The following is a 115,343-nucleotide window of genomic DNA, read 5'->3' as shown; positions in this document are numbered from 1 at the left end:
CATTCGGTGGAGCGAAACGATGCTGGAGGGCAGTAGTGTGTCGCCGATGACCAAACGCTGGATGCTGAAGTTCGCAATCGCCGCCGGCTTGGGTGTGGCCGCATTGGGGCTGTTCCGATTCCAGGTAGGCTTCACGCTCGCGCACCACACGCGCGAGCGCATCCTGGTTTTCAGCCCGTATTGGTTCGAGGCGCTCGGGACAAGGATTTGGCTCGCATGGTGCGCGTATGTCGTATTGCTCGCGTCGATTGCCGTCCTTGTGCCGGTGGAATGGCGCGAACGTGCATGGCGTCGCGGGTTGAACAGCGTGGTTGCCGCGCTGCTGTCGATCGGTTCGTTATTGCTCGCAATGCATCTGTGGGGCCTCAAGGCGCGCTCCCTTGGCGAAATTGGCTGGGCTGCCGCTGCACTGGCGCTGGCTGCCTACGTCGCGCGGGTCGATCAGTTCAAATGGCTTGGGGGTAAGGCGTGAGCCAAGCGGCCTTCAGGCGCACCTTCGTCACGCTCAACCTGGCAGCGCTCTCGTTCGCGGCGTTGTGGGCGTATGCGAGTCACCGATACGACGGCTTCAATGTCGGAGGACAACACGGTGACGTCAATTTCTGGATCCAGATGGGGAACCTCGGGTGCTACGGCACGCTTGTCCTTTGGATCCTGTGCATCGCAGTCTCGATCCGGGCGGCGATCTCCGGAACGCTGACGTCGTGGGCACAGCGAATCGCTTGGATATTGCTCGCGCTTTGCGGCGCGCCCTTGGTGTTCTTCGGCCTCGCCGTCTACCTCAATCCCAATCTGAACCTGCTCCATTGAGGATTGCGTCGCGACGGCACCGCGGGCGATGGGGACCGGTCTGACGGCCTCCCGCCGTTAGGGGAGTTGTGCCGGCCTCATCCGGCCCAAGCCGGAGAGGCGATGTCCCTGTTCGCCGAACTCAAGCGCCGCAAGGTCTTCAAGGTCGCCGCCGGCTATCTGGTCGTCGCTTGGCTGGTGATCCAGGTCGGCGCAACAGTCGCGCCGCAGTTGGGCTTACCTGATTGGGCGCCGCGCCTGATCACCCTGATCGTCTTGCTGGGGTTGCCCGTTGCGGTCGTCATCGCATGGCTCACCGAACTCACGCCAGAGGGTCTGCGGCTTGAACGCGCACCCAAGGGCAACAAGCGCGTCTTCTTCGTCGCGGCGTTGCTGGTCGCGGCGGGCGTCGGTTGGTTCGTCCATGCGTTGAGCGGCGATGTCGGGCTCACCGGGTCGAAGGCGCGCCTGGGTGCGGCGTCGACGGCAGTGTTGCCGTTCCTCAATCTTTCGTCGCGCCCGGAGGATGAATATTTCTCCGACGGGTTGAGCGAGACGCTGCTGCACCAGCTTGCGCAGGTGCCGAAGTTGAAAGTGGCTGCACGCACGTCGTCGTTCTCCTTCCGCGGCAAGCAGGACGATGTGCGCCGCATCGGCGAGTTGCTCGGCGTGGCCACCGTGGTGGAGGGCAGCGTGCAGCGTTCCGGCGAGATGGTCCGCATCACCGCGCAATTGGTGCGCACCGATGATGGGTCGGAGTTGTGGTCGCGCAGTTACGATCGCCGGCTGGCCGATCTGTTCGCGATCCAGGATGAGATCGCTTCGGAAGTCGCGAAAGCGCTCGTCGGTGAAGTGTTGCCGGACGAGCACGCGAAGGCGGTGCAGGGGGGGACACGTGACGTGGCCGCCTACGATGCGTATGCGCACGGCTTGCAACAGATCGCGATCGACAGTTTCGCCTCGCTCGACGCCGCCGAACGCGCGATGTTGCAAGCGCTCGCACGTGATCCGAATTACCTCGACGCGATGGTCGGCCTGGTGCGCGTGGAAATGTTGATGACGCAGACCGGCAAGATCCCCAAGCGCACCGCGCGGTTGCGTGCGCGGCCGTGGCTCGCGCGGATCGAACAGATCGATCCGGGCAACGCGCAGTTGCTCGGCGTGCGTGCGGAGTTGGCGGAAGAGGCCGGTGAGTTCGATGTTTCGCGGCGCCTGTTGGCGCAGGCGATCGAGCGCGCGCCCAACGACACGTGGCTGCGCACGACGCAGGCGCGGCGTCACCTGTACGACATGGAATTCGAATCGGCGCTGGCGAGTGCCGAGGCGGTGTTGAGCCTGGATCCGCTCAACGGCTCGCTCTATTTCCTGAAGACCAGTGCGTTGCTGTGGCTCGGGCGGATCGACGAGGCGGAGGCGAGCGCGCGACGCGGCTGGCAATTGCAACCGCAGAATCCGAATGCCGCCTCCGCGATGGCGGGCGTCGCCGCGTTTCGCAACGATCTCGCCGCCTACGTGCACTGGAACCTGGTCGCCCACCGCATCGACCCGGACGACCACGAAATCATCGCGGAGATGGTGCCGGCCCTGCAGGACCTGGGCGAGCCCGCGGCTGCCGATGCGTGGCTGCGCGTGTCGCAACGTTTGGCACCGGGCAACCTGTTCGCCGAATCCAGCCGCGTCGTAGTCGAAAACGCGCGCGGCAACGCGCAGGCCGCCTACGACGGCGCCTTTGCGTTGATTCCGCGCGCCGCCGAGGAGCGCCGTTGGAACTGGACCATCGCAATGGGCGCGGGCTGCCTGGCCGCCGTCGAACTCGGGCGCTCGGCGCAGATGCGCCAGGCGCTCGTGCACGCAGGCGTGCTGGCCCCGCGTTATGACGTCGCGAGTTTCCGCGCACTCGTGCCGAACGGAACGCCGATCAACGCGCAGGTGCGGCGGCTTTCGATGCTGGCGCCGTGCCTGGCCGAGCCGCAGGACTGGAACGCGCGGCGTGCGGAGTTGCTGGCGACGGTCACTGCGTTGAAGGGGCCGGCGTGGATGCGCAAGCCCTCGAACGCGCGATTCGTCGCGTTCCTGCAACCGGATCGCGAAGCGCTGGTGCGCGAAGAGCTGGGCGCGCGCTACACCGAACAAGTGGGCCGGGAAGCACGGCAGCGCTGGCTCGGGATCGCCGATGATCCGCGCATCGTCGCGCGCAACGCGGAGCTGCGTCGTATGCATCGCGCGCAGCACGCAGGCCTGCCGGCGATGCTGGCGCGGGATCGGTTGGCGTTGATGCCGGCGGGGGATGCGACCGCACGATCGCGTTAGGGTGCGGCAGCCTGCACCAAGGGCTTGCCGCGCTCGACGATGTAGGTCGCCAATTCCGTCGACCTGGTGTTTTCGTCGAGGTTCCGCGCCGAGTGCACGACGCCGGCCGGAATGAACACCGTGTCGCCGGGCATCAGGACGTCGGGCGGCTTGCCATCGATGTGGTACTCGATGCGCCCTTCGAGCACGTACGCGACTTCTTCGCCGGGGTGGCTGTGGCGCGCCGCTGAAGCACCAGGCGCAAAGCCCACGCTCACTTGCACCACCTGCCGGCCCGGTGCGCTGAGGTTCTCCTGCAACAGATCTTTGCGCGAGATACCCGATTGCTGCGCGTGCGCAAGCATCGTTCCGCCCAGCAGCGCAACCAGCGACAAAGCCGCCAGGCCGAATGCGTAATTGGTTTTCATCGTGTCGTTCTCCTTGTTTGCTTGGGAACCGTCATTTGAGGCGCGTGCGGTATCCGCGGTGTGTCGCGCGCAAGGGATGACTGTCTGGAAGCGTGTCGTCACCGGGCCCCGACACGATCGGATACAAGGCCGCACCAGTGTGCTGCCTTTCTGTATCTCCGTGTATCCGTCGGCACTACTGAAACACGATGTTGCACGCGCGACCGCCGCCGACATGGGTGCGGTACACACCCGCGGCATCCTGCGCGCCCCAGAGTTCAAGCAGACACCCCCCATGCTCGATTACGCACTCGCGGCCGTCGCCGGCGTCGCCACCATCGCGTCCCCTTGCATCCTGCCGATGCTGCCGATCGTGCTCGCCACCACCGCGGGGCGGAGCAGGGCGGAACCGTTGTTGCTCATCCTCGGCTTCGTGCTGAGCTTCGGACTCGGCGGCATTCTCATCGGTGCGCTCGCGTCGAGTTCGGGTGAGTTGCAGGAATCGATCCGCAACGGCTCGATTCTCCTGCTGCTGCTCGCGGGCATCGCGTGCGTGTGGTCGGCGCCTTTCGATTGGCTCGTCGCGCGCGTGCAGCAGCTGTCTGCGCGATTCGGCGGCCGCGCCTCGTCATCGCAAGCACCGCGCGGCACATGGGGTGCGCTGGTCATCGGCGCTTCGCTCGGTGTGGCGTGGACGCCCTGCGCCGGCCCCGTGCTCGCGGCGATGCTCGCGCTCGCCGCGAGTGCGCAGGCGCCGGGCCAGGCGGCGTCGCTGTTCGCGCTCTATGCGCTCGGCGCGGCGGTGCCGATGCTGGCGATCGCCTATGGCGGACGCTGGATCTCCGCGCGCCTGTCTTCCTTCCATCGCAGTGCGGATCTGTTCCGCAAAGCGTTCGGCGCGATCGCCATCGTGGTGGCCGTGCTGCAACTGTTCCACTACGACGTCGCGCTCATCGCGTGGGCGACGCAGTGGTTCCCCGCCGTCGCAACAGGACTTTGAAACCATGCACAAGTCGCTTTCCGCTCTCTTCCTCGCGGGCCTCACGGCCGTCTCGTGCGTCTCGTGCGCGGCGGACGCGCCCGCAGGCGCGCTCGCCAACGCCAACACCGCCTCGCCGCCGGCCGCGCCGGAATTCACCGGCATCAACAATTGGATCAACACCAGGCCGCTGACGATGCAGTCGCTGCGCGGCAAGGTCGTGCTCGTCGAATTCTGGACCTACGACTGCATCAACTGCATCCGCGTCATCCCGCACGTGAAGCAATTGCACGAGCGCTACGCCAAGGACGGGCTCGTCGTCGTGGGCGTGCATACGCCCGAATACGGCCACGAGCGGATCCTCGGCAATGTCCAGGACGCCGTGAAGCGCTTCGGCATCACCTATCCGGTCGCGCAGGACAACGGTTATCGCACGTGGAATGCCTACGGCAACCAGTACTGGCCCGCGCAGTACCTGATCGACCAGACCGGCCACGTCGTCTACTCGCACTTCGGCGAAGGCCAGTACGCGCAGACCGAAGCGAAGATCCGCGGTTTGCTCGGCAAGTGAGTTTTGTATCGAACCGTATCGGCGCCGTTGCACGACATGCGCGCCGACAAATCGCCCCTTGACGCGACACACCGCCGATACCGCATCGGCATGAAATACCACCTCCCCCAACCGGAATCCCCCTCATGGCACTCCCCCTGCAAGAAGTCCTCTACACCACCAACACCCACGTCACCGGTGGTCGCGACGGCAGCGGCCGCTCCAGCGACGGCAAGCTCGACGTCAAGCTCGACCACTTCGTCTCGGGCAAGGAAGGCACGAATCCGGAGCAGCTCTTCGGCGTCGGTTACTCGGCCTGCTTCCTCAGCGCGATCGGCATCGCCGCGCAGCAGCTGAAGGTGCGCCTGCCGCCGGAAACCGCCGTCGATGCGCAGGTCGACCTGGGCAAGACCAGCGAAGGCAACTACCAGCTCGCCGTGAAGCTCAACGTCAATCTGCCGGGCGTCGACGAAGAGACGAAAGCCAAGCTCCTCGCCTTCGCGCACCAGACCTGCCCGTACTCCCGCATGACCCGCGGCGAAGTCACGGTGGACATCGCGGCGAAGTAAGGAACGCCAGGCGTGCCTCCTGCTCCGATTCGCGGGGCAGGGTGGCACGCCGCGCCGTCCGGACCTAACCTGCACCCACTGCTCCAAGTATCGAGTCGAACGCAATGGAACAGCCTGACCACATCCTCGTCGTCGACGACGATGCCGACATCCGCCGCATGGTCGCCGACTACCTGCGCAAGAACGGCCTGCGTGCGACCGAAGTCGCCGACGGGCGCGAAATGCGCGCGGTGCTCGAGACCAGCGCCGTCGACCTGATCGTCCTGGACCTGATGATGCCGGGCGAAGATGGGCTGTCGCTTGCGCGCAACCTGCGCGCGGGCAAGCACAAGGCGATCCCGGTGATCATGCTCACCGCGCGCGACGACGCGACCGACAAGATCATCGGCCTGGAAATGGGCGCCGACGACTACATCACCAAGCCCTTCGCCTCGCGCGAATTGCTCGCGCGCATCAACGCCGTGATCCGGCGCACGCGCATGCTGCCGCCGAACCTGCAGGTGACCGAAGCCAGCCGCATCCTCGCGTTCGGCCGCTGGCGCCTGGACACGACCGCGCGGCATCTGCTGGACGAAGACGAAACCGTCGTCGCGTTGAGCGGCGCCGAGTTCCGTTTGCTGCGCGCTTTCCTCGATCATCCCAACCGCGTGCTCACGCGCGATCAGTTGCTCAACCTCACGCAGGGCCGCGACGCGGAGTTGTTCGAACGCTCCATCGATCTGCTGGTGAGCCGCTTGCGCCAGCGCCTGCAGGACGGTGCACGCGAACAGACCTACATCAAGACCGTGCGCAGCGAAGGCTACGTCTTCTCCATGGCCGTCACGCTGGTCGGCGCGGACGGATGAACGCGCCGAGCGCATGGGCGCGCTGGCTGCCGCGCACGATGGCGGCGCGGCTCTCGCTGATCCTGCTGGGCGGGCTGCTGGCCGCGCATGCGCTGTCGTTCGGGCTGCTCTTCTACGAACGCCATGAAGCCGCGTCCTCGATGCTGATGACCAACGTCGAGCACGACGTCGGCGTTGCGGTGAACATGCTCGATCGCCTGCCGGCCAGCGAGCGCGCCGGCGCGTTGCCGATCCTGCATCGCCGCACCGTCACCTATCTCCTGGGCCGCGGCGAGACGGCGGGCCCACCGCCGAAGAGCGCGCTTGCGCGCGGAATGACCGAAGGGATCGCGCGCGCGTTGGGACCGGAACGCCCCATCGTCGCGAACGTGGTGTCGGACGACCCCGAACAATTCCAGATCCACGTCGCGCTCCGCGACGGAACGCCGCTCACGATCGATGTGCAACCGTCGCTGATGCCGGTGGCGAAGTGGCTGCCGTACGTGCTCGCCGCGCAATTGCTGGTGTTGCTCGCATGCACGTGGGCCGCGGTGCGCTTGGCGACGCGTCCGCTCGAACGTCTCGCCTCGGCGGCGCGAACCTTGTCCCCCTCCGGCGAAGGTGCGCGCCTGTCTTCGGTGGGGCCCGCGGAAGTCACCGAGGCGGTCGTGGCCTTCAACTCGATGCAGGACCGCATCGCGAACTACACGCGCGAACGCCTGCAGATCCTCGCGTCGATCTCGCACGACCTGCAGACGCCCATCACGCGGCTGCGCTTGCGCGCCGAAACGATGAACGATTCGCCGGAACGCGAGCGGATCATGGAAGACCTGATCCACATGCAACACCTCGTGCGCGAAGGCATCGCCTATGCGCGCAGCGCGCACGGGGCGGCCGAGCCCATGGTCCGCATCGAAATGGATGCCTTCCTCGAAAGCCTCGTCGCCGATTACCAGGACGTGGGAAAGCGTGTCGATCTGGCGGGTCGCGCAGGCACGCATGTCGTGACGCGTTTGCAGGCCTTGCGGCGTGTCGTCGGCAATCTGATCGACAACGCGCTGGCCTACGCGGGCGCGGCGGAGGTCGAAGTGGCGAGCGTCGGCAACGATCGGGTCCGCATCGTGATTGCCGATCGCGGTCCCGGCATTCCCGCGGAAGAACTCGACAAGGTCATGCAACCCTTCTATCGGCTCGAAACCTCGCGCAATCGCGACACCGGCGGCACCGGGCTCGGCCTTGCGATCGCGCAGCAACTTACCGCATCGATCGGCGCGACGCTCACCTTGCGCAATCGCGAGGGCGGTGGGCTGGAGGCGATCGTCGAACTGCCCGTGGGCGCTCTAGTCACCGAATGACGCGCGGATCTGCGCGACGACGTGCGCCGGATCCTGCAGATGCGGGTAGTGCCCGATGCCGGGCAGGATCTCGAGCGTGCTGTGGGTCTTCTGCGCGAATTCCTCGCCCATGTCCTTCCTGATGTAGAGGTCCTTCTCGCCCCAGACCACTTTTACCGGGGTCTTCAGGCGCGCCAGGTTGGATTCGAAGTACTGCTGGTCGCGGGTGAAGTGCGCGTAGTAGTGATGGAACGCATCGGCGGCCGTCATCGTGCCGTGGTTCCATCCCTTTGCGAGATCCTGCTGGAATTCCGGCGAGATCGTGAACTTCGCTTCTTCCGGCAATCCGCGCGTGAACGTGTTCGCGAGGATCTCGTCGCGGTTCTTGTTCAACGCAGCGCGCACGTGTTCGGCCGACGGTTGCGACTTCAATCCCTGCAGGCTTTCGTACATGTAGGCGGGGCGGTCGAACGGCGCGAAGTCGCCGACGATGATCGTCCGCGCGATGTCGGGTTCTTCCAATGCCAGCAGCAGCGCGGGCAGGGCGCCGATGTCGGTCGCGTAAATCGTCAACGTCGCGGTGTCGATGCCGGACTTCTCGATGTAGGCCTTCAGCACGCGCGCATACTCGACGGGGGCGTATGAGAACTTATCGACCGGCGGGCGCGAGGACAATCCGTAACCCGGCCAGTCGAACGCATGCGCCTCATAGCCCTCGCCGAGGGCCGGCGCAATGTTCTGCCAGGCGTAGATCGTTTCGGGAAACCCGTGCAGGAACAGCACGGTACGCGTGGGCGGTCCGTTCCGCACGACCATCCGCCTCAGCGTGATCTCGTCGTCGATCCGGAGCGCGTCGATGGTCGTGGTCGGCTTGCTCATCCGATGGGCGCACCCCGAGGCGATGGTGGCGTAGGCCACCAAAATGGCTGCGAACAGGCTCCGCAGTAAGCCTCCATACATCTTTCACCTTGGCGCGCGCCGGAATGTGGCCGATGTCACCTGCAACGCGTGCGGTGACTGCATTCGGACACATTTCCCGGCAGTTCGGCGCGTAGGATGCGCGCTCCCCCACCGCACGATCCCCCATGTACGCCCCCGATGTTGCCTATGGCGATCTTCGCGTCGCGCTGGTCGAAGACGATGAGCGGTTGCGCGACGAGGTCCTGGTCCCGCGCATGCGCGGTTACGGGTTCGCGATGATCCCGATGGGCACCGCCGCCGAGTTGCATGCGAGTTTGCTCGACTCGCCGCCGCACATCGTCGTGCTGGATGTCGGGCTGCCGGATGCCGATGGGTTCCAGCTTGCACGTGCATTGCGCGACAGTTGGCCCACGATGGGATTGGTGATGCTCACGGGCCGCTCCGATACGGGCGATCGCATCCGCGGGCTCATCGAAGGCGCGGATGCTTACCTTTCGAAGCCAGTCGATCTCGCGCTGCTCGCCGCAACGCTGCACAGCGTCGCGCGGCGCGTGCAACCTGCGCGCCCGACACCGCGCGTACGCACATGGCGCCTGGACGCCGAGGGTTGGTGCTTGCTGACGCCCAGCGACGCGAGCATCGCGCTCAGCAAGACCGAACGTCGCCTGCTGCGTCCCTTGATGACGCGGCCCGGTCGCATGATGACGCGCGAGGCGATCATCAACGAACTCGCGCCCGACGCGCACGACTTCGACCCGCATCGCCTGGATTCGCTGGTGCATCGATTGCGCCGCAAGGTGCGAAATGCCTCGGGCGAGGAATTCCCCCTGATCTGCGTGCACGGCGAGGGTTACGTCGTCGGCTGATCGGCCCGCGGCAAGCGCACGCGCACCGTCGTCCCGCGTCCTGGCGCACTGTCGAGCGCCACCGTGCCGCCGGCGCGTTCCACCACGCAACGTGTCGTCGCGAGCCCGAGGCCCGTGCCTGCGCCTGCGGGTTTCGTGCTGTGGAAGGGTTCGAACGCGCGTTCGACGTCGTCGGCTGTCATGCCGTGGCCGGTGTCGGCGAAGGCGATTTCGACGTGGTCGCCTTCGCGTTGCACGGCGACCTGCAATCGACCGCCCTCGGGCATCGCGTCGCGCGCGTTCGTGGCGATGTCCAGTGCGACGAGTTCGAACTGGCTTCTATCGACGCGAACCGGGGCATCGATGGGCGCGGTGTCGAGGGAAAGCGCGATCGAGCGCGGCAGCAGGCGGCGCAGCATCGGTTGCATGTCGCACAGCAGCTGGCCCGCATCGAGGACGACGTAACGCGTTTCGTCGCGGCGCGCGAAATCCAGCAGGCGCCGCGTGAGCTCCACACCCTTCTGCGCGGAGGCAGCCACGCCTTCGAGCGCGTCGGCCATGTCGCGCGCGATCTCGCGCGGATCATCGCCCACATCATCGATGCGATGGCGCGCGTCCGCGTATCCGATGACCACGCCGAGCACGTTGTTGAAGTCGTGCGCGACGCCGGCGGCCAGGCGTCCCATCGTTTCCATCTTCTGCGCATGGAGCAGGCGCGCCTGCATGCGTTCGCGTTCGTCGATCTCGTGCTGCAACGCGCGCCGGTGCGCTTCGGAGTCGCGCAGCGCCACGCGCAAAGCGGTGATGCATCGATCCAGCACGAGCACGATCACGAAGTAACTGAAGGCGGCCGCCGGAACGAAATGGAAGGCCGACATCGGTGATTGGCCCGCCTTCGCGAGGATTGCCGCGTCCGCGGTGAAGCCGGCGAGGAACACCAGCATCAACACGCCGAACACCGTCCACAACGCACGCCGCCCGAGCACCAGCCCGCTGACGGCGAGCGACAACATCTGCGAGGTCTGGTCGGGCGCGACCAGGCGGTACCCCAATTGCGCATGCGTGACGAACAACCCCAGCAACAGCGCCGCGAGGAAGGCAGACACCGCGACCCGGAATGCGCCGCGGCGAATCACCACGATGCCGATCGCGGCCGTGGCGACGGTGATCAGGTCCATCGCCGCGAGCAGCAGCATTCCCGGCGTGATGTCGAGCGATGAAAAGTGGATAACCCAACTCAGGGGCAGGGTGGTCGCGATGACCGCGAACAGCACCTGCATCGTCGGCGCGTTGCGTCGATCGATCGCGTCGGCGATGGGCACCTCGCCGAGCCAGCGCCAGCCTCGGATCGCGATCGAAGGCATCGTCGGAAGCAGGGCGCGAAGGGTGTCGGTCGTCATGGAAGCCCGGGGGTGAAACGGTGAGAACCAGGAGAGATTCGGCGAGAACGCGTGCGTGACAAGTCGCGGAACTGAAAAGTAGTGTTTCGGCGCTGGAATATGAGGTTTTCGACGCACGGAAGCATTGCACAACGCACGCACATCACTCCACGCCGAGCAGGGGATCACCGCACATGCTGCACTTCGCAACACGCAAGTTGTCCGCGCGCCGCTCCATTCCATTGGCCATCGCACTCGCGCTGGCGACTTCGCCCGCATTCGCGATCGATCCGCCCGCCGACAAGGCGCAATCCGACGAGACAGATACGGCGCCTGTCGAGACGACGGATGCAGTGGATGCGCTGGACCTCGCGTCCGCGCAGGATTACTTCGACGGTAACGGCGCGGGCGACGGCAGCGATGCCGCGATCGCCGATGGCGCGAATGCCACCGCGGCCGGCGCGTCGAGCATCGCGAGCGGTGAGAACGCCGCTGCATTCGGTTTCGGCAGCACCGCGCTCGGCGACGACAGCACGGCGATCGGTCCCCTGAGTCTTGCGCTCGGCACGGGGTCGTCCGCATTCGGTTTCGGCACGACGGCGCTCGGCGACTACAGCACCGCGCTGGGCTACGGTTCCAACGCGAGCGGTTTCGCATCGCTGGCAATGGGTTACAACGCGAGCAGCAACGGCGCCGGCGCGATCGCCATCGGCACCGAGGCCACGCTCATGGTCGCGATCGGCGAGGGCGATGCGACGTTCGTGACGCGCGCCGACGGCCTGTTGTCGACCGCGCTCGGCCCTGGCGCGCAAGCCGATGGCGATGTGTCGGTGGCCATCGGCCCCGGTGCGGAGGCGACGGACACGCTTGCGGTCGCGATCGGTCATCGCGCGCAGGCCCTTGGGCCGGTTTCGACGGCGGTCGGCAACTTCGCGGTCGCGGGCGACTACATCGCGACCGCGATGGGCAGCCAGGCCGAAGCGCGCGGCTACTTCTCGACGTCCATCGGTGGCGCCAGCGCCGCGGAGGGCATGTATTCGACGGCGCTCGGTGCGCAGTCGTACGCGTTCGGCAACCAGACCACGGCGATCGGCATGTTCGCGCATGCATGGGACGACCTGTCGATCGCCGTCGGCAACGCGGCCTATTCCGATGGTTACGGCTCGACCGCCATCGGCTTCCAGGCGCACACCTGGGGCGAGGGGTCCATCGCGATCGGCATGCTCGCCATCACCGGTGGCGATCGCCCGCCTGAAAACCTGCCGCCGCCGTGCGATCCGGCCACCGATCCCGATTGCGGCGTGGTCGGCCCGTGGCGTGCCGAACAACCGCTGTACGCCATCGCGCTGGGCCAGGGCGCGCAAGCCTTCGGTTTCGGCAGCATGGCGTTGGGTTACAACAGCCTCACGCTCGGCGAGAACTCGGTGGCGCTCGGTGCGGGTTCGTTGACCGATCGCGACAACGCGGTGTCCGTCGGTGCTTCGCGCAGTTGGATGCGTAACGACGGCTCGACGATCGGTGCGTTCACGCGCCAGATCATCAACGTGTCCGCGGGCACCGAAGACAACGATGCGGTCAACGTCGGGCAGGCGCGGCAACTTGCGTCGATGTTCGGTGGCGGCGCGTCGTTCGCAGGCGGCGTGATGCAGGCGCCTGCGTACACGATCCAGGGCGGCAGCTACGGCAATGTCGGCAGCGCGTTCGCCGCGGTCGATGCGAAGTTGACCAACCTGCAGCAGGCCATCGACGGCATCGACGTTCCGCCGGTCGATCCGACCGATCCGACCGATCCCACCGATCCGACGGATCCCACCGATCCGACCAACCCCGGCAGCGGCGACGGGATCGCATACGACAACGCGGGCAAGGACAGCGTCACGCTCGGCGGCACCAACGGCACGCAGGTGAAGAACGTCGCCAACGGCACCGCGCCGCGCGACGCCGTGAACAAGGGGCAGATGGACCAGGGCGACGCGCAGACACTCGCATCGGCGAACCAGTACACCAACGCCACCGCGGCCAAGACGCTGAGCAGCGCGAATGCGTACACCGACCAGCGCCTGTCGGCGATCAACGATCAATTCATCGATCTGAGTCGTGAAGTCGACACGCGCCTGGACCACCAGGACGAGCGCATCGACCGCATGGGCGCGATGAGCTCGGCGATGATGAGCATGGCGATCAACGCCGCCGGTTCGCGCAGCGAAAACGGGCGCCTGGCGGTCGGTGCGGGCATGCAGAGCGGCGAGTCGGCGTTGTCGGTCGGCTATTCGAAAACCTTCGGCCGCATGTCCTTCAGCCTGGGCGGCGCCTTCACCGACGGCGACAGCTCCGCTGGCGTCGGCTTCGGCATCGACCTGTGAGGACCTCCACGATGACGCTGATCAAGCAAACCAGCCTGTGCGTCGCCCTGTGCGGCATCGTCTTCGGCGCGGGCGCCGGGGACTTGAGCACGGCGACGAAACAACGCGCGTCGACGACGCGCTTCGCGGCGGATACCCCAACGGCGCCAAGCGCATTCGCACGCTTCATCATCAAGCCCCGTAGCGGCGCGACCGCGGAAGCGTTGTTCGCTTCGGCCGCGCAACGTGCGGGCGTGCGGCAATCGGCCGCGTCGGCGCTGACGGTCAAGCGCGTGCGCACGATGAGCCGCGGCGCCGCGGTGGTGCGGACCTCGCGTGCGCTCTCCCTGACCGAAAGCGATGCGCTGCTCGCGCAGTTGCGCAGCGATCCCGGCATCGCCTGGGCGCAGCCGGATTACATGAAGCAGCGCATGGACACGGTGCCGAACGACACGCACTTCGCGACCTTGCAATGGGACTTCACGCATCCGCAGTCGGGCATCGGCGCGCCGCAGGCGTGGGACACGACGACCGGCACCGGCGTGGTCGTGGCCGTGCTGGACACGGGTGTCGTCGATCACGCCGACATGGCGAGCAATCTCGTGCCCGGCTACGACTTCGTGAGTTGGTACGGACAGGTCGAAGACGGCATGACGTATCCGAACATCGCGGGCGACGGCGACGGGCGCGATGCCGACGCGCGCGATCCCGGCGACTTCCTCACGGGCATGGAAGGTTTCTGCAACGGCGCCGTTTCGGACAGTTCGTGGCACGGCACGCATGTCGCGGGCACGATCGCGGCCGTGACGAACAACGCGAAGGGCGTTGCGGGCGTGGCATACGGCGCGAAGGTGCAGCCGGTGCGCGTGCTCGGTCGCTGCGGTGGTCTCACGTCGGACATCGCCGACGCGATCACCTGGGCCTCCGGCGGCGACGTGCCGGGCGTTCCGCGCAATCCCACGCCGGCCGAAGTGCTCAACCTCAGCCTCGGGGGTTTCCAGCGTTGCATCGACGATCCGGCGACGCAGGATGCGATCGACGGCGCCCTCGCGCGCGGCACCAGCGTCGTGGTTGCGGCGGGCAATGCGAACACGAACGCGGCTTCGTTTTCACCCGCCAGTTGTCGCGGCGTGATCACGGTGGGTGCGACGGGTGTCGACGGCGCACGTTCGTGGTACTCCAACTATGGTCCGAACGTGATGTTGTCCGCGCCGGGCGGCAACGCCAATTCCGGCGGTGCACCCGACGATGCGTGGATCTGGTCGCTCGGCAACAGCAGCCGCACCACACCGGCCGCAAGCCCCGGCGGTGATGTGGTGATGGCGCACATCGGGACATCGATGGCCGCGCCGCATGTCGCCGGTGCGGTGGCCTTGATCCAGAGTGCCGCGGTCGGCGCCGGTCATGCACCCCTGTCGCCCGGGCTCGTCGCGCAGGTGTTGCGCGCGACGGTGAAGCCGTTCGTCGTGCAGCCCTCGACGACGACGCCGGTGGGTTCGGGGATCCTCGATCTGCCGGCGGCCGTCGCGGTCGCGGCGTCGGGTGCGAACGAAGCGGATCTCGCGCTTCCGCTCGCATCGCGCGGCGCGGTCGTCGGGCAGGCGGCAGGCAGCGGCGCTTCGTCGCTCTATCGGATCACGGTGCCCGCGGGCGCGACGCAACTCAACGTCCGCACGTATGGCGGCACGGGCGACGTGTCGCTGTACCTGAGCCGCGACACCGTTCCGTCGACGACGGCCTACGGCTGGCGTTCGTCGCACGCGGGCATTGCCGAAGCCATCGTGGTGTCGCGCCCGGGCGCGGGCGTGTATTACGTGCGCGTACAAGGCGAACAGGCGTCCAGCGGATTCACCGTGCTGGCGAGTTGGTGAAGGAATCCACGCACCGGGACTTCGCGTCCCGGTGCGTTCGCCACCGCCGAGGTTGATAACCGATCGCTAACGCCGCTGCTGCGAGCATCGCGTGGGGTCTCGCGCCGACACCACCGGAGGTGGACGATGGCGACGTACAGCGTTGGTTACCTGGTCGGAAGCCTGGCCAAGGGTTCGATCAACCGGCTGCTCGCGCAAGCCCTCACGAAGCTCGCGCCCGACGCGAAGCTGGACTTGCGGGAAATTCCGATCCGCGACCTTCCGTTGTACTGCTACGACTTCGACGCCGACTATCCAGCGGTGGCGAGGTCGTTCAAACAGTCGATCGCGGATGTCGACGCGATCCTGTTCGTCACGCCGGAATACAACCGCTCCATTCCCGGCGCATTGAAGAACGCCATCGATTGGGCCAGCCGCCCGTGGGGCCAGAACTCCTTCGCGCGCAAGCCGACCGGCGTCATCGGTACATCGCCGGGCGCGATCGGCACGGCCGTCGCGCAGCAACACCTGCGCAGCGTGTTGTGCTTCTGCAACTCGCCGCTGATGAACACCGTCGAGGCGTACATCACCTTCAAGCCGGGGATCATCACCGAGGGCGGCGAGGTGACGGATGCGTCGCTGGAAGAGTTCCTGCGCAATTACCTGCGCGAATTCCATCTGTTCGTCGCGCGCGTGTTGACGGTGTTGCCGCGGGACGCGTGAGGCGTAATCGCCTGGGTGAGCGCGGCTACTTGAGGTAGACGGTGTCCGTCGGTCCAACGCCGGTGATCAGGACGACCGCGCCTTCCGGTCCGGTTCGCGCGAAGTGCGGATCGCCCGCGGGCTCGGTGTAGAAGCTGCCCGCGGGCAGCGTGCGCAGGGCCTCGGGCACGTTCTTCCCGCCGTAGCCGAAGTGCCACGCGCCGCTGACCACCGTCGCCGTGCGCGCATCCTTGTGCGTATGCGCCTGGATCACCGTGTTCGGCGCGACCTGCAAACGGATGGTGTACAGGCCCGCCTTCGTCGGATCGCCGTAAAGCACGCTGGTTCGGACGCCCGGCAATCCCGATGTGCCGGGCCCGGCCGATGCCGTCGCGATGCGCTCGATGTCTTCGGGTGTCAGGCGACGTTGCGATTCGGACGTCGCCGCCGACAACGATCCGGTGGCGACGACCAGCAACGCAAGCGCGAACTTGACCTGGAACATCGCACGCTCCTATTTGCGCAGGAAGGCTTCGATCACGGGAACGGCCTGGTCGGTCTGCTCTTCCATGATCCAGTGGCCCGAGTCGGTGATGACCGCGCCTTCCACGTTGGTGGCGACGGCTTCGACTTCGGTCTTCATCGATGCGCCGTACGAGTGGTCGCCGCCGATCGCGAGCACGGGCAGTTTCAGTTTGCCGCCCTTCGCGAACAACGCCTGGTTGTCCTTGGCGTCCTGTGCGAACGCGCCGAACTGGCCGCTGGTCGCGTTGTGGATCGCACCTGGTCGCGCGTACAGCGCCGCGTAATGCTCGCGCGTGGCTTCATCGATTCCGGCGGGATTGGCCGACAACTCGTTGTAGAAGCGATCGAGCAGGATGCGCTCGCGCCCGGCGACCAGGCGCTCGACATCGGGTCCGCGGAAGTTGAAGTGCCAGACACGGGGATTCAGCAGTTGCTTGTCCCACGTGCCCAGCCCCGGCAGCGGCGCATCCATCACGACCCACTTCGTCACGCGATCCGGAAACTGCGCGATCAATGCGTATCCGACCATGTTGCCGATGTCGTGCGTGACCAGTTGCACTTTGTCGACCTTCAATGCATCGAGCAGGCTGATGAGGTCGCGCGCCTGGGCGGCTTTCTCGTAGCCGCCTTCCGGATGCGACGACAGGCCCATGCCGCGCAGGTCGGGAATGATCACCGTGTGGTCCTTCACCAGGCGCTCGGCGAGCGGTTGCCACATGTCGCCCGTGTCGCCGAAGCCGTGCAGCAACAACACCGCCGGGCCTTTTCCGCCGACGCGCACGTACTGCGTGCCGCCGGTGACCGCCATGTCGCTGCCGTGGAAGGCGGCGGAGTAGGGACGCACTTCGGCCTTCGCGGCGGTGGCCATGCCCATCAACAGGGCCAGCAGCGCGAACAGGGGCAGGCGGGAGATTGAACTCATCGGTGACGCCCTCGTTGAGTCGAGATGTGCATTGGTGCCGTGCGTGGGTCAGGACGGCGTGATCAGCTGGGCGTGTCGGACCTTCCCACGAATCGCAAGCCCACCCCCGGTTCGGTCGCGATCCAGCGCGGCGCGGAGGCATCGTCACCGAGTTTCTGGCGCAGCTTGCCGACCAGCACGCGCAAGTAATGCGTGTCGTGTTCGTGGTGTTCGCCCCACAGCTCGCGCAGCATCTGCGGTTGCGTGATGACGCGATTCGCATGCCGGATCAGCAGGGCGAGCAACGCGTATTCCTTGCGCGCGAGCGTCAGTGGTTCGTTGCGCAGCGTCACTTCGCGGCGTGCAAGATCGACGTGCAGCACGCCATCGTCGTAGACCGGCGGTGCTTCCTGTCCGGTCGCGCGCGTCCGCAACAAGGCGCGCACGCGCGCCATGAATTCCTGCACGCCGAAGGGCTTGGTGACGTAATCGTTGGCGCCGGCGTCGAGCGCAGCCACTTTCTCCGCTTCGCCCGCGCGCACGGTCAGGACCACGACCGGCACCTGTGTCCACGTGCGCAGATCGCGCAGCACATCGTGTCCGTCGCGATCCGGCAGGCCGAGGTCCAGCACGACCAGGTCCGCGCCTTGTCGCGCAAGCGCGGCCAGGCCGGATTCGCCGCTGTCGGCGAGTTCCACCACGTAGCCTTCGGCGCGCAAGCCGATGTCGAGGAAGCGACGGATCTGCGGCTCGTCGTCGATGACGAGGATGCGCGCGGCGGAGGCGGCGTGTTCGGTCATGCGGGCGTCGGCGGGGTCAGACGCGGCAATGTAATGCGGATCGTCGTGCCGCGCCCGTTGGGCCCCGGCAGCGCATCCACGCTGCCGCCGTGCGCGCCCACCATGCCTTGCGTGATCGCCAGGCCCAGCCCCGTTCCCTGGCGGCCGCGATCGCCGCGTTCGACGCTGTAGAACATGTCGAAGATGCGTTCGCGCTCGTCGTCGGGAATGCCGGGGCCGCGATCGGTGACGTCCACGCGCAGGCGCCCATCGATGTCGCTGGCGTCCACGATGATCGCTTCGCCGGGCGGCGAGAATTTCACCGCGTTCTCGATCACGTTGAACAGCGCTTGTTCCACGAGCGCGGGATGCACCCAGATCGGCGCGAGCCCCGGCGTGAAGCGCAAGTCGAACTTCGCCTCCGGCTGGTAGCGCTGCAACCGGCCGACCGCCGATCCGACGAGTTCGTCGACACCGATCCAGTCGCGATTCAAGGTCAACCCGCCGTGCCCGAGGCGCGTCATGTCGAGCAGGTTCTGCACGTAGCGATCCAGGCGCTCGCCTTCGGTGCGCACGGTGTCGAGCAGGCTGCGCCGATCGTCCGCGCTCATCGCGTCGGCATAGTGTTCGAGGCTTTCGGCGGCGCCGATGATCGAAGCCAGCGGCGAACGCAGGTCGTGCGAGACCGAGGAGAGCAGGGCGGAGCGCAGGCGTTCGGTTTCGCCGCTCACGCGCGCGTCTTCCAGATCGGCCACCAGGCGCGCGCGAACGACGGCCTGCGCGATGTCGTCGGCCATCGCTTCGATGAGGCGCGCCTGTTCGGGGCCTGCGCGTGGTGCGTCCTCCGCAAAGCGCAATCCGATCAATCCGTCGGCATCGCCATCCGTCGACAAGGGCCGGAACCACCACGCGGCGTTGCCGAGCGTATCGGTGTGTCGTCCGGCTTCCTGGCGATGGCGCAGCGACCAGTCCGCGGCGGCGCGGTCCTTCTCGGAGAAGACTTGCGGCCCGTCGTCGGGGAGCGGCGCGTTGCCGACATGCACCAACGCATCGGCGCCGGTCGCCTGCTTCAATGCCTGTCGCCCTGCCGCCATGACCTGTCCGAGGTCGGCCGCCACCGCGAGTTGGCGACTGAGCGCCTGCAACGCAGTGACATGCGCATTGGCGGCGCGCAAGGCCACGATCTGCGTGCGCAGCCGCGAGGCCAGTCGCCCCGCCACCAACGCCGCGAGCAGGAACATCAGGACCGTCGCCACGCCCTGGCGTCCACCGATCATCAGCGTGAAGCGCGGATCGATGAAAAAGAAGTTGTACGAGAGGAAACACAGCGCCGCGGCGAGCACCGCCGCGGACATGCGCGTGCGCGAGGCGACCACCACCACGGCGACGATGAACACCATCGACAGATCGTCCAGCCCGACCCAGCGTTCGGCGATGGCGCCGGCGATGGTCGCGAAGATCGCCGAAAGGACCGCCAGGCCGATGTCGCTGCGCGTCATTCGCCGGCCGAACTCCCGCACCGAACGTCGCGACTTCGCGCGCGCCTCCGGCGTGGCGAAGATCGTGAGTTCGTAGTGCGCGCCACGTTGCAACAGTTGCTGCGTCAGCGTCTGGTTGAACATACGCGCGACGGGCCGCTCGCGCGTACGACCGAGCACGATCGTCGACACGCCCGTGCGACTGGCGTGGTCGAGGATGGCGTCGGCGATGCTGGCGCCGTGCACGACTTCGGCGTCGCCGCCGAGACGGCGTGCGAGGGCGAACGCGCGATCCAGTTCGAGCTGTTGCGCGGCATCCGCCACGCGGCCGGTCTGCACGGTGACCACGCCCCAGGGCGCGTCGCGTCGTTCCGCGAGGCGGCGCGCGACACGCACCAGATATTCCGACTGGCCCTGTCCGTCGATCGCGACCAGCACGCGACGTCGAAGCGCGATACCGGGAACCCCACGCGCCGCCTGCGATTCGCGCAAATCGCTGTCGACGCGATCGGCGGCCGTCTGCATCGCCAACTCGCGCAGCGCCGTGAGGTTCGACGGCGAGAAGAACGCCTGCAGCGCATGCGCCGCCTGGTCGGGCACGTACACCTTGCCCTGCTGCAGGCGCTCGATCAGTTCGCGCGGCGGCAGGTCGATCAGCTTGATGTCGCGCAGGCGATCGAAGACCAGGTCGGGCACCGTCTCGCTGACACGCACGCCCGTGATGCGATGCACGACGTCGTTGAGGCTCTCCAGGTGCTGGATGTTGACGGTCGTGTAGACATCGATGCCGGCATCGAGCAGTTCGATGACGTCCTGCCAACGACGCTCGTGGCGACTGCCGGGCACGTTGCGGTGGGCGAGTTCGTCGACCAGCGCGATGCGCGGCTTGCGCGCGAGCAACGCGTCGAGATCGAGTTCCTCCATCGGCCGGCCCTGGTAGTCCAGGCGCGTGCGCGGAAGCAGCTCGAGGCCTTCGAGCAGGGCTTGCGTTTCGATGCGTCCGTGGGTTTCGACGAGGCCGACGACCACGTCGATCCCTTGCTTCTTCAACTCGCGTGCGCGCGACAACATCGCGTACGTCTTGCCCACGCCGGGCGCGGCGCCGAGGAAGAGCGTCAGGCGCCCACTGCCTCCGCGCTGGATTTCCCCCAGCAGCGCGTCGGCCTGTTCGCGTCGGTGGGTCGCGCTGCGTTCCTCGGTCGCCATGGTGGGATTCTGCGCCAGCTCAGCGTTGCGATGCATCCAGCGCCAGGTTCCGGCGCAAGACGTTGACCCGCGCCTGGCCCAGCACGCCGAATTGCGGGCCTTCGGTCGCGTCCGCAACCGCGCGTGCCACGACGGCTTCCGACAAACCCCGCGCCCTGGCCACGCGCGCAATCTGCACGCGGGCCGCGGCGGGGGAGAGGTGGGGGTCGAGGCCGCCGCCGGATTGCGTCACAAGGTCGGCCGGAACCTCCGACCGCGCGATGCCTTCACGCGCCGCGACGTCAGCGATGGCAGCGTCGATGCGCTTGCGCAAATCGGGATTGCTGCGCGCCTGGTTGCTGCCCGCGGCGGCCATCGGATCGTAGTTCGCCGCCGAAGGACGCGAGACGAAGTAGCGCGCGTCGGCGAAGGGCTGCGACACGAGCGAGGAGCCGACGACATGGCCCGCCTCGAGGATCGTGCTGCCCGTGGCCTGGTCCGGAAACGCGACGCGGCCCAGCGCGGTACCGGCGAGCGAATACAGGAAGCCGAACCCCAGGAGGATCACGCCGGCGAACAGCATCGGCGCACGCATGCCCACCTTGTCCTGCAGCACCACGGGTTGAACGTTCGTTTCGAGATTCATCAGTCGTTCCTCATGCACCGACGGTGGCGGACAGCGCCAGGTCGATCAGCTTGATGGCCACGAACGGCAACACCACGCCGCCCACGCCGTACAGCAACATGTTCCGGCGCAGCAGCACCGTCGCGCTCGCGGGCTTGAAACGCACGCCGCGCAAGGCCAGCGGGATCAACGCCGGGATGATCAGCGCATTGAAGATCAACGCCGCGAGCACCGCGTTGGTCGGGCTCGACAGATGCATCACGTTCAACGCCGCCATCGACGGAATCGCCGCGGCGAACAAGGCCGGCAGGATCGCGAAGTACTTCGACACATCGTTCGCGAGCGAGAACGTCGTCAGCGCGCCGCGCGTGATGAGCTGTTGCTTGCCGACTTCCACCACCGCGAGCAGCTTCGCCGGATCGCTGTCGAGGTCGACCATGTTGCCGGCTTCCTTCGCCGCCTGCGTGCCGGAATTCATCGCAAGCCCCACGTCCGCCTGCGCAAGCGCGGGCGCATCGTTGGTGCCGTCGCCGACCATCGCGATGAGCCGGCCGCCGGCCTGTTCGGTGCGGATGCGGGCGAGCTTGTCTTCCGGTCGCGCTTGCGCGATGTAGTCGTCGACGCCGGCTTCGGCCGCGATGGCCGCGGCGGTCAGCGGGTTGTCGCCGGTGATCATCACGGTGCGGATGCCCATGGCGCGCAGGCGGGCGAATTTTTCCTTCACGCCGTGCTTCACGACGTCCGACAGTTCGATCACGCCCAGCACGTGCTTGCCTTCGCTCACGACCAGCGGCGTGGCACCGCCACGCGCGACCTGTTCGATGCGCGCCTTCAACTCCGCGGGCACAGTGCCCTGGAGCGCACGCACGTGTTGTTCGATCGCATCGCCCGCACCCTTGCGAATCACGCGCGCACCGTTGTCGAGATCGACGCCGGACATGCGCGTCTGTGCGGTGAACTGGATGTAGTGCGCATTCGCCGGATCCTGCATGGCCGCGCCCTGTTCACGCGCGAGCTTCACGATGGACTTGCCTTCGGGCGTGGGATCGGCGAGCGAAGAGAGCAGGGCGGCGTCGCGCAATTGCTCGGGGTCGATGCCGCTGACCGCGTGGAATGCGGTGGCCTGGCGGTCGCCGTGCGTGATCGTGCCGGTCTTGTCGAGCAGGAGCACGTCGACGTCGCCCGCCACTTCCACCGCTTTGCCGGACTTGGCGAGCACGTTGGCCGACAACGCGCGGTTCATGCCCGCGATGCCGATGGCGGGCAGCAGGCCGCCGATCGTCGTCGGGATCAGGCACACGAGCAGCGCGATCAACAGCAGTGGATCGACGCGAACGCCGACGAACGAGCCGATGGCCGGCAGCGTCGCGCACACGATGAGGAAGGTGAGCGTCATCGCGGCGAGCAACATCGTCAGCGCGATTTCGTTCGGTGTCTTCTGGCGGTTGGCGCCTTCGACGAGCGCGATCATGCGATCGAGGAAGCTGTGCCCGGGCTCGGCGGTGATGCGCAGGACGATTTCGTCGGACAGCACCTTCGTGCCGCCGATCACGCCGCTGCGGTCGGTGCCTGCTTCGCGAAGCACGGGCGCCGATTCACCGGTCACCGCGGACTCGTTGATCGTCGCCAGGCCGTGCACGATTTCGCCGTCGGCGGGAATCAACTCGCCCGCCGAGACCACGACGAGATCGCCGGGGCGCAGATCGGCGGCGGCGATCTGCGTTTCCGCACCGCGCACGCCACCGACATAGCCCTTACCGTCGAGCAGCTTGCGCGCCACGAGGTCCTTGCGCGCACGTCGCAACGAGGCGGCTTGCCCGCGGCCACGCGCTTCGGCCACCGCTTCGGCGAAGTTGCCGAACAACACGGTGACCAGGAGGATCGCGGTCACCGACCAGCCGAAACCGGCCGGTGCCGCACCAGCGAGTGTGATCAGCGCGGCGAGCAGCGTGCCGCCGAACACGATCGTCATTACAGGGCTCTTCACGAGCGAGGTCGGCGCGAGTTTGCGGAACGCATCCGCGATCGCACTGCGCATCGTCGCGGCATCGATCAACGCCGGATGATTGCGGTGCGTCTTGCGTTGGTACGTCTGTTCGATCATCGAAGGGTCCTCAATGCACGGCCAGGCTCAGGTGCTCGGCCACCGGCCCCAGCACCAGCGCGGGCATGAACTGCAACAGGGTCAGGATCACGATCACCGCGATCAACGTGAGCGCGAAGGTCGGCGTTTCGACGTGCAGGCTGCCGGGCCCCTCGGGCGCACGACGCTTGCGCGCCATGCTCGCGGCCACGGCCAGTGGGATGATCAACGCGGGATACCGGCCGAGCGCGAGCACCGCGACGCAGGTCAGGTTCCACCAATACGTCGCATCGCCGAGCCCTTCGAAACCCGAACCGTTGTTGGCGAAGGCCGAGGTGTACTCGTAGAACACCTGGCTGATGCCGTGGAAGCCGGGGTTCGAGTTGCCGGTGAACGCAGGCAGCGCGAGCGTGAGCGCCGTGAAGCCGAGCACCACGAAGGGTTGCAACAGGATCAGCAGCGACAACAAGCGGACTTCGTGCGCTTCGATCTTGCGGCCGAACAGTTCCGGCGTTCGCCCGGTCATCAAGCCTGCGAGGAACACCGCGAGCAGCAGGTACACGAGGAATTGCTGCAGGCCGCATCCGATGCCGCCCCAGATCGCGTTGACGAGCATGTTGCCCATCGTGACCATGCCGGTCAGCGGCGAGAGCGAGTCGTGCATCGCGTTGACCGAACCGTTGCTGGTCTGCGTCGTGAACGCGGCCCAGGCCGCGGAGGCATCGGCGCCGAAGCGGACTTCCTTGCCTTCCATCAACGCAGGATCGGCCGCGGTCGCGGAGTGCCCTTCGAGCACGATCGCCGCGCCCGTCGACACGAGCGACATCAGCAACATGCTGCCGAACACCAACGCGGTGAATTTCTTGCGACCCGTGAACGGCCCGACCATGAAGACGACGCTGATCGGGATGAGGATGAGCGCGAGCGTTTCGAGCAGGTTGGCGAACGGCGTCGGATTTTCCAGCGCGACGGTGCTGTTGGGTCCATACCAGCCGCCGCCATTCGTCCCGAGCTGCTTGGCCGCCACCATCGGCGACACCGGGCCGATCGGGATCTTCTGTTCCTTCATTTCGACACTGGTATCGAGCGGCGTCGCGACAGGGCCGCCCTGCAATGTCGAAGGAACGCCCTGCGAAGTGAGCAGCACGCTCCACAGCAGGCACAGCGGCAGCATGAAACGCACGGTCGAACGAATCACGTCGGCCCAATAGTTGCCGACATCCGGTTCGTCGCCCGCGGTCTGGCGACCGCCCATCAACGCACGCAAGGTCGCCACGACCAGCCCCAGGCCCATCATCGGCGTGACGACCTGCAGGCCGACAATGCCTGCCATCTGCGAGAGATAGGACAACTGCGCCTGGCCGGAATAGTGCTGCTGGTTGGTGTTCGTCACGAACGACACCATCGTGTGCAGCGCCGTGTCCCACCGCATGTTAGGAATCGCGTCGGGATTCAGCGGTAGCCAGGCCTGGGTCATGAACTGCAACCAGACCAGGCCGCCGACGAACAGGTTGCTCAGGACGAAGGCCTTCGCGTAGCCGCGCCACGACATGCCTTGCGCGGGATTGGTGCCGAGCAGCCGATACATCGGCCGCTCGATCCAGGCGAAAAGGCGATCGCTGCGCATCGGATCGCCGCGCATGACGGCAGCGAGATAACGCCCGAGCGGCCAACCGAGGCCGATCGCGAGCGCGAGGACGAGGAACGCTTCCATCATGGCGGGTTCCTCAGAAGCGCTCGGGGCGCAGGATCACGTAGAACAAGTAGGCGCACGCGACGATCACCGTCACGCCGCACACGATCATCAGCCAGTCGGGCATGTCGTTCTCCTCAGAAACTCGCTTGCAGGGCCGCTTCGATGCGCGCTCCGGCGAAGTCGTCGCCGAAGATGCGTTTCGCGTTCGAATCGGTGCCGTGCGCGGTGACGCGCACTTCGAAAGGGGCATGGAACGTCCACACGGCGCTCACCGAGCCGTGCGTGTAGCCGTCTTCGGCCACGACGGCGTCATCGAGGAAGTAGTGCGCGAGCGCAGCCTCGAAGCGGACTGTGTCGTTGACCGGGAACTTCGCGCCGACCAGCGCGTAGGTGCCGCTGGCGTCGTAGCCGAGCGCTTCATCGGACCAGCCGAGGGACGCCCAGTAGTTGTTCTTGTAGGTCAACGTGGAATTGAGTTCGGTCCAGTTGAGGTCGACCGTCGTGGACGGGTATTGGTAACGCAGGATATTGACGTCCAGCGCCCAATCGTTCGACAGCGCCTTGCTCCAGCCGAGCGTGAAATCGAGTTCGCTGCTCGCATGCGTTTCCGGCGCGAACTCGACGCTCGAACCCCAGATCGATCCATAGAATCCCGACTCGCCCGCGACCTTGAAGCCAGCCTGCACCGCGGGATCGCCGTGCGTCTGCGTGCTGCCGCGCCAGACGTAATCGGACGTCAGCGTCGCGTTGCCGCTGAAGTCCGCGGCTTCGCTGCGCGCGGGGCTGCACGCGAGTGCAAGGGCGCACAGCGAAGTCACGAGGGGGAGCGCGGTTTCGCGCGCCCGGAAGGTCCCAACCATTTCACCGATCCTTCGACATTCCAGATGACCCGTTCGGCCACGGGGAGGATTGTCGAAAAGGGGCGCCTCAAATCTCCATTCCCGAAGGCGGGCGACTGCGTAAAATCGGCGTAAAGCCTGCGGCGCTAGTGCACCGCTTCCAGCGACTCGTGCAGGATGCGCAACACTTCGTTGATCGTTGCCGGATCGTTGAACAGATGATGGTCGCCGGGCACGACGAAGGTCGAGCGCGCGCCATCGATCAGTGCGCTGTCCAGCGGCACCGATCCGTCGGTTTCCGGCGAGCGGCCGGGAATCGCTGCGGCGATCGTGTGATAGGCGATGCCCGTCCGCGGCATCAGTGCTTCGCTCGCCACGCGCACGGGTTGTGCGACCTGCAGCGACGTGACGCTGTTGACCGCGCCATGACGATAGTGCTCGCGCAACGCGGGATGCACCGCGTCGGGATCAGACATCGCAACGCGTTGGAGCGTGTCGATCTCCGGCGTGCGGCGCCCCGCGAGCAGGCGCGTGACCTGGCCGAGCGTGCTCATCGCGCGCGGGCTGCCGCGATGCGGCGCCGCGATGAAGATCGCGCGCGACACGCCCGGGAACGGCGCGAACCCGAAGACATCCTCGACCGAGCGAACATCCTCCGCGCGCGCCTGGATACGATCCGGCGGTACGGTGAAGGCCGCATCCCACAGTCGCGTGCCGCTCTCGGCGCACAACAGGCGCGCGATCACGCCGCCGAAACTGTGGCCGATGAGGATGATGCCGTCGCGCGCGGGGGCATCGCCGCGTGGATCGAGGAGGTCGTATGCGTTCGCGAGGTAATCGTGCACGCGCCGCCGCGCGACGATCGTCGGTGCGTTGGTCTGGTACAGCACGTGCCAGACCTGGAAGCGTTCGCGAAGCGCCGTGTCCGCGCCGATCGCATCGGTCAGTCGCGCCCAGATCAGCGGGCTGCTGCACAGCCCGTGCAACATGACCAGCGTGCGCTTGGCCGGATCGTAGCCTTGGGGAAGATGGATGCCGGCGCGGTCGGCGGCGTGTTCGCCACCGACCAGGCCCCGCAACGCCACGCGGAAGTGGCGAAGGTTGTCGCGCGTGGAAGAGACCGGCAGCAGCGACACGGCGTCCTGCGGCCGATCAGGCCGCACGTACCTGCGTGAACGCGCCGGCGTTGCGTTCGACGAAGTGGCGGATGCTGATCGGCGTGTGACCGGTAATCCGCGCGAAGTCGTCGGTCATGCGGTCGTAGCGACCGGCGTGGTGCAATTCGACCATCGTCGCCAGGTGCGCGAGCAGGTGCGGCGGCACGCCGGCGGCGCGCAGGCGTTCGGTCCACGCCGACAAGGGAACGTCGTGATACGCGATCGGCCGGCCGAGCGCTTTCGAGAAGGCGTCTGCGTAGTGGGCCACGTTCGCGGACTCGAAGCCCGTGAGGTTGTAGATCCTGCCGAGATGTCGCGCAGGTTCATCGAGGATCACGGCGAGCGCGCGCGCGACATCGACCGAGGAGATCGGCGAGGTCTTGCTGTCGCGCAGCGGCAGGACGAGCGCATCGTTGTTGCGTACACCCTCGGCCGCGAGCTTCAGGAAGAAGCCTTCGATGAACGCCGTCGGCCGCACCGTCACCACCGGCAGGCCCGACCAGGCGAGCGCCTGTTCGGCGAGCCAATGCTGCTTGTGCTGCGGGCTGGGCGTGGTTTGCGTGATGCTCATCTGCGACACCGTCATCTGCGACAGATTGACGAAGGCTTCCACGCCGTGATGGCGCGCGACCGCCGCGGTGTTCACCGTCGCTTCGAGGTAGGTCGGCGAGATCGACATGCCGAAGTACAGGCGCTTGACGCCTTCCATGACGCGATGCATGTCGGAAAGATCGGTGAGGTCGCCTTGCACGACTTCCGCGCCGAGGTTGCGCAGGTACACCGCGCGCTCGTCTTCGCGGCGAACCAGCGCGCGCACGCGATGGCCCTTGGCGATCAGCAGTTCGGTGAGCGTGCGCCCGATGGCGCCGACGTCGCCGGCAGCGCCGGTCACGAGGATGGGAGATTGGGAATGCATTTGCGTCTCGCGGTGGTCTGTGGGTAAGAACGGAAGGGCGATCACTGGGCGTCCAGCACGCGCACGCTGGCGGACATGCCGGGCAGCAGGCGGTCGAGTTCGCGTGCGTCGTCCAATGCGATGCGAACGGGCACGCGCTGCACGATGCGGGTGAAATTGCCGGTTGCGTTGTCGGGCGGCAGCAGTGCGAACTGCGCGCCACTCGCCGGCGACAGGCTTTCCAGGCGGCCGTGGAAGGTGGCGCCGGGCACGGCGTCGATTGCGATTTCGACCTGATTGCCGATGCGCATGCCGGGCAGTTGCGTCTCCTTGAAATTGGCGACCACCCACAGTTCGGTCGGCACCAGGCCGATCAACTGCGTGCCGGGCCGCACGTACTGGCCGACGCGCGCGATGCGTTCGCTGACGCGGCCAGCGACGGGCGCGCGCACGGTCGTGCTCTCGACGTCGAGCTGCGCCAGCGCAACGGCCGCTTCGGCGGCGCGGATGTCGGCCTGCAACTGCGGGCGCTGGCTTTCGAGGACGGCAATGCGCTGTTGCGCTGCCGCTGCATTGGCCTGCGTTTCGACGACGCGCGAAGCGGCCGATTGCGCCGAGGACTGCAGCTGGTCGTACGACGAGGCGGCGATCAGTTGCTGGCTCGCCAGTTGCGCACCGCGTGCGGCATCGCGCGAGGAACGCCCGGCTTCGGTCGACGCCGCGCCGACGGCCGCGTTGGCCTGGCGAATGACAGCGTGCTGCAGCGTGATTTGCGCGTCGAGGTTGACCACCGCTGCGCGACGCGCGGCGACGGCCGCCTGGGCCTGCTGCAACTTCGCGCGATAGTCGCGATCGTCGATGCGGAACAGCACATCGCCGGCCGCGACGCGCTGGTTGTCGGTGACGCGTACGTCGACGACGTAACCGGCGACCTTCGGGCTGATCTGGGTGATGTCGCCGCGCACGTAGGCGTTGTCGGTGTAATGCGAGTCCCAGGACTGCACCACACTGCCGGGATGCAGGGCCGCGGCAGCGGCGGCGGTGGCGACGGCAGCCGCGAGCAGGCCGACGACGGAAGCGGTACGCAGTTTCATTGCAGATCTCCGGAACGGATTCGAACGGGGGGAGGCGCGGGGCCGATGAACACGACGACGAAGGTCGTCAGCAGCAAGACGACGGCGACCAGCACGAAGGCATCGTTGATCGCCAACAGCCAGGCTTCGCGGCGCACGCCGGCGCCGATCTGCGCGACGGCGCGCGCGGTGGCGAGCGTTTCGTCGCCGGTGCGCGTGGCCAATTTGTCCGCCAACGCGGTCAGGCGATCGGACTGGAAGGGGTTGAGCCACGACACGTGCTCGACCAGCACGCTGGAATGGAACTTCTCGCGCTCGGTCGTGAAGTGCGACAGCAATCCGGTGCCGATGGCGGTACCGCCGACCGTCGACATGTTGAAGGCGATGGCCGCGGTGGGGCCGTCTTCGGGTTTGATCGAACCGGCGCCGATCATCACGCCGGGCACGAGGAACAGCATCTGGCCGGCGCCGATCAGGGCGAGGCTTGCGTGCAGTTGCGCGGCGGCGGTGAGGTTGCTCGCATCGCTCGCGAGCGCCACGCCGAAGAAGCACGCCAGCAGGCCGATCAACATCGACACGCGCCCGTCATGACGGCTCACCAGCCACCACGCGAGCGGGAAGGCGGCGATCTGCGGCACCAGGTTCCACTGCAAAGCGTTGGCCATCTCCAGCGGGCGATAGCCTTGCGTGAATCCCAGCAGCAGCGGCAGCGCATAGACGGTGATGGAGAAGGTCGCGCGGATGATGAAGTTCATCGTGATCGGCGCGCCGAAGCGCGGATCCAGGAACTTGCGCAGGTTGACGATGCGGATCGGCGAGACGAAGTACATGACGGTGAAACCGATCCACGCGCCGATGCCGACGGTGGCCAGCGTCGCGATGAGCGGGCTTTCGAACCAGAACCGGCGCGTGCCCTGCGAAATCACCATCAGCAGGCTGCTCGTCGCCACGGCGAGCAACAGCGCGGCGACCCAATCGGACTTCAATTCCGAGAGGTTGGCGGGCGATGCGGGCAACCAGCGCAGCCCCGCGAACACGAGCGTGACGCCGACCAAACCTTGCGTCAGGAACAAGCCGCGCCAGCCGACTGCGGCTTCCAGGTAACCCGACACCACGGGCCCCGCGTTGACCGAGACCAGCAGCACGAACGCGAGCAACGCCAGGCCGAAGGGCAGGCGCGGGCCGTTCCACGCGCGGAACAGCGCAACGAATGCCATCGGGCCGAACGTGCCACCGACGAACCCGTGCAGGGCCCGCAGGAAAAGTAGGAACGGCAGCGAGGTCGCACTCGAGCACAGCCATGCGATCACCGCGAACGCCACCGCGCTCGCAAGGAACAGTCGACGCAACCCAAGCGCCCGTGCAAGCACCGGCGAGGCGACGAAGCCGAAGAAGTTCGCCGCCGAGTAAATCGTCGTGACCCAGGAGACTTCATCGGCCGACACGCCCAGGCTGCCCTGGATGTCGGCGAGGTTGGTGCCCGCGAATTGGGCACCGAGGTTCGCGATGAAGCTGCCGGCGAGCGCGGTGAACACCAGGGGAGTGGTGCTCTTCGCTGCAACGGGCGCGCTCGCGGGGGCGAGGTTGATGGCAGTGAAGGCGCTCATGGGGCGGGCTCCGGTGCGCCGGGACGGCGCACCGTTGCGATGCCTTACTTCGCTGCGACCGCGTAGCGCGCGGCCGGCGTGGTCGACGACAACTTCGGCGCGATCGCCTTGCGCGCGCTTTCCCACGCGTTGAATTCACCGGCAGGCACCGCGGGGATCGTCACGACTTCGCCCAGTTCCAGGCCCTTGAGCGAGGCGTCGACCATGTCGGTCGCGGACATCACGATCTCTTGCGGCAGTTCGTCGACGGGCTTGCCGGAGATTTCCCAGAAGTCCGTCTTGGTGGCGCCGGGCAGCACGGCCTGCACGCGCACGCCCTTGTCGGACAGTTCGTGGTGCAGCGACTGCGTGAACGCAAGCACGTAGGCCTTGCTGCCGCCGTACACGCCGTTGAGCAGTTCCGGTGCGATGGCGACTACCGAGGCGATGTTGACGATCGTGCCGTCGCCGCGCGCGACGAACGCCGGAGCGACCGCATACGCCAGTCGGGTGACGACGTTGACGTTCAGCGCAATCAAGCGCTCCATCGCGCCGATGTCGGACTGCAGCAGCGGCGCGGTCGCACCGATGCCGGCGTTGTTCACCAGCATCGTGATGCTCGCGTCGTGCTTCAGCACGGCTTCGACTTTCGCGACGCCGGCCGGGTCGGTGAGGTCGGCGGCCAGCGTTTCGACGGAGCGACCCGTGCGATTGGTGAGGTCTTCGGCGAGTGCGCGCAGCTTGTCGGCGCGGCGTGCGACGAGGATCAGGTCGTAACCCGAACGGGCGAGGCGATCGGCATAGACCGCGCCGATGCCCGACGATGCGCCGGTGATGAGCGCGGTACCACGGTGGAGGGAGGTATTCATGGTGCGGAGTTCCGATGTGCGGCGGGGTGCCGGGGACGGAGCGCATCCTAGGCCGGCTTGCATGTGGCCGAAATGTCGTATATACCTCGATTCGTGCCATCGCCAGGAAATGCCGTGATCACCATCGGATTCGCCTTGCCGCCCGGCTTCCAGATCATGGGTCTGGCGCCGGTGTCGGCCTTCGAACTCGCCAACACCGTGGCGCGCGAGCCGCTGTACGAGATCCGCCTGCTGTCCGAAAACGGTGGGCCGTTGGTGAATTCCTTCGGCGTGTCGGTCGACACCAGGGCCTTGTCGCGGCAGCGCGTCGATACGTTGATCGTCACCGGTTTGCTGCGACCCAAGCCGAGTTCGCCCGGCCTGATCCGCCAGTTGAAACGCCATGGGACGACGAGCCGACGCATCGCGTCGGTGTGCACCGGCGCGTTCCTGCTGGGCGAAGCGGGCTTGCTCGACGGCCGGCGCGTCACCACGCACTGGCGCTGGGCGAAGGACCTGCAGGCGCAATTCCCCGACGTGCACCTGGAGGAAGACCGCATCTTCATCATCGACGGCCACGTGTGGACCTCGGCCGGCATGAGCGCGGGCGTGGATCTCGCACTGGGCATGATCGAGAAGGATTTCGGCGCGGAGCTCTCGCGCGCGGTCGCACGATCGCTCGTCGTGCATCACCGTCGTGCGGGCGGGCAATCGCAACACTCGGCGTTGCTGGACCTGGATGCGAAGACCGATCGCATCCAGGGCGCGTTGGCGTATGCGCGACAACACCTGCGTTCGGCGCTGACGGTCGAAGAACTCGCGGAAGCCGCGCACCTGAGCCCGCGGCAATTCAGTCGTGCATTTCGTTCGGAAACCGGGCAGTCGCCCGCCAAGGCCGTCGAACAACTGCGCGTCGAAGCCGCCCGCATGATGGTCGAGCAAAGCCGCATCACGATGGACGAAGTGGCGGCCGAAACCGGGTTCGCGGATCCCGAGCGCATGCGCCGCGCGTTCCTGCGCGCCTTCGGCCAGCCGCCGCAGGTGATCCGTCGCAACGCGCGGCTGGCAGCGGCCTGAGCACGCGATGGACCGCCTGGAGGCCATGAAGATCTTCGTCGCTGCACTGGACGAAGGCAGCCTTGCGGGCGCAAGCCGACGCACCGGGCGTTCGCCGGCCGCGGTGAGCCGCGCCATCGCCTCGCTCGAAGCGCACGTCGGCGTGCCGCTGCTGCATCGCACGACGCGCTCGATCAAGCTGAGCGAGGCCGGCGAACGTTACGCCGCGGCATCGCGCCGGGTGATCGCCGAACTCGAACAGGCCGACCGCGACGCCGCCGGCGAGCGCTCCGTGCCGCGCGGCACGCTCACGATCACCTCGACGCTGTATACGGGCATCGAAATCCTGCGACCCATCGTCGACGCCTTCATCGACGAATACCCGACCGTGCACGTGCGCATGCAGCTGCTCGAGCGGCCGGTGAACCTCATCGACGAGGGCATCGACGTCGCGCTGCGCATCACCCACCTGGCCGACTCGACGCTCATCGCCAAACCCGTCGGGGAAGTGCGCCGCATCCTCATCGCATCGCCGCGCTACCTCGCCACGCATCCGCGCATCAACGACATCGGCGACCTCGCGCGCCACGCGATCATCACCACCGACCACATGGGCCTGGATTCGTGGAGCTTCCCGGCGGTGGATGCCGCATCCTTGCCGCGTTCGGTGTCCTTCGCGCCGCGCATGGTGGTGAACAGCATCCATGCGGCCCTGGGCTCGGTGGTCGATGGGCATGGCATCGGCCGCGTGCTGTCGTACCACGCCGCCGCGCTGCTCGAAGCCGATGCATTGCGCATCGTGCTGCCCGATGCGGAGCCCAAACCGATTCCCGTGCACCTGGTGTCGCCGCAGGGGCGACTGTCCGTTCCAAAGGTGCGCGCATTCGTGGACTTCGCACTGCCGAGGTTGCGCGCCGCGTTCGCACGCCTGCGCGTGTGATTCGTCCGCTGGGTGGAATTGTGTCTCCCTGAAGTCGTGGATTCTCTGCGGGGTCGTATGCCCATAGATTGGATGTCCCGTCGCGACAAGACGTCGACACCCGAAGGCCCCCCTCATGAATCCGCAACGCGCCATCGCCGCCGGCCTGCTCGCCGCCGGAATGCTGTTCGCCGGTTCTGCGGCCGCTGCCGAAACCACGCGGGCGCCCGCGCCCCAGCAGGCAACCAAGCCGCAATTCCGCATCACGCACGTCACGCCCGAATACTGGCGCGTCACCATCGACAACCCGCCGTTCAACATCTTCGGGCCCGAGTCGATCCCGCAGTTGAATGCGATCGTCAGCGCGCTCGAAGTCGATCCGAAGGTCAAGGTCGTCGTGTTCGACAGCGCGGTGCCCAACTTCTTCCTCACGCATTACGACTTCGAAGCGCCGCTGAGCCAGACGACCAGCATGGCGCCCGGGCCCACGGGCCTGGCACCGCTGCCGGACATCCTCGTGCGGCTGAGCCGAGCGCCTGTGGTTTCGATCGTCTCGATCCGCGGCCGCGCCTCGGGCGTGGGCAGCGAGCTGGCGCTCGCCAGCGACATGCGCTTCGCGAGCCTGCAGAAGGCCGTGCTGTCGCAGTGGGAAGTCGGCGCGGGACTGGTGCCGGGCGGTGGCCCGATCTCGCGCCTGCCGCGCTTGATGGGCCGCGGACGCGCGCTCGAAGTATTGCTGAGCGGCGACGACATCGACGGTGAGCTCGCCCAGAAGTACGGCTACGTCAATCGCTCCCTGCAGGACGACGAGCTCGACGCGTTCGTCGACAAGCTCGCGCGCCGCATCGCGAGCTTCGACAAGCAGGCCATCATCGACATCAAGGGCATGGTCAACAAATCGACGCTGCCGTCGGACGCGGACATCGGCGCGGAGTGGAACAGCTTCGTCACCTCCGCCGGGCGCCCGCAGGCGCAGCGACGCATCAAGGACCTGATGGGCCTGGGCCTGCAGGAAGAGGGCGACGTCGAACGCCGCCTGGCCGACTACACCGGCAACTACGCCGAGCGTCCGAAGTGAGCGCAATGGAATTCCAGCCCCGCCGCACGCTGCAGTTGCAGGTCGTCATCGACGTGATCTGCCCGTGGTGCTACATCGGCAAGCGCAGCCTGGATCTCGCGCGCGAGCGTCTTGCCGCACAGGGCCTCGATGTCGAGGTCGAATGGCTGCCGTACCTGCTCAATCCGTCCATGCCCCTCGAAGGCATGGATCGGAAGGCGTTCCGGTCCGCACGATTCGGATGGGATGTCGCGCTGGAGATGGATGCGCGCGCCGCCGACGCGGGCCGCCGCATCGGTGCGCATTTCGACTACTCGCTGCAACATCGCACGCCCAACACCGTGGCCGCGCATGCGCTCATCCGTTCGGCGCACATCGAAGGCGGTTCGGCGCTGCAGGAACGCCTGGTCGATGCGTTGTTCGTCGATTACTTCGCGAACGGCGGCGACATCGGCGAAGACGCGGTGCTGGAACGCATCGCCACGCAGGTCGGCATGGGGCGGGGCGCGGTCCAACGTTCGATCCCGTATCGCGCCGACATCCCCCGACGAGCGGTCGCGATCCGCGACCTCGGCTTGAACGGCGTCCCCAGTTACCTGGCCAATGGCCGCTTGCTCTTCAGCGGTTCGCAGGATGTCGAAGGTTACGTGCGGCGGTTGCTGCGCGTCGCCGACGATCTGGTCGCTGCGTAACCGAATGTCCGCGACACTATGGTTTCCCCCCACCAATGAGGTAACGCAGTCATGACCCTTCCCCTCGAAAAGACGCTGTACACCGCCCACACCCACACCGTCGGCGGCCGTCACGAAGGCTCCGCCAAGTCCGACGACGGCCAGCTCGAAGTCGCCTTCAGCACGCCCGGTTCCGGCAAGCCGGGCACGAATCCGGAGCAGATGTTCGCCGCCGGCTGGTCTGCGTGCTTCATCGGCGCGCTCGGTTTCGCCGCGCAGTCGCTCAACGTGCGCCTGCCGAAGGACACCTCGGTCGATGCCGCGGTCACGCTCGGCACGACGAAGGAAGGCCAGTACCAGTTGGCCGCCAAGCTCACCGTCAACCTGCCGGGCATCGACGAGGCCACGAAGCAGAAGATGGTCGAGATCGCGCACCAGACCTGCCCGTACTCGCGCGCCACGCGCGGCGACATCGAAGTGGAAGTGGCGGCTGCGTGATGGATAAGCTCGTGGCCGGTGTCGGGTCCATGCCCGGCGCCGGCGCGATGCGCTTCGAGGAAACGCAGCGATGGAAGTGATGCTCCACCTCATCGCGACCTGGGGGTTGCTGGTCGTGTTCGCCTCGGTCCTGCTCGACCAGGGCGGCATTCCCGTGCCCGCGTATCCGCTGATCATCGTGACCACCGCGGTCGCGATCCACAACGACGAATCCACGTTCGCGATTTTCCTGGTCGCCACGCTCGCGGCCGTGCTCGCCGACTGGGCGTGGTTCCTCGGCGGACGGCGTTTCGGCAACACGCTCGTGCGCCTGATGTGCAAGTTGTCGCTTTCGCCGGACTCATGCGTGATGCGCACGCGCGGCGTGTATGGGCGCTGGGGTCCCGCTTCGCTGATCGTCGCGAAGTTCGTGCCGGGTTTCGCCGCGGTCGCCACGACGCTCGCGGGACAGACGGGCACGAAGACGCGCACCTTCCTGTTCTACGACGCGATCGGCGCGGCCTTGTGGGCCGGCGGTGCCGTCGTGCTCGGGATCGTGTTCGAAGATGCGGTCGAAGATGTGCTGCTCGCGCTCGAAAACCTCGGGCATCTCGCGGTGCCGGTGCTGCTCGGCCTGATCGCGGCCTTCATCGCGTGGAAGTGGTGGCGCCGCCGTCGCTTCCTGCGTGCGCTGCGCATGGCACGCATTTCACCCGCCGAACTGGATGCATTGATCGCGTCGGGCAGTTCGCCCTTGATCCTCGATGTGCGCGATGCGACGCAGCGCGAGAACACCGGCTGGATTCCCGGCGCGATGCTCGTGCGCACGCCGGACGAAGCGCACCCTTCGCCGCAAGGGGAAGTCATCGTCTATTGCGACTGCCCCAACGAAATCTCCGCCGCGGTGCTCGCGCACGCGTTGCGGGCACGCGGATTCCACAAGGTGCGTCCGCTCGCGGGCGGCTTCGATGCGTGGCGTGCCGAAGGCCGCGCGATCGAGGGCGGCCTCTCCTAACCGGGAACGACCTCCACGTCGTTCAATCGCCACTGTTTGTCGAAGAACGCCTTCGTCGGCCCGTAGGCGCGGAACATCAGTTCGAACTTGCGCGCCGGATCGGTCGGCACCCAGTTGGCGTCCTTGCCCGCGGGCGCCGTCGGGCCGAAGTAGATGTCGACCGATCCGTCGGGATTCTTCACGACATCCGACGCATTCGACGCACGGCTGGCGCGCGCCATGTTCTTGATCAACGCGTGCGTTTGACGGTCGTACGCCGTCACCGACCAATACTGATCGACGGGGACATTCGCGGGCACGTGCAGTCGATACGTCTTTGACCCATCGAAGTCGTGCCCGTCCTTGTCCTTGATCGCGATCATGTAGAACTGGCCCGCGCCCAGGCGCTTGAGGGCGATGAAGGCGTAGGTGTAGCCCACGCCGCGCGCGTCGACGGGGTAGTGGTCAGGGTCGCTGAAACCGCCCTGCGCGGCGCTGATCAGCTCCGGTATCGCGGGCAGTGTCCAGTGCGTGCCTTCGTAAAATGGCGGAAACCCGGCGTCGTACCGCGCTTCCAGTTCCTGCTGCGCCTCGCGAATGCCGGCCGTCAGCGCTTCCTTCGTCGCCGCATCCGGTGCGAACGGTTTGCCTTTCTCGATGCCCAGCGTGCGCAGCGAATCGATCATCACACGGTCGCGATCGAGCCAGGGTTCGGCTTGCACGATGCGATCGAGGTTGTCGAAGAAGCTGGCGTCGTAGCGGATCGTGGAATCGAAATCCACTGATTGCACGTCACTGAACACCGTGTCCGGTGGATTCGCGGCCTGCGACAACGGATACACCTTCACCTGCTTGCCGTAAGCCACGGACCTGGCGACATCCTCGGCGGAGTGACTGTCCAGCTTCGATCGGATCAGCGCATAACCGCCGTACGTGCCCGGTCGCAGCGGCGTGTAGCCGGCGGGCACCGCGCCTTCGTAGCCGGGCGGCAACAGCACGAACTTCGCACCGGCTCCCTTGTCGACGCCGAGTGCGCCGGCGTCTTCGAGCGGCACTTGCCAGGTGTTGACGATGTTCGCGTTGAGCGAACCTGCATCGCCCGCCGGCGGAAACTCCAGCACGACCGGTCCGACATCCTTCGTGTTGAAGAACGCCATGAAGTACATCGTGTCGGGGTTGGGCGTGAGCGTCTGGTTGTGCCAGTCGAGCGGCTTGCCCCAATAGATCACCTGGTTTTCCTTGCCGGGGGTCTTGGTCAGCATTTCCTGGCGCATGAGGTCGTAGTTGACCGCGGGCATGCCCCAGATCGCCGCTTCGGTCGCGCGGCGTTGCACGTTGCTTCGATTCACCATCGCGGGATTGATCACGCGACCTTGCGTCGACGCGGCCCTGGGCGACACAACCGTTGCACGATCGGAAGGTCGGTCGCAGCCGGCGATGAGCACCAGTGCACAGCAAGCGGCCACTTTAAGCGCACGCATGACGACGACTCCGAACGGGCGGACCCACGGGAGGTTGGCGGAGAACGCGGCGGCAGGCATCGGTAGGTGTACCGGCGTCCCGCAAGTAAATCTACGGGTTTTCAGGAGGCTGAAGGCGCCGCGTCGGCGATCCGATGGGGCGCCACGTCAAGGTGGGGCGAAGGTTGGTCTTTGCCCCGCTGCTAGGATCCCGCAGTCTTCCCGCGATGGATGCGCGACATGGCGACTCTCCGGTGATCCGCATCGGATGCGCGGGATGGTCGATCGCCACGCGACACGCAGCGTTGTTCGGCGACGGTCACTCCGCGCTGGCCCGCTACGCGACACGCTTCTCCGTCGTCGAAGTGAACTCGACATTCTATCGACGGCATCGTCCCGACACTTACGTGCGGTGGGCGGAAGCGGTGCCGCGCGCGTTCCGCTTCTCCGTGAAGTTGCCCAAGGCGATCACCCACGACGCGAGACTGGTCGGCAGCGGGTCGGCGATCCGCGCGTTCGCGCAGGAGACCGCGGGACTGGGCGCGAAGCTCGGCGGCGTACTCGTGCAACTGCCGCCATCGTTGGCGTTCGATGCGCGCGTGGCGGGGACGTTTTTTCGGCAGTTGCGCGCCGCGTTCGATGTTCCGATCGCGTGCGAACCGCGGCATTCGAGCTGGTTCGAGCCACGCGTCGATGCGCTCTGGGAGCGTCATGTCGTGGCGCGCGTCTCGGCGGATCCACCCGTGCCGGAAGGCGCGGGCGCGCCCGGCGGCGCAGGGCGATGGTCGTACTTTCGACTGCATGGCGCGCCCGTCATGTACTACAGCGCGTACGAGGACGCGCGCTTGGCGGAAATTGCGCGCGCCCTGCGCGCCATCGCGCGGCCGCGTCGACCCGCCTGGTGCATCTTCGACAACACCGCCCATTCGCATGCGATCGAGGATGCGGCGCGCCTGCAGAGCCTGCTCGGCGGATGAGGGGCTGATACCAAAGTCCAATCGAATCCACACAGAGCCTCTGGTGTGATCGTCTGCACGGAGGCACCACCATGAAGCGAAACAACCGATTCACGTTCGTCATCGTCGCCGGAGTGAGCGCCATTCTCTGCGGCACCGGCCTGTATGCGCAGGCCAAGGGCGACAAGTACGCACTGAAGTCGCCCAGCGGCATCGCGTTCGCCGATTTCAAGGGCTATGAAGACTGGGCCGTTGTCTCGTCCGCGCGTACCGATGAGGTGCTCAAGGTGATCGTCGCCAACCCGACGATGATCAAGGCCTACAAGTCCGGCATCCCGGGCAACGGCAAGCCATTCCCCGACGGATCGAAGATCGCCAAGCTGCAATGGAAGCCGAAGAAGAGCGAGACCGCCCCCTTCGTCGTAGACGTGCCCGATGTCTTCACCCAGGCCTTCCTGATCGAGAAGGACGCCAAGCGCTTCCCGGACAGCGGCGGTTGGGGCTACGCGTTGTTCAACTACGACGCGAAGGCCGACACGTTCTCCGCCGACGCGGCGAGCAAATCCGATTGCGGGCACGCCTGCCATCTGAAGGTGGCCAAGCAGGATTTCATCTTCCACCCGTACCAGAAGCGCTGAAGCCGGGAGCTCCGCTAAAATGGCGGGATGATCCGCATTGCCGACTACGACCCCCGTTGGCGCGCCGACTTCGCGCGCCTCAACATCGACTGGCTCGAACGCTTCTTCGTGGTCGAGGACATCGACCGCGTCGTGCTGTCCGACCCGGAGACGCACATCCTCGCCAAGGGCGGGCGCGTGCTGTTCGCGGTCGACGCCGACGATCGCGCGATCGGCACCGTGGCGCTCAAGCACGAAGGCGAGGGCGTTTACGAGCTGACGAAGATGGCCGTCGATCCCGGCTCGCAGGGACAGGGCATCGGACGCCTGCTGATGGAAGCCGCGCTGAAGACGTATCGCGACATCGACGGGCGCGAGCTGTTCCTGGAATCGAGCAGCAAGCTCGCACCCGCGCTCGCCCTGTATGAAAGCGTCGGTTTCCGACATCGGCCCGCGCCGCGACCGGGCTCGCATTACGCGCGCGCCGATGTCTACATGGTGCTGGAGTCGCCGCCGCTATAGCTGCGTGATGCCGCCAGTCGCGGCCGCGCTCGTCGGCCGATCAGAACGCGAACGTCGCGCGCAACCGCAACGACCGCGGCTCGAACGCATGGAAGTGGAGGTCTTCGACGCCTTCGTCCGGCTCACCCGGCAGGCGCGAGGCGTAGTAGTAATCGATGTCGTGGTCGTCCGAATCCAGCGCGTTCAGCACGTCGAGTTCGAAGCTCCAGCGCTGCCAGCGCTTGCCGATCGCGAGGTTCACCATCGTCGAACTCCCGCTCCGCACGCGGTTGTCTTCGATCAGCGGCGCATCGCCGACGTAACGCACGCGCGCCGAGGAATGCCAGCCGCGCGCCCATTCCGACGACCACGCCGCGGAAGCGATCCACGGCACCGCGCCGGGAATGCGATCGCCCGCGGGATCGGCGTCGGTGAATCGCGATTGCGTATACGCAAGTTCGAGTTCCAGCCGCGCACGCGGATCGGCGAACCAGTACGCGCCGAACTCGATCCCGTGGCGTTTGCTCGGCCGGCTGGCTTCGGTGGTGCCGGCATCGCCGACGAACAGCAGTTCGCTCGCGAGGTCGAGTTGCCACAGCGCGAGCGTCGTTTGCCAGCGTCCTTCCTGCGCCACGCGCAGACCAAGTTCGCTGCCCCGCGAACGCACCAGCGGCGTGACGCGATCAGCAGGCTCGCCTGTCACCGGGTCCACGCGGATCGTCGTGCCCCGTGCATCGTTGGAATGGAACCCTTGACCCCAGTTGAGATACAGCTCGGCCGGTTCTGCGATGCGCCACGCGAGCTCACCCTTGAAAGAGGCGATGCCGGCTTCGGTTCGCCCGCTATTCTCCGGCTGCAGCGCATCGACATCGAAGGTGTAACGGTCGTAGCGGCCGCCGAGTTGCACGCGCACCGCCTGGGTCAGCGAATACTGCGCATCCATCCAGGCCGCGAGGCTGCGTTCGTCGACGCGATCGTCGCGAATCGGTGCGACGAAGGCGCGTGCCTGCGTGCGTTCGAGCCCCACTTGCCCGATGTCGTCGCGTCGTCCGTCCATGCCTGCGCGTACGCGCCAGGTCGCGCCCTGCCAGGTCTGGCGCAGGCCGAAGCCGGTGAGCGTGCGCGCATCGAACTGGCGGAACTGATCGCCGTTCGCCGGATCGTCGAGGAAATAAGTGAAGTTGGACCACACCGACAGGCGATAGCGGATCGCGTAAGCGTTCGCGTCGAAGGTGCCGCCGAACGCGTCGCCATTCCACGCGCCGGAAAGCGAATAGCGTGACGAGTCGCCGCCGAGCGTCGTATCGAGGGAGCCGAGTCGATCGATCCGGCCTTCGGTCACCGCGCGCTGCGGGATCTGGTCCGGCGAGTTCCAGCGATTGTCGTAACCCATCGCCGTCAGCGAGCCTTGTCCGCGTCCGACGGGCGCGGTCAATCGAAGGAACACGTTGCGCTTGTGCACGTCTTCGTCGATGTCGCGCCAGGGGCCGTCGTAGCCTTGCGCTTCCACGCCCCAGGTGAGCGTCGTCGCGCCGATCGCGTGGCTCGCTGCACCCACGATCCGCGCGTATTGGTCGCTTCCGAGTTCGAATTGCGCGAAGCCCGTCGCCATCGCATCGACCAGGCGATAGTCCACCGAACCCGCCGACGAGAAGTCTCCGACCTCCGCAGCGTAAGGCCCCTTGCGGTAGGTCAGCCCGTCGACGAGTTCGGGGATGAGGAAGTTGAGGTCGGCATAGCCCTGGCCATGCCCGTGCGAGCGCAGGTTCACCGGCATGCCGTCGACGGTCTGCGCGAAATCGGTGCCGTGATCGAGGTTGAACCCGCGCAGGAAATACTGGTTCGCCTTGCCCGAGCCGGAGTGCTGCGTCGCGGCCACGCCCGGCACGTATTCGGCAAGATCGCCGGGACGCAGGCGAGGGCGACGTTCGATTTCGTCATGCGACAGCGTGCCCTCGGAGGCCGAGGTTGCGGTGCCGACGAGATTCTCCTCGCGGCCCACGACGGTGATGGTGTCGAGTTCCACCGGCGCGGGCCCCGTGGATTGCGCGAAGCACGGCGTGGCCGAAAGCCACGACACGATGCCCATGAAGATGCGTCTGCGAATGCTGTTGTCCATATGCGTTTCAACTTAATCGGTCCCCGCTGGCGAATGGGCCAACGTGAGAGGGGGAAGGTTCGACGTCGGACGCAATCGGTGGCGCGCCCGGGAGCGCCGGGTGCGGATGCGGCTGCGTGTCGAAATTCGCGCCGCCGCCGCGTACCCGGGCCGCCGACGTCGGTGTCCGAATCCGGCGAGTCGGCGACCGCGGCGGGTGCTAGCCTGCGGGCATGAACCAGTTCGCGCCGCTGCCCGAAGCCACATCGCTCCCCTCGCACCAGGTTTGCGAGCAGGCGCGCGCGAGTCGCGATTTGCGCTTCGACGGCTTGTTCTTCACCGCGGTCACGAGCACGCGCATTTATTGCCGCCCGGTGTGTCCGGCGCCGACGCCGAAAGCGAAGAACGTCGTGTACTACCCCAACGCCGCGGCCGCCGAAGCGGCGGGCTTCCGCCCGTGCCTGCGTTGCCGGCCGGAGTTGTCGCCGGGCGACGGTGCGTGGCGACAAGGCGATGCGGCCGTCGCGCGCGCGATCAAGCTGATCAACGAAGGCTTGCTGTCCGAAGCACCGGTCTCGGTGTTGGCCGAACGCGTGAACCTCGGCGAGCGGCAGTTGCGTCGCCTGTTCGTCGAACGCCTGGGCGCGACGCCGAGCGACGTGCATGGTACGCGCCGCCTGTTGTTCGCCAAGCAACTGCTTACGGAAACCGACCTGTCGATCACCGACATCGCGATGGCCGCGGGTTTCGGCAGCCTGCGTCGGTTCAATACGACGTTCAAGGACGCCTACCGCATGGCGCCGCGCGAGTTGCGCAAGCGGCCCGCGCCGTCGCGTGGCGAAGCTCTGGTGCTGCGGCTTGGGTATCGGCCGCCGTACGACTTCGCGACGATGCTGCGATTCCTGCACGGGCGCGCGCTGCCCGGTGTCGAAGTCGTCGACGACACGTGTTATCGGCGCGTGGTCGCGCCCGCGTCGCAGGACGCAGCGCCCGGATGGCTGCGCGTCTCCGCGTGGCCCAACGAGGCGGCGCTCAAACTGGAAGTGCACGGCATCGCGCCGATGCAACTGCAGTCCGTCGTGCAGCGCGTACGGCGCATGTTCGACCTGGATGCCGATCCACGCGCGATCGCGTCGGCGTTGTCGGTCGATCGTCGTTTGCGGCCATTGGTACAACGTCGCCCGGGCTTGCGCCTGCCGAGCGGATGGGACGGTTTCGAAATCGCGGTTCGCGCGATCATCGGGCAGCAGGTGAGTGTCGCCGCTGCGCGGACCGTTGCGTCGCGCGTCGCGCGCATGTTCGGAACGCCCGTTGCGATGGGGGATCTCGAGCACCTGTTCCCCACGCCCGAAACGCTGGCCGATGCGGACCTGACCAACGTCGGGTTGACGAAGGCGCGCGCCGCCACCATTCGAACCGTTGCGCGCGCGTTGCTCGACGGCACCGTGGATTTCGCGCCCGAGCGCACGCTCGACACCTTCGTCGAACGTTGGACTGCGTTGCCCGGCATCGGTCCATGGACGGCGCACTACATTGCACTGCGTGCCTTGTCGCATCCCGATGCATTCCCCGCGGAGGATCTCGTGTTGCAGAAAACCTTGCCCGTCGACGGCACGCGCCTGACGGCACGCGCCTTGCGCGAACACGCCGAAGCCTGGCGCCCGTGGCGCGCGTACGCGGTGCTGCATCTGTGGAACGCCGCCGCATGAGCGCGGTGATCTTCCATCGCATCCTCGAAAGCCCGGTGGGCCCGCTTGCGATCGCGGCTTCGGATGCGGGCGTCCATGCGCTCGAATTCCACGCCCCGCGACATGCGGTCGCACGCGACGCACGTTGGCGCGAAGGCGGACATCCCTTGCTCGATGCGATCGCGACGCAACTCGACGATTACTTCGCGGGAACGCGGCACCTGTTCGACCTGCCGCTTGCGCCCGAGGGCACCGACTTCCAGCGCACCGTCTGGCACGCGCTCGCCACGATTCCGTATGGCGAGACGATCAGCTACGCGCAACTGGCCGCGCGCATCGGTAAACCGAGCGCCGTGCGTGCCGTGGGCGCGGCGAACGGCCGCAATCCGATCCCCATCGTGTTGCCATGCCATCGCGTCATCGGCGCAGATGGCAGCCTCACCGGCTTCGGCGGCGGGCTGCCGACCAAGCGCTTTTTGCTCGCACTGGAAGGCGCGTTGCCGCAAGATTCAACGCCTGCCGATCTGTTCGGCTGAAGCTTCCAGACACTCCCCCACGAGGACTGCACGCCATGCATGCCCGATTCCTTGCCTTGCACCACGCCGACAAGCCGCTGCTCGTCGCCAACGCCTGGGACGCGGCCAGCACCGCGTTGTGGCAACACGCCGGCGCGCCGGCCATCGGCACGAGCAGTGCCGCGCTCGCATGGGCCTGCGGTTATGCCGACGGCGGCGCGCTCGAGCACGATGCGCTGCTGGGGAAAGTGCGCGAAATCCTGCGCGTGGCGCGCGTGCCGGTGAGCGTCGATCTTGAAGACGGCTACAGCGACGATCCGCAGCAAGTCGCGGTGCTCGTGCGCGAGCTTGTCGAGCTTGGCGTGGTCGGCATCAATCTCGAGGACGCCGGCAAGCCCGCCGACCTGCTGGTCGCGAAGATCGAAGCCATCCGCGCATCGCTGGGCGAAACGCCCTTGTTCATCAATGCGCGGACCGATGTGTACCTGCGCGGCATGGCGAGCGGCGAGGCCGCGGTCGCGATGACGAACGAACGCCTGGCGCAATTCGCGAAGGTGGGCGCGAGCGGCGTCTTCGTCCCGGGCCTCAGCGCGTTGCCTGACATCGAGGCTGTCGCATCGGCGACGGCGCTGCCGCTGAACGTGATGACCGTTCCCGGCCTGCCGCCGCTGGATCAGTTGCAGCGCGCCGGCGTGCGTCGCGTGAGCGCGGGCATCGGTCTGTTCCAGCATGCGTTCGCCGCGGGCCTGCAGGCGGCGCGTGCGTTCCTGGAAGGAGACGTCACGCGCCCGTTCGATCGCGCGATGCCGTACGACGACCTCAACGCGATGTTCGAATCGCTGCGCTGAGGTCGCGCCGCGTCACATGCTCAGGCGCTGCACGTACTCGCGCTCCAGGCGCGTGTGCTGGCGCCAGAAGCCTTCCGGGGCGACGTCGTCGAGGCGCGCGCGCAGGATGTCCAGGTGCGTGTGCCAGCCTGCGGCGACGCTCGTCATCTGCGCAGGCGAGAGCCGACGATGCGTCAGGACCAGGTGCACCTCGTCGCCTTTCGGCGTGAGTTCGTACGTGACTTCCGACGACGCCGCCGCGTCTTCGCCCCAGGTGTAGGCGAGCGCGCGGTGCGGATCGAACACGGTGACGCGGCCCTGCATGCGCGCTTCGTCGGCGATGTTCGCGTACTTCTGCGGCGCGGGGTCGTCGTTTTCCGTCAGTGCGTTGTTGCGCCACACATGGTCGACGCGGCCGCCGACGCGCGGCTCGATGTCGCCCGAGGCCAACCACTTCGCGCGCAGGTCGGATTCCACGAGGTAGCGCCACACGCGATCGATGGGGCCGGGGAGGGTGCGTTCGATGCGCACGGTGTCGGTGGACAGGGGAACGGCGTAGGGGGAATTCATTTGCGTTTCCTTTTCTTCGAGTCCTGCCTGAGCAGACGTTCCAACGCATCGAGGCGCTGGTTCCAGAAGCGTTCGTAATGGCGCAGCCACTCGGCGCCCGCGTGCATCGGCGCGGCTTCGAGCGAACACTTGTGCGAGCGGCCCTCGATCTCGCGGCGCACCAGGCCCGCGCGTTCGAGGACCTGGATGTGCTTGGACGCGGCCGCGAGCGACATGTCGAACGGCGCGGCAAGGTCGCCGACGCTGTGCGGCCCCTGCGAGAGGCGTTCGAGCATCGCGCGGCGCGTGCCGTCGGCGAGGGCGTGGAAAACGGCATCGAGCGAATGTTGTTCAACCATGCGGTTGAATATCCGCGCGCACCATCAGACTGTCAACCATCCGGTTGAACGTTCCGACGAGCGGTTTGTCGTCAGTGGCTGGAGTGGGTGGAGTGGCTGGAGTGGCCCGTGGCCTGCGGCGTGAGATACGCGCCGCGGAACTTCTGCACGATGCGCTTCGCCGTTTTCTTCATCGGCCCGATGGTCGCGCGATGCACCTGGCCCAGTGCGCGCCGGCTCGCCGGAATGCGCCAGCCGAAGCCATCCGACACCACGCCCTGGCACGGATTGCACATGCCGCACGGTTCACCGGCGAGGGGCTTGTGGCAGAACCAGGTCATCGCGAGCAGCGGGATCCATCCGCGGAGGTCGGCTTCCTTCTTCATCGAATGCTTGTCGATCAGCGCGAGCGGGAAGGTGAGCCGCCCGAACAGCACGCCGACATCCGAGTCCATCGCTTCAGGCGAGAGGCGGTGCGTGGCGTAGCCCTGTTTCGCGGTCATCGGCACCGTGCGCCCGATCAGCAGTTCGCTCGCGCCGTGGTGGGTGAACTCCGCGCCGATCTCCACGCCGCGCAGGTCGTTCTGCTTCAGGAAGCGGGCGAGCCAGTCGTACTGCGAGCCGATGCCGAGGCCGCGCAGGATGCGGTGGTAAGCGTGTTCGATCTCCGTATCGGGCGCGATGTCGGCGACGTCGAAAAAGCGCGTTGGCTTCAGCAGCGTCACCGTCTGTGGATACTCGGTGGCGAGCGTCGCGCGGATGCGGTCCATCGTTTTCCGCTCCACGTCCAGCGAGCCGCGCGTGTGGTCGATCAGGTAGATCGGTTCGACTTCCACGCCGTGCACGAGCAACAGGCGCAGCAACTGGAACGTGGAATCCCATCCGCCGGTCCACAACAGATTTACGGGCGTGCGATCCATACCGGTGCTCCTTCGACCACTGTCGAAAGGAAACGCGGCTCAGCAGGATTTGAGGTCGCGCAAGCGGCACGGCCTCACGTCCACGAATTCACGTACGTGACGCCCGCGTCAACGCAGGGTCTGCGAATCGATGACGAAGCGATATTTGACGTCGCTGCGCACCATGCGCTCGTACGCGCGATCGATGTCCTGGATGGGGATCATCTCGATGTCGCTGACGATGCCGTGCTCGGCGCAGAAATCGAGCATCTCCTGCGTTTCGGGCAGGCCACCGATGAGCGAGCCGGCGATCGAACGGCGGCCGAACACGAGCACCGCGACGTTGGGGCTTGGATGCGGCAACTCCGGAACGCCGACCAGGCACAGCGTGCCGTCGCGTTTGAGCAGCGTCGTCAGGGCATCGAGGTCGTGGCTCGCGGCCACGGTGTCGAGGATGAAATCGAAACTGCGCGCATGCGCCTGCATCTGCGCGGGGTCGCGGGAAATCACGACCTCATCGGCGCCCAGGTCGTGCGCATCCTGTCGCTTGCTCTCCGACGTGGTGAACGCGACGACGTGCGCGCCCATCGCGTGCGCGAGCTTGATGCCCATGTGGCCGAGCCCGCCGATGCCGACGATGCCGACCTTCTGCCCGGGGCCGACTTTCCAGTGTCGCAGCGGCGAGTAGGTGGTGATGCCCGCGCACAACAGCGGTGCGACCGCGGCCAGTTGTTCCTCGGGATGGCGGATCTTCAGCACGAAGTACTCGTCCACCACGATGCGCTGCGTGTAACCGCCGAGCGTGTGGCCCGGCGGATCGTCGGTCGGCCCGTTGTAAGTGCCGACGAAACCGACCTCGCAGTACTGCTCCAGGCCCGCCTTGCAGGACGGGCACTCGCGACAACTGCCCACCAGGCAGCCGACGCCGACGGTTTCGCCCACCTTGAAGCGCGTGACCTTCTCGCCGATGGCAGAGACCTGGCCGACGATTTCGTGCCCGGGCACGCAGGGGTATTTGGTGCCACCCCATTCCGAACGCACGGTGTGCAAATCCGAATGGCACACGCCGCAATACCGGATCTCGATCTGCACGTCGCGCGGCCCCGGTGTGCGGCGCGTGATGTCCATCGACTCGAGCGGCAGGTCGGCGGCGCGAGCGCCGTAGGCTTTGGTGGTCATGGGGGGCTCCGGGGCGTGAACGCGCATTCTGCAACGATCCGCGTTAGAGAGCGGTGCAGTAGAAATACTGACGCGGACCCGGTAGTTATTGCGTAGCTGCGCCGCAGCCGTGTTCCCGATCATGGTCGTACCCACGATCGGAGTTCCGCGCATGGCCAAGACCAAGTCGAAGACAGCGCCACCACCCAAGGCGAAGAAGGGTGGAGGCGGAGGCGGCAAGAGGCCGAACATCCTGGTCATCTGGGGCGACGACATCGGCATCGCCAACCTGAGCTGCTACACGCACGGGTTGATGGGCTACCAGACGCCCAACATCGATCGCATCGCCGCCGAAGGCATTCGCTTCACCGATTCCTACGGCGAGCAGAGCTGCACCGCGGGGCGTTCGTCGTTCATCACAGGACAGAGCGTGCATCGCACGGGCTTGTCGAAGGTCGGCATCCCCGCGGCGCCGCAGGGGATGATGGAGAACATCGTCACCATCGCGTCGCTGCTGAAGGACCAGGGCTACACGACCGGGCAATTCGGAAAGAACCACCTCGGCGATCTCAACAAGCATCTGCCGACCTTGCACGGCTTCGATGAATTCTTCGGCAACCTCTACCACCTCAACGCCGAGGAAGAGCCGGAGATGGACGGGTATCCGAAGGATCCCCGTTATCGCGAACAGTTCGGCCCGCGCGGCGTGCTGCATTGCTACGCGAGCGACAAGGACGACAAGACCACGCACCCGCGCTGGGGCCGCGTGGGCAAGCAGAAGATCGAAGACACCGGGCCGCTGACGCGCAAGCGCATGGAAACCTGCGACGACGAATTCGTCGCGGCGGCGTCGGACTTCATCAAGCGCGCCGACAAGGCGGGCAAGCCGTTCTTCGTGTGGCTCAACACCACGCACATGCACTTCATCACGCACACCAAGAAGAAGAGCCTGGGCCAGGCGGGCGAAGACCAGTCGCCGTACCACGACACGATGATCGACCACGACCGCAACGTGGGGCAGATGCTGGAATTGCTCGACGATCTCGGGCTGGCCGACGACACCATCGTGATCTACTCGACCGACAACGGGCCGCACATGAACAGCTGGCCGGATGGGGGCATGACCCCGTTCCGCAGCGAGAAGAACACCAACTGGGAAGGCGCGTTCCGCATTCCCGAAATGATCCGCTGGCCGGGGCACATTCCTGCGGGCGTGGTGTCGAACGAAGTCATCCAGCACCACGATTGGTTGCCGACGCTGCTCGCCGCGGCGGGCGACACCACGTGCATGGATCGCCTGAAGAAGGGCGCGACGGTCAACGGACGCAAGTACAAGAACCACATCGACGGGTTCAACTTCCTGCCGTACCTGACGGGCGAGACGAAGGAAGGCCCGCGCAATTGGTTCTTCTACTTCAGCGACGACGGCGACGTGCTCGGAATCCGCTGGAAGAATTACAAGATCGTGTTCATCGAGCAGCGTTGCAAAGGCACCATGCAGGTGTGGGCCGAGCCGTTCACCACCTTGCGCGTACCGAAGATCTTCAACCTGCGCACCGATCCCTACGAGCGCGCCGACGTGACGTCCAACACGTACTGGGACTGGATGCTCCACCATGCGTTCTTCGTCTACGGCGCATCGGCGGCCGCGGCGCAGTTCATGGGCACGTTCAAGGAGTTCCCGCCGGCGCAGTTGCCGGGAACCTTCACGATCGACCAGGCGATGCAGAAAATGACCGAAGTCCAGGGGTCGTCGTGATCCTGCGGCTCGCCTGTTGTTTGCTCCTGGCCGTGCCCTTCGTGGCGCACGGCCAGGACGCGGATGAATTGGCGAAGAAGTTGTCGAATCCGGTCGCCGATTTGATCAGCGTGCCGTTCCAGTTCAACTACGACGACGGTTACGCCGATGGCGGCAGCCGCACGTACGTCAACATCCAGCCCGTCGTTCCGATCACGATCTCCGAGAACTGGAACATGATCTCGCGCACGATCCTGCCGGTCGTGTACCAGGATGATGTGCCACCAGGGTCAGGCGACGAGTTCGGCCTCGGCGACATCACGCAGAGTTTGTTCTTCACGCCGAAGAAGCCCACGGCCAGCGGTTGGGTCATCGGTGTAGGACCCGCGTTCCTGATTCCGACCGCGACCGACGATTTGCTCGGCACGGAGAAGTGGGGTCTGGGGCCCACGGCGGTCGTGCTGAAACAGGATCGCGGTTGGTCCTACGGCGCGCTCGTGAACCACATCTGGTCGGTCGCCGGCGAAGACGATCGCCAGGACATCAGTTCCACGTTCCTGCAGCCTTTCCTGTCGAAGGCGCTCGGCCAGGGACGCACGGTGTCGGTGAACTTCGAATCCAGCTACGACTGGAAGCACGAACAGTGGACCGTGCCGTTCAACGTCGGCTACAGCCAGGTCACGAAAGCCGGCTCACAGATGTTGAGTTGGCAGATCGGCGCGCGGTATTTCTTCGAAACGCCGGAAGGCGGCCCGGACTGGGGTGTCCGGGCCACGTTGACGCTGCTGTATCCAACGCATTGATGGGCGCGATCAGTTGCTGCTCGCGTGCGGCTGTTCCATCTTGCGCTGCGCTGCTTCCAACGCCTTCTTCAGGCTGAGCGTGTCGGCACCCTGCGAGGGCGGGAAGTCCATCAGGCTCTTCAGGTGCGCGGCGATGAACGGGCCGGCGGCGGTGGGTGCCCACAATTTCGCGCCCAGGAACTTGCGACCGATATAGCCCCACTCGTGCGAATGCGGATCCATCTTTTCCATCGGATCCATGCGCAGATTGAACAGGTACGGGACGCTTGGATACGCCTTCGGATCGAACCAGCTGCCCGTGGGCTTCACGCCGATGTGCATCTTCCAGTTGCCGACGCGCACCGCCATCAAGTCGGTCTCGTCGTAATAGAAGATCTCGATGCGCGCGGACTTCTCGGACTTGCCGGTCCAGTGGTCGAGGTTGTTGTAGCCGTCCAGGTGCACCTTGTACTTGGTGCCGTTCATCGTGTAGCCCTTCAGGAGTTTCTCCTTCAGGTCCGGCAATCCGGCCGCGGCGGCGAGCGTGGCGAAGACATCTTCGTGGTTCTGCACGCCGTTGGATACGCTTCCCGCCGGAATGCGACCCGGCCACTTCATCAGGCAGGGCACGCGTACGCCGCCTTCCCAGGTCGTGCCTTTCTCGCCGCGATACGGCGCGTAGCCGCCGTCGGGCCACATCATCAGTTCGTTGCCGTTGTCGGTGCTGTACATGACGATCGTGTTGTCGTCGACACCCAGGGCCTTGAGCTTCTTGAGCAGCATGCCGACGTGTTCGTCGTGCTCGAGCATCTTCGCGCGATAAACGTCTTCTTCCGCGCGCCCTTCGTCGACCGCCATCTGGATGTATTTCTTCGGCGAGTGCGACCAGATGTGGCAGGCAGTCGAATTGAACCAGCAGAAGAAGGGCTTGCCGCTCTTGGCGGCGCGGTCGAGCCAGGCGAGCGTCTCGTCGACCACTTCCTTGTCGAAGGTCTCCATGCGCTTGCGCGTCAGCTTGCCGGTGTCCTCGATCTTCTGCTTGCCGACCCTGCCGAACTTGGGATCGGTGGTCTTGTCGTCCTTGTCCGTCGCCCACGCGTGGAGCACGCCACGCGGACCGTAGGTCTTCAGGTATTCGGGGTTCTTCTGGCCCGGATAGTCGAGTTCCTCGGGCTCCTCTTCGGCATTGAGGTGGTAGAGGTTGCCGAACCACTCGTCGAACCCGTGCATCGTCGGCAGGAATTCGTTGCGGTCGCCGAGGTGGTTCTTGCCGAACTGTGCGGTGACGTAGCCCTGCGACTTGAGGACTTCGGCCAACGTGGGATCGCTGGCCTGGATGCCGCGTTTGGAGCCGGGAATGCCGATGGTCGTCATGCCGGTGCGGATGGGCATCTGGCCCATGATGAAGGCCGCGCGGCCGGCGGTACAGCTCGGCTGACCGTAGTGGTCGGTGAACAGCATCCCGTCGCGCGCGATGCTGTCGATGTTGGGCGTGCGGCCCATCATTCCGTGCGTGTAAGCGCCGACATTCCACGTTCCGATGTCGTCGCCCCAGATCACCAAAATGTTGGGTTTGTCGTTCGACTTCGCCTTTGCCTTGGCCATGGCCATTCTCCGCGGGGACCGGGCGAGTGTCCTGCGCGCGCGCCCGCGCGCGCTTCCGCAATTCGTGAAGCGGGGAGGCAGTAGTTCTACTGAACCGGCGAAGCGGCTTTGCGGCCGCTTCGCCAGGTGCGGGTCATTCGCCGATCAGGTTCTGCTGCCAGAACAGCATCGTCGCGGCGCCGAAGTAATCGGCGTTCGCCTTCTTCTGGAAGCCATGGCCTTCGTCGTTGAACAGCAGGTACCACACCGGCTTTCCGTTGTTGCGCACGGCTTTCACGATCTGCTCGGCTTCGGTGTAGGGCACGCGCGGGTCGTTCTTGCCCTGCGCGACGAACAGGCGCGAGGCGATGCGATCGGAATGGCGCGCCGGCGAAATGCGGGCGAAGACTTCCTGCATCTGCGGCGTGCGTTCGTCGCCGTATTCGGCGCGGCGCAAGTCGCGGCGGTAGCTTTCGGTGTTCGTCAGGAACGTGGTGAAGTCGGAGATGCCGACGATGTCGACGCCCGCGCGGATGCGATCGCTGTAATGCATCAGCGAAGCCAGCACCATGTAGCCGCCGTAGCTGCCGCCATAAACACCGATGCGCGAGGCATCGAGTTCGGGTTGCTTGTCGATCCAGTCGAGCAGGGCGCCGATGTCCTTGACCGAATCCTCGCGCTTCTCCGCGTTGTCGAGCGACAGGTAGGTCTTGCCGTACCCCGTCGAACCCCGCACGTTGGGCACGAGCATCGCGACACCGAGTTCGTTCGCGAGGAACTGCGCGGTCGGGCTGAAGGTGGGCAGCGACTGGCCTTCCGGTCCGCCATGGATGTTGATGATGACCGGAAGCTTCTTGCCCTTCGGCACGTTCGCCGGGCGGTAATAGAACGCCGGAATCGTGCGCGGCTTGCCTTCGACTTGATCGAACGTTGTGTATCGGACCAACGTGGGCGCGACGAATTTCGACGCATCCAATCCGCCGACTTCGCTGCGCGTCCAGCGATCGAGTTTGCGTGCGGCCAGATCGATGACGTACGTGTCGCTCGGCGAAGTCGCGCTGTTGAGCGTCACCGCCAGGCGCTTGCCATCGGGCGAAAACTCGAAGCCACCGATCACGCCGATCGGCAAGTCGGGCAGTGCGATGGGCGTATGGGAAGGCAACTCGATGGCGTGTAACTTGCTGATGCCGTCTTCGTTGGTGACATAGGCAAGGCGCTTGTCGTCTTCGGACAAGGTGAAGCCGTCGACATCCCACGGGATGCTCGCGGTGAGCACTTCGAACTTGTTGGCCGCCGGGTCGTGGAAGCGCAGCGTCTGGAATTCCTGCGGCTTGCCGTCGATCGGTTCGTCGGAGACGTAGTACACGCTGCGACCATCGGCCGCGAAGGCGAAGCCGCCGAACGCCGCCTTGCCGCCATCGACGGGGAACATTTCGAGCTTGCCGGAATCCAGGTCGACGACGCCCGGATACGATTCGGCCGCCGAAACATAGCGCGACACGAGCAGGCGCTTGCCGTCGGGCGAGAAGTCCGTCGCGCCCCAGCTGCCGCCTTGCGTCACGACCGGTTTCGTTTCACCCGTGGCGACATTGCGCACATAGATGTCGCGGTCGGTGCCGTTGCGGCCCGTGCCCGCGTACGCCATCCACTTGCCGTCGGGCGAGAACAGCGCGCCGCCGTTCTGCGAGCGCTTGCCGTCGGTGAGCAGCGAGACATCGCGGGTGCCGAAGTCGAACCAGTACAGCTGCGAGAACTCGTCGCCGCCCTTGTCCTTGCCGAAGATAAAGCCGTTGACCTGCGCCTTCGACGGCGAAGCGGCGACGCCGCTAACGGGCTCCGGATAGAAGGTCAACTGCTCGCGCATCCCCATCGGCTCGCACACGCGATGCACCTGCGCGGTTTCGGCGAAGCGCGTGGAGATCAGCAGGCAGCCTTCGCGCGTCCAACCCGCAAGGCCCGCGCCGCGCGTGTTCTGGTAGCGATTGAGCTTGTCGAGCAGTTCGGCCGGAATCGCGGGGATGTTCTCGCTGACGCGATTGCCGACTTCCTCGCGCTTGACCGCGCTCGGATCGGCGGCGAAGGCGGGCGAACAGCACAGGGCGAGCAGGGCGACGGACAGGGTGGAGCGCAAGGCCATGGCGGGTCCTTCCTCGGAGGTCTGCCCCGATTGTGGCCCGATGCTGCGCTGCGTGCGCGCAGGCCGGAAGTCACAGGCTTGCAGTCATCCCTCCGGCAGGAGCCGGATCCGTTCCTGGTTCGCCTGCAAGGTCGCCAGGCGATCCCCGCGCCCTTCGCACAACAACACGAACAACCGGTCCAGCAAATGCTGCACACCGGCCTGATAGAGCAGCGGCGCCACGTGCGGCCGATCGTCCTGCCCGCTTACCAGCAACGCGATGTCCGCGTGCGCGCGCAAGGGATTGGACGTATGCCGCGTGAGCGCGACCACCTTGCCCTGTCGCTCGCGCATGCTGCGCGCGAGTTGGCATAGCGCCGATTGCTTGCCGTGTTCGCTGATGGCCAGCAGTACGTCGCCCGCGCGGCAGGCGGCGATGCTCGCGCCGAGATGGGCGTAGTCGAAGTGGTGCACGCTCGCGATGCCGAGCAGCGAAAGGCGATACGCGAAGGCGCGCGCGGTCGTGCTGTCTTCGGCGACGCCGATCAGCAGCACGCGATTCGCGCGCCCGAGCAGGGACGCGATGTACTCCAGCGCCGAGGGCGGGTTGATCGCGCGCGTTTCGGCTTCGGCTTCGCTCTTGCGCCGCCACAGGTCGCCCGACATCAGCTCGGGCACTTCGGTGGCGGCCGGCACACCTGCGGTGCCCGTTTCCGGGGTCATCGCTTCGGCGATCGAATACTTCAGGTCCGGGTAGCCGCGATACCCGAGCTTCTGGCTGAACTTCACGACGCTCGATTGACTGATGCCCAACGCCGCCGCGAGCTGCTGCGAGGAGTAGTCGCGCAGCAGCTGCGCGTTCTCCAGGATGAAGTCGGCGATGCGCCGCTCGATCGCGGACATCTGGTCGCGTTCGGCGCGGATCTTGGGCAACGGCTTCATGTCAGGCGGCAATGGGTTCGAGGCCCCGGATCGATTTGATGCCCAGGCCCGGCGCGTCGGTGATGGAGATCTCCGACTCGTTGAAGATCACGCCGCCATCGACGGGATTGAATTGGCTCAGCGACGGGCCATCGAGGTCGACCTTGGTGATCGCGTCGGACTTGGCGACGGCCAGGTGCGCGGCCGCGGCCACGCTGATGGAGGATTCGAGCATGCAGCCGATCATGCACTCGATCCCGTGCAGCGCGGCGATGTCGGCGATGCGGATCGCGTTGGAGAGGCCGCCGGTCTTCATCAGCTTGATGTTGACGATGTCGGCCGCGTGCATGCGGATCAGGTCGATCACCTGCGCGGGGCCGAACACGCTTTCGTCGGCCATGATCGGCGTGCGCACGCGTTCGGTGACGTAGCGCATGCCTTCCAGGTCGGCGGCTTTCACCGGTTGCTCGACGAGTTCGAGAATGATGCCGGCATCTTCCATCGCGCTGATCGCGTGGACCGCTTGCTTCGCCGACCAACCCTGGTTGGCGTCCAGGCGGAGCAGGGCGCGGTTTTCGACGGCGGCGTAGATCGCCTTCGCGCGTTCGATGTCCACGCCGATTTCCTTGCCGACCTTGATCTTCAGCGAGTCGAAGCCGCGTTCGACCGCGGCCAGCGAGTCGGCGACCATCTTGTCGATCGTGTCGACGCTGATGGTGATGTCGGTGGTGATCACCGGGTCGCCGCCACCGAGCACGCGATACAGCGGCGCGTCGAAGGATTGCGCGAACAGGTCGTACAACGCGATCTCCACCGCGGCCTTCGCGCTGGTGTTGCGCTCCATCGAGGTCTGCACCAGGCGCGTGAGCCGGTTGAGGTCGGCGACGTCCTGGCCGATCAGGCGCGGCGCGATGTAATGCTTGATCGCCTCGATGATCGAGCCGTGCGTATCGCCGGTGATGACCGCGGTGGCCGGCGCTTCGCCGTAACCGACGTGGCCGGTGTCGGTGTGCATCATGACGATGACGTCCTCCACCTTGTCCACCGTGCGCAGCGCGGTCTTGAAGGGCGTCTTCAGCGGCACGCGCAGCATGCCGAATTCGATGCGGGTGATCTTCATGCGTTTTCCGTCCCTGAAGACATCAGTGCGAAGTGGCGACGCGGACGACGCTGGTCATGCGGTCCACGTAGCGGTGCGTTTCGTCGTACATCAGCGGCAGCAACGGCGTCACCGAGACGCCGTTGAGGTGCAGCGAGCGCAGCTTTCCGTCGGCGGCGCGCATGGTGCCGCCGTTGGTGTCGTGGATCACGTAGGGCTGATCGCCGATCCAGCCGATCACCATCATCACGTGGCCGGGGATGTACACCAGGTCGCCGGTCTGCAGGTCCTTGATCGTCGCCTCGCGCTGCTCGCGCGTGCTCTTGTCGTCGAACAGGGTCTTGTGCAACGACGGGCTCCTGGATTGGTCGCGCGTGTTGCGCGGCATCAGGATGCCCATGGTCGCGTACACATCGGAGACGAAGCCGCTGCAATCGCGCGCGTTGTAATCGTGGCCCCAGCCGTAACGCTCGCCGAGGAACTTGAAGGCCTGGCGGAGGATGTTGGCGTGCGTGAGCGGAAGATAATCGCCCTGCGTGTCGGAATTCTTCTGCAGCAGCGCCGGTGCGATGCGCAGCGTGCCATTCGCTTCGCGCACCGGCAGGTCGACGGTCCAGGACGAATAGGGATGCTGGCCGTTGACGATCTTGTCGGGCGCGACGTTCGCGATCGGCAGGCGCGTGCTCATGTCGAGCGAGAGTTCGGAGGCTTGCGGCAATTCAGGCGTATGGACGGTGCTGACCTTCGCGCCGGTCACGACGCGGAAGGGCGTGCGTTGCGGGAAGCCGAGGACGACATCGCGCGCGCCTTGCGCCAGGTGCTTGGTTTCGACCCACGCGCGATAGCGCTGGCTGACGATGAAGGCCCATTGGCCATCGCGGCTTTCGTGCACGATCGCGACCGGCGTGCCGGGAAACAGCGCGCTTTCCTGGAAGCGATCGATGTCGGTGTCGTCGTCGCTGGAAAACACGCGCAGGTTCGTCGGGAACGTGCGCAGCGAGGCGCGTTCGACGACGAGGGCATAGCGCGTCGGCGTGGACGCCGCGAGTTTGTCGAGCGCGAGCGCATCGACCAGGCCATCGAGTGTCGCCGCGGGAACGACCTGGTGCTTCTCGTCGTACAGCGTGCGCGTCGGACGCTCCGACATCTCCTCGATCCATTCGCGCGCCTGCTGCGCGGTGATGGACGCGGGCAGGGCGCCGAGATCGTGGATCGTCGGATCCTGTGCGCGCATCGCGGCGTTGGCGGCGTCGATCGCCGCCTTGTCGAGCAACACGCGGTCCGCATCGGCGCCGAGCTTGCCGATCCAGAAATTCGGATCGAGTTGTGCATCTTCGACACCGACGACGCCATGCGCGGGGCGCACGAGTTGCGTGGGTTCGCGTGCGAAGGCCGGCGCCAGCGCCAGCAACAGCGCGGCGGCGATCAGGGAATGGGCGGGACGAAAGCGCATCTGAGATCTCCTAGGGCGCCAGCGAATGCAGCACTTGCGCCATGACCAGGCCGAACCCCGTACCGAGGATGTAGCCGAGCAACGCAAGCAGGATGCCCACGGGAACGAGGGCAGGGGAATACGACGCTGCGAGTACGGGCGTGGCGGCCACGCCCCCCACATGGGCGAGCGAGGAAATGCCGCACAGGTACAGGTCGAAACGGAAGAGTTTGGCGAGCAGCGCCAACAGCACGGCGTGGATCACCAGGATCGACAGGCCGCACGCGAGATACCACGGCGCCGAACCGATGCCTTCGAAATTGCTCTGCGAGGCGAGGATCGCAACGATGAAGATGAGCAGCGCGCTGGCGATCTTCGACGATCCCGGGAAGCGTGCGAGCGGTGTGTGCGCGACCACCAGGCCGAGCACGGTGGCGATCATGATCGTGTACGAGGTCGGGCTGACGTACGGCGATTCGGGCAGCACCGCTGCGAGGGCGCGGGACACTACGCCCGCGCCGAGCGCCAGGCCCAGCCACAGCAACACCGCATCGAACGTGATCGGGTCTTTCGACTCCGGCACCGAGACCGCGATGTCGGCGCTCGACTTCGCCTTCGTCCAACGATCGAAGGCCGGCGCAAGGCGCCCGACCGAAAACAGCACCGCGACCCACACCGAGTAGCAAAGCGCATCGGTCAGCAGCGCGAGCGCCATCGATTGTTCGGACAGGCCCGCGCCTTGCACGACCGCGACCAGGTTCGCCGAACCGCCCACCCAACTGCCACTGAGCGCGGCGAGCGGTTGCCACGCGGTATTCGCGGGCAGGGCGAAGCGAAAGAGGAAATACGTCGCGACGAACGCGACGAACAAACACACCGTCGTACTGAAGAACACCGCGAGCACGCGCGGCCCGAGCGCGAAGATGTTGCGCAGGTCGCAGTGGATCATCAGCAGGAACAGCATCGCCGGCAGGATCTGCGCGATCAGGGTCTTCTGCGCGGCTTGGATCTCGCCCTCGATCGTCCACGCGCCCGCGACCGACAGGCCGGTGACCAGCAGATACACCATGACGATGGGCGGCATCACCGAGAACACGCGCCATTGCGTGCGGCGCTCGAGCATCGGGAACAGCCCCGCGATCAGGAGCATGAGCGCGAGATAGGGCCACACCGTCTGGATCATCCGGTCCCCCGTCGCTCCCGATGGGGGAGGCGGCTGGAATATATATTCATCGATTGTCGGAAAGGAAGAATAATTTATTGACCGACTGTCATATTGGTGCTACACAACGCTCCGCAGCTCCCACATGCAGGGGTCGTGTGCGCTTGGACGTGATCGGTCACCACCGGATGTCCTCCTTCCGTTCCGCGCTTTCGCGCAGGGGAACGCCGCTGTTGTCTCTCGCATTGTCCGCCGCGCTGGTCGCTGGCAGTGCCTTCGCTTTCGATCCGCCACCGGCCCCGCCGCAGATCGTGGCGCTGGTGGACCAGGGCGACTTCAAGGCCGCGAACGCGGCCATCGACGCCGCCCTCGCGCAACCCAACGTTCCCGCCGACACCGCCCGCGCGCTGGCCTTCGAACGCGAGCGCATGCGCCGCATTCGCCTGGACTTCCCGCACGACGAAGCCAAGGTCCGCGCGGACATCAAGAAGCAGATCCCCGACCTGCGCGACGATGAGTTCGCGCGTTGGGAAGCGAACAACACGCTCGAGCACATGACCATCGATGGGGAAAAGCGCTACTTCCAGCGCTCGGTCTCCAATCTCTGGCGCCTGGCGCCCGACGCGCTCGCACGCCGCACCGAGCCGCCGAAGACCAACGACAGCCCGCTGGAGTCGGCGCATCCGCACCACAGGGCCGCGCACGACGCGGCGATCGCCACCGGCGAGGCCAGCGTGTTGCCGCAGCGCTTCCGCATCACGCAGTCGCTGACGGTCAACGCCGACGCCGTGCCCGCGGGCGAAACGATCGATGCGTGGATTCCGTTCCCGCGCCACATTCCGGGCCAGCAGGACGACATCAAGCTGGTCGGCAGCGTGCCCGCGAAGGGCGATCTGGCTCCCGAATCGGCGCTGATGCGCACGATGCACCTGCAGGGCACCGCCGTCGCCGGCAAGCCGACCAAGTTCGACGTCACCTATGAAGTGACGATCTCCGCGCAGTCGCATCCGATCGATGCCGCGAAGGTCGTGCCGCTGACCGAAAAGGAAAAGCGCGAGCTCGCGCCCTACCTGTCGCAGGAATTGCCGCACGTCGTGTTCACCGATGCGATGCGTGCATTGTCGAAGCAGACCGTCGGCGACGAAACCAATCCCTATGCGATCACGCGCAAGCTCTTCGCGCTGGTCGACGACAAGTTCCCGTGGGCCGGCGCGCGCGAGTATTCGACGATCCCGAACATCGGCGACTACGCCCTGCACGCACACCACGGCGATTGCGGCCAGCAGACGCTGCTGCTGATCACCTTGCTTCGCTTGAACGGCATTCCCGCGCGCTGGCAGTCGGGAATGATGTTCTCGCCGACCGATTACTGGAACCTGCACGACTGGGGCCAGGTGTACCTCGCACCGTATGGATGGGTGCCGATGGACGTGACCTTCGGACGCCTGGAAGGCGACCCGGCCACCGAATGGTTCTACCTCGGCGGGCTCGACGGCTATCGCATCGCATTCAACGATGCGTGGGGCGTCGACTTCGTGCCGCGCAAGACGCACTTCCGCTCCGACACCGTCGACTCCCAACGCGGAGAAGTCGAGTGGAAGGGCGGCAACCTGTATTTCGACCAGTTCGATTACGACTTCGAATGGAACCTCGTTCCAACCACACCGCCGGAGGGGGCATGAGTGGCATGAAGAGCAAGAAGAACAACGCGATGCATCGGACGTCACTCTGGCTCGCCCTGGGCATGGCGCTCACCGCGCCCATCGCCCTGCCGGCCTTCGCGCAGAACACCGCGGGTGCGCTCGCCGGCCATGCGGCCGCGGGTGCGACGGTGACGGTGACCAATCCGGCGACGGGTTTCTCGCGCACGGTCGCGGTGGACGCCGATGGCAGCTATCGCATCGCATCCCTCCCGGTCGGCACGTATACGGTCACCGTCCAGCAGAACGGGCAGGCGATCGGTAGCCCGGTGACGGTCAACGTCAGCCTCGGCACGACGACGACCAGGGATCTGGCCGGCGCGTCGGCGGAGCTGCAGACGGTCCAGGTGCAGGGCACGTCGATCTCGCCGATCGACGTCTCCTCCACCGAATCGGCCACCAACATCACCGCCGACCAGATCCAGCGCCTGCCGCTCCAGCGCGACGCGCTGTCGGTCGCGCAGCTCGCGCCGGGCGTGGTGAAAGGCGAGTTCGGCGGCGTGTCCTTCGGCGGTTCGTCGGTCGCGGAAAACGCGGTCTACATCAACGGCCTGAACGTCACCGACTTCTACAACCGCGTGGGCAACTCCGCGGTGCCCGATGCGTTCTACCAGGAGTTCCAGGTCAAGACCGGCGGCTACTCCGTGGAGTTCGGTCGCACGACCGGCGGCGTGATCAACGCCGTCACCAAGTCGGGCACCAACGAATTCCAGTACGGCGCCGAGCTGGTGTGGGAACCCGACTGGTTGCAGTTCACGCAGAAGAACAAGCCGGGCCGCGTCGCGCAGTTCGACGACTACGATTCCGCGAAACTGAACCTCTACGCCTCGGGCGCGCTGATCCAGGATCGCCTGTTCTTCTTCGGCATGTACGAAGGGCGCGACTTCGAACCGCGCAGCTCCGACAACGAGTACGAGAACTTCTTCGACGGCCGTTCGAACAGCGGGTTCTGGGGCACCAAGCTCGACTGGCGCATCACCGACGACCACATCCTGGAATTCCTCGCCTTCTCCGACTCGGACAAGCTGACGACCGACCAATACGGGATCGATCCGGGCGGCGATTTCAACGGCTCGCGCAATTACGAGAACACCACGTTCAACGAAACCGGCGGCGACAACTGGGCGTTGACGTACAACGGCTTCTTCACCGACAAGTTCTCGATGCGCGCGATGTACGGTGAAAACCAGCGCACGACCGACATCCACAGCCTGACCGACGACACCTGCGACCTGGTGCAGGACCGCCGCGTGGGTTCGAGCTTCCTGGGTTGCACGAGCAACACCGCGGTGGTCTCGCGCGAAGACGATCGCGAGCAGTACCGCCTCGACTTCGAATGGCAACTCGGCAGCCACCTGCTGCGCTTCGGCTACGACCACGAAAACAACACCAGTGGATACAACCAGCGTTATCCGGGCGGCGGCGCGCGCTACGAGGTCTTCAACGTCGGCGGCAGCGGCATCGTCAACGGTACGCCCGTTCCTCCGGGAACGACGGCCTACGTCCGCACGCGCGAAGTGCGCAACGAAGGCACGTTCGAAACCGTCAACTCGGCGTACTACATCGAGGACAACTGGCAGGTCAGCGATCGCTTCCTGTTGAACTTCGGCCTGCGCAACGAGGAGTTCGACAACAAGAATGGGCAGGGCGAGAGCTACATCAAGATGGATTCGATGTGGGCGCCGCGCCTGGGCTTCTCGTGGGATCTCAACGGCGATTCGAGCATGAAGGTGTACGGCAACGTCGGCCGTTACTTCCTGCCGGTGGCCAACGTCATCAACATCAAGCAGGCCGGTCCGTTCCTGGATCGCCGCACCTTCTACGTGTTCAACGGCTTCGACGCGGGCAACATCCCGATCCTCGGGCCGCAGATCGGTCCGGTGGACGTCTCGCAGGGCGACGGCACGGTGCCCGACGTGCGCGGCGAAGTGGATGCCGACATGGACTCGGTGTACCAGGATGAAATGATCCTGGGCTTCCAGCAGCAGCTCGATCCGTCGTGGTCGTGGGGCGTGCGCGGCATCTACCGCAAGTTGCACAACGCCATCGACGACATGGAGATCACGTACAACGGCTTCTGCGAAGTCGACTTCTTCGCGATGGCCAATCCGGGCGAGGTCGCCACCGTCTACGGCGACACCGACTGCGACGGCGTGAACGACAACTGGATCAACATCGACACGGCCACCACGGGCTGGGCGCTGTACGACGTCGACGGCAACTTCGTCGGCACCACCGGCTGGCAGAAGCCCAAGCGCGACTACCGGGCGCTGGAATTCGTGCTCGACCGCGCGTGGGACAACAAGTGGTCGCTCAACGCGTCGTACACGCTGGCCTTCAGCGAAGGCAACGCGGAAGGTCCGGTGAACTCCGATACCGACTTCGCCGATTCGGGCCGTACCGAAGCCTTCGACAATCCGTGGGTGAACTTCGACGGTGAGGGCTACCTTCCCAACGATCGCCGCCACCAGATCAAGCTGCACGGTGCGTACGCGATCAACGATGCGTGGGAAATCGGTGCTGCGTTCGATGCACGGTCGGGGCGTCCGATCAGCGCGTTCGGCGCGGGCAACCCGTTCGACGAGACCGAGTTCCGCAGCTTCTTCATCTGCACGGCGAACTGCGACCTGCCCAACGACCAGCGTACGTACACGCACATCGGTCGCGGCGACTGGGGCCGTCTGCCGTGGACGTACGACCTGGGCGCGAGCATCACCTACAAGCACGATTTCGGCGGCGCCGACCTGCGGGTGAAGTTCTCGCTGTTCAACGTCTTCAACATGCAGCGCGTGACGGAAGTCAACGAGGACCTGGAACTGGAGGACGGCATCGGAACGCCGAACGAGTTCTTCCTCCAGGGCACGGACTACCAATCGCGCGCCTACGGGCAGCTTCAGGTTTCGCTTGACTTCTAAAGTCGGCACCCCCGGCGGCCCGCCCTCCGGGCCGCCGTTTTTTTCGGGGATCGCCACGCTGGAAGCCACATGAAACGAGTCCTTGCATCAAGCCTGTGCCTGCTCGCCTTCGGCGCGCAGGCACAGTCGTCTTCCTGGCAGCGCACCGTCGACGACACGGTCGCGCGTTACAAGCTGCCCGGCATCGCCGTGGGCGTGGTCGAAGACGGCAAGGTCGTCTATGCAACCACCCGCGGTGAAACGCTCGCCGGCAGCGGCCAGAAGCTCACATCGAAATCGCTGTTCAAGATCGCCTCCAACTCGAAGGCGATGACCGCCAGCGTGCTCGCGCGCCTGGTCGACCAAGGCAAGTTGCGTTGGGACGATCCGGTCACCAAGCACCTGCCGCAGTTTGCGATGTTCGACCCGTGGGTCACGAAGAACATGCAGGTGCGCGATCTGCTCGTGCACAACAGCGGGCTGCCTGAAGGCGGCGGCGATCTGATGTTGTGGCCGGAGCCGAACACCTTCACGCGCGGCGACATCATCGCCGGGCTCAAGTACATCAAGCCCGCTTACAGTTTTCGATCGGGCTATGCGTACGACAACCTGTTGTACGTCGTCGCCGGCGAAGTCGCCGCGGCCGCGGGCGGGGCGCCGTACGAGACGCTCGTGCAGCGCGAGGTCTTCGATCCGCTCGGGATGACGCGCTGCAAGGTCGGCGCGTTCGATCGCGATGCGGTCGGCGATGTCGCGCAACCGCACACGCGCGGCGAGAACATGCAGTACAAGCCCGGCGACAACGTCGATGGGACGCAGGTGCCCGCGATCACATCGGCCGCCGCAGGCGGCATCCGCTGCAGCCTGGACGACATGCTGCGCTGGATGCAGGCATGGCTCGCGCCCGATGCGCAGGCGAAGGCGTGGTTGTCCGACGCGCAGCGCAAGGAGATGTGGAAGGCGCGCACGCCGATGCCGATCTCCGGGCGGCGCGTGAAGTGGGACCACACGCATGCGCTCGCCTATGCCTACGGCTTCCGCCTGGCGGATGTCGATGGGCGATGGACCGTGTCGCACACCGGCACGTTGTCGGGCATGTATTCGGCGATGGTGTTGCTGCCGGACCAGCGCAGCGGCTTCGTGTTCATGATCAACGCCGATGCCGACGACACGCGCACGGTGTTGTCGGAAGTGTTGACGAAGCAGTTCACCAAGCCCGATGCCGACACGACGATCGCGCCTTACGCCGACGAAATCGAGGCCGAGTGGAAGCAGGCCGAGGCCGACGCGAAGCCGCACACCAAGCCCGACGGCAAGCGTGAAGTGCTCGCCGCGCCGTTCGATCCGAAGCGCACCGGCACGTGGCGCGATCCGTGGTTCGGTACGGTGCGCCTGTGTCCGGTCAACGGCCGCTTGCAGTGGGCGTCGGAGAAGTCACCGTTGATGACGGGGCACGTCGTCACCGTCGACGGACAGTGGCGCATCGATTGGGACGAGGACCGCATGGACCTCGAAGCCTGGGTCGATTTCGAAAGCGGGCACATGCGCATGCGCAAGGTGGATCCGGAGGGCGATTTCAGTTCCGACTTCGAGGATCTCGATTTCACCCGCACGGGCGACTGTTCGCCGTAAGGGCGTTACATTGGAAGCCCCGCGGCCCCGGCAACGGAGCGCCCCATGCGATCGCAGACTCTCCAGCGCATCCTCGCCTCGATCTTCCTCGTGCTCGGCGCGTGGTGCATGTTCCTGCCGCGGATGGTGGAGCAACTGACGATCCGCCCCGAACACCAGGTGCTGACGGCGGCGTCCTCCGTATTCATCGCGTGCTTCGGCGCGCAGGCCGTGTTGTGCGGCGGGATCATCTGGTTTTCGAAGTTCACGCCCAAGACCTTCCTCGCCTTCGGGCTGCTCGGGTCGATCCCGTTCTTCGCATTCAACTGGTACTTCTACTTCGTGCAGCCGATCTTCACGAGGTGGATGCTGCTGGACTTCGCCGGCAACGTGGTGATCCTGCTGTGCGGGCTGATCGGTTATCGCATCTCGCATCGCGAACACCCGCTCGGATGACCGAGCGGGTGTTCGGACGCACCCCTCCCTATTGGGCGAACGCGATGTGCTTGAGCTGCGCGGCGTTGGCGTCGGCGAGCACGCGCGTGACCAGTCCGTAATCGGCATCGCCGCTGGCGTCGATTACGAGCATCGGCGGATGCGCCGGATCGCGCTGGGCTTCCACTTCCATCAGCGAGCGCAGGCCATTGAGCGGCTGCGCGGCGCCGTTCCAGGTGACCGAGCCATCGGCGTGGACGCCGAGTTCGATGCGTTGCGGTTTCTCTTTGTTCTCGCCGGGCTGGGGCAGGGTGAAGTCCACGGCCTTGGTCACCGCGGGCGCGGCGACCATGAAGATGATCAGCAGCACGAGCAGCACATCGACGAGCGGGGTGATGTTGATGTCGGCGAAGTCGCGATCGTTCGACGACTGTGCGAATGCGGAGACGGCCATGGCGCTACCCCCTGTCCGGGCCGGATTGCCCGGTTGGAATCACGCTACGCCCGACCTCACATTTCGCGCAAGAGGGTGACCGAGAGTCTCGTTTCGACCATTCAGCAGCCCGGAATTCACGTGGAGCAAACGTTCGAACACGCGCAGCCTTCGCGCGTTTCACGATTGATTTCTCGTTTTAAGGTTTTCATAACATCATGAAAATCATTAGTTAATCGCCTGATTTTCGCATTCAGGTTTTGAAGCTGAACCATACATGCGGCGCAATCCGCAGTTTCATCAATTCCCGCTAGCCAAAATTCACGCGGTCTCTACATTTGCCCTCGCCGAGCGGGAACACCCGCTTTCTTCCAAGTACGAGGGTTTTCCCAAATGCAGCAGACCAACACCGCGCGCCGCGCCTTCATCAAGAACTCCGCCATGTGCGCGGTCCCGCTGCTGATCGGCGGCGTCTCCCTGCCGGCGTTCGCGCTGACCACCCCGCCGACCCGCGCCCGCGGTACGACGCTGTTGAACGTGAAGAACTACGGTGCGCTGGGCAACGGTGTGAAGGACGACACGGCCGCCATCCAGGCCGCCATCAACGCGCTGCCGACCACCGGCGGCACGGTGCAGGTCCCGGCCGGCACGTACATCATCGACACGGCCAAGAAGATCAACCTGCGCAGCAAGATGCACTTCCAGCTGCTGCCGGGCGCGATCCTCAAGGCGAAGACCTCGTCGCTGATCCGCCACTACCTCATCTACATCAACGACAAGTCCGACGTCGAAGTCTCGGGCGGCCAGCTCATCGGCGACCGCGCCACGCACGTCTACGCCGGCGGCGGCACGCATGAGTGGGGCCACGGCATCCAGTGCCTCGGCGGCATCCGCGTCACCATCCGCGACCTGCGCGTGGCCGACTGCACCGGCGACGGCGTCTGCATCGGCGGCTCGGCCGACGACGTGGTCGTCGCCAACATCGTGGCGACGAACAACCGTCGCCAGGGCCTGTCGATCACCAACTGCAAGAACATCAAGGTGTACGACTCGGAGTTCAGCTTCACCAACGGCACCTCGCCGGAGTGCGGCATCGACATCGAGCCGGACGCCAGCTGGACCTGCAACAACGTGCTGATCCAGAACTGCCGTTTCAACGACAACAAGAAGTACGGCGTCAACATCTGGAACCGTACGACCAACGTGACGTTCGACGGCTGCACGTTCGAGCGCAACGGTAGCCTGGGCATGGGCACGGTCGGCATCACGGGCCTGACGGTGAAGAACAGCACGTTCCGCCTGAACTCGGCGACGGGCGTGGTGTACAACACCAACACCAAGAGCTGCACGCACACCAACAACCTGTCGTACCAGAACTACACGCGCCTCGGCGCCAAGGTCCGCACGCCGTTCACGCAGACCGGCTGGACGAGCAAGATCGAGCGCGACGTGCTGATCCGCGGCGGCGCCCTGGTCACCATCGGTACGAACAACTTCCAGTAAGGAAGCAACGCACGCTGTCGCTCTCGTCGGCGACAACGCGAAGGGCCCCCGAGCTATCGATCGGGGGCCTTTTTTTTTTGCGCTCAACGCACCGGGACCATCAGGTGCTGGTACGGCGTGCCGGACCACATGACGTAGGGAACGGCGGTGTCGGGATCTGCGTTGCTCGGATACATCGCGTAGAACTCGGGCGCGGCGCCGACGACCATCACGTGCGGGCCGGTTTCCACCCAATGGCCTTCCTTCGAAGGCGCGGTGGCGTAAGGATCGGTGTTGCTCGCATCCGTCCCGCCTTCGAGCATGTACATCAGGCCGACTTTGCCGACGGTCGGCGCCTTCTTCGACATCCATGCATTCGCCCAGTCCATCGCGGCGGCATCCATGCACATCGGATCGGGGCCGGGCGTGGTGGGGTTGTCGGGCATGCAGGTGAATCCGTTGTTGCCTTCGCGCAGGGTGCGCGCGACGCCCTTGTCGTCGATGGCGATGACCTTCGCGCCCGCGGCCACCTTCTGCGGCGCGGCTTTCGTTGCGCTCTGGATGAGCTGATCGTCGGAGAAGGGCGCGGCCGGTTTGTCCTTCTCGCCGGCCACGGCGGCGCAGGCAACCGCGCCCATGGCCAGCGCCAGGAGAGTTCGGGACATGGGAAGCCTCCACGGTGGGAATGCCGGATGCATCTCCGGCGGTTCCAAACAACGCGAAGCGGGCGGGGCGACGGTCGGGGTTAACCCGTCTTGTCCGCGCCTTGTTGCGACGCACGACGCCTGGGGTATTGCGCGAGTGCGCGTTCGTACGCGGTGTGCGCATTCGCGCGCTGGCCGAGTTCGAAATACAAATCACCGAGCATTTCCTGCGCGGGAATCGTCGGGCCTGGCGTCACCGCGTGCTTCGGCGTCGATGCTTCGATCGCCGCGGCCGCTTCGAGTTTTTCGATCGCTTCCTTCGAGTGCCCGTTCGCTTGCGCGATCGCGCTTTCGAGTTCCAGGCGCAGCACGTGGATGTTGCGTTCGAACAAGGACTCGCCTGCGGCTTCCATCTTGCGCTGCAGTTCGCCCAGGCGTGTCAGTGCAGCGAGTGCGCTGGGTTTGTCGCCGGTCTTCGCTGCGCCCAAGCCGTGCGCGAATTGCGCGATCGCTTCCGGCCACGCGTAATTGTCCCACTCGACCGATGCCGGCGTGCGCGGTTGCAGTTTCGCGGCGGCGGCCCAGTCGTGCGTCTCCAGCGGAATGCGCGCCTGCACCGACGCAAGATGGAACGCCGTCTTGAATGAAGGCTGCAAGTGTTGCGTGGCGAGCAGGCGATCGCGTTGCTTCTTCGCGTTGGCGACATCGCCCTCTTGCAGGTAGGCGTAGACGAGATATTCGATCGCGTGCGGGAACTCATCCCACACGTATTGGCCTTTGTCGCCGGCCGGGTAGCGCAACGCCGCATCGGCGGCGCGCAGGTTGCCGCGAATCACGCCGTCCCAATCGCCCTGGCGCGTGTAGACGTGCGTGGGCATGTGCAACGCGTGTGGGTTGTCGGGCGCGACCTTTTCGTATTGATGCACGACCTCCGGCGATTCGCGTTCGCGGCCGGGGACATCGTCGGCATGCACGAGGTAATGCATGGCGCCGGGATGGTCGGGGTCTTCGCGCAACACCGATTGCAGCAACGCCGCGGCCTGGTCGGCGTTCTCACGCGTCGCGCGATCCTGCGGCGTCGTTGCGAGGATCGCGAGTGCATCGAAGGCCGTCGCGTCGTGGTCCTTCGGGAATTGCGCGTGCAACTTCGCCGACGCATCGGCCCACCGGCGGATGCGTGCCCAATAGTCGTCGGATTCCGGATTCTCGAAAAAGGCCGCGGCCGCTTCGATGAACCCGCGTTCGCGCGCATCGGTCGAGCCCAGGGCGCGCGCCTTGCCGATCTCCTCCCAGCCGAGGGTGCGCTCGGCCAGATCCGGCCGCGTGGGCCACAGCGGCTGGAACAGCGTCATCGCCACGCCCCAGTGGGCCATGGCGCACTTGGGGTCCTTCTCGGCGATCGCGCGGAAGCCGGCGCGGGCCTGCGGATAGGTCATGTGGTGGAGGAGGGTGAGCGCGCGGTCGAAGTCTTCGCGCACGGCCGGCGCGCAGTGCACGCCGAAGTCCGCGGTGCCGCCGCCGTGGCCGGCATGCGGGTCGGCCGCGCCGGCCAGGCCGATGAAAACGCATGAAAACGAGAGCGCAGCGATGCGCAGGGTCTGTTCCATGATCCGGTCTCCGAAGCGCTGGCGGCACTGCGGGCGATCCTAGCCCATGCGGCGGCGGCGCCTTTGAATACGTAATCACCGCCGCCGTCACCACGGGGATGGCCTTTGCGGTTTACATTTCGATCCTGCCCCCGCCCCATTCAGGTCGCATGCCCGGCAACTGCGCTTCGCTCCTCGTCATTTTCGGTGCCTCCGGCGACCTTGCGCAGCGGATGCTGCTGCCGTCGCTCTACGGCCTCCAGCACGCCGGGCTGCTGTTGCCCGAGCTGCGCATCCTCGGCACCGCGCGCAGCGCGATGGACGACGCGACGTTCCGCGCCGACGTCGCCGACGCCGTGCGTCGCAACGTGCCGGCCACCGATCTCGACGAGGCATCGCTCGAAGCCTTGCTCGCGCGCATCGCGTATCACGCGGCCGACAGCGGCGATCCCGAATCGATGGCGCGCCTGGGCGAACGCATCACGTCGATGCGCACCGGCGAAATCCTCTATCACCTGAGCACCGCGCCGCGCTTCTACGTCCCGATCTGCGTCGCGCTCGGCGCGCTCGGCCTCGCGGGGCCCGGCACGCGCGTGATGCTCGAAAAACCCATCGGCACCGACCTTGCCAGTGCGACGAACATCAACGACGGCGTCGCGCGCGTGTTCGACGAAGACCGCGTGTTCCGCGTCGACCATTACCTCGGCAAGGAAGGCGTGCAGAACCTGATCGCGCTGCGCTTCGGCAACGCGATGTTCGAACCGCTGTGGAACGCGCGCCACATCCAGCACGTGCAGATCACGGTGGCGGAAACCGTGGGCGTCGAAGGCCGCGGCGATTACTACGACACCAGCGGCGCGATGCGCGACATGATGCAGAACCACCTGCTGCAGCTGGTGTGTCTCACCGCGATGGAGCCGCCGGCGCGCTTCGAGCCCACCGCCGTGCGCAACGAGAAGATCAAGGTGCTGCGTTCGTTGCGCCGCATCGGCCCGGCGGAAGTGCAGACCGAAACGGTCACCGGCCAGTACACCTCCGGCGCCGTCGGCGGGAAGGTCGTGCCGGGCTATGCCGAGGAACTCGGCCGCCCGAGCCGCACCGAAACCTTCGTCGCGCTGCGTGCGCACATCGACAACTGGCGTTGGTCCGGCGTGCCGTTCTACCTGCGCACGGGCAAGCGCATGCCGCGTCGCGCGACCGAGATCCACCTGCAATTCCGCGCCGTGCCGCATTCGATCTTCGATCCGCGCGCGAAGATCGCGCCGAACGGCCTGACGATCCGCCTGCAACCGGAGGAACGCATCGAGTTGCGCCTGATGAGCAAGACGCCGGGGCTGGATCGCGCGGGGCTGCAGTTGTCGCAGGTCGCGCTGGACCTGGACCTGCACGAAGAGTTCGCGACGTCCGCGCGTCGGCCCGCGTACGAGCGCCTGTATCTCGATGCGCTGGAAGGCAACGGCACGCTGTTCGTGCGCCGCGATGAAACCGAGGCGGCGTGGGAGTGGGTCGATGCCGTGATCAATGGCTGGCGCGCGAACGACATCGCCCCGAAACCGTATCCCGCCGGCACCTGGGGCCCGGCCAGCGCAGTGGCGATGACCGAACGCCACGGGCACACCTGGCGCGAGTGATGGGCTGGATCGAACACGACTATCGCGATGGCGACGCGCTGGCGACAGCGCTCGCAAACCTTCTGCATGCGACTTGCCGCGATGCCATCGACGCACGCGGCCGCGCCGTGCTCGCGCTCGCCGGGGGTCGCACGCCGTTTCCCGCATACCGTGCACTCGCGGCGATGCGCCTGGACTGGTCGTGCGTGGTGCTGCTGCCGAGCGACGAGCGCTGCGTGCCGCACGATCACCCGGCGTGCAACGTCGCCGAGCTGCGCAAGGCCTTCGCCGATGCGCGCGGCGTGGTGATCGAATCGCTGACCACCGAGGACGGCGACCCCGCGCGCTCCGAATCGCACGCGCGCCGCCGCCTCGCGGTGTACCCTGGGCCGTTCGACGCCATCGTGCTCGGCATGGGGCAGGACGCGCATACCGCCTCGCTCTTTCCCGGCGCGCCGCAGTTGCGCGACGCGCTCGACCTGGACAACGCGCTGGAAGCCACGCGCATCGACCCGCGGCCCCTGCCGCCCGAGGCGCCGTTCCCGCGCATCAGCCTGACCCTGTCGCGCCTGCTGCGGACCCAGGCACTGCACCTGGCGCTCACCGGGCAGGCCAAGCGCGATGTGCTGCAGGCCGCGCGCGCATCCGGCAACATGGCACGTCACCCCGTCGCCGCCCTGGGCGAAGGGCAAGCGACCGTGCACATGCACTGGAGCCCCTGATGCTGCATCCCGTCGTGGCCCGCGTCACGCAACGCATCGTCGAACGCAGCGTTCCTGCGCGCGCCGATTACCTGGCCCGCATGGCGCAGGCCGCGGCCGACCATGAAGGCGGACCCGCGCGCCAACGCCTGAGCTGCGGCAACCTCGCGCACGGCTTCGCGGCCGCAGGTGCCGACAAGCCCAGCCTGCGCGGCGGCAACGCCGGCAACATCGGGATCGTCACCGCCTACAACGACATGCTCTCGGCGCACCAGCCGATGGAGCAGTACCCCTCGCTGATTCGCATGGCCGCGCGCAACGCGGGCGGCAGCGCGCAGGTCGCCGGCGGCGTGCCGGCGATGTGCGACGGCGTCACGCAGGGCCGCATCGGCATGGAGCTGTCGCTGTTCTCGCGAGACAACATCGCGATGGCCACGGCCGTCTCGCTCTCGCACGACATGTTCGACGCCGTGCTGTGCCTGGGCGTGTGCGACAAGATCGTGCCGGGCCTGTTGATCGGCGCGTTGAGTTTCGGTCACCTCCCGGTGATCTTCGTGCCGGCCGGGCCGATGCCCGCGGGCCTGTCGAACAAGGAAAAGGCGGCCGTTCGCCAGCGCTATGCCGAAGGCAAGGCCACGCGCGAGGAGTTGCTCGACGCCGAAGCCGCCTCCTACCACTCGCCCGGCACCTGCACCTTCTACGGCACCGCCAATTCCAACCAGACGATGATGGAAGCGATGGGCCTGCACATGCCGGGCACCGCGTTCGTCAATCCGGGAACGCCGTTGCGCGATGCGCTCACCGTCGCCGCGGCGGAACAGGCGCTGCGCATCTCCAAGCTCGGCGACGACTATCGCCCGCTGTGCGAAACCATCGACGAGCGCGCGATCGTCAACGCGATGGTCTCGCTCGCGGCCACGGGTGGTTCGACGAACCACGCGATCCATCTCGTCGCGATGGCGCGCGCGGCGGGCGTGATCATCGATTGGGACGACCTCGACGAGCTCTCGCGCGTGACGCCGCTGATCGTGCGCGCGTATCCCAACGGGTCGGCCGACATCAACCATTTCCACGCCGCGGGCGGCATCGGGTTCGTGTTGCGCGAACTGATCGATGCGGGCCTTGTGCACGCGGACATTCCCTGCGTGCATGGCGGCGACTTGCGACAGCAGGCGATGGAGCCGTATCTCGACGGCACCGCATTGCGTTGGCGCGACGGACCGAAACAATCGCTGGACACCAGCGTCGTGCGGCCGGTCGCCGATCCGTTCGATCACGAAGGCGGCTTGCGTCGCGTGCAGGGCAACCTCGGGCGCGGCATCGTGAAGATCTCCGCCGTCGCACCCGAATACCGGAAGATCGAAGCGCCGGCGCGCATCTTCGAATCGCAGGACGATTTGTTGCTCGCCTTCAAGGCAGGCACATTGCAGGGCGACCTGATCGCGGTGATCCGCGGCCAGGGGCCGCGCGCGAACGGCATGCCGGAATTGCACAAGCTCACGCCGACGCTCGCGGCGATGCAGGATCGCGGCCAGCGTGTCGCGCTGCTCACCGATGGGCGCATGTCGGGGGCGTCGGGCAAAGTGTTGTCGGCCATCCACGTCACGCCCGAAGCGGCGGACGGCGGGCCCATTTCGAAACTGCGCGACGGCGACCGCATCCGCATCGATGCCGAGGCAGGCACGATCGATGTCGACGTCGCTGCCGCCGAGTGGGAATCGCGTGCGGTGCAACACGGCGATCTGCGCGCGAACCGCTTCGGCTTCGGCCGCGAGTTGTTCGCGATGATGCGTGCGCAGGTCGGCACGGCGGAGGCGGGCGGCAGCGCGCTGTTCATGGACGAAGACAGGAGCGCGCGATGAGCGCCGTTGCACTCGTCGCCGACATCGGCGGCACGAACGCGCGTTTCGCGCTGACCGACGTGGATGCGCCCACGCCGGCGCTGCGCGAAATGCAGGCGTTGAAGGCCTCGGAATTCGCGAGCCTGGAGCATGCGATCGAGCATTACCTCGCGTCGGTGGGCGTCGCGCCGAAGCGCGGCGCGCTCGCGGTCGCGAGCCCCGCGGACACCGACGAAATCCGGCTGACCAATCGCGCGTGGTCGTTCAGTCGTTCGGCGTTGCAGCGCACGCTGCGCTTCGACGAATTGCGCGTGATCAACGATTTCGGCGCGATCGCGTGGGCCGTGCCCGCGCTCACGCAGGCCGATCGCGAAACGCTGCACGGCCCGACGTCGGGGCCGTTGCGCGGGCCGGTCACCGTGATGGGGCCGGGCACGGGCCTGGGCGTCGCGATGCTGGTAGGCAGCGTGGAGCAGGGGTGGCAGGCGGTCGAAACCGAAGGCGGGCACGTCACCTTCGCGCCCATCGGCGACGAAGAGCAGGCGATCGCGCGGTGGTTGAATGCATTGCACGGGCGCTGTTCGAACGAACGCGTGTTGTGCGGCGCGGGCCTGGCGCAGATCGACGCGGTGTTGCGCGGCGTGGCGCACGACATCGAGGTCAAGCCGACCTTGCGCGATCCGGCCGAGATCGTCGCCGCCGCACTCGAAGGGCACGACGTCGCCGCGCGTCGCGCGCTGGCGCGCTTCTGCTCGGTGCTGGGCAGCGTGTCGGGCGATGCGGCGCTGATCCACGGCGCACGCACGCTGGTGATCGCCGGCGGCATGGTGCCGCGCTTCGTGCCGTTCCTGCGCAGCAGCAATTTCCGCGAGCGGTTCCTTGCGAAGGGGCGTTTCGTCGCCTACCTCGAAGGCATCACCATCCACGTCATCACGCATCCGCAGCCGGGCCTGCTCGGCGCGGCGATGGCCTTGCGGGCCTCCGCGGGAGCAGGCGCATGAACTGGACGAACGCATCGCGTCGCACCGCGGCCGACGCGATCCTCGACGCGGCGCCGATCATGCCCGTGCTCACCATCGAACGCCTGGAAGACGCCGTGCCGCTGGCGCGCGCGCTCGCCGACAACGGTTTGCCGGTGCTCGAAATCACGCTGCGCACGCCCGTCGCGCGCGAAGCCATCGCCCTGATCGCGCGCGAAGTGCCCAATGCCATCGTCGGCGCGGGGACCGTGTTGCGCGCCGATGATCTGCGCTCGATGGTCGACGTCGGCGCGCGCTTCGCGATCGCACCGGGTTGCACCGATGCGCTGTACGCGGCCGCGGACGACGCGCCGATTCCCTTCATCCCCGCGATCGCCACTGCGAGCGAGCTGATGCGCGGCCTCGATGCGGGGCACGTGCGCTTCAAGTTCTTCCCGGCGGAGTCGGCGGGCGGGATCGCGGCGGTGAAGTCCTTCGCAGGGCCATTCGGGCAGGTGAAGTTCTGCCCGACGGGCGGGATCGATGCGGCGAAGGCGCCCGCGTATCTGAAATTGCCGAACGTCTCGACCGTCGGCGGCTCGTGGATGGTGCCCAGGGCCGCGCTGGATGCGCGCGACTGGGCGACGATCGGACGCCTGGCCGCCGAGTGCACGCGCCTGCGCGACGCGTAAGCCTTCTCGAATTCCTACAACGCGTTGCGGCATCCACCGATGTCGCAGCAAAGCCGTGTGCGCGACGCTGTCTCCAACATCACATGGAGCGTGACATGCGCATCGAAGCCGTCCATATCGGCATGAAGGAACCCGAACTCCGCGCCGCCCTCGGCGCTCCGTATCGCGTGCAGCTGGCAGGCGCGTCGATGGTCTATCGCTGGCAGGACGCGCACGAGGAGGAACAGGCGTGCGAATGGCTGCGCGTGCGCCTCAAGCGCGTGCGCGGGCAGGGACTGGCCAATGCCGTGGTGGATGAGGTCGTGGGGCGCTGCGGCGGCGTGGCGATCGCGATGCCGTAGCGCGAAGGAAGCCATCGCCCAAAAAAAGACCCCTGCCGGGCGCGCCGGCAGGGGTGGAGGGTCACACGGATCCGTCAGTACGCGGAGTGGTGATCAGAACTTGTAGCTCAGGCCCACCAGGTAGGTGCGGCCCCACTCGATGTTCTCGAGCGGGCGATCCTTCGAGGAGGCGTAGGTGCGATAGCCGGAGTTGGTGAGGTTGTTCGCCTGCAGGAGCAGGGTGACGCCCTTCAACGCGGACTCTTCGCCGAACGCGTAGCTCAGCTGCGCATCGGTGACGTCCTCACCTTCGACGTAACGCAGCGTGCGCTCGGCGGCGAAGTTGCTGATCTCGCCGATGTAGTCCGAACGCCAGCGCTGGTTCACGCGGGCTTCGAAGCCGGCGCGCGAGTAGTACACCGTCAGGTTGTACACCTCGTCCGACAGGCCCGGCAGGCTGATGTTCTGCGAACCCACGCTCGAGACGCTGGACGGGTCCGGCGGGATGGTGATGTTGCTGTCGTTGAACGACGCACTGGCGAGGAAGCCGAAGCCTTCGGCCGCATCCCAGAAGATGTCCAGCGGCAGCGACGCCGTCAGTTCCAGGCCCTGCAGCCAGCCGCCTTCGCCGTTGTACGGCGCGGTGAACCGGCCGATCGGCGTGGTGGGCTGCGGCACGACGTCAGGCGTGATGAACTGCGAGAAGTCGTACGTGCGGGACTCGGTGAAGATGTAGGTGCGCAGGTCCTTGTAGTAGAACGCCGCCGACACGTAACCCTTCGTGCCTTCGAAGTACTTCTCGTAGGAGATGTCGAACGCGTTGGCCTTCCACGGATCGAGCAGGGGGTTGCCGCCGGAGCCCGACGGCTCGAGCGTCGAGGTGCTGACGCCGAACTCGAACGAAGCGCGCAACTGGTCCAGGCGCGCGCGTGCGAGCTGGCGGGCCGCGGCGACGCGCACCGTCTGGTCGTGGTCGAAAGAGAACGCGAGGTTCAGGCTCGGCAGCCAGTCGGTGTAGGACTTGCCGTTCTCGTACGGCACGCGGTTCTGGCCGGCCGGGCGGAAGGGATCCCAGTAGAACGAGGAGGACGACTGGTCGGTGTGCTGCGCCTGGATGCCGACATTGCCGCGCACCGGGATCGAACCCCAGCTCGTGTCGATGTTGGCGCGCAGCCAGCCGGTGGTGATGTCTTCGTTGATCGTCCACGCCTTCGACACGAGGTAGGAGGCGTCTTCGTTCGGTGCGAAGGTCATGTAGCGCGCGACGGCGCCCGGCACGTCCCACGAGGGGATGTAACCCACGCCGGCGAAGGTCAGGTCCACGCCGCCGTACTGCAGGTCGGGGCCGATGGTCGTCGGGCCTTGCGCGCCGAGATTGATGTTGCCTTCGGGCTGGCTCTTGGACTTCTCACGCGTGCCGTAGTGCGCACCGACGTCGATGTCGGAGAACAGGCTGTCGAGGAAGGGCGCGGCGAAGTTCGCGTTGACCTTGAAGCCCTTCAGCTCGTCGACCACCTTCGGCGTCTTGCCGTAACCCGAACCGTAGATCGTGTTCGCGATGAACAGCGTGTTCGGGTTGGAGTAGTCGCGGCCCGGCTGGATCGTGGCGAAGCCCGAACCGGGGAAGTTGATGTTGAGCGTGTCGAACTGCGGATTGGGCAGCAGCTGCAGGTTGTTCTCGAGGCTGAGTTCGTCGCGGTGCGACTTCGACCAGCTCAGGTCGGCGGTCAGGTTGACGTCGCCCACCTTGATCTCGTTGAGCCAGCCCAGGCCGTCGATGTTGTCTTCGCGCTTGTTGTACATGCCGCGCACGAGCGGATAGGCATTCGTGAGCGTGCCGCCGACCAGCGTGCCGCCAGCCACGTTCGGCGTCCAGACCTGCGGGTCGGGGTTGCCGTTGTAGTTGAAGTTGGCTTCGAACTGGTTCGCGGTGTCTTCCTGCACGGCGGAGGTGTGGAAGATGTCGAGCGTCGAGGTCCACTCGGAGATCGGCGCGAACTGCACCGTCGCCATCGCCGCGTTGCGGCGGACGTAGCCGGTGCGGCGCAGCGCCTTGGCACCGTCGGTGATGTAGGTGCCGGCCGGGACGCCGTTGCGCGTCTGGTCGTTGCGCCACGGCTCGTACAGGCCCGTCTGCTCTTCCTGGATCGGGATGTCCGAATGCGAGAAGCCGAGCGACAGGCCGATGTCGCCGCCGGCCATCTGCGTGATCACGCTGGCGTTGATGCGGTTTCCGTCGCCGTCGGAGTTCGCGGCCGAGCCGAGCGAGTTCTTCTGGTAGCGCGCGCTGACCGCGTAGACCGGCTTGTCGAAGTCGAGCGGGCGCACGGTGCGCATGTCGATCGTGCCCGACAGGCCCTGGCCCACGAGCGCGGAGTCCGGGGTCTTGTAGATCACGACGCCGGAGAAGAGTTCGGAGGGGTACTGGTCGAATTCGACCGAGCGGTTGTCGCCGGTGCTGACCATCTCGCGGCCGTTGAGCAGCGTGGTGGCGAAGTCGGGCGACAGGCCGCGGACGCTGATCACCTGCGCACGACCACCGACGCGTTGCGCGGCGATGCCGGGCAGGCGGGAGATCGATTCGGCGATGGAGATGTCGGGCAGCTTGCCGATGTCTTCGGCCGAGATGGCTTCGACGATCGACGTCGATTCCTTCTTGATCGAGTTGGCTTGCTCGATGCCGAGGCGGATGCCGGTGACGGTGACCGACTGGAGCTGCGCGGCCTGCTGCTTGGCCAGGTCTTCCTGTTGCTGCTCAGGCGTTCGTGCTTCCTGCGGGTTGGCCGGATCGTTCGTCGTGGTGGTCGACTGCGCCCAGGCGCCCGTCGCCAGCATCATCGTGGCCGACGCGAGCGCCACGCTGAGCAGGTTGCGTTTCAGATGCTGCATTTGGTCCCCTCCAAAAGGATGTATTCCCCGTGACGGATGGTAGGCGCAGGGCCGGGGCCGCCGACGTTTTCTGCATACGTATTCATTACAGCCGCTTGTCGGCGCATCCACGCCGCCCTGTCGATGCGTGGAATAGTCCGGACCACGCCTGCACGCCCAACCGCCCATCTCATGCATTCAGGTCCACGCTCGCCTCGCACCGCGCAGTTTCGAGCCCAAGCCTGGGCCCGGACGTGGCTCGCGTGCGCGCTCGCATGCGCGGGCATGGCCTGGGCGGCGTCGCCGGCGGAGGGCCCGCAGCACATGCCGTCGCCCGACTGGCGCGACCAGATCCTGTACTTCCTGATGATCGATCGCTTCGCCAACGGCGATCGCGCCAACGACGACCAGCACGCCGGCGAGTTCGATCCGACCGACGGCGCGAAGTGGAGCGGCGGCGACCTGCGCGGCGTGCGCGAGCGCATCCCCTACATCAAGGCCCTCGGCGTCACGGGCGTGTGGATCACGCCGCCGGTCGCCAACCAATGGTGGAACCCGCGCTCGCATTACGGCGGTTACCACGGTTACTGGGCGACGGATTTCTCGAAGGTCGACGCGCACTTCGGCACGCTCGCCGACTACCAGGCGCTCGCGCGCGCGCTGCATGGCGAGCAGATGGTGCTCGTGCAGGACATCGTGGTGAACCACACCGCGGATTTCTTCAAGTACGACGCCTTGCCCGACGCAAGCGATCCGGCGCGCGGCCTGAGCTTCATCCGCGACACGCAGGGGCAGGGCGCGCCGACGCAAGCGCCGTTCGACCGCAACGATCCACGCGACCCGGCGCAACGTGGGCAGGGGCAGCTCCAACAGGCGGTGTATCACTGGACGCCCGACATCCGCGATTTCGCCGACGACACGCAACGCCTGACGTGGCAACTCGCCGGCCTGGACGACATCGACACCGAATCGCCCGAGGCGCGCCGCGCGCTGCGTGCGAGCTACGGGCAGTGGATCCGCGACGTGGGCGTCGATGGCTTCCGCGTCGACACCGCCTTCTACGTGCCGCCTGCGTACTTCCTCGATTTCCTGCACGCCGACGATCCGGAAGCGCCGGGCATCGTGCGCGTGGCGAAAGAAACAGGCCGCAAGGAATTCCACGTCTTCGGCGAAGGCTTCGCACTCGACAAACCCTTCGACGACACGCAGGCGCGCCGCATCGACGCGTACATGCGCATGCCCGACGGCACGCGCGTGTTGCCGGGCATGATCGACTTCCCGCTGTACGGCACCGCGCTGGACGTCTTCGCGCGCGGCGCACCGACCGCGCAACTCGGCGATCGCATTCGCCGCCGCATGCAGGTGCATGCCGATCCCTGGCGCATGCCGACCTTCGTCGACAACCACGACGTCGACCGCTTCCTCGCCCAGGGCGACGAAACGGGCCTGAAGCAGGCGTTGATGATGATGATGACGCTGCCCGGCATCCCCGTGATCTGGCAGGGCACCGAGCAGGGCTTCACCGACATGCGCGGGTCGATGTTCGCGGGTGGCTACCGTTCGGGCGGGCGCGATCACTTCGACAAAGCCGCGCCGATGTACCAGTACCTGCAGCGCCTGATCGCCGTGCGCCGCGGCGACAAGCTCTTCTCGCGCGGCACGCCGACGGTGTTGCGCGAGAACCGTGTCGGGCCGGGTCCCATCGTCTGGCGCATGCAGGGCGAGGACGGGTCGATCGCCATCGTCGCGATCAACACCTCCAACAACAGCGTGTTGCTCGACAACCTCGAGACCGGCGCGCCGCCCGATACGACGCTGTCCACCGTGTTCGCCATCGACGCGGGCATCCCGTCGATCGCCGTCGACGACAAGGGCCGCGCGACCGCACTCCTGCCACCGCGTGCGGGCGTGGTGTGGAAATCGCTGGGTGAATGGGCGAAGGACGAGTTCCGGTTGCGCCCGCCGACGATCGATGCCTTGCCGCAATCGATCTTCACCGAGGACTTCTACGTCAGCGGCACGGCCGTCGGCGCCGAGCCCGTGCGCCTGGTGATCGACGACGACGCCATCCACGGCCGCGTCGTCAGGCCGAAGGACGGCCGCTGGGAAGCGAAGATCGATACGACCCGCATGATCGACCCCGAAGTCGAGCATTCGGTCGTCGTGTACGAGAGCGCGTCGAAGAACGCCAGCGAACGCCGCACCTTCAAGGTCGCGCGGCCGTGGAAGCTGGACGTCTTCGTCGACGATCCGCAGGGCGACGACAACGGCCCGAATGGCCGCTACACCTATCCCACCGATCCGGGCTACGCGACGCACCCCGGCGACATCGAACACGTCGCGCTGTCCACATCGGGCGGCGCGCTGAAGATCGTGCTCCGCATGCGTTCGATCTCCACCGCGTGGAATCCGCCGAACGGCTTCGACCATGTCGCCTTCTCGATCTACATCGACCTGCCGAAACAGAAGAACGGCGCGACGGTGATGCCGCAACAGAACGCCGAGTTGCCCGACGACATGCAATGGGACGTGCGCCTGCGCGCGAACGGATGGACGAACGCGGTGTTCTCCGCCGAAGGCGCCTCCGCGACCGCGGAAGGCAAGCCGATCGTACCGGCCGCGCGCATGCGCGTGGACGCGAAGGACCGCACGATCACGTTCATTTTGCCGGCCACCGCGCTCCTGTTCGCGAAAGAACTGGACAACGCGCGCGTGTACGTGACCACCTGGGACTACGATGGCGGCTGGCGCGCGCTCGCGCCGCAGGCCGGGCCGCATGCATTCGGTGGTGGCGATGGGGCGCGCGATGCGCGCGTGCTCGACGTCGTCGGACCGTTGAAGATTCCGTAAGCACACACTTGGGGGAAGAGCGAGATGAGTACAGCAGCACCTGCGGTCGAACAGCACGCCACCTTGCGCGTGTTGTTGATCTCCGCCTGCGCCGCACTGGGCGGGTTCCTGTTCGGCTACGACACCGCCGTGATCAACGGCGCGGTCGATGCGATCCGCGGTGAGTTCGGCCTCAGTGCCACGTTCACGGGCTTCGCCGTGTCGTGCGCGTTGCTCGGCTCCGCGCTCGGCGCGTGGTACGCAGGGCCGCTGGCCGATCGCTTCGGTCGCGTGCACACGATGCGCGTGGCGGCGGCGTTCCTCGCCGTCAGCGCGCTCGGCGCGGGGCTCGCGTTCGGGGTGTGGGACCTGATCCTGTGGCGCATCGTGGGCGGCATCGGCGTGGGTGTCGCGTCGGTCATCGCGCCGACCTACATCGCCGAGATCTCGCCGGCGCACGTGCGCGGCCGGCTCGGGTCGATGCAGCAGCTCGCCATCGTGCTCGGCATCTTCGCCTCGTTGCTCGCCGATGCCTGGCTCGCCAATACCGCGGGCGGCGCGGCGCAGCCCTTGTGGCTGGGGATGGATGCGTGGCGCTGGATGTTCCTCGTCGCGGTCGTGCCGGCGCTGATCTACGGCGCGCTCGTCTTCGGCGTGCCCGAATCCCCGCGCCATCTCGTCGCGAAGGGCCGCCTGGAACAGGCCAAGCAAGTGCTGCGCGACGTGCTCGACATGAAAAGCGACAGCGCGCTCGACGCCAAGGTCGCCGACATCCGCAACAGCCTGCGCCTGGAATACGTGCCGCGCCTGTCGGACCTGCGCGGCCCGCGCATGGGCCTGCTGCCGATCGTGTGGGTGGGCATCCTGCTGTCGGTGTTCCAGCAGTTCGTCGGCATCAACGTGATCTTCTATTACTCGGCGACGCTGTGGCATTCGGTCGGCTTCAGCGAGTCCGATGCGTTCTCGATCACGGTGGCCACCTCCATCGTCAACGTGCTGGTCACGCTGGTGGCGATCGCGCTGGTCGACAAGGTGGGGCGCAAACCCTTGCTGCTCGTCGGTTCGGCGGGCATGGCGGTGACGCTCGGCGCGATGGCGGTGTGCTTCGCCAATGCGGTGACGACGGCGGATGGTTTGTCGTTGCCCGCGCCCTGGAACATGGTCGCGCTGGTGTCGGCGAACCTGTACGTCGTGTGCTTCGGTTTGAGCTGGGGTCCGATGGTGTGGGTGCTGCTGGGCGAGATGTTCCCGAATCGCATCCGCGCGATCGCACTCGCCGTTGCGGCGTCCGCGCAGTGGCTGGCGAACTTCGTGATCACCGCGACCTTCCCGGGCCTGGCGGAAATCGGCCTCGCATTCGCTTACGGCCTGTATGCGGCGTTCGCGGTGCTGTCGTACATCTTCGTGTATCGCGCAGTGCGCGAGACCAAGGGCATGGAACTGGAGCAGATGACGGGCTGATCGATCCTTCTCCCTCCCCTGCGAAGGCAGGGGAGGGCCGGGGAGGGGTTGCGTCGGGTGGCGCTACTTCGGAAACGCCCATCGCAGGAACCCCGGCAGCATCTCCGCCCAGGAGGTCTGCCGGTGGATTCCACCTTCCAGCTCGACGACGACGGCTTCGTTGCCGCCATGCGTGCGCAATAGCTCCGCCACGTCCTTCGCATCATCGATCACGTCGATGACGCCGTTCTTGTCGCGATCGCTCTCTTCTTCCTTCGTTCCCGCCGCGAAGTACGCCCGCAGGCCCTGCTTGGCGGGCGAAGTGGCGACGAGCGCCTGCGCGATCCCGCCCTTGTTGTCGTTCGACAGCCAGAACGAGGGTGAGAAGGCACCGATGCGCCCGAAGACTTCCGGGTAATTCCAGCCGAGCGAGAAGGCGTTGATGCCGCCCAGCGACCATCCAAGGATCGTGCGGCCGTTCGCATTCGCCTGCGTGGGCCAGTGCGCATCGACATAGGGCACGAGCGTGCCGACGACCCATTCCGAATACGCATGCGCATTGGTGCCCACGTCGCCGTACTTCGTCGGCGCGACGACACTGCGCCCCGCGGCACGATCCGAGAGCCCGTAGCCCGCCATGCGATCGCGCGGCATGTGGATCGCCACGACGATGAAGGGGACGAGCTCGCCATGCATCTTTTCCATCGTCTCGCGCACGTGGACGTCGGCGAAGTCCTGGCCGTCGTCTAAGTACAGGACGGGGTAGCGCCTGCGTGCGTCATAACCTGCGGGCAATTGCACGTCGACGGTGATGTCCTCGTCCTCCGACAGATGCGCGGGCAAGCGGAACGTCAGTAGATCGGGCAGCACCGTGCTTTCGGGTTGCACGAAGACGACGGCGGTGCGCGGGGGAATCGTGAAGCGGCCCGTTTCGCGATCGAAACGCGCCTCGCGTGCGCGCAGGTCCGCCGCGGTCGGCGACAGATGCACGGGGTGCAGGATCCACGGTTCGCCGCGAGATGCGGGCAGGCTGACGCTGCGCACTTGCGTCGATGCGTTGAGGAAATACTGCACGGCCGGGAAACGCGCGCCTTCCAATCCCTTTCCGTCGAGACGACCGACGATCAGATCGGGCGAACCCGTTTGCGGCAGCGTCAGTCGCGCCATCACGTCATCGCGCGTGCGCAGGCGGAACAGGGTCGAACTCGCGCGGATGCGCAGCAGATCGCGGAACGCATCGCGCATGAACGCGATGTCCTCCGGCCGCGCGCCGCCCCCGTTGTCGCGATACGACCAGTCGAGCCGATTGACCGTGTCGCCCGAATCGAAGCTGTTGCCGTCCAGCGATTTCGAACGCAGCACATCGATGCCGGCGTGGAAGTAGGCGATGCCCTGGCTGAAGGCCGTGGTCGCCGTCGCGAGCAGTTGCACGCGCGCCCGCTCGTCGGGCGGCGTGTCCTTCGGCAGTTTCAGCTGGTTGATGTCGTACAGCGTCTGGTTGTCGTGGTTCTCGACGTAGTTGACGACTTCACCAGGCTGGGTCGCGTAACCGGCGGGTTGGCCGTTGTAGTCGATCGACGACAGGGGACGCCCGTCGAGCCTGTAATCGCGCAGCGTGCCTGCGAGGCCCACGCGCACCATGTTCGCGCTGGCGTCGTTCGCACCGCCGTTGATCCAGCCCTTCGCATCGACGAGCGCCGGCATCTGATCGCCCGGGCCACCACCGCGCACGGCATCGCGCGCACGATCGCTGAACGTGCCGATGCCCGAACCACCCAGCGACAGTTGCGAGGCCTGCACGAAGCGCTTGCCGTCGGCCACTTCGCCGAAGTTCCAGCCTTCGCCGATCAGCGGGACGTCGTGGCCCGTTGCGGCCTTCAATGCGCGCTGCAGATCTTCCATCGCCGCGCGCGGCTGATGGCCCATCAGGTCGAAGCGGAAGGAATCGATGCCGTATTGCGTCGCCCACAGCACGACCGAATCGCGCATGAGCTTGGCCATCATGCGGTGTTCGGTCGCGGTGTTCGCGCAACACGTGGACGTTGCGAGCGTCCCGTCGTCGTTATAACGGTGGTAATAGCCCGGCACGATGCGATCGAGCACCGACCAGTTCGCCTGGCCCGCGGCCATCGTGTGGTTGTAGACCACGTCCATGCCCACGCGCAGGTTGGCGTTGTGCAACGCCTGCACCATGCGACGGAACTCGACGATGCGCGCGATCCCATCCGCGTCGCTCGCGTAACTGCCTTCGGGCACATTGAAGTGGAACGGGTCGTAGCCCCAGTTGAAGCAATCGTGCGCGGCGTCGCCCGCGGGATCGCAATCGCGTTCGGGCACGGTCGCGAAATCGAACACCGGGAGCAGGTGGATGTCGGTGACGCCGGCGTCGGCGAGTGCGCGCAGGTGGCGCATGCCGTTGGACTGCGTGTTGGTGAAGGCGAGGTACTTGCCGCGATGCTCGGCGGGGACGCTGGTGTCGTCGCGCGAGAAGTCGCGAACGTGGAGTTCGTAGATCACCAGGTCGGTTGGTGCAGCGATGCGCTTGGGCGTCCCCTTCGGGTCCCAGTCCCTGGGTTTCGTCGCAGGCGAATCGAGATCGACATACAGGCTGCGCGTGCCATTCGCCGCGAGCGCGACGGAGTATGGATCGGTCACGCGCTGGCGGACGAGTCCCGTGCCGGGAACGAAGACGTCGACGAGATAGAGGTAATACGTGCCGTCGTCGACGGGCAGGGCGACATGCCACGCACCCGTGCGGTCATCGCGTTGGGCGGCATGCAGCCAGGTCGAAGCCGAGCGTGCGCCCGCATAGGTGCAGACCGCCACGTTGCGCGCCGTAGGTGCCCAGAGTTTGAAGCCCGTCTTCGTCGCGCCCAGGACGAGCGCGTCGGCCGCATCGCCGTATTGCGCATCCAGCGCCTTTGGAGTCCGAACGTCGCGCGCGTCATGCGCCTGCGACGACGACAACACCGTGAACGCCGCCGGATCATCGCAATCGGCGCGCGTCGGCAAGGCCGCGAATGCCGGCCCGGCGAAACACGCGACGCACAGCGCCGCCAGCGTCTTCAAAACGTGGCGAACACCACGCCGCGCGCCGGCAGCACCAGGCGTCCGTCGCGAATCGCACCGGCGGTCGTGCCCGGCGCTTCGATCGGCGACGCCGCGCCGTGCTCGGGGAGTGTCCATTCGACTTGCGCATCCGACAGGTTGAAGGCGACCAGCATGGACTGCGCCGCGTCACGGCGCACGAAGCACAGGATCGGCTCGGGCGCATCGAGGAACGCGATGCTCCCGTGCAGCAGGGCCGGTTGCTGTTTACGCCATTTGAGGAACGCGCGTGCGCCGTTGAGCACCGAATCGGCATCCGCGTCCTGCGCCTTCACGCTGATCGCGCGATGCGCATCGGAGACGGGCAGCCACGGCTTTTCGTCGCTGAATCCGCCGTTGGGCCCATCGGTCCACGGCATCGGCGTGCGGCAACCATCGCGGCCCTTGAAGTTCGGCCAGAACGCGATGCCGTAAGGATCCTGGAGATCGTCGAACCCGATTTCGGCTTCGGTGAGCCCGAGTTCTTCGCCCTGATAGAGGCACACCGAACCGCGCAACGAACTCACGAGTGCGACGAGTTGCTTTGCGAGCACGGCATCGTCGGTGCCATTGCCCCAGCGCGACACCGCGCGCACGACGTCGTGATTGGAGATCGCCCAGCACGGCCAGCCGTGCGGCATCTTCGCTTCGAGCGTTTCGACGGTCGTGCGGATATACGCCGCGCTGCGATCGTCGGTGAGCAACTCGAAGCTGTAGCCCATGTGCAGGCGCTGCTCACCGACGTATTCGGCCATCGTCGCCAGCGAGTCTTCCGAGGAGATCTCGCCGAGCGAAGTCGCGCCCGGATAGCGATCGAGCAGGGCGCGCAGGTCTTCGAGGAAGCGCAGATTCTCCGGCTGCGTGTTGTTGTACCAGTGGTACTGGAACGCATACGGATTGTCGGCGCTGAAGCCGCGACCGAAACGCAGCTCGACGGGTTTGGGCGGGTTGTCGCGAAGCTTGGTGTCGTGGAAGCAGGAGTTGATCGCGTCCAGGCGCAGGCCATCGACGCCGCGATCGAGCCAGAACTTCACGTTGTCGAGCGTCGCCGCCTGCACCGCCGGATTGTGGAAATTCAGGTCGGGCTGCGAGGCGAGGAAGTTGTGCAGGAAATACTGGCCGCGGCGCGGTTCCCAGCGCCACGCCACGCCGCCGAAGATCGACAGCCAGTTGTTGGGCGGCGTGCCATCGGGCTGCGCATCGGCCCAGACATACCAATCGTGCTTCGGGTTGTCGCGAGATGCGCGGCTTTCGGTGAACCAGTCGTGTTCGATCGAGGTGTGGCTGAGCACCTGGTCGATCATCACGCGCAGGCCGAGCCCGTGCGCCTTGGCCAGCACGCGGTCGAAGTCTTCGAGCGTGCCGAACAGTGGATCGACCGCGCGATAGTCGGCGATGTCGTAACCGAAGTCCGCCATCGGCGATTTGAAGAAAGGCGAGATCCAGATCGCATCGACGCCGAGACTGGCGACGTAATCCAGCCGATCGAGGATGCCGGGGAGGTCGCCGACGCCGTCGCCATCCGTGTCCAGGAAGCTGCGCGGGTAGATCTGGTAGATCACCGCGCCACGCCACCAGCGATTGTTGTCCATGCCTTCCCTCGATTGCCTGCCGCGCGCCTGGGTCCCCTCGCGCGACGCGATGCGCCATCTTCCACGGCGCCGCCGCGGCCGCGCATTGAATACGTTTTCAATCGCACCGTCCATGCGAAGGTCGCTCGACTACCATGGGGCCAGCACAGGGGGACGCATGAAGGGTCGGGGACCGCGGGGCTTCAAACAGGTGGCTGGCTGCCTCATGGCACTGCTGCCGGCGCTCGCCATGGCCGGCGAGCCGGCGATGAAGACGCGGACGGCCAGCGCCGAGTTCGACCGCCTGTTCGTGCTCGCACAGACCGAACTGGAGCAGGACAAGGTCGACGCGATCACCGATTGGTCGTTCAACGACCAGAAACCCTTCCCGTGCGTGTGCTTCGAAACGGGCGAGAAGTGGCATTACGTATGGACGCGCGATCTGTCGTACGCGGCGGACCTGGCGTTGGCGAAGCTGGATCCGGAGCGGACGAAGACGTCGTTGCGGTTCAAGTTGGGCGCGGTGCGCACGCCGGGCGTGCAGGGCGACCAGTCGAAATGGAAGCTGGTCGCGCAGGACACCGGCTCCGGCGGCAGTTGGCCCGTGAGCACCGATCGCGTCGTGTGGTTCCTCGCGGCGCGACACCTCCTCGGCGATCCGGTCTTCCGGAAGGAAGTCGAACAAGCGCTCTTCATGACCTTGTCGCAGGACGACACGTTCGCCTTCGACCCGGAGGTCGGCCTGTATCGCGGCGAGACCTCGTTCCTCGATTGGCGAGAACAGAACTATCCGGCGTGGACGGCGAAGGACACGACCTTCATCGCTGAATCCTTCGCGTTGTCGACGAACGTGTTGCATTACGAGGCGTTGCGCCTGGCCGAACGCCTCAATCGCGAGAACGGCGACACGGACAAGGACAACGCCGGTTTCTACGCGGCGAAAGCCGATGCGCTGCGCGATGCGATCAACCGGCGCTTCTGGAACGAAAGCCGCGGGATGTACATGAGCTACATCGGCCCGGCGTGGGCGCCTGTTCCGGTGGAAAGTTACGACTTGCTGGGAACGTCGCTGGTCATCACCTCCGGCGTCGCGCCGGCCGATCGTGCGCAGCGTGCCTTGGCGAACTATCCGGTCGCCGAGTACGGCAGCCCGGTGATCTGGCCGCAACAGCCGGCCACGCCGATCTATCACAACCGCGCGATGTGGCCGTTCGTCAGCGAATACGCGCTGCGCGCCGCGCGCGCGACGAAGAATGCAGAACGCATCGCCTTCGAGATCCGCTCGCTGATGCGCGGGACGGCGAAAGCCGGTTCCAACATGGAGAACTACGAGCTGACCACGCAGGCCGTGCATTTCGAGGATGGAAAGCTGAGCGGGCCGGTGGTGAATTCGCCGCGGCAGTTGTGGTCGGTCGCCGGCTACCTGGACATGGTGATGCGAGGCGTGTTCGGCGTCGAAGACGATGGCGCGGTGACGCCCATGCTGCCGACGCAGCTGGTGCCGGAGTTGTTCGGCGACGGCGACACCATTGCGCTGGATCTTGGCGAACGCCGCGTTGTCCTTCGCAAGCCGAAGTCCTTGGGCAGCGCTGGACTGCTTGTTGCGGGCACGCAACGGACGGAAGGTCGCGAGACGATCGTCGACCTGGTGCCACAGGACGCGTCCGTGCAAGGCCTGCGCCGCAACGGGGCGCAGTTCGCGCCGCCGCAGCCCGAACCGCCGAAGCCGGTACGCGACGGCGAGGCGTGGCGCATCGCGATGGCGGCCGGAACGATCCTGTACTCCGAGGGAAAGCGCATTGAACGGGTCGATGCCGACCGCGAGGTCGAAGTGCGTATGACCGGCACCTCGCAATGTTTCAGCGCGACGAACGTGGCCGACGAAATCGAATCGCTCCCCTCCCGCACGACCTGCGTGGGTCCGGAGCTTCACGCCGAACGCGCGTCTCCGCGCGTGTGGCATTGGATGGCGCCCAATGACGGCCGCTACCGGGTGAGCTTTCGCTATCGCAATGCCAACGGACCGATCAACACCGGCATCACGGCCGGCGTCATGCGCCTCGGGCTGATGTGCGACAAGAAGCTGGGCCCGTGGCCACAGTTCGCGACGATCGTGATGCCGCACAACGAAGCGGAAACCGACTCCACGTCGGGGACCTTCGAAGCGAAAGCAGGCGCAAATTGCACCTTCGCGCTCAATCGAGGCACCAACATGAGCGACCTGGACCACTTCGCCCACTACACCGGCGGCAAGGGCGGCGCTTCCGGCCCGCTCAACGAAGCCGATATCGGCACCCTAACAATCGTGCCGCTACCCTGAGTTCCCACGAGGACACCCCGCGATGACCGCGACGCCCACCGCCAAGCCGACACTCACGTTCTGGCAGATCTGGAACATGTGCTTCGGATTCCTCGGCATCCAGTTCGGCTTCGCGCTGCAGAACTCGAATGCGAGCCGCATCTTCCAGACGCTCGGCGCGTCGATGGACGACATTCCGATGCTGTGGATCGCAGCGCCCCTGACCGGGCTGATCGTGCAGCCGATCGTGGGGTATCTGTCCGATCGCACGTGGACCGGGCTCGGGCGGCGGCGGCCGTATTTCCTCGTCGGCGCGATCCTCGCATCCCTGGCGTTGTTCGCGATGCCGAACTCGCCGGTGTTGTGGATGGCAGCCGGGTTGCTTTGGATCCTCGATGCGTCGATCAACATTTCGATGGAACCATTCCGCGCGTTCGTCGGCGACCAGTTGCCGGTGAAGCAACGTGCGTCCGGTTACGCGATGCAGAGTTTCTTCATCGGCGTGGGCTCGGTGGTCGCGAGCCTCCTGCCGTGGTTGCTGGCGAAGTTCGGCGTCGCCAATACCGCCGGTCCCGGTGAAGTGCCCGCGACGGTGCATTACGCGTTCTATTTCGGCGGCGCGGTGTTGCTCGGCGCGATCGTGTGGACGATCGCGACCACGCGCGAGTATCCGCCGGAGCGCTTGCAGGCCTGGGACGAAGCACCGCCCATCGCGCCGCGCGCGCGGGATGCCGCGCGCATGCGGGCGACGGCACTCGCGTGGTTGGTCATCGGATTGGGATTCGTCGCGGCCGTCTGGACGCGGGGCTGGGCGCGCGAGCTGTACGTGCTCGGCGGCTTGATCGCCGGATACGGCGTGGCCTTGCTGGTGCGCACGATGATGGGCGGGGCCACCAGCGGCTTCGCGAACATCATGGATGATCTCTACGACATGCCGCCCACGATGCGCCAGCTCGCGGTCGTGCAGTTCTTCTCGTGGTTCGCGTTGTTCGCGATGTGGATCTACACCACGGGCGCGGTGACGCAGGTGCATTTCGGCAGCACCGATCCGACGTCGGCGGCCTACAACGAAGGCGCGAACTGGGTCGGCGTGTTGTTCGCCGCGTACAACGGCTTCGCGGCGTTGGCGGCGATCGTCATCCCGTGGATGGTGAAACGCTGGGGCCTGCGCACGAGCCATCTGATCAATGCGGTACTCGGCGGACTGGGCTTGCTGTCGATTGCGGTGATCCGCGATCCGCAGTGGTTGCTGCTGTCGATGGTCGGCGTGGGCTTCGCGTGGGCCTCGATCCTGTCGCTGCCTTACGCGTTGCTGTCCGATTCGCTGCCGGCCGGAAAAATGGGCGTGTACATGGGCATCTTCAACTTCTTCATCGTCATCCCGCAGTTGGTGGCGGCGAGTTTGCTGGGGCTGATGTTGAAGCTGTTCTTCGGCAATCAGCCGATCTACGCGCTGGTGATCGGCGGTGTGAGCCTCATCGTCGCCGGCCTGTGCGTGTTGCGCGTCCGCGAACCAGCCGCGCACGCGGCCGCAGCGGTGTCGCCGTGAGGCGCGCGCTGCTCGTCGTCGCGATTGCACTCGCCGGTTGCACGCAGCCCGCGCCGCCCGTCGCGCCGGAGAAGAAAGCCGAAGCGCCCAAGCCCGTCGAGTATTACGGCACCACCGAACCCTTCGCCGCCGACGCCGTCTACTTCGTCCTCACCGATCGCTTCGTCAACGGCGACAAGTCGAACGACCACCGCGACCAGGGCAAGGGCGCCGCGTTGCACACCTTCGATCGCCCGACGCCGGGCGCGCCGAAGGGCAAGTCCGACAACGTCGGCTACCTCGGCGGCGACTTCCGCGGACTGCTTGACAACGCCGAATACATCAAGGACATGGGCTTCGGCGCGGTGTGGCTGACGCCGATCGTCGACAACCCGGATGAAGCCTTCACCGGCGGCGACCCCGTGAAATGGGGCGGCATGTGGACCGATCGCGGCAAGACCGGTTACCACGGCTACTGGGGCGTGAACTTCTACAAGCTCGACGAACACCTGCCGAGCGACAACCTCGATTTCCGCGGCCTGACCAAGGGCCTGAAGGCGCACGGCATGAAGACCGTGCTCGACATCGTGCTCAACCACGGCTCGCCCGCGTACACGATGCCGAAGCAACAGCCCAAGTACGGGAAGATCTACGACAAGGACGGCAAGCTGATCGCCGACCACATGAATCTGCCGCCCGCCAAGCTCGACCCGGGCAACCCGCTCAACGCCTTCTACAACACGAAGGGCGGGCTGGCGCAGCTGTCGGACATCAACGAGAACGACCCGCGCGTGCTCGAGTACTTCGTCGGCGCGTACGAGCAGTGGATCGGGCAGGGCGCCGATGCGTTCCGCGTCGACACCATCGGGTGGATGCCGCATCCGTTCTGGCACAAGTTCACCACGCGCATTCGGGAGAAGCATCCGGGCTTCTTCATGTTCGGCGAAGCCTTCGACTACGACGCGAACAAGATCGCCGAACACACCCTGCCCGAGAACGCGGGCGTGAGCGTGCTCGACTTCCCGCTGCAGAAGGCGATGAACGAGACCTTCGGCAAGCCGAACGCAGGCTTCGAACGCATCGACCAGGCGCTGTACCTGACCAACGGCCCGTACGCGAATCCGTACGACCTGATGACCTTCTACGACAACCACGACATGGCGCGCATGGACGCGACGGACGATGGGTTCGTCGACGCCAACAATGCGTTGTTCACGTTGCGCGGGATTCCGGTGATCTATTACGGCTCGGAGACCGGCTTCGAACGCGGCACGGCGGAACACGCCGGCAATCGCAATTACTACGGCCAGGAGCGGATCGATGCCGCCGCCGACAGTCGCATCTATCGCCAGTTGCGTCGCATCGCGACCCTGCGCGCGCACACGCCCGCATTGCAGCGCGGACTGCAGGTGAACCTCGAGATGAAGGGCGACCGCGCGGCGTTCTACCGCGTACTGGAGCAGGGCAAGACCGCGCAGGTCGCGCTGGTGTTGCTCAACAAGGGCGCGACGCCGGCAGCTTTCGACCTGCGCGTGCAGCCGGGTCAGTGGAAGTCCGCGTTCGCCGGCACGACGGTGGATGTGGCCGTCGGCGGTTCGATCGCAACCACGGTTGCGCCGCATGACGTCGCGGTGTTCGTGCTCGACGCACCCGTCACCGACGCGACGCTGAAGACCGAACTGGATCGCGGGATGTCACGCGCGCGGCGCCACGTGGCGAACTAGAAAAAGACAAAGCCCCCGCCGAAGCGGGGGCCGAGGCGGATCCGAAAGCACTTGTCATCGTGCGATCGGCCGGCTGCAACTGCCAACCCTTGGGGTTCTCGTTGCAGTCTCGTAAGCCGGGAAGTTCCCGACGGCGGCGACGTTAGAACGTTGCCTCGAGCAAGTCAATGTGGCCCGGACGCGTTGACTCGTGAAGTTCCAGCACTGAGGCGACCGCCCTACGGACGGCGAGAAGAAGCTCGTTCGGCACTTGGGTTGTTTCGTAGCTTCGCCTTCCGCCGATCCGCGGGCCGGCGACCAGATCCATGCGCGCAAGGCTCAGGGTGTTCACGCAATTGCAGATGGCGAATCGCGTTCCCGCCTTCGCGCGCAGGCCCTTCGGCATCGTCGCCCCAGGAACCACGACATGATGGGCTTCGAGGACGCTCGCGAACCGATCAGGAACCCCGCGTCGCCATCCGCCGCCGCAACACGAACTTCCTCGCCGACTTGCGCAACGGCCAGAGCGTGCGCTTGTAGATGGCGGACAACACGCGCCGCGTGCGCGGGATGCGCCAGCCGAAGCCTTCGTCGATCGCGTTGATGCAGGGATTGCAGAGGCCGCAGGGGCGTTGATCGCCGCCGGGGCGGTGGCAAAACCAGGTCAGGCCCATCAGCGGTTCCCAACCGTTGCGCCTCGATGTCTCGACCATCGTTGCGCGCGTGGTGTCGATCAGCGCGAACGAGAAGGCGCCGAAGATCAGCCAGGCGTCGTGGTTCGGCGCATCCGGTGGAATGCGGCGCGTCATGTAGCCGTGCGGCGAAGGGATGGGCTGCGACAGGTTGTCGAAAAGCACGACGCCGGCGCCATGCACGTGCACCGCGCGTTCGGCGCCGATTTCGACTTCATGCTTCCCGTGTTGCTTGCAGTATCGCGCGAGCCATGGGTATTGGCTGCCGATACCGAGCGTCGCGAGGCGAGCGCCCGCGGCTTCGATTTCGGCGTCCGGCCGAATGTCGGCGACTTCGGACATCGTCGTCGGCAGCAGGGTCGTGCGCGTCTCCGGATACGCCTGCGCCAGCGCTTCCCGGATGCGATCCATCGTTTCGATCTCGATCTGCGTCGAGGCGCGCGTGCGATCGAGCAGGTAGATCGGGGCGACGGGGAGACGGTGCTCCAACAGCACCGTCAACACGCGGAAGGTGGAATCCCATCCACCGGTCCAGAAGATTTCGACGGGTTGGCCGCTCATCGATGCCTCCGTTGCATCGGTTCAGTACTTCTGTTTCACCTTCTTCGCCGGCATGCCGCGCGGCGGCAACGGCTTCTCGCCGCGCTCCTCGACAAGGCGGAAATCGATCTTCCGATCCTCGACGCTCGCCTTCAGCACGACGATGTCGGCCCGATCGCCCAGGCGGAATTCGCGCCCGGTGCGTTCGCCCTTGAGCGTCTTGCGGATCGGATCGAAGTGGTAATAGTCGTTCGGCAACTGCGTCACGTGGACCAGGCCGTTGACCTTCGATTCGTCGAGTTCGATGAACAAGCCGAAGCTCGTGACGCCGCTGATCGTGCCGCTGAACTGGCCGCCGACGTGCTGTTCCATCCATGCGGCGCGGTAACGCTCGTCGACTTCGCGCTCGGCTTCATCCGCACGGCGCTCGCGCTCCGAGCACTGCAGGCACAGCGCGGCCATTTCATGCTCGCTGTACTTGAAGTTCACCGCAGTGCCGCCCGAAAGCGCGTGTTTGATCGCGCGGTGCAGCAACAAATCGGGATAGCGGCGGATCGGCGAGGTGAAGTGCGCGTACGCATCGAGCGCCAGGCCGAAGTGGCCGAGGTTCTCCGCCGCATACACCGCGAGCGATTGGCTGCGCAGCAGCACCGATTCCAGCAACGTGGCATCCGGGCGCTCGCGGATCTTCTTCAGCAACGCCGTGAAGTCGCGCGGTTCGACCTTCGACCACGGCGGCATCTTGAGGTGGAATTCCTTGAGGAATTCCAGCAGGTCCGTGTACTTCTGCTCCGGCGGCTTGTCGTGCACGCGGAACGGCGCGGGGATCTTCTTCTTCAGGATGTAGCGCGCGGCTTCGACGTTCGCCGCGATCATGCACTCCTCGATCAGCATGTGCGCGTCGTTGCGCAGCAGCATGCCGGCTTGCGTGACTTCGCCCTGCGGGCCGAGCACGAAGCGCACTTCGGAGGATTCGAACTCGATGGCGCCGCGCTTGCTGCGCGCCTTCTTCAACACCTGGAACAACTGGTGCAGGCGCTGGACCTGCGGCAGTTGTTCGCCGATCACCTGCAGCGCTTCCTCACGCAGTTCGGGCAGTGCGGTCTCGTCGATCGCGTTCCAGACCTGCGTATAGGTCAGGCGCGCATGCGAGTTCATCACCGCTTCGTAGAACTTCGACTTGGTGACCTGGCCTTCGCGGTCGATCTGCATGTCGCAGACGAAGCACATGCGATCGACCTTCGGATTCAGCGAACAGATCCCGTTGGACAAGGTCTCGGGCAGCATCGGCACGACGAAGCCGGGGAAGTACACGGAGGTCGCGCGCAGCTTGGCTTCGTCGTCGAGCGGGTTGCCGGGGCGTACGTAATGCGAGACGTCGGCGATGGCCACGACCAGGCGGAAGCCTTCGCGCGTGGGTTCGCAATAGACGGCATCGTCGAAGTCCTTCGCGTCCTCGCCGTCGATGGTGACGAGCGGGAGTTTGCGCAGGTCGACGCGGCCCTCGAGCATCGATTCGTCGACGACCAGCGGAACGTCGGTCGCTTCGGCGAGCACGGCCGGCGGAAATTCGTGCGGGATTTCATGCGCGTGGATCGCGGCTTCGACCGCCAGCGACGCCGTCAGCTTGTCGCCCAGCACCGCGAGGATCTTGCCGATGGGCGGGCGCTGCGGATCGGGCGCCTGCACGAGTTCGGCGACAACCAGTTGCCCGGGCTTCGCATTGCTCGTTTCGCCCGGCGGAATCAGCACGTTGCGTTGGATGCGGCGATCGTCGGGAACGACGTAGCCGATGCCGGCTTCGACCGTGTAGCGACCGATGAGGCGATTGAGACGACGTTCGAGGACTTCGACGATGGCGCCTTCGCGGCGACCGCGGCGATCCACGCTGGTGACCGAGGCGAGCACGCGATCGCCGTGCATCACCTTGCGCATTTCGAAGGGCGGCAGGAACAGATCGTCGGCACGCGCGCCCGCATCGGGGCGCAGGAAGCCGAAGCCGTCGGGATTGGCGATCACCACGCCCGGGATCAGGTCCATGCGCTGCGCCGGTGCGTAGGAACCGGTGCGGTTCTGCAACAACTGGCCGTCGCGGACCATCGCGCCCAGGCGCTTGCTCAGCGCGTCGAAGCGATCGGGTTCGGTGAGCGAGAGCTTGGTCGCGAGGGCGTCGGCATCCATCGGGCCTTCGTTGGCCTCTAGGATGCGCAGCAACATTTCGCGGCTGGCGATGGGCTGGTCGTAGCGTGCGGATTCGCGGGCGTGGTGCGGGTCGCTCTTCGGCGCGGGCCGCGGGGCGGCCGACGGCGGTGCGCCGCGTGCCGACATCGGGGGCGGGGCGGGCATCCAGCCGGGGCGCTGCGCGGCCTTGTGCTTGGGGCCGCTGCTGCCTTTCTTGGGCGGTGCGGAGGACTTGCCCTTCGCGGGCTTCGCGAAATCCGGGAGGAAGCCGGCGGAACTCGGGGTCTTGCCGCGGCTCGAGCCGCGCTTGCTGGGGTGTTTGGCCATGGCGCCCATGGTCGCACGCCTGTTCATGTGGACACCGTCAACGGCCGTCCCCATCGCACGGGGCCTTCACACGGCCGCCTTCGCCCTGTCATCCTCGGCCGTCATGCCCAAGAAGCCCAAGGCCACCTCCGTCGACATCGCCTACCGCGCCGGCGTTTCGCAGGCGACGGTCTCGCGCGTGTTGCGCGGCAGCCCGCTGGTCAACATCGAAACGCGCAAGCGCGTGGAAGCGGTCGCGCGCGAACTCAACTACAAGGTCGACCGACACGCGTCGAGCCTGCGCACGCAACGCGCGGGTTGCATCGCGCTGTTGTTGTTCGAGGATCCGACGCCCGACGAGTCGCACATCAACCCGTTCTTCCTGTCGATGCTCGGTTCGATCACGCGCGCATGCGCCAAGCATGGGCAGGACTTGCTGGTCTCGTTCCAGCAGTTGTCGAACGACTGGCACGCCGATTACGAGAACAGCATGAAGGCCGATGGCCTGATCCTGCTCGGGTACGGCGATTACCTCGCGTACCAGAGCACGCTCGAAAGCCTGGTGGAGCAGGGCACGCACTTCGTTCGCTGGGGTGCGGTGTTGCCGGGGCAGCCGGGCGTGTCGATCGGTTGCGACAACTTCCACGGCGGGCAACTCGTCGGCGAGCATCTGTATTCGGTGGGGCGGCGGAAGGTCGCGTTCCTCGGCGATGCGAGCACGCACTATCCGGAATTCTTCGCGCGCTATCGCGGGTGCGACGTGGCCTTGCATGATCTCGGCGTGGGCATGGATCCGGCGTTGCAGGTGGATGCCGAGAGTTCGGAAGACGCGGGCTATGCGGCGGCGCGCACGTTGCTCGAGCGCGGGAAGCCGTTCGATGCGGTGTTCGCGGCGAGCGATCTGATCGCGCTCGGCGCGATGCGTGCGTTGACCGAGCAGCGCCTGCGCATTCCCGAAGATGTGTCGGTCGTGGGCTTCGACGACATTCCCATGGCGCGGTTCGCGAACCCCGCATTGACCACCGTGTACCAGAACACGCAGCGCGCCGGCGAGATGCTGGTCGATTCGCTGCTGCGCGCGATCCGCGACGAACCGGTCGAAAGTCAAATGATCCCGGCGAGCCTGATCGTGCGGAAGTCGAGCGGTTCGGTCGCGATGGCCGCCGACGATCTGGCCGAATAGCCATCGGCCCTCATCCCCCTTCCAAGGGGGATCGAACGCGCGCAGCGCGTTCGAGGGGGATAACCCCCCGCGCACCCTTCCCGAAATCCTCCTGGTGCGACTGCGGCCGACCATCGCGGCAACGCGCTGCCCGTTCGGGCAATTCATGGGGGAAAGGGCTCGAATGCCCGAAGTGTCAATGTCGATTCGTCGCATGAACCCTTAGCGTCCTCCCCAATTCCTTGGGGAACTTGCGATGAACCGTGTCTTCCGAGTCATCTGGTCGCGCGTGCTGGGCACGTGGGTCGTGGTTTCCGAACTCGCGCGATCGCCGAATGCGTCGCGTCGCACGCTGCGTCGTGCTGTCCTGCCGACGTTGCTGGCGATCGCCTGCGCACAAGCGCATGCCACCGACTTTTATTGGGATGGCGGCACCGTCAACGGCGGCAATCCCGCGGCCAATGCCAACGGCGGCGCGGGCACCTGGAACACCGCGCTCACCAACTGGGACACCGCGCTCACGGGCGGTACGGATGTCGCGTGGACCAACGGCGACCATCGCGCGATCTTCCCGTCGAACGGCACGTACACGATCACGCTCGGTACCGCGATCACCGCGGGCGACCTGACGTCGAACGGCCCGACCGTCACGCTCAGCGGCAACACGCTCACGTTGGTCGGTACGCCGGTGCTTGATGTCGGGGGCAATCTGGTCATCGCCTCGACATTGGACGGCACCGTCGGTTTCACGAAAACCAGTGGTGGCACGATCGACCTGGCCGGCACGAAGACATTGACGGGCCCGATCGACGTGGCCGCCGGCAGGCTCTACCTCAGCGGCTCGGCGTGGACCGGCACCGGGCCGGGCACGGTCACCGTGCGCAACGGCGCCAACCTCACGCTGGCCGTCGCCGGTGCATTGGGCACCGACACGTCCGCGGCGCGGCTCGTGCTCGAAAACGGTTCAACCCTCAGCGCCGCCGCCGCAGCCTTGTTCGCGTACGACGCCACACTCACCGGTGGCACGGTGTCGATCGGCAACAACGGGTCGTGGAGCGGCACATTCGTGCTGACAGCGCCCACGACGCTGAGTCTCAACGGTGGCACCTACAGCGGCAACTTCGCCGACACGGGCGCCAATGCGCTTTCGGTCTCCGCCGTCGGCAGCGGCGCCATCCTCACCGGCAACAACACCTACAGCGGCGCGACCACCGTGCCGAGCACGCTGCGTCTGGCGGGCAGCAACGCGTTGTCGCCGAATTCGAACGTCGTGCTGGTCGGTGGCGCGGCGGGCACCGGCGTGATCGAACTCGCCAGCAACAACCTCGCGATCGCGCTCGGCACGGGCGCGGGGCAATTGCAGTTCACCAACACCGGCGGCTTCCGTTCGATCGGCGGCAATCGGACGGTCACGCTCAACGGCGGCGCGGGACTGACGTGGGGCAGCGGCAACTTCGTTCCGGCGGGCAACGCGTTGTTCCTCGGCACCGACGGCGCTTCGTCGCTCACCTTCGTCAATCCGATCGATCTGGGCGCGGCGACGCGCACGATCTCGCTCGGCACCGGCACCGGTGCGTTGCACACGGTGATGTCGGGCGTGTTGTCGGGCGCGGGCGGTGGGCTCACGCTTGCGCGCCAGTCGGGCAACGGCGTGCTCGAACTCTCCGGCGCCAACACCTACACCGGCACGACGCGCGTCGGCCCGCTCGTGAACCTGATCCTCAACAACGCCACCGCGCTGCCCGGCGGACAGGGCGCCACCGGCGGCACGAGCAACCTGGCGATCGATGGCGGCGTCGTGCTGTTGCGGCCGTCTGCGGGCGACTTCTTCCGCGGCACCGGCACCGGCGCAGACCAGGTGCAATGGATCAGCGGCGGCGGCTTCGGTGCCATCGGCGGCGACCGCACGATCAACCTCGGCGGCGCGGGTGGCACCGTCACCTGGAACACCGCGAACTTCGTCCCCACCGGCAGCGCGTTGACGCTCGGCTCGGCGCTGGGCGATTCGATGGTGACCTTCGTCAATCCGATCGCGCTCGGCGGCGCGACGCGCAGCCTCTTCATCGACAACGGCACCGCGGCGCTCGACGTCACGCTGCCTGGCGCGATCTCCGGCGCCGGCGACCTGATGCTCGACGGCCAGGGCGACGTGCGTTTGTCCGGCACGAATTCGTTTGCGGGCACCGCCTTCCTGGGCGCCAACGCGGGCGCGAGCACGAGCGACAACCAGGATGTGTTCGTTTCGACGATCGGCAACGGCGGCATCAACGGGAACCTCGGCGCGGGTTCGACCATCGCGCTGCGTGCACACAACGGCAGCCTGACGTACACGGGCGCCGGTGAGTCGACGGACCGCGCGTGGACGATCGGTGGCCGGAATGGTGCGACGCTGTCGATCCTCAATGCGGGCACCGGCGCTTTCTTGCTGGGTGGTGCGCTCACCAAGGACGCGGCAGGCGCGATCTCCACGCTCCGATTCGGTGGCACCTACACCGGCGGCACGAACATCGTCGACGGCCTGATTTCCGAATCCAGCGGCACGCTGAACTTGATCTTCAACGGCGTCGGCAACGATTGGCGCCTGACGGCCGCCAACACCTACAGCGGCACGACCTCAATCCAGAACAGCACGGTGCTGGAAGTCGCGCATCTCGCAAACGGCGGCCTCGCTTCCAGCATCGGCGACAGTAGCAACGCCGCGACCAACCTGGTGTTCCAGAACGGCACCGCGGCCGCACCGGCGACGCTGCGTTACATCGGCAGCGGCGACACGACCGACCGCAACTTCCGTTCTCCGGTGAGCGCCGGTGGCACCTTTGCCATCGACGCCAGCGGCACCGGCGCGCTGGTGTGGACGGGCAGTCTCGACGGCAGCGGCAGCAGCGCGAACCACATGATCCTGCGTGGCACCAGCACGCACGCCAACACCTTCGCCGGCGCGTTCACGGACAACAACGCCGCCAACGCGTGGGTCGCCGACGTGACCAAGATCGATGCGGGCACGTGGATCCTCTCGGGCGACAGCAATGCGCAGGCGCTGGGGTACGCGGGCAACACCACCGTCAACGATGGCTTGTTGCGCATCGACTCGGCGGGCGCCGTCACCGGCGGCCTCGGCACGACCAGCAACCACGGCGCGTCGGGTTCGACGCAACGCAGCAGCCTCGTCGCGTTCGGAAACACGGCGGCCGGTGCATCGGTGAACGGTGGCGTACTTGGACTGACGGCCGCGAGCGGCGATTTCCTGCGCAATCTCACGACCGCGAGCTCGGCGTTCGCCAGCAACGCCGGTACGGCGGCCAACGCCGACGACGACACCTACGTGCAAGGCGTGCGGTGGTTCGGCAGCGGCGGCTTCGCTGCATTCGGCGGCACGCGCACGGTGAACCTCGGCGGCGCCGGCGCCACCGTGACCTGGAACACCGGCGGCTTCGTGACGACCGGGCAACGCCTGATCCTCGGCGATGCGAGTGCGGACGGCACGCTGGTGTTCGCGAATGCGATCGCCCTGGGTGGAGCCACACGTGGTTTCGAAGCCCGTGACGGCAGCGCGGACATCGATGGCGTGCTGTCAGGCGCACTCTCCGGCGCGGGCAGCGTGCAGAAAACCGGCACCGGCACGCTCGCGCTCGGTGCGAACAACACCTACAACGGCGTGACCGCAGTCGACACCGGCCGCCTGATGATCGGCACGGGCGGCGCGACCGGTACGCTCGGCAACGGCAGCGTCACCCTCGGCAACGGCGCGACGCTCGCCTTCAACCGCAACAACGCGTTGACCGTGGCCAACACGATCACCGGCGCGAACGGCACGCTCTCGCAGATCGGCACCGGCACGACGACCCTCACCGCCGCGACCAACACTGTCGGCACGACGGCGGTCACGGGCGGAACGCTCGCGGTCACCAACACGCTCGTGTCCGGCGCGCTGCAACTCGGCGCGGGCACGCTGACCGTCGACGGGACAATGCAGGCGGCGGGCGCGACGACGCTCGCGGCCAGCGGCATCGCCGGCACGAACGGCCGCATCAACGTCAACGGAACGCTGCGCGCCGCAGGCGACCTGGGCGACGGCAACGACACGGTGGACGTCACCGGCACGCTCGACACCGGCGCGGGCACGCTCGCGCTCGGCGCCGGCGCCGATACGCTGACCGTGCACGACAACGCCAACATCGGGAATGTCGACGGCGGCCTTGGCGTCGACACGCTCAACACCAACATCGCGACGACGGCGCACGTCAACGCGCTGACCGGATTCGAGACGCTGTTGAAGACCGGCGTCGGCGTGCTGCAGGTCTCCGGTGCATCGAACTTCGACACGGTCAACGTGAACAACGGGCGCCTGCACGTGCAGGCCGGCGGTAGCATCGTCGGTGGCGCGTCGGGTTCGCTGATCGCAACGGTGGCCAGCGGCGCGCGTTTGACGGTCGATGGCGCCTTCGGCTGCGGCACGGGCGACGACACGCTCACCGTCGCGGGCACGGTCGACGGCAGCGGCACGATCGACCAGTGCGGCGGCGACGACACGCTGATCCTGCGCGATGGCGGATCGTTCGCCTTGCCGGGCGCGACGTCCGGCGGCGCGCACAACCTCGGCGACCGCGTCGTGCTCGACAACGCGCTCGCGGTGACGCTCGGCCCCGGCCTGTTCACCGGCTACGAATTCCTGACGAAGCAGAACACCGGCGTGGCGACGCTCACGGGTGCGCACAGCTATGCCAATGGCACGACGATCCTCGGCGGCACGCTCGATGTCGACGGCTCGTTGACGACTGCGACGCTCGACATGAACAACGCTTCGGCGTTGAACGTCGACGGCACGGTCGGAAACGGCGCCGCCGCGCTCGCACTCACCGGCGATGCGGCGACGCAGGCGATCACGGTCGCGTCGGGCGCAACGCTCCGCGCCAACGGCACGCTCGGCGACGGCACGGACACGCTCGATGTCGCCGGCACGCTCGACACCGGCGCGGGCGTCCTCGCGCTCGGCGCAGGCAACGATGGGCTCATCGTGCACGATGGCACGAGCATCATCGGTGGTGTCGACGCAGGCTCGGGCACCGACACGCTGACCGCCAACATCGCGACCACCGCGACGCTCGGCCTGGCGACCGGTTTCGAATCGCTCACGAAGACCGGCGCAGGCGCGCTCCTGCTGGCGGGACCAGGCGCGTCGACGTTCGACAGCGTGTCGGTCGCGTCGGGCCTGCTGCGCATCGCCTCGGGCGCGAGCGTCGGTGCCGGCGTCGGCGGCACGCTCGCGACGACGGTGAGCGCGGGCGCCACGCTCCAAGTCGACGGCGCCTACGGTTGCGGCACCGGCGCCGACACGCTCGACATCGCCGGTGCCTTGACCGGCAGCGGCGTGATCGACCAATGCGCCGGCGACGACACCCTCACGTTGCGCGATGGTGCAACGCTTGGTCTCGCTTCGCCGGTGCAGGGCGGGGCGCACGCCACGGGCGACCGTGTCGTGCTCGACAACGCGAGCGCAATGACGCTCGACGGCGCGCGCATCGCGGGCTACGAATTCCTGCGCAAGCAGGGGGCAGGCATCGCGACGCTGACCGCGACGCATGCCTTTGCCGGCGGCGCGACGCTCGCCGGCGGCACACTCGTCGTCGAGGACTGGTTGGCGACCCCAACGCTCGACATGACGGGCGCGACGACGCTCGACATCGCAGGCACGGTCCAGGTCGGAACGAGTGGCGCGATCCCGCTCGCCCTCACCGGCGACGGCGCCGCCCAGACGATCACCGTCGCCGCGGGTGGCACGCTGCGTGCGAACGGAACGCTCGGCGACGGGAACGACCGGCTCGACATCGCCGGCACGCTGGACACGGGCGCAGGCACGCTCGCGCTCGGCAACGGGAACGACACCTTCGTCGTGCACGACAACACGACGCTGCTCGGCACGGTCGATGCGGGCGCCGGCGCGGATACGCTGGAAACCAACATCGCCGGCACGGCACAGCTTGGTGCATTGAACGGGTTCGAAGCGCTCGACAAGCAGGGCGCCGGGACGTTGATCATCGCGGGGCCCGGCGCGTCGGCGTTCGACTCGGTCGATGTCTCCGACGGCACCCTGCGCGTGGCGGGCAGCGCGAATGTCGGGTCGGCGACGATGTCCACGCAGGTCGCCGCGGGCGCGACGCTGCAGGTCGACGGCGCGTTCGGCTGCGGCACCGGAATCAACACGCTGCGCGTCGCGGGCACCGTCACCGGCCTGGGCACGATCGACCAGTGCGGCGGCGACGATCTCCTCGAGTTGGTGGATGGCGCGGTGCTCTCGGGCGCGAATCCCATCAACGGCGGCGCGCAATCGGTCGCCGATACGGTCCGCCTCGATATCGCGGGCACCTTCAGCCTCGATGCGTCCGACATCGTCGGCTACGAGCGCTTGGACAAAACCGGCGCGGGCACGGCGACGCTCACGGGCGCGCAGGTGTACGGCGCCGTGAGCGTTGGCGCGGGCGGGCTCAACGTCGATGGATCGATCGGCGCCGGCGGCATCAGCATGGCGGCGAACACGGAACTGGCGATCGCCGCCGGCGGCCGCATCGAAGGCGCCAGCAGCGCCGGCACGGTCATCACCGGCAGCGCGGGCACGGAAACCATCACCGTCGCCGCCGGCGCCACGCTTGTCGCGAGCGGCAACCTCGGCGACGGCGACGACGTCCTCGACGTCGCCGGCACGCTCGACACTGCCGGCGGCACGATGCTGCTCGGCGCGGGCGACGATCGCGTGCGCATCCACGAAACCACCGTGCTGGGCGCTGCGATGGTCGATGCGGGAGCGGGCAACGATCTGCTCGACGTCAACGTCACCAGCGCGGTGACACTCGGTGCGACGACGGGGTTCGAATCGCTCGGCAAGTCGGGGTCGGGCACCTTGAACGTGCTCGGCGCCAATGCGTTCACCACCGTCGAAGTGATCGGCGGCCTCCTGCAAGTGGCCAACACCGGCAGCCTGCAGGCGAGCGAACTCACGGTTGCGTCGGGCGCGACGCTGCGCGTCGATGGCACGTTCACCGGCACGTCGGGCAACGACACCGCGGACATCGCGGGCACCGTTTCGGGTGCGGGGTCGCTCGACTTCGGCGCCGGCGACGACGTCGTGACGCTGGTCGACGGCGCGAACCTGGCGAATGTCGCCAGCGTGACCGGCGGCGCAGGCAACGATGCGCTGATCGCGTCGGTGTCTTCGGGCAGCGTTGCACTCGGCGCATCCACCGGCTTCGAATCGCTGCAGAAAACCGGCGGCGGCCTGCTGACCATCGGTGCCGGTACATCCGAATTCGCCGACGTCGCAATCGCCGGCGGCACAGTGCGCGTCGATGGCACCGTGAATGGCATGGTGGGCAGCGCATTCGACACCACGCTCGCCACCGGCGCGACGCTCGAAATCACGGCGTCCGGCGCCTACGGCTGCGGGACTGGCGACGACAGCATCACCCTCGCAGGCACCGTGACCGGCAGCGGTCGCATCGACCAGTGCGCGGGCAACGACACGCTGCGCATCCAGGACGGCGCGAACTTCGCGGCCTTCACCGGCACCATCGACGGCGGCGCCGACACACTCGGCGACACCGTGCAGTTGGACAACGCGAACGCGCTGACCTTCGGCGCGGGCGCGGTGATCAACTACGAGAACCTCGCGAAGACCGGCAGCGGGACGGCGACGCTCACCGGCACGCAGACCTACAGCGGCTCGACCTTGCTGCAGGGCGGCACGCTCGCGGTCGAAGGCGCACTGAACACATCGACGTTGTTGATGGGGGACGGCACGTCGCTCACGGTCGACGGCCTCGTCCAAGGCCTCGGCGGCATCGCCACCGCGCTCACCGGCAGCGCCGGCGCGAACACGATCACCGTCGAAGCCGGCGGCACGCTGCGCGCGAATGGCTCGCTCGGCGACGGCGCGGACCTGCTCGACGTGATCGGCACGCTCGACACGCTGCTGGGCGCCATCAACCTGGGCGACGGCGACGACACGCTGCGGATCCACGACGGCAGCGTCGTCGGACACGTCGACGGCGGCGCGGGCCACGACACCTTCGGCACGCACATCCAGACCAGCGCGACGCTCGGCGCGGTGAACGGCTTCGAGGCATTGGCGAAGTCGGGCGCCGGCGTGTTGCATATCGACGGCCCCGGCGTTTCGGATTTCGCGAACGTCGATGTCCTCGCCGGCACGCTCGACATCGGCGCAGCCGGTGCGCTGCAGGCGACCACGGGCGGCACGCTCGCGGTGTCCGTCGCAAGCGGCGCAACGTTGCACGTCGACGGGCAGCTCCTCGGCGCCAACGGAAACGACACGCTTGCGTTGGGCGGCACGCTCTCCGGTGCGGGCACGGTCGCGCTCGGCGCGGGCGATGATCGCCTCGTGTTGTCGGATGGCGCATCGCTCCTGCGCCCCGTCGACGGCGGCGGGCAAACGAACGGCGACACGGTCGTGTTCGACAACGCGGTCGATACGACGTGGAATCTCGCCAACATCGTCGACTTCGAACGCCTCGACAAACAAGGTGCCGCGACCACCACGCTCACGGGCAACAACGCGTTCGATGCAACGCGCGTGCTGGCGGGCACGCTCCACATCGACGGCACGCTGTTCACCGCGAGCGTCGCGCTCGGCGACGATGCGGCGCTCTCGGTCGGCGGCGCGGTCTCCGGCGATGGTGGCATCGCGACGACGCTCACCGGTACCGCGGGTGCGAACGCTGTCATCGTCGATGCGGGCGCGACGTTTGTCGCCAACGGCGACCTGGGCGCGGGCAACGACATCCTAGACATCGCGGGGACGCTCGACACCGGCACGGGCATTGCGCTCGGCGACGGCGACGATACGTTCAAGGTGTACGACACGACTGCGGTCATTGGCGCCGGCATCGACGCCGGCGCAGGCAACGACATGCTCGACGTCAACGTCGGCCCCAGCTTCAATGTGCCGCTGCCGGGCCTGGCGGGCTTCGAATCGCTCGGGAAATCCGGCGCCGGCACCTTGCACATCAACGGCGCGTCGGACTTCCTGACGGTCCACGTGCGCGAAGGCGTGCTCGACATCGCGGCCAGCGGCTCGGTGCAGGCCACGACAACCGTGATCGACGCAGGCGCGACCTTGCAGATCGACGGTACCTTCACCGGCACGACGGGCGACGACAGTCTGGTCATCGGCGGCACGGTCGTCGGCAACGGGTCGCTCTGGCTCGGCGACGGCGCAGACCACCTGACCGTGCAGGATGGCGCGAACCTCGCGGGGCTGGCCACCGCCATTGACGGCGGCGCAGGCATCGACCTGCTGGAAACCGACATCGCGACGACTGCGTCGCTCGGCGGCGTGCAGGGCTTCGAATCCTTGTTGAAGACCGGCGTCGGCATCCTGCACGTCGACGGTCCCGCGGCTTCGACGTTCGCCAGCGTCAACGTGCAGGCCGGCATCTTGAACGTCGGCGCGGCCGGCGCGATCGGCGGCGTCGCCGCCACCACGGTGGCGCAGGGCGCGACGCTCGTCGTCGATGGCGCGCTGACCGGCACCGCGAACAACGACACGATGGTCGTCTCGGGCACCGTGCGCGGTGGGGGTGCGATCAACCTGGCCGCGGGCGACGACACGCTCACGCTGCTCGACGGCGCGGATCTGTCGGGCCTGACGACCGCACTCGATGGCGGCGCGGGCATCGACACCATCGATGCACAAGTGCAAACGGGCACGCTCGCACTCGCGCCGACGGTGAACTTCGAAGGCCTGTCGAAGACCGGTGCCGGCAGTTTGATGCTCACGGGTTCGCAAGCCTTCGACAACGTGCAAGTCGTCGGCGGCACGCTCGACGTTGCAGAGGGCGCCACGCTCACCAGCGGGGAGACCTTCGTCGGCACCGGTACGACGCTCGATGTCCACGGCGCGTTCGCCGGTACCGCGGGCGACGACAGCTTCTTCGCCGCCGGCACCGTGCGCGGCGCATTCGACTTCGGCGGCGGCAACGACACGATCGAGTTCGCGCTGGCCACGTTGGACAACGCGACAATCGCCGGCGGTGCAGGCAACGATCGCCTGGTGTTTCGCGGCATGACGCTCGATGCGCCGCTGACCAGCACGGGCTTCGAACGCACCGAACTGCTCGACGGTAGCGCGATGACGCTTGCGACGTCGTTGGCCACCACGCTTGCGATCGATGCGAGCTCGCGCCTCAACGCACAGGTCGGTTCCCGCATCGATGGCGCGGTGGAGAACGCCGGCCAAATCGACGTCGGCGCGCACCGCCTCGCGATCACCGGCAACTACACGGGATCCGCGGACAGCGTGCTGGATGTGTTCGTGTCGCCGGCCAACGGCACCTCGGGCGGTCTGGACATCGCGGGCAACGTCCTCGGCACGACGGGCGTGCGGTTCACGAGCGATGGCACGGAAGCATCCGTGCGCGAGTTGCGCGTCATCGATCTGTCGAACGACACGCTCGGCGATGGCGGCGGGTTCGTCGCCGCGGATGCGGACGCTCACGCGCAAGTGCGTCTGGAGGGCACGCCGTGGATGTGGTCCTTCGCACAGGATCAGACCGACCGCGACTGGTACCTGCGCACCACGCAGGAAACGGTGGTGCCGGAAATCCCCGCGGTCGCCGTGCTGCACACCATCGGCGGCTTGCCGGTGCGCGATGCCACGCAACGCGCCTTCGGTCGCCTCAACGACGCGCGCACGCACGACGATTGCCGCAACGCCGACCAGGATCGCGACGCACGCGCCAACGCCACGGTCTCGGCGGACTGCAGCGGCTTCTGGATGGCGTTCTCCGGCGACCAGACGCGCGTCTCGCAAGGTCGCGGCTATGCGTTCTCCGGGGACACGAACGGCGTGTACATCGGCGCCGACACGCAGATGCACGGCACCGGCGAGCGCAGTGTTCGTGCGGGTTGGATGCTCGGCTACGTCGACGGCAATCACTGGACCGATGGTTCGGTGGCCGGGGTCGGCCCGGTGGGCAGCGGCGACGCGAACATCCGCACGTATACGCCGATGGCCGGTTTCTATCTCGGCAATACCTGGAAGAACGATGCGTGGCTCGACTTCATGCTGTCCGCGTATCTCCATGACGCGGACGTTCGGACCGATGCCTCGCAGGACGAATTGCGCGGCAACACCCTGTCGCTGTCCGCGAACATGGGCCGTCGCTTCGCCATGGGCGAGACGTGGACGATCGCGCCGGAATTCGAGATCGGCGCCGATGCCGTGCATTGGCAGGACCGCTACGAGTTCAACGGCATGGACCTCAACATGGCCGACGGGTTGCTCGGTCATGCGCGGACCGCGCTGCGCTTCGAACGCGAGGTCGAAAGGAAGTCCGGCACGTGGCGTCCGTGGATGCTGGTGGGTGTGGCGGACACCATTAGTGAGCCGACTGTCGCTTCTTCGCTGCTGCGGATGGGGACATCGGAGGTGGTGCAGCGCTATGCGAACCACGACCTTGGATTGCAGGCGACGGTGGACTTCGGTGTGTCGGCGCGGCTGCGCACTGGGGCGACGGCGTTTGCTTCGCTGTCGTATGCGAGCTCGCTGGAAGGGACGGAGGTGGAGCGGAGTGGGGCGGAGGTTGGGGTGCGGTGGACTTGGTAAGCCGCTGACTTGCGCGGTCGCCACTTGATTGTGGCGACCGCTTCAAAGGCGAGGGATCATTGGCGCGCCGCCCGAACGTAAGTAGTTCCAAATTTTTTTGGGAAAAAAATTTGAAACTACTCACGCTGGGGCATCACCATTCGGGTCGCTTCGATCAGGGGTCTTCGCTCGAGCGTTGATTCGGGGGTGCGAAGCACGCTTCGCACTAGCCGATTGTTGGCGTGGAAGCTAAAGCACAGACGCGAGGTCAATTGAGTTTGCGGCGCCTGGCAGGCTGCGCCGCCGTCACGGCTCGGTCCGAAATTGCGCCGAGGATCGCATCGAGCTCCTTCGACAGGCTGGAGAAGCACCAGCCCAACGAGTTTGGGCGGAGGATCGCCTCGTAGTCGCTGGCATTCGATCCGGGTTTTGTCAGTTGCGCCATCAGGCGCATGAAGTAGGCGATCTGCACCAAGGAGAAGTGTGCTGGCTCGGGGATGCCGAAGACAGCGGTGCTGGTGCGTGGGTCTTTGAGGACGTTGGACATGGCAGCCTCCATGGACGGAAGAACTCGCGCCGCAGGTGCGGCGCAAGGTGTCGGGAGGTGGAAAACCGCTTGACGTCGGCGGACGTATTCCCTCTTGCGAGGTCTTGTATTGGTCCCCTCCCGACGCAGGAGGAGCACATTGCATCGCATCACCATCAAGTGGAGTTTCCAGCTCCGTCTCGAATAGTGCAGATCAACGACGCGCAACAAAATCAGACGCGAACGCGATGCGCGTCCGACGAATCACCAGCCTTCCATCATTGCTCGTTGGCGGTCGCCGGTTTCTTCTTGCGCCGCGCCCAGCGATAGCTCAATTCCTTGAGGGCATCGTCCAAGCCAACCGCTTTGCCGAGGACTTTGAGGATTGCGTAGCAGCTGTGTGAGAAGACCATCAGGTCGCTGCCCAGCGCGGCGACCGTGTCCTCGCACTTGTCGGCGAACAACTTCGCGCGATTGGCGATGCGCATCATGCGTTCGCGTGCTTCCAGATCGGCGTTGGCGCCGGCCAGGTTCATGTCGGCCGGGATCAGGCCTGCATGTTGGTTGGCCAGGTCGATGTTCAGGCGCACGTAGCGCTCGCTCGTGGGTCCCATGATCGACAGGGTCTTGCGATCGCCGACGGCCAACGTGAGCAGCCCGGGCAACAGTTGTTCGAGCCGCGCGAACAAGGCCATGACCTCGTCCTCCGTGGCCTGCGTGATCGTCATGGATGCGAGGTCTTGCGTCATTGCGGTGCTCCAAGGGGGGAGGTTTCGCGTGGAGTTTTCGACCGAAAGGCGAGGGGAGGCAACAGAGGAAAGTTCGCGGGTGTCGTAGGTGCGTTCGAAGGAGGAACGCACGTGGCGCTTTCGGTCTGCGACCTTGCGATAGAGGTCCAGGACCTGGTGCTAGCCGACGGCGGCCTTGCACCAGAGGCGCGCGACGTTGCGCTAGGGGTCCCCGACCTCGGACAAGAAGTCCTGCAACCTTGCGGTATTGGTCCGCGACTTTGCGAAAGGGGTCCGAGAGGTTGCGCGGAGAGAGCCGCGACCTGCGCTGAGCATCCGCAACCTTGAGATAAACGCCCGCGACCTTGCGATCGAGGTCCGCGACTCTGCGAGAGGCATCCGCGACCAGGGGGCAGGAACCGGCGACCTTGCGACAGGAGTCCGCGACTTCGCGCCAGGACTCCCCAGCTTTGAGCCAGGACTACCCAGCTTTGAGGAAGAGAGTCTCGGCGTTGGGCGAGCAATCGACGACCGTGCGCTAGAGGCCCACGATCTTGCTCAAGTTCTGGAACCAGTCTGTAATTACTTAACCGCGTTGCCGCGCAGGGTGTAGTGCGTATCCAAGACGTTAAAGATTGCCCGGCTGAACCATTCCTGCTTAACACTCTTGGGGTTGTCAGGATCTAGCTTTTTGACATGGCAGTAGCGCTTGTCGGATTTCAAGGGCACGCGCAGATCGTGATATCGCTGGTTCTGGACGAAGTCCGAATAGCGTGCCGCGCACTCCTTCGTAAGCGTTGTGTAGTTGAGGGGAAACTTATCCTTCAGTTGCTCTTCTGTGAGTTGTACTTTTGGTGCCGATGGATCGTTGGTGACTTGGACCTTGATGGCGTCATCAGCCTTTGATTTCAGGAACTTCAGTTCGATATTTACGGATACCGAGTAGTCTCCTGCTGGATCGTCATTGGCGGCCTCAAGTGCGGAAATAAATGCAGCGACGTTCTTCTCCTCCTTGTTCAGAAGGACGGCGTTGTTTTGAGAGTCAACGTTAACGAATGCTAGAGGCATCAAGTAGAAGTTGAACTGGGAGAAGTCGACGTTGAACCAAGAGGACGCGGCCTTGGTGTAATTTTTTACTGATGCGCTACCAACCTCCTGCAAGCGCACAGCAAACAAGTCGCTTCGATTGTAAAAGTGGACCGATGAATCTCTGATCTCGCAAAGCGCAACGATGTTCTTGTGTGCGGGCTCAGCCAGAAGCTTCTTCTCGGTCATGCGCTTGGCGATGAATTCGAGGCTGTGTGTGAACGGGTTGCCACTCCCGGTCATTCTTACTTTTGCGTGTTTGTACGGCTTGCCGTTAGGGCGGTTTCGCCTCTCAGTTACGTACAGCGAGCGAACTTTGTTCCCATTGTCCTTGAGCCACTTGGCTTTCAGCAGTAATTCCCAAGCATTGATTGCCAAGATCGCGAAAGTCTCTTCGCGATACTTGAAGTCGGGCTTGTTGTAGATCTCGATGGCGGAAATCATCGCCGCCAGACTCTTGTCTACAAGTTCCTGCGAGCGTGCCTTCATTGGTATCCCCGATACTTAAAGCGCACACCTGAGCCTTGTGCCTGCACACCATAGTCACTTTTGGAGAACCGATCCACGGGAAAGCTACCGCGAACAGGGCTGCTGCATCCATCCTGTCCTGCTGGCCAATCGCATTGCGTTTGTTGGGTTTATCGGGCGGGGGGATGACAATGCTGGCGTTCGCTACAGAGTTTCCAGTTCAAACATCCAACACGTCTGAACGCTTTGTCGCCGTGGTTAGAGAATGGTTGTTGGGTTCGCCGCACACGCTTCTGGGAACTTCAGACGTTGAGGGCTTCGGCAGGCTCGGTCACTGGTCAGCCACGAAGGGCAATGAAGCTCTTGTGTCGCTTCGCGGCGCGCGCGATTCAGTTGACGCGGCATCCGTTAGGTACCGGCGCCTTGACGACGGCCTTGAGTGGACCACAACGGTGACGTTCTCGCGTGGCGATGTGGACGCTTGGGTAGCGGTGCGCGTTTTCTGCGAATCACATCACCCTGCCACCCGCCTTCCCCCTGCAAAAAAGCCCGTAGTGGTGCGAACTCTCATCGATGCGCTCGGCGGGGGGCCGGATAGTAGTTTCTGTGTCGAGCAGCGCGCCTACCGGTTGTCCAACACCGAGATCGATCGAGCTGTGACGATCATTCAAGGCCGATCAACTAATAGGCTCCCAATCGTTTACGTCAGTTGCATGTTTCGAGGGGGCTATGTTCTCGATCCGGATCGACTCGCAAACGACCTCTCCGGCATGGCGCATGTCGTAGTGGAGCCAAATAGAGCGTTTTCGTTGAGACTTCAGATAGATGCAAACTCCGAAAACGTCTTTGGTGGCGGAATAGGTATTTACTGGCCTGACGGTGGCGGGCGAAGGTCCTTCTTTATGGGGAGGGGATACGACGGGCCTGCTGAACTGGCAAAGGCTGTGCGCGAGGAGGTCAGGGGAGCGCTAGTGAACCGGCGGCCACTTGAGCGCTGTACCTGGGCCGCGGTCCAAGAGGTGGTCTCGCGTGCTGCACTCGATGAGTTGAAGGCCGCTGGGTCCACGGAAGTAGAGAAGTACATCGAAACCTTTGATCGCGAGATATCGTCAAAGAATGAACTGCTCGCGGACGCTGAAAGGGAAATCGCGCGGCTGAAGGTGGAAGTGAGGATCTACGAGGCGAGAATCCCATCTGGATCCGGTACGACATTGAATATGGGTGGGGAACAGGATCTCTATCCGGATGAGATATCCGGCATGGTCGTGGATGCTCTCGCCGATTACCTCACTCGGGTTCGGGGAGACAGTCGGCGAAGTCACGTACTTGCCGCGTTAGTTAACGCAAACCCGAACAAGTCACCAGCAGTTGCATACAGGGAGACACTCAAGGAGCACTTAAGGGGTGCAAGCGGTCTCGATCAGAAAGCTCGACGGGCCTTGGAACAACTTGGATTTGAAGTCTCGGACAACGGCAAGCACTACAAGCTCGTGTTTCAAGGGGATGATCGGTACACCTTCAGCCTGCCTAAAACTGGGAGTGACTACAGAGGCGGGTTGAACGCGGCGGGCGATATCTCGCGTCTGCTTTTCTAAGCTTTTCGCGTCGCGGAGGCTGGCGGACCGACCTAGTTAATGCCTCGGTCAAATGCGGCACAATGCCGCCCATGAACAAACAATCCCCCTGGATCGCCGGCATCAACGCCGTCGCGTCCGCCGTCGAGCATGACGGCGAGAACGTGCGTGAAGTCCTCCTCGAGGCCGGGGCCAAGAACCCGCGCATCACCGAGATCGAAACCCAGGCCCGGCGCCTGGGGATCGAGGTGCGGCGTGTGGCGCAGAACGCGCTCGATGGGGTCGCCGGTGGGCTCCGCCATCAGGGTGCGGTCGCGCGGTATGCCGCCGCCAAGACCTGGGGCGAGGATGAGTTGGAGGGGCTGGTCGAGGCCGCGGCGGGCAAGGCGCTCGTGTTGGTGCTCGACGGGGTGCAGGATCCGCACAACCTCGGCGCGTGTCTGCGCAGTGCGGCGGCGGCGTCGGTGACGGCGGTCGTGATCCCGAAGGACAAGGCGGTGCAGGTCAACGCGACCGTGCGCAAGACGTCGGCCGGTGCGGCGGACAACATTCCCGTCGTGCGCGTCACCAATCTTGCGCGCTGCCTGCGCGATCTGCAGCAGCAGGGTGTGTGGATCTATGGGCTTGCGGGCGAGGCCGAGGCGTCGCTGTATTCGATCGACCTGAAGGGCAACGTCGCGTTGGTGCTCGGCGGTGAGGCCGATGGTCTGCGTCGCTTGACGCGCGAGCATTGCGATCAGTTGGTGAAGATCCCGATGCCCGGCGAGTTCGAATCGCTCAATGTGTCGGTCGCGACGGGTGTCGCGTTGTTCGAAGCGGTGAGGCAGCGGTTGTGAATTTCGCCTGGTACGACTTCGTCGGCTTCACCGGCACGCTGATGATCCTCGCGGCGTTCGCGGCGCAGCAGATGGGGAAGATGCGCGGGGACGGGGCGGTGTATCAGTTGCTCAATCTGTTCGGTGCGGGCGGCATTCTGGTGTCGCTGATGGGCTCGTTCAACATCTCGGTGTTCGTGCTCGAGAGTGCGTGGGTGTTGGTGAGTGCGTATGGGTTGTGGCGGTCGCGGAGTTTGCGCGCGCGCGCGGACGCGGCGGGGAAGTGACGTTGCTGACCCCATTCCAGACGGCGGCGATCTTCAGCATCGTCGTCTTTGCGCTGGTCTCGTCCGTGCTGCGCGAAGTGGTGATCAC

89 protein-coding genes (1 of these 89 cut by a window edge) are annotated in these 115,343 nt (G+C 66.2%); 48 read left to right on the top strand and 41 right to left on the bottom strand.

The features are described 5' to 3' along the window. The 4 genes from GN331_RS13810 to GN331_RS13795 all read left to right on the top strand — a co-directional run. Positions 1–36, top strand: partial view of a hypothetical protein gene (locus GN331_RS13810; protein ID WP_156642814.1) — the final stretch only. Its footprint begins 810 nt before the window's first position; only the last 36 of its 846 coding nucleotides appear in the window; its start codon lies off the left edge, out of view; it ends in the stop codon at positions 34–36. Next, positions 20–472 (top strand): hypothetical protein, encoded by a 453-nt coding sequence (locus GN331_RS13805; protein WP_156642813.1) that lies wholly within the window; start codon positions 20–22, stop codon positions 470–472. Before GN331_RS13810 ends, GN331_RS13805 begins: the two co-directional genes overlap by 17 nt. Continuing rightward, positions 469–810, top strand: a complete 342-nt coding sequence (locus GN331_RS13800; protein WP_156642812.1) for a hypothetical protein — start codon at positions 469–471, stop codon at positions 808–810. The genes GN331_RS13805 and GN331_RS13800 overlap by 4 nt, the downstream gene beginning before the upstream one ends. Before the next feature lie 102 nt (positions 811–912). Beyond that, the gene (locus GN331_RS13795) at positions 913–3,099 is read left to right on the top strand and encodes a tetratricopeptide repeat protein (protein ID WP_156642811.1); all 2,187 of its coding nucleotides are present in this window, start codon (positions 913–915) and stop codon (positions 3,097–3,099) included. Here GN331_RS13795 and GN331_RS13790 read toward each other — a convergent pair. Then, positions 3,096–3,506, bottom strand: a complete 411-nt coding sequence (locus GN331_RS13790) for a cupin domain-containing protein (RefSeq protein ID WP_156642810.1) — start codon at positions 3,504–3,506, stop codon at positions 3,096–3,098. The two genes, GN331_RS13795 and GN331_RS13790, sit on opposite strands and share 4 nt — an antisense overlap. 274 nt (positions 3,507–3,780) lie before the next feature. On the opposite strand from GN331_RS13790, the gene GN331_RS13785 reads away from it, so the two are divergent. The 5 genes from GN331_RS13785 to GN331_RS13765 all read left to right on the top strand — a co-directional run bounded on the left by GN331_RS13785 (position 3,781) and on the right by GN331_RS13765 (position 7,762). Then, entirely contained in the window at positions 3,781–4,485 is a 705-nt protein-coding gene (locus GN331_RS13785) for a cytochrome c biogenesis CcdA family protein (protein ID WP_197427143.1), read from the top strand. Positions 4,486–4,489: 4 nt separating this feature from the next. Further along, positions 4,490–5,035, top strand: coding sequence for a thioredoxin family protein (locus tag GN331_RS13780; protein WP_156642808.1), 546 nt, complete (start codon positions 4,490–4,492; stop codon positions 5,033–5,035). A 125-nt stretch (positions 5,036–5,160) separates the two neighbouring features. Continuing rightward, positions 5,161–5,583, top strand: coding sequence for an organic hydroperoxide resistance protein (locus GN331_RS13775; RefSeq protein ID WP_156642807.1), 423 nt, complete (start codon positions 5,161–5,163; stop codon positions 5,581–5,583). Between the two features lie 104 nt (positions 5,584–5,687). After that, positions 5,688–6,428: a response regulator gene (locus GN331_RS13770; RefSeq protein ID WP_156642806.1), complete on the top strand. Its 741-nt coding sequence runs from the start codon at positions 5,688–5,690 to the stop codon at positions 6,426–6,428. After that, positions 6,425–7,762: a HAMP domain-containing sensor histidine kinase gene (locus GN331_RS13765; protein ID WP_156642805.1), complete on the top strand. Its 1,338-nt coding sequence runs from the start codon at positions 6,425–6,427 to the stop codon at positions 7,760–7,762. Before GN331_RS13770 ends, GN331_RS13765 begins: the two co-directional genes overlap by 4 nt. Here the strand turns inward: GN331_RS13765 and GN331_RS13760 are convergent. Beyond that, the gene (locus GN331_RS13760) at positions 7,748–8,620 is read right to left on the bottom strand and encodes an alpha/beta fold hydrolase (protein WP_197427142.1); all 873 of its coding nucleotides are present in this window, start codon (positions 8,618–8,620) and stop codon (positions 7,748–7,750) included. The genes GN331_RS13765 and GN331_RS13760 overlap by 15 nt on opposite strands. A 206-nt stretch (positions 8,621–8,826) precedes the next feature. Between GN331_RS13760 and GN331_RS13755 the strand changes: the two genes are divergently transcribed. Next, positions 8,827–9,528 carry a response regulator transcription factor gene (locus tag GN331_RS13755; RefSeq protein ID WP_156642803.1) on the top strand — a complete coding sequence of 234 codons (702 nt, stop codon included), beginning with the start codon at positions 8,827–8,829 and terminating at the stop codon, positions 9,526–9,528. Here the strand turns inward: GN331_RS13755 and GN331_RS16590 are convergent. Continuing rightward, positions 9,513–10,907, bottom strand: a complete 1,395-nt coding sequence (locus GN331_RS16590) for a sensor histidine kinase (RefSeq protein WP_197427141.1) — start codon at positions 10,905–10,907, stop codon at positions 9,513–9,515. The genes GN331_RS13755 and GN331_RS16590 overlap by 16 nt on opposite strands. Before the next feature lie 173 nt (positions 10,908–11,080). On the opposite strand from GN331_RS16590, the gene GN331_RS13740 reads away from it, so the two are divergent. Together GN331_RS13740 and GN331_RS13735 are read left to right on the top strand one after the other, a co-directional pair. Next, on the top strand, positions 11,081–13,249 hold the full coding sequence (locus tag GN331_RS13740; RefSeq protein ID WP_156642801.1) for a YadA-like family protein: 2,169 nt from the start codon (positions 11,081–11,083) through the stop codon (positions 13,247–13,249). 11 nt (positions 13,250–13,260) lie between these two features. Then, the gene (locus tag GN331_RS13735; protein ID WP_156642800.1) at positions 13,261–15,099 is read left to right on the top strand and encodes a S8 family peptidase; all 1,839 of its coding nucleotides are present in this window, start codon (positions 13,261–13,263) and stop codon (positions 15,097–15,099) included. On the opposite strand, the gene GN331_RS17035 is transcribed toward GN331_RS13735, so the two are convergent. Continuing rightward, complete coding sequence (locus tag GN331_RS17035; RefSeq protein ID WP_425489292.1) at positions 15,077–15,187, bottom strand: hypothetical protein; 111 nt, start codon at positions 15,185–15,187, stop codon at positions 15,077–15,079. The two genes, GN331_RS13735 and GN331_RS17035, sit on opposite strands and share 23 nt — an antisense overlap. Positions 15,188–15,225: 38 nt before the next feature. Here GN331_RS17035 and GN331_RS13730 point away from each other — a divergent pair, with 38 nt between their 5' ends. Further along, positions 15,226–15,801 (top strand): NADPH-dependent FMN reductase, encoded by a 576-nt coding sequence (locus tag GN331_RS13730; protein ID WP_156642799.1) that lies wholly within the window; start codon positions 15,226–15,228, stop codon positions 15,799–15,801. Positions 15,802–15,826: 25 nt separating this feature from the next. On the opposite strand, the gene GN331_RS13725 is transcribed toward GN331_RS13730, so the two are convergent. The 14 genes from GN331_RS13725 to GN331_RS13660 all read right to left on the bottom strand — a co-directional run bounded on the left by GN331_RS13725 (position 15,827) and on the right by GN331_RS13660 (position 31,471). Beyond that, on the bottom strand, positions 15,827–16,285 hold the full coding sequence (locus tag GN331_RS13725) for a cupin domain-containing protein (protein ID WP_156642798.1): 459 nt from the start codon (positions 16,283–16,285) through the stop codon (positions 15,827–15,829). A gap of 9 nt (positions 16,286–16,294) precedes the next feature. Continuing rightward, positions 16,295–17,227, bottom strand: coding sequence for an alpha/beta fold hydrolase (locus tag GN331_RS13720; RefSeq protein WP_156642797.1), 933 nt, complete (start codon positions 17,225–17,227; stop codon positions 16,295–16,297). 62 nt (positions 17,228–17,289) lie between these two features. After that, positions 17,290–18,006 carry a response regulator gene (locus GN331_RS13715; RefSeq protein WP_156642796.1) on the bottom strand — a complete coding sequence of 239 codons (717 nt, stop codon included), beginning with the start codon at positions 18,004–18,006 and terminating at the stop codon, positions 17,290–17,292. Next, complete coding sequence (locus GN331_RS13710) at positions 18,003–20,669, bottom strand: sensor histidine kinase (protein WP_156642795.1); 2,667 nt, start codon at positions 20,667–20,669, stop codon at positions 18,003–18,005. The genes GN331_RS13715 and GN331_RS13710 overlap by 4 nt, the downstream gene beginning before the upstream one ends. A 19-nt stretch (positions 20,670–20,688) precedes the next feature. Further along, entirely contained in the window at positions 20,689–21,294 is a 606-nt protein-coding gene (kdpC, locus tag GN331_RS13705) for a potassium-transporting ATPase subunit KdpC (protein WP_197427140.1), read from the bottom strand. 10 nt (positions 21,295–21,304) lie between these two features. After that, the gene (kdpB, locus tag GN331_RS13700; protein WP_156642794.1) at positions 21,305–23,377 is read right to left on the bottom strand and encodes a potassium-transporting ATPase subunit KdpB; all 2,073 of its coding nucleotides are present in this window, start codon (positions 23,375–23,377) and stop codon (positions 21,305–21,307) included. A 10-nt stretch (positions 23,378–23,387) separates the two neighbouring features. Next, positions 23,388–25,073: a potassium-transporting ATPase subunit KdpA gene (gene kdpA, locus GN331_RS13695; protein WP_156642793.1), complete on the bottom strand. Its 1,686-nt coding sequence runs from the start codon at positions 25,071–25,073 to the stop codon at positions 23,388–23,390. A gap of 10 nt (positions 25,074–25,083) precedes the next feature. Beyond that, entirely contained in the window at positions 25,084–25,176 is a 93-nt protein-coding gene (locus GN331_RS13690; RefSeq protein WP_156642792.1) for a potassium-transporting ATPase subunit F, read from the bottom strand. Positions 25,177–25,186: 10 nt separating this feature from the next. Continuing rightward, entirely contained in the window at positions 25,187–25,912 is a 726-nt protein-coding gene (locus GN331_RS13685; protein ID WP_156642791.1) for a TorF family putative porin, read from the bottom strand. A 125-nt stretch (positions 25,913–26,037) separates the two neighbouring features. Continuing rightward, positions 26,038–27,027: an alpha/beta fold hydrolase gene (locus tag GN331_RS13680; RefSeq protein ID WP_197427139.1), complete on the bottom strand. Its 990-nt coding sequence runs from the start codon at positions 27,025–27,027 to the stop codon at positions 26,038–26,040. A gap of 16 nt (positions 27,028–27,043) precedes the next feature. Further along, a complete protein-coding gene (locus GN331_RS13675; RefSeq protein WP_156642789.1) occupies positions 27,044–27,964 on the bottom strand; it encodes an NmrA family NAD(P)-binding protein in 921 nt (306 codons plus the stop codon). Positions 27,965–28,005: 41 nt separating this feature from the next. Further along, positions 28,006–29,037, bottom strand: coding sequence for an HlyD family secretion protein (locus GN331_RS13670; protein ID WP_156642788.1), 1,032 nt, complete (start codon positions 29,035–29,037; stop codon positions 28,006–28,008). Then, positions 29,034–30,623 (bottom strand): MFS transporter, encoded by a 1,590-nt coding sequence (locus GN331_RS13665; protein ID WP_156642787.1) that lies wholly within the window; start codon positions 30,621–30,623, stop codon positions 29,034–29,036. Before GN331_RS13665 ends, GN331_RS13670 begins: the two co-directional genes overlap by 4 nt. A 44-nt stretch (positions 30,624–30,667) precedes the next feature. Next, on the bottom strand, positions 30,668–31,471 hold the full coding sequence (locus tag GN331_RS13660) for an SDR family NAD(P)-dependent oxidoreductase (protein ID WP_156642786.1): 804 nt from the start codon (positions 31,469–31,471) through the stop codon (positions 30,668–30,670). A 114-nt stretch (positions 31,472–31,585) separates the two neighbouring features. Here GN331_RS13660 and GN331_RS13655 point away from each other — a divergent pair, with 114 nt between their 5' ends. The 6 genes from GN331_RS13655 to GN331_RS13630 all read left to right on the top strand — a co-directional run bounded on the left by GN331_RS13655 (position 31,586) and on the right by GN331_RS13630 (position 36,645). Then, on the top strand, positions 31,586–32,527 hold the full coding sequence (locus GN331_RS13655; protein ID WP_331713492.1) for a GlxA family transcriptional regulator: 942 nt from the start codon (positions 31,586–31,588) through the stop codon (positions 32,525–32,527). 25 nt (positions 32,528–32,552) lie between these two features. Further along, positions 32,553–33,446 (top strand): LysR family transcriptional regulator, encoded by an 894-nt coding sequence (locus GN331_RS13650; RefSeq protein WP_231734501.1) that lies wholly within the window; start codon positions 32,553–32,555, stop codon positions 33,444–33,446. A gap of 115 nt (positions 33,447–33,561) precedes the next feature. After that, complete coding sequence (locus GN331_RS13645; RefSeq protein ID WP_156642783.1) at positions 33,562–34,503, top strand: enoyl-CoA hydratase/isomerase family protein; 942 nt, start codon at positions 33,562–33,564, stop codon at positions 34,501–34,503. A 5-nt stretch (positions 34,504–34,508) separates the two neighbouring features. Next, the gene (locus GN331_RS13640) at positions 34,509–35,174 is read left to right on the top strand and encodes a DsbA family oxidoreductase (RefSeq protein WP_156642782.1); all 666 of its coding nucleotides are present in this window, start codon (positions 34,509–34,511) and stop codon (positions 35,172–35,174) included. Positions 35,175–35,225: 51 nt separating this feature from the next. Continuing rightward, positions 35,226–35,651, top strand: coding sequence for an organic hydroperoxide resistance protein (locus tag GN331_RS13635; protein WP_156642781.1), 426 nt, complete (start codon positions 35,226–35,228; stop codon positions 35,649–35,651). A gap of 70 nt (positions 35,652–35,721) precedes the next feature. Continuing rightward, positions 35,722–36,645, top strand: coding sequence for a DedA family protein/thiosulfate sulfurtransferase GlpE (locus GN331_RS13630; RefSeq protein ID WP_156642780.1), 924 nt, complete (start codon positions 35,722–35,724; stop codon positions 36,643–36,645). Here GN331_RS13630 and GN331_RS13625 read toward each other — a convergent pair. Further along, entirely contained in the window at positions 36,642–38,024 is a 1,383-nt protein-coding gene (locus GN331_RS13625; RefSeq protein ID WP_197427138.1) for a DUF1254 domain-containing protein, read from the bottom strand. The genes GN331_RS13630 and GN331_RS13625 overlap by 4 nt on opposite strands. Before the next feature lie 287 nt (positions 38,025–38,311). On the opposite strand from GN331_RS13625, the gene GN331_RS13620 reads away from it, so the two are divergent. The 3 genes from GN331_RS13620 (at position 38,312) to GN331_RS13610 (ending at position 40,179) form a co-directional block, all read left to right on the top strand. Next, positions 38,312–39,061 carry a DUF72 domain-containing protein gene (locus GN331_RS13620; RefSeq protein WP_156642779.1) on the top strand — a complete coding sequence of 250 codons (750 nt, stop codon included), beginning with the start codon at positions 38,312–38,314 and terminating at the stop codon, positions 39,059–39,061. A 71-nt stretch (positions 39,062–39,132) separates the two neighbouring features. Continuing rightward, a complete protein-coding gene (locus GN331_RS13615) occupies positions 39,133–39,678 on the top strand; it encodes a cytochrome P460 family protein (RefSeq protein ID WP_156642778.1) in 546 nt (181 codons plus the stop codon). A gap of 27 nt (positions 39,679–39,705) precedes the next feature. Further along, positions 39,706–40,179 (top strand): GNAT family N-acetyltransferase, encoded by a 474-nt coding sequence (locus GN331_RS13610; RefSeq protein WP_156642777.1) that lies wholly within the window; start codon positions 39,706–39,708, stop codon positions 40,177–40,179. A gap of 40 nt (positions 40,180–40,219) precedes the next feature. Here the strand turns inward: GN331_RS13610 and GN331_RS13605 are convergent, their stop codons facing one another. Beyond that, the gene (locus tag GN331_RS13605) at positions 40,220–42,277 is read right to left on the bottom strand and encodes a TonB-dependent receptor (RefSeq protein ID WP_197427137.1); all 2,058 of its coding nucleotides are present in this window, start codon (positions 42,275–42,277) and stop codon (positions 40,220–40,222) included. A 212-nt stretch (positions 42,278–42,489) separates the two neighbouring features. Here GN331_RS13605 and GN331_RS13600 point away from each other — a divergent pair, with 212 nt between their 5' ends. The 3 genes from GN331_RS13600 to GN331_RS13590 are packed head-to-tail and all read left to right on the top strand — an operon-like array spanning position 42,490 to position 45,307. Continuing rightward, positions 42,490–43,965, top strand: a complete 1,476-nt coding sequence (locus GN331_RS13600) for a DNA-3-methyladenine glycosylase 2 family protein (protein ID WP_231734500.1) — start codon at positions 42,490–42,492, stop codon at positions 43,963–43,965. After that, complete coding sequence (locus GN331_RS13595) at positions 43,962–44,480, top strand: methylated-DNA--[protein]-cysteine S-methyltransferase (protein ID WP_156642776.1); 519 nt, start codon at positions 43,962–43,964, stop codon at positions 44,478–44,480. The genes GN331_RS13600 and GN331_RS13595 overlap by 4 nt, the downstream gene beginning before the upstream one ends. A gap of 35 nt (positions 44,481–44,515) precedes the next feature. Beyond that, complete coding sequence (locus GN331_RS13590; RefSeq protein WP_156642775.1) at positions 44,516–45,307, top strand: isocitrate lyase/PEP mutase family protein; 792 nt, start codon at positions 44,516–44,518, stop codon at positions 45,305–45,307. Between the two features lie 12 nt (positions 45,308–45,319). On the opposite strand, the gene GN331_RS13585 is transcribed toward GN331_RS13590, so the two are convergent. From GN331_RS13585 to GN331_RS13570, 4 genes are all read right to left on the bottom strand, one after another. After that, entirely contained in the window at positions 45,320–45,856 is a 537-nt protein-coding gene (locus GN331_RS13585) for an SRPBCC family protein (RefSeq protein WP_156642774.1), read from the bottom strand. Further along, complete coding sequence (locus tag GN331_RS13580) at positions 45,853–46,194, bottom strand: ArsR/SmtB family transcription factor (protein WP_156642773.1); 342 nt, start codon at positions 46,192–46,194, stop codon at positions 45,853–45,855. Before GN331_RS13580 ends, GN331_RS13585 begins: the two co-directional genes overlap by 4 nt. A gap of 71 nt (positions 46,195–46,265) precedes the next feature. Continuing rightward, complete coding sequence (locus GN331_RS13575) at positions 46,266–47,093, bottom strand: hypothetical protein (RefSeq protein ID WP_156642772.1); 828 nt, start codon at positions 47,091–47,093, stop codon at positions 46,266–46,268. Between the two features lie 108 nt (positions 47,094–47,201). Beyond that, the gene (locus GN331_RS13570; RefSeq protein WP_156642771.1) at positions 47,202–48,251 is read right to left on the bottom strand and encodes an NAD(P)-dependent alcohol dehydrogenase; all 1,050 of its coding nucleotides are present in this window, start codon (positions 48,249–48,251) and stop codon (positions 47,202–47,204) included. 151 nt (positions 48,252–48,402) lie between these two features. On the opposite strand from GN331_RS13570, the gene GN331_RS13565 reads away from it, so the two are divergent. Then, positions 48,403–49,989: an arylsulfatase gene (locus GN331_RS13565; protein WP_156642770.1), complete on the top strand. Its 1,587-nt coding sequence runs from the start codon at positions 48,403–48,405 to the stop codon at positions 49,987–49,989. Further along, positions 49,986–50,771, top strand: coding sequence for a transporter (locus GN331_RS13560; RefSeq protein ID WP_331713491.1), 786 nt, complete (start codon positions 49,986–49,988; stop codon positions 50,769–50,771). The genes GN331_RS13565 and GN331_RS13560 overlap by 4 nt, the downstream gene beginning before the upstream one ends. Before the next feature lie 9 nt (positions 50,772–50,780). Here GN331_RS13560 and GN331_RS13555 read toward each other — a convergent pair whose 3' ends face one another. The 6 genes from GN331_RS13555 to GN331_RS13530 all read right to left on the bottom strand — a co-directional run bounded on the left by GN331_RS13555 (position 50,781) and on the right by GN331_RS13530 (position 59,085). Next, positions 50,781–52,355, bottom strand: a complete 1,575-nt coding sequence (locus GN331_RS13555) for an arylsulfatase (RefSeq protein WP_197427136.1) — start codon at positions 52,353–52,355, stop codon at positions 50,781–50,783. Positions 52,356–52,488: 133 nt separating this feature from the next. Then, positions 52,489–54,471, bottom strand: coding sequence for a S9 family peptidase (locus GN331_RS13550; protein ID WP_156642768.1), 1,983 nt, complete (start codon positions 54,469–54,471; stop codon positions 52,489–52,491). A gap of 84 nt (positions 54,472–54,555) precedes the next feature. Then, positions 54,556–55,392, bottom strand: a complete 837-nt coding sequence (locus GN331_RS13545) for a MurR/RpiR family transcriptional regulator (protein WP_156642767.1) — start codon at positions 55,390–55,392, stop codon at positions 54,556–54,558. A gap of 1 nt (position 55,393) precedes the next feature. Next, positions 55,394–56,491 carry a dipeptide epimerase gene (locus GN331_RS13540; protein ID WP_156642766.1) on the bottom strand — a complete coding sequence of 366 codons (1,098 nt, stop codon included), beginning with the start codon at positions 56,489–56,491 and terminating at the stop codon, positions 55,394–55,396. A gap of 22 nt (positions 56,492–56,513) precedes the next feature. Then, entirely contained in the window at positions 56,514–57,923 is a 1,410-nt protein-coding gene (locus tag GN331_RS13535; RefSeq protein WP_156642765.1) for a C40 family peptidase, read from the bottom strand. A gap of 10 nt (positions 57,924–57,933) precedes the next feature. After that, positions 57,934–59,085: a DUF819 family protein gene (locus GN331_RS13530; RefSeq protein WP_156642764.1), complete on the bottom strand. Its 1,152-nt coding sequence runs from the start codon at positions 59,083–59,085 to the stop codon at positions 57,934–57,936. Positions 59,086–59,252: 167 nt separating this feature from the next. Here GN331_RS13530 and GN331_RS13525 point away from each other — a divergent pair, with 167 nt between their 5' ends. The 4 genes from GN331_RS13525 (at position 59,253) to GN331_RS13510 (ending at position 65,725) form a co-directional block, all read left to right on the top strand. After that, on the top strand, positions 59,253–60,746 hold the full coding sequence (locus GN331_RS13525) for a transglutaminase-like domain-containing protein (protein WP_156642763.1): 1,494 nt from the start codon (positions 59,253–59,255) through the stop codon (positions 60,744–60,746). Continuing rightward, the gene (locus tag GN331_RS13520) at positions 60,743–63,679 is read left to right on the top strand and encodes a TonB-dependent receptor (protein ID WP_231734499.1); all 2,937 of its coding nucleotides are present in this window, start codon (positions 60,743–60,745) and stop codon (positions 63,677–63,679) included. The genes GN331_RS13525 and GN331_RS13520 overlap by 4 nt, the downstream gene beginning before the upstream one ends. A 69-nt stretch (positions 63,680–63,748) precedes the next feature. Beyond that, entirely contained in the window at positions 63,749–65,290 is a 1,542-nt protein-coding gene (locus GN331_RS13515; protein ID WP_156642762.1) for a serine hydrolase domain-containing protein, read from the top strand. A gap of 45 nt (positions 65,291–65,335) precedes the next feature. Beyond that, positions 65,336–65,725 (top strand): hypothetical protein, encoded by a 390-nt coding sequence (locus tag GN331_RS13510; RefSeq protein ID WP_156642761.1) that lies wholly within the window; start codon positions 65,336–65,338, stop codon positions 65,723–65,725. A gap of 28 nt (positions 65,726–65,753) precedes the next feature. On the opposite strand, the gene GN331_RS13505 is transcribed toward GN331_RS13510, so the two are convergent. Further along, the gene (locus GN331_RS13505) at positions 65,754–66,158 is read right to left on the bottom strand and encodes an ExbD/TolR family protein (RefSeq protein ID WP_156642760.1); all 405 of its coding nucleotides are present in this window, start codon (positions 66,156–66,158) and stop codon (positions 65,754–65,756) included. A gap of 372 nt (positions 66,159–66,530) precedes the next feature. On the opposite strand from GN331_RS13505, the gene GN331_RS13500 reads away from it, so the two are divergent. Beyond that, the gene (locus tag GN331_RS13500; protein ID WP_156642759.1) at positions 66,531–67,640 is read left to right on the top strand and encodes a right-handed parallel beta-helix repeat-containing protein; all 1,110 of its coding nucleotides are present in this window, start codon (positions 66,531–66,533) and stop codon (positions 67,638–67,640) included. Between the two features lie 83 nt (positions 67,641–67,723). Here the strand turns inward: GN331_RS13500 and GN331_RS13495 are convergent, their stop codons facing one another. Together GN331_RS13495 and GN331_RS13490 are read right to left on the bottom strand one after the other, a co-directional pair. Then, entirely contained in the window at positions 67,724–68,284 is a 561-nt protein-coding gene (locus GN331_RS13495; protein ID WP_156642758.1) for a hypothetical protein, read from the bottom strand. An 80-nt stretch (positions 68,285–68,364) separates the two neighbouring features. Beyond that, positions 68,365–69,870 (bottom strand): tetratricopeptide repeat protein, encoded by a 1,506-nt coding sequence (locus GN331_RS13490; protein WP_156642757.1) that lies wholly within the window; start codon positions 69,868–69,870, stop codon positions 68,365–68,367. Between the two features lie 149 nt (positions 69,871–70,019). On the opposite strand from GN331_RS13490, the gene zwf reads away from it, so the two are divergent. The 6 genes from zwf (at position 70,020) to GN331_RS13460 (ending at position 75,993) form a co-directional block, all read left to right on the top strand. Next, positions 70,020–71,480 carry a glucose-6-phosphate dehydrogenase gene (gene zwf / locus GN331_RS13485; RefSeq protein ID WP_156642756.1) on the top strand — a complete coding sequence of 487 codons (1,461 nt, stop codon included), beginning with the start codon at positions 70,020–70,022 and terminating at the stop codon, positions 71,478–71,480. Beyond that, complete coding sequence (gene pgl, locus GN331_RS13480) at positions 71,480–72,181, top strand: 6-phosphogluconolactonase (protein WP_156642755.1); 702 nt, start codon at positions 71,480–71,482, stop codon at positions 72,179–72,181. The genes zwf and pgl overlap by 1 nt, the downstream gene beginning before the upstream one ends. After that, a complete protein-coding gene (gene edd, locus GN331_RS13475) occupies positions 72,178–74,022 on the top strand; it encodes a phosphogluconate dehydratase (RefSeq protein ID WP_197427151.1) in 1,845 nt (614 codons plus the stop codon). Before pgl ends, edd begins: the two co-directional genes overlap by 4 nt. Beyond that, positions 74,019–75,002, top strand: coding sequence for a glucokinase (gene glk / locus GN331_RS13470; RefSeq protein ID WP_156642754.1), 984 nt, complete (start codon positions 74,019–74,021; stop codon positions 75,000–75,002). The genes edd and glk overlap by 4 nt, the downstream gene beginning before the upstream one ends. After that, a complete protein-coding gene (gene eda / locus GN331_RS13465) occupies positions 74,999–75,652 on the top strand; it encodes a bifunctional 4-hydroxy-2-oxoglutarate aldolase/2-dehydro-3-deoxy-phosphogluconate aldolase (RefSeq protein ID WP_156642753.1) in 654 nt (217 codons plus the stop codon). The genes glk and eda overlap by 4 nt, the downstream gene beginning before the upstream one ends. Before the next feature lie 95 nt (positions 75,653–75,747). After that, positions 75,748–75,993 carry a hypothetical protein gene (locus tag GN331_RS13460; RefSeq protein ID WP_156642752.1) on the top strand — a complete coding sequence of 82 codons (246 nt, stop codon included), beginning with the start codon at positions 75,748–75,750 and terminating at the stop codon, positions 75,991–75,993. Positions 75,994–76,086: 93 nt separating this feature from the next. On the opposite strand, the gene GN331_RS13455 is transcribed toward GN331_RS13460, so the two are convergent. Next, the gene (locus tag GN331_RS13455; protein WP_156642751.1) at positions 76,087–78,861 is read right to left on the bottom strand and encodes a TonB-dependent receptor; all 2,775 of its coding nucleotides are present in this window, start codon (positions 78,859–78,861) and stop codon (positions 76,087–76,089) included. A gap of 264 nt (positions 78,862–79,125) precedes the next feature. Between GN331_RS13455 and GN331_RS13450 the strand changes: the two genes are divergently transcribed. Continuing rightward, a complete protein-coding gene (locus GN331_RS13450; protein WP_197427135.1) occupies positions 79,126–81,690 on the top strand; it encodes an alpha-amylase family glycosyl hydrolase in 2,565 nt (854 codons plus the stop codon). 24 nt (positions 81,691–81,714) lie between these two features. Beyond that, positions 81,715–83,130, top strand: a complete 1,416-nt coding sequence (locus tag GN331_RS13445) for a sugar porter family MFS transporter (RefSeq protein ID WP_156642749.1) — start codon at positions 81,715–81,717, stop codon at positions 83,128–83,130. Positions 83,131–83,193: 63 nt separating this feature from the next. Here the strand turns inward: GN331_RS13445 and GN331_RS13440 are convergent, their stop codons facing one another. After that, a complete protein-coding gene (locus GN331_RS13440) occupies positions 83,194–86,178 on the bottom strand; it encodes an alpha-1,6-glucosidase domain-containing protein (protein WP_231734498.1) in 2,985 nt (994 codons plus the stop codon). Further along, positions 86,175–87,788 carry an alpha-glucosidase family protein gene (locus tag GN331_RS16815; protein WP_156642748.1) on the bottom strand — a complete coding sequence of 538 codons (1,614 nt, stop codon included), beginning with the start codon at positions 87,786–87,788 and terminating at the stop codon, positions 86,175–86,177. Before GN331_RS16815 ends, GN331_RS13440 begins: the two co-directional genes overlap by 4 nt. A 49-nt stretch (positions 87,789–87,837) precedes the next feature. On the opposite strand from GN331_RS16815, the gene GN331_RS13430 reads away from it, so the two are divergent. The 3 genes from GN331_RS13430 to GN331_RS13420 are packed head-to-tail and all read left to right on the top strand — an operon-like array spanning position 87,838 to position 93,318. After that, positions 87,838–90,087, top strand: a complete 2,250-nt coding sequence (locus tag GN331_RS13430) for a glucosidase family protein (RefSeq protein WP_425489296.1) — start codon at positions 87,838–87,840, stop codon at positions 90,085–90,087. A gap of 22 nt (positions 90,088–90,109) precedes the next feature. Further along, positions 90,110–91,615, top strand: a complete 1,506-nt coding sequence (locus tag GN331_RS13425) for an MFS transporter (RefSeq protein ID WP_156642746.1) — start codon at positions 90,110–90,112, stop codon at positions 91,613–91,615. Between the two features lie 23 nt (positions 91,616–91,638). After that, the gene (locus GN331_RS13420; protein ID WP_331713495.1) at positions 91,639–93,318 is read left to right on the top strand and encodes an alpha-amylase family glycosyl hydrolase; all 1,680 of its coding nucleotides are present in this window, start codon (positions 91,639–91,641) and stop codon (positions 93,316–93,318) included. 437 nt (positions 93,319–93,755) lie between these two features. Here the strand turns inward: GN331_RS13420 and GN331_RS13415 are convergent, their stop codons facing one another. Both GN331_RS13415 and rnr read right to left on the bottom strand, forming a co-directional pair. Continuing rightward, the gene (locus GN331_RS13415) at positions 93,756–94,550 is read right to left on the bottom strand and encodes a hypothetical protein (protein ID WP_156642745.1); all 795 of its coding nucleotides are present in this window, start codon (positions 94,548–94,550) and stop codon (positions 93,756–93,758) included. Positions 94,551–94,571: 21 nt separating this feature from the next. Next, entirely contained in the window at positions 94,572–97,064 is a 2,493-nt protein-coding gene (gene rnr / locus GN331_RS13410) for a ribonuclease R (protein WP_197427133.1), read from the bottom strand. 76 nt (positions 97,065–97,140) lie between these two features. Between rnr and GN331_RS13405 the strand changes: the two genes are divergently transcribed. Further along, positions 97,141–98,199 carry a LacI family DNA-binding transcriptional regulator gene (locus tag GN331_RS13405; RefSeq protein ID WP_156642743.1) on the top strand — a complete coding sequence of 353 codons (1,059 nt, stop codon included), beginning with the start codon at positions 97,141–97,143 and terminating at the stop codon, positions 98,197–98,199. A 235-nt stretch (positions 98,200–98,434) separates the two neighbouring features. Beyond that, positions 98,435–109,792 (top strand): autotransporter-associated beta strand repeat-containing protein, encoded by an 11,358-nt coding sequence (locus GN331_RS13400; RefSeq protein WP_156642742.1) that lies wholly within the window; start codon positions 98,435–98,437, stop codon positions 109,790–109,792. A 247-nt stretch (positions 109,793–110,039) separates the two neighbouring features. On the opposite strand, the gene GN331_RS13395 is transcribed toward GN331_RS13400, so the two are convergent. The 3 genes from GN331_RS13395 to GN331_RS13385 all read right to left on the bottom strand — a co-directional run bounded on the left by GN331_RS13395 (position 110,040) and on the right by GN331_RS13385 (position 112,600). Further along, complete coding sequence (locus tag GN331_RS13395) at positions 110,040–110,318, bottom strand: XAC0095 family protein (protein ID WP_156642741.1); 279 nt, start codon at positions 110,316–110,318, stop codon at positions 110,040–110,042. A gap of 257 nt (positions 110,319–110,575) precedes the next feature. Then, positions 110,576–111,046 carry a hypothetical protein gene (locus tag GN331_RS13390; RefSeq protein WP_156642740.1) on the bottom strand — a complete coding sequence of 157 codons (471 nt, stop codon included), beginning with the start codon at positions 111,044–111,046 and terminating at the stop codon, positions 110,576–110,578. 561 nt (positions 111,047–111,607) lie between these two features. Next, complete coding sequence (locus GN331_RS13385; protein ID WP_156642739.1) at positions 111,608–112,600, bottom strand: DUF3644 domain-containing protein; 993 nt, start codon at positions 112,598–112,600, stop codon at positions 111,608–111,610. 164 nt (positions 112,601–112,764) lie between these two features. On the opposite strand from GN331_RS13385, the gene GN331_RS13380 reads away from it, so the two are divergent. The 3 genes from GN331_RS13380 (at position 112,765) to GN331_RS13370 (ending at position 115,255) form a co-directional block, all read left to right on the top strand. Further along, a complete protein-coding gene (locus tag GN331_RS13380; RefSeq protein WP_156642738.1) occupies positions 112,765–114,174 on the top strand; it encodes a hypothetical protein in 1,410 nt (469 codons plus the stop codon). A 71-nt stretch (positions 114,175–114,245) separates the two neighbouring features. Further along, complete coding sequence (gene rlmB / locus GN331_RS13375) at positions 114,246–114,989, top strand: 23S rRNA (guanosine(2251)-2'-O)-methyltransferase RlmB (protein WP_156642737.1); 744 nt, start codon at positions 114,246–114,248, stop codon at positions 114,987–114,989. Beyond that, a complete protein-coding gene (locus GN331_RS13370) occupies positions 114,986–115,255 on the top strand; it encodes a CBU_0592 family membrane protein (RefSeq protein WP_331713490.1) in 270 nt (89 codons plus the stop codon). Before rlmB ends, GN331_RS13370 begins: the two co-directional genes overlap by 4 nt. Positions 115,256–115,343 lie beyond the last annotated feature (88 nt).

Origin of the sequence: Noviluteimonas gilva (assembly GCF_009740395.1) — a bacterium.
In the GTDB taxonomy this organism is placed as follows: Bacteria; Pseudomonadota; Gammaproteobacteria; order Xanthomonadales; family Xanthomonadaceae; genus Noviluteimonas; species Noviluteimonas gilva.
This window is presented reverse-complemented; position numbering and strand designations above follow the sequence as displayed.

Coding starts and splice junctions, on each gene's coding strand:
- GN331_RS13450 (WP_197427135.1), top strand. CDS start 79,126: ATGGCCTGGGCGGCGTCGCCGGCGGAGGGCCCGCAGCACATGCCGTCG.
- GN331_RS13580 (WP_156642773.1), bottom strand. CDS start 46,194: ATGGTTGAACAACATTCGCTCGATGCCGTTTTCCACGCCCTCGCCGAC.
- GN331_RS13400 (WP_156642742.1), top strand. CDS start 98,435: ATGAACCGTGTCTTCCGAGTCATCTGGTCGCGCGTGCTGGGCACGTGG.
- GN331_RS17035 (WP_425489292.1), bottom strand. CDS start 15,187: ATGCTCGCAGCAGCGGCGTTAGCGATCGGTTATCAACCTCGGCGGTGG.
- GN331_RS13530 (WP_156642764.1), bottom strand. CDS start 59,085: ATGATCCAGACGGTGTGGCCCTATCTCGCGCTCATGCTCCTGATCGCG.
- GN331_RS13505 (WP_156642760.1), bottom strand. CDS start 66,158: ATGGCCGTCTCCGCATTCGCACAGTCGTCGAACGATCGCGACTTCGCC.
- eda (WP_156642753.1), top strand. CDS start 74,999: ATGAACTGGACGAACGCATCGCGTCGCACCGCGGCCGACGCGATCCTC.
- GN331_RS13760 (WP_197427142.1), bottom strand. CDS start 8,620: ATGAGCAAGCCGACCACGACCATCGACGCGCTCCGGATCGACGACGAG.
- kdpA (WP_156642793.1), bottom strand. CDS start 25,073: ATGATGGAAGCGTTCCTCGTCCTCGCGCTCGCGATCGGCCTCGGTTGG.
- GN331_RS13455 (WP_156642751.1), bottom strand. CDS start 78,861: ATGCAGCATCTGAAACGCAACCTGCTCAGCGTGGCGCTCGCGTCGGCC.
- glk (WP_156642754.1), top strand. CDS start 74,019: ATGAGCGCCGTTGCACTCGTCGCCGACATCGGCGGCACGAACGCGCGT.
- GN331_RS13755 (WP_156642803.1), top strand. CDS start 8,827: ATGTACGCCCCCGATGTTGCCTATGGCGATCTTCGCGTCGCGCTGGTC.
- GN331_RS13775 (WP_156642807.1), top strand. CDS start 5,161: ATGGCACTCCCCCTGCAAGAAGTCCTCTACACCACCAACACCCACGTC.
- GN331_RS13520 (WP_231734499.1), top strand. CDS start 60,743: ATGAGTGGCATGAAGAGCAAGAAGAACAACGCGATGCATCGGACGTCA.
- GN331_RS13645 (WP_156642783.1), top strand. CDS start 33,562: ATGAATCCGCAACGCGCCATCGCCGCCGGCCTGCTCGCCGCCGGAATG.
- zwf (WP_156642756.1), top strand. CDS start 70,020: ATGCCCGGCAACTGCGCTTCGCTCCTCGTCATTTTCGGTGCCTCCGGC.
- GN331_RS13545 (WP_156642767.1), bottom strand. CDS start 55,392: ATGAAGCCGTTGCCCAAGATCCGCGCCGAACGCGACCAGATGTCCGCG.
- GN331_RS13600 (WP_231734500.1), top strand. CDS start 42,490: ATGAACCAGTTCGCGCCGCTGCCCGAAGCCACATCGCTCCCCTCGCAC.
- GN331_RS13595 (WP_156642776.1), top strand. CDS start 43,962: ATGAGCGCGGTGATCTTCCATCGCATCCTCGAAAGCCCGGTGGGCCCG.
- GN331_RS13770 (WP_156642806.1), top strand. CDS start 5,688: ATGGAACAGCCTGACCACATCCTCGTCGTCGACGACGATGCCGACATC.
- kdpC (WP_197427140.1), bottom strand. CDS start 21,294: ATGAATCTCGAAACGAACGTTCAACCCGTGGTGCTGCAGGACAAGGTG.
- GN331_RS13445 (WP_156642749.1), top strand. CDS start 81,715: ATGAGTACAGCAGCACCTGCGGTCGAACAGCACGCCACCTTGCGCGTG.
- pgl (WP_156642755.1), top strand. CDS start 71,480: ATGGGCTGGATCGAACACGACTATCGCGATGGCGACGCGCTGGCGACA.
- GN331_RS13515 (WP_156642762.1), top strand. CDS start 63,749: ATGAAACGAGTCCTTGCATCAAGCCTGTGCCTGCTCGCCTTCGGCGCG.
- GN331_RS13690 (WP_156642792.1), bottom strand. CDS start 25,176: ATGCCCGACTGGCTGATGATCGTGTGCGGCGTGACGGTGATCGTCGCG.
- GN331_RS13405 (WP_156642743.1), top strand. CDS start 97,141: ATGCCCAAGAAGCCCAAGGCCACCTCCGTCGACATCGCCTACCGCGCC.
- GN331_RS13725 (WP_156642798.1), bottom strand. CDS start 16,285: ATGTTCCAGGTCAAGTTCGCGCTTGCGTTGCTGGTCGTCGCCACCGGA.
- rlmB (WP_156642737.1), top strand. CDS start 114,246: ATGAACAAACAATCCCCCTGGATCGCCGGCATCAACGCCGTCGCGTCC.
- GN331_RS13585 (WP_156642774.1), bottom strand. CDS start 45,856: ATGAATTCCCCCTACGCCGTTCCCCTGTCCACCGACACCGTGCGCATC.
- GN331_RS13490 (WP_156642757.1), bottom strand. CDS start 69,870: ATGGAACAGACCCTGCGCATCGCTGCGCTCTCGTTTTCATGCGTTTTC.
- GN331_RS13620 (WP_156642779.1), top strand. CDS start 38,312: ATGGATGCGCGACATGGCGACTCTCCGGTGATCCGCATCGGATGCGCG.
- GN331_RS13460 (WP_156642752.1), top strand. CDS start 75,748: ATGCGCATCGAAGCCGTCCATATCGGCATGAAGGAACCCGAACTCCGC.
- GN331_RS13650 (WP_231734501.1), top strand. CDS start 32,553: ATGAAGATCTTCGTCGCTGCACTGGACGAAGGCAGCCTTGCGGGCGCA.
- kdpB (WP_156642794.1), bottom strand. CDS start 23,377: ATGATCGAACAGACGTACCAACGCAAGACGCACCGCAATCATCCGGCG.
- GN331_RS13550 (WP_156642768.1), bottom strand. CDS start 54,471: ATGGCCTTGCGCTCCACCCTGTCCGTCGCCCTGCTCGCCCTGTGCTGT.
- GN331_RS13570 (WP_156642771.1), bottom strand. CDS start 48,251: ATGACCACCAAAGCCTACGGCGCTCGCGCCGCCGACCTGCCGCTCGAG.
- GN331_RS13590 (WP_156642775.1), top strand. CDS start 44,516: ATGCATGCCCGATTCCTTGCCTTGCACCACGCCGACAAGCCGCTGCTC.
- GN331_RS13425 (WP_156642746.1), top strand. CDS start 90,110: ATGACCGCGACGCCCACCGCCAAGCCGACACTCACGTTCTGGCAGATC.
- GN331_RS13380 (WP_156642738.1), top strand. CDS start 112,765: ATGACAATGCTGGCGTTCGCTACAGAGTTTCCAGTTCAAACATCCAAC.
- GN331_RS13535 (WP_156642765.1), bottom strand. CDS start 57,923: ATGCGCTTTCGTCCCGCCCATTCCCTGATCGCCGCCGCGCTGTTGCTG.
- GN331_RS13740 (WP_156642801.1), top strand. CDS start 11,081: ATGCTGCACTTCGCAACACGCAAGTTGTCCGCGCGCCGCTCCATTCCA.
- GN331_RS13710 (WP_156642795.1), bottom strand. CDS start 20,669: ATGGCGACCGAGGAACGCAGCGCGACCCACCGACGCGAACAGGCCGAC.
- GN331_RS13660 (WP_156642786.1), bottom strand. CDS start 31,471: ATGAATACCTCCCTCCACCGTGGTACCGCGCTCATCACCGGCGCATCG.
- GN331_RS13605 (WP_197427137.1), bottom strand. CDS start 42,277: ATGGACAACAGCATTCGCAGACGCATCTTCATGGGCATCGTGTCGTGG.
- GN331_RS16590 (WP_197427141.1), bottom strand. CDS start 10,907: ATGACGACCGACACCCTTCGCGCCCTGCTTCCGACGATGCCTTCGATC.
- GN331_RS13540 (WP_156642766.1), bottom strand. CDS start 56,491: ATGAAGATCACCCGCATCGAATTCGGCATGCTGCGCGTGCCGCTGAAG.
- GN331_RS13790 (WP_156642810.1), bottom strand. CDS start 3,506: ATGAAAACCAATTACGCATTCGGCCTGGCGGCTTTGTCGCTGGTTGCG.
- rnr (WP_197427133.1), bottom strand. CDS start 97,064: ATGAACAGGCGTGCGACCATGGGCGCCATGGCCAAACACCCCAGCAAG.
- GN331_RS13565 (WP_156642770.1), top strand. CDS start 48,403: ATGGCCAAGACCAAGTCGAAGACAGCGCCACCACCCAAGGCGAAGAAG.
- GN331_RS13640 (WP_156642782.1), top strand. CDS start 34,509: ATGGAATTCCAGCCCCGCCGCACGCTGCAGTTGCAGGTCGTCATCGAC.
- GN331_RS13525 (WP_156642763.1), top strand. CDS start 59,253: ATGTCCTCCTTCCGTTCCGCGCTTTCGCGCAGGGGAACGCCGCTGTTG.
- GN331_RS13615 (WP_156642778.1), top strand. CDS start 39,133: ATGAAGCGAAACAACCGATTCACGTTCGTCATCGTCGCCGGAGTGAGC.
- GN331_RS13390 (WP_156642740.1), bottom strand. CDS start 111,046: ATGACGCAAGACCTCGCATCCATGACGATCACGCAGGCCACGGAGGAC.
- GN331_RS13785 (WP_197427143.1), top strand. CDS start 3,781: ATGCTCGATTACGCACTCGCGGCCGTCGCCGGCGTCGCCACCATCGCG.
- GN331_RS16815 (WP_156642748.1), bottom strand. CDS start 87,788: ATGGACAACAATCGCTGGTGGCGTGGCGCGGTGATCTACCAGATCTAC.
- GN331_RS13610 (WP_156642777.1), top strand. CDS start 39,706: ATGATCCGCATTGCCGACTACGACCCCCGTTGGCGCGCCGACTTCGCG.
- GN331_RS13805 (WP_156642813.1), top strand. CDS start 20: ATGCTGGAGGGCAGTAGTGTGTCGCCGATGACCAAACGCTGGATGCTG.
- GN331_RS13415 (WP_156642745.1), bottom strand. CDS start 94,550: ATGAGCGGCCAACCCGTCGAAATCTTCTGGACCGGTGGATGGGATTCC.
- GN331_RS13575 (WP_156642772.1), bottom strand. CDS start 47,093: ATGGATCGCACGCCCGTAAATCTGTTGTGGACCGGCGGATGGGATTCC.
- GN331_RS13730 (WP_156642799.1), top strand. CDS start 15,226: ATGGCGACGTACAGCGTTGGTTACCTGGTCGGAAGCCTGGCCAAGGGT.
- GN331_RS13555 (WP_197427136.1), bottom strand. CDS start 52,355: ATGGCCAAGGCAAAGGCGAAGTCGAACGACAAACCCAACATTTTGGTG.
- GN331_RS13685 (WP_156642791.1), bottom strand. CDS start 25,912: ATGGTTGGGACCTTCCGGGCGCGCGAAACCGCGCTCCCCCTCGTGACT.
- GN331_RS13765 (WP_156642805.1), top strand. CDS start 6,425: ATGAACGCGCCGAGCGCATGGGCGCGCTGGCTGCCGCGCACGATGGCG.
- GN331_RS13385 (WP_156642739.1), bottom strand. CDS start 112,600: ATGAAGGCACGCTCGCAGGAACTTGTAGACAAGAGTCTGGCGGCGATG.
- GN331_RS13630 (WP_156642780.1), top strand. CDS start 35,722: ATGGAAGTGATGCTCCACCTCATCGCGACCTGGGGGTTGCTGGTCGTG.
- GN331_RS13395 (WP_156642741.1), bottom strand. CDS start 110,318: ATGTCCAACGTCCTCAAAGACCCACGCACCAGCACCGCTGTCTTCGGC.
- GN331_RS13670 (WP_156642788.1), bottom strand. CDS start 29,037: ATGAAACTGCGTACCGCTTCCGTCGTCGGCCTGCTCGCGGCTGCCGTC.
- GN331_RS13495 (WP_156642758.1), bottom strand. CDS start 68,284: ATGTCCCGAACTCTCCTGGCGCTGGCCATGGGCGCGGTTGCCTGCGCC.
- GN331_RS13430 (WP_425489296.1), top strand. CDS start 87,838: ATGCGCCATCTTCCACGGCGCCGCCGCGGCCGCGCATTGAATACGTTT.
- GN331_RS13500 (WP_156642759.1), top strand. CDS start 66,531: ATGCAGCAGACCAACACCGCGCGCCGCGCCTTCATCAAGAACTCCGCC.
- GN331_RS13665 (WP_156642787.1), bottom strand. CDS start 30,623: ATGAGCGCCTTCACTGCCATCAACCTCGCCCCCGCGAGCGCGCCCGTT.
- GN331_RS13795 (WP_156642811.1), top strand. CDS start 913: ATGTCCCTGTTCGCCGAACTCAAGCGCCGCAAGGTCTTCAAGGTCGCC.
- GN331_RS13675 (WP_156642789.1), bottom strand. CDS start 27,964: ATGCATTCCCAATCTCCCATCCTCGTGACCGGCGCTGCCGGCGACGTC.
- GN331_RS13635 (WP_156642781.1), top strand. CDS start 35,226: ATGACCCTTCCCCTCGAAAAGACGCTGTACACCGCCCACACCCACACC.
- GN331_RS13780 (WP_156642808.1), top strand. CDS start 4,490: ATGCACAAGTCGCTTTCCGCTCTCTTCCTCGCGGGCCTCACGGCCGTC.
- GN331_RS13715 (WP_156642796.1), bottom strand. CDS start 18,006: ATGACCGAACACGCCGCCTCCGCCGCGCGCATCCTCGTCATCGACGAC.
- GN331_RS13735 (WP_156642800.1), top strand. CDS start 13,261: ATGACGCTGATCAAGCAAACCAGCCTGTGCGTCGCCCTGTGCGGCATC.
- GN331_RS13510 (WP_156642761.1), top strand. CDS start 65,336: ATGCGATCGCAGACTCTCCAGCGCATCCTCGCCTCGATCTTCCTCGTG.
- GN331_RS13720 (WP_156642797.1), bottom strand. CDS start 17,227: ATGAGTTCAATCTCCCGCCTGCCCCTGTTCGCGCTGCTGGCCCTGTTG.